101 protein-coding genes and 3 tRNA genes (1 of these 104 running past the window's edge) are annotated in these 115,343 nt (G+C 70.0%); 34 read left to right on the top strand and 70 right to left on the bottom strand.

Annotated elements, in window-relative coordinates; all coding sequences use genetic code 11:
• Positions 1–19: 19 nt before the first annotated feature.
• The 3 genes from WH85_RS02465 to WH85_RS02475 all read right to left on the bottom strand — a co-directional run bounded on the left by WH85_RS02465 (position 20) and on the right by WH85_RS02475 (position 4,263).
• Positions 20–93, bottom strand: a tRNA-Met gene (locus tag WH85_RS02465).
• A gap of 71 nt (positions 94–164) precedes the next feature.
• Positions 165–3,107 (bottom strand): UPF0182 family membrane protein, encoded by a 2,943-nt coding sequence (locus WH85_RS02470; protein WP_045740002.1) that lies wholly within the window; start codon positions 3,105–3,107, stop codon positions 165–167.
• A gap of 127 nt (positions 3,108–3,234) precedes the next feature.
• Positions 3,235–4,263, bottom strand: a complete 1,029-nt coding sequence (locus WH85_RS02475) for a YlbL family protein (protein WP_045740003.1) — start codon at positions 4,261–4,263, stop codon at positions 3,235–3,237.
• Between the two features lie 90 nt (positions 4,264–4,353).
• Between WH85_RS02475 and WH85_RS02480 the strand changes: the two genes are divergently transcribed.
• Complete coding sequence (locus WH85_RS02480) at positions 4,354–5,589, top strand: zinc-dependent metalloprotease (protein ID WP_045740004.1); 1,236 nt, start codon at positions 4,354–4,356, stop codon at positions 5,587–5,589.
• 299 nt (positions 5,590–5,888) lie between these two features.
• Here the strand turns inward: WH85_RS02480 and WH85_RS02485 are convergent, their stop codons facing one another.
• Positions 5,889–6,485, bottom strand: a complete 597-nt coding sequence (locus WH85_RS02485) for a hypothetical protein (RefSeq protein ID WP_045740005.1) — start codon at positions 6,483–6,485, stop codon at positions 5,889–5,891.
• A gap of 99 nt (positions 6,486–6,584) precedes the next feature.
• Positions 6,585–7,115 (bottom strand): M48 metallopeptidase family protein, encoded by a 531-nt coding sequence (locus WH85_RS02490; protein ID WP_045740006.1) that lies wholly within the window; start codon positions 7,113–7,115, stop codon positions 6,585–6,587.
• Between the two features lie 474 nt (positions 7,116–7,589).
• On the opposite strand from WH85_RS02490, the gene WH85_RS51480 reads away from it, so the two are divergent.
• The 4 genes from WH85_RS51480 (at position 7,590) to WH85_RS02505 (ending at position 11,120) form a co-directional block, all read left to right on the top strand.
• Positions 7,590–7,751, top strand: coding sequence for a DUF5679 domain-containing protein (locus WH85_RS51480; RefSeq protein ID WP_169792401.1), 162 nt, complete (start codon positions 7,590–7,592; stop codon positions 7,749–7,751).
• A gap of 197 nt (positions 7,752–7,948) precedes the next feature.
• The gene (locus WH85_RS02495) at positions 7,949–9,046 is read left to right on the top strand and encodes a thiamine biosynthesis protein ThiF (protein WP_045740007.1); all 1,098 of its coding nucleotides are present in this window, start codon (positions 7,949–7,951) and stop codon (positions 9,044–9,046) included.
• Between the two features lie 39 nt (positions 9,047–9,085).
• Positions 9,086–10,432 (top strand): ABC1 kinase family protein, encoded by a 1,347-nt coding sequence (locus tag WH85_RS02500; RefSeq protein ID WP_045740008.1) that lies wholly within the window; start codon positions 9,086–9,088, stop codon positions 10,430–10,432.
• A 4-nt stretch (positions 10,433–10,436) separates the two neighbouring features.
• Positions 10,437–11,120: an alpha/beta fold hydrolase gene (locus WH85_RS02505; RefSeq protein ID WP_045740009.1), complete on the top strand. Its 684-nt coding sequence runs from the start codon at positions 10,437–10,439 to the stop codon at positions 11,118–11,120.
• 389 nt (positions 11,121–11,509) lie between these two features.
• Here the strand turns inward: WH85_RS02505 and WH85_RS02510 are convergent, their stop codons facing one another.
• From WH85_RS02510 to WH85_RS02520, 3 genes are all read right to left on the bottom strand, one after another.
• Positions 11,510–11,872, bottom strand: a complete 363-nt coding sequence (locus WH85_RS02510) for a WhiB family transcriptional regulator (RefSeq protein ID WP_045740010.1) — start codon at positions 11,870–11,872, stop codon at positions 11,510–11,512.
• A gap of 143 nt (positions 11,873–12,015) precedes the next feature.
• Positions 12,016–12,306: a hypothetical protein gene (locus WH85_RS02515; RefSeq protein ID WP_245673791.1), complete on the bottom strand. Its 291-nt coding sequence runs from the start codon at positions 12,304–12,306 to the stop codon at positions 12,016–12,018.
• A gap of 130 nt (positions 12,307–12,436) precedes the next feature.
• The gene (locus WH85_RS02520) at positions 12,437–14,578 is read right to left on the bottom strand and encodes an ATP-dependent DNA helicase UvrD2 (RefSeq protein ID WP_083448742.1); all 2,142 of its coding nucleotides are present in this window, start codon (positions 14,576–14,578) and stop codon (positions 12,437–12,439) included.
• A gap of 83 nt (positions 14,579–14,661) precedes the next feature.
• On the opposite strand from WH85_RS02520, the gene WH85_RS02525 reads away from it, so the two are divergent.
• The gene (locus WH85_RS02525) at positions 14,662–14,904 is read left to right on the top strand and encodes a mycoredoxin (RefSeq protein ID WP_045740012.1); all 243 of its coding nucleotides are present in this window, start codon (positions 14,662–14,664) and stop codon (positions 14,902–14,904) included.
• A 61-nt stretch (positions 14,905–14,965) separates the two neighbouring features.
• On the opposite strand, the gene WH85_RS02530 is transcribed toward WH85_RS02525, so the two are convergent.
• The 4 genes from WH85_RS02530 to WH85_RS02545 form a co-directional block, all read right to left on the bottom strand.
• The gene (locus tag WH85_RS02530; RefSeq protein ID WP_045740013.1) at positions 14,966–15,847 is read right to left on the bottom strand and encodes a phytanoyl-CoA dioxygenase family protein; all 882 of its coding nucleotides are present in this window, start codon (positions 15,845–15,847) and stop codon (positions 14,966–14,968) included.
• 101 nt (positions 15,848–15,948) lie between these two features.
• Positions 15,949–16,923 (bottom strand): NAD(+) diphosphatase, encoded by a 975-nt coding sequence (nudC, locus tag WH85_RS02535; protein ID WP_083448743.1) that lies wholly within the window; start codon positions 16,921–16,923, stop codon positions 15,949–15,951.
• Positions 16,920–18,251 (bottom strand): M16 family metallopeptidase, encoded by a 1,332-nt coding sequence (locus WH85_RS02540; protein WP_045740014.1) that lies wholly within the window; start codon positions 18,249–18,251, stop codon positions 16,920–16,922. The genes nudC and WH85_RS02540 overlap by 4 nt, the downstream gene beginning before the upstream one ends.
• Complete coding sequence (locus WH85_RS02545) at positions 18,248–19,555, bottom strand: M16 family metallopeptidase (RefSeq protein WP_045740015.1); 1,308 nt, start codon at positions 19,553–19,555, stop codon at positions 18,248–18,250. The genes WH85_RS02540 and WH85_RS02545 overlap by 4 nt, the downstream gene beginning before the upstream one ends.
• A 224-nt stretch (positions 19,556–19,779) precedes the next feature.
• Between WH85_RS02545 and WH85_RS02550 the strand changes: the two genes are divergently transcribed.
• From WH85_RS02550 to WH85_RS02565, 4 genes are read left to right on the top strand one after another with little or no spacing between them, the layout of a single operon-like run.
• On the top strand, positions 19,780–20,193 hold the full coding sequence (locus WH85_RS02550; RefSeq protein WP_045740016.1) for an RrF2 family transcriptional regulator: 414 nt from the start codon (positions 19,780–19,782) through the stop codon (positions 20,191–20,193).
• An 8-nt stretch (positions 20,194–20,201) separates the two neighbouring features.
• Complete coding sequence (locus WH85_RS02555) at positions 20,202–21,278, top strand: ABC transporter substrate-binding protein (RefSeq protein WP_045740199.1); 1,077 nt, start codon at positions 20,202–20,204, stop codon at positions 21,276–21,278.
• 23 nt (positions 21,279–21,301) lie between these two features.
• Complete coding sequence (locus tag WH85_RS02560) at positions 21,302–22,051, top strand: ABC transporter ATP-binding protein (protein WP_045740017.1); 750 nt, start codon at positions 21,302–21,304, stop codon at positions 22,049–22,051.
• Positions 22,041–22,916, top strand: a complete 876-nt coding sequence (locus WH85_RS02565; RefSeq protein WP_045740018.1) for an ABC transporter permease — start codon at positions 22,041–22,043, stop codon at positions 22,914–22,916. Before WH85_RS02560 ends, WH85_RS02565 begins: the two co-directional genes overlap by 11 nt.
• 105 nt (positions 22,917–23,021) lie before the next feature.
• Here the strand turns inward: WH85_RS02565 and WH85_RS02570 are convergent, their stop codons facing one another.
• A complete protein-coding gene (locus WH85_RS02570; RefSeq protein WP_245673792.1) occupies positions 23,022–24,002 on the bottom strand; it encodes a hypothetical protein in 981 nt (326 codons plus the stop codon).
• Positions 24,003–24,121: 119 nt separating this feature from the next.
• Between WH85_RS02570 and WH85_RS02575 the strand changes: the two genes are divergently transcribed.
• Entirely contained in the window at positions 24,122–24,835 is a 714-nt protein-coding gene (locus WH85_RS02575) for a lysophospholipid acyltransferase family protein (RefSeq protein WP_045740019.1), read from the top strand.
• Between the two features lie 1,223 nt (positions 24,836–26,058).
• Here the strand turns inward: WH85_RS02575 and WH85_RS02580 are convergent.
• Entirely contained in the window at positions 26,059–26,673 is a 615-nt protein-coding gene (locus WH85_RS02580; protein ID WP_045740020.1) for a Maf family protein, read from the bottom strand.
• Positions 26,674–26,782: 109 nt separating this feature from the next.
• Here WH85_RS02580 and WH85_RS02585 point away from each other — a divergent pair, with 109 nt between their 5' ends.
• Both WH85_RS02585 and WH85_RS02590 read left to right on the top strand, forming a co-directional pair.
• On the top strand, positions 26,783–28,537 hold the full coding sequence (locus WH85_RS02585) for an acetyl/propionyl/methylcrotonyl-CoA carboxylase subunit alpha (protein ID WP_045740021.1): 1,755 nt from the start codon (positions 26,783–26,785) through the stop codon (positions 28,535–28,537).
• 318 nt (positions 28,538–28,855) lie between these two features.
• The gene (locus WH85_RS02590) at positions 28,856–29,572 is read left to right on the top strand and encodes a DedA family protein (RefSeq protein WP_045740201.1); all 717 of its coding nucleotides are present in this window, start codon (positions 28,856–28,858) and stop codon (positions 29,570–29,572) included.
• Here WH85_RS02590 and WH85_RS02595 read toward each other — a convergent pair.
• A complete protein-coding gene (locus WH85_RS02595) occupies positions 29,499–30,899 on the bottom strand; it encodes an NAD(P)H-quinone dehydrogenase (RefSeq protein ID WP_045740022.1) in 1,401 nt (466 codons plus the stop codon). The two genes, WH85_RS02590 and WH85_RS02595, sit on opposite strands and share 74 nt — an antisense overlap.
• Positions 30,900–31,023: 124 nt before the next feature.
• Between WH85_RS02595 and WH85_RS02600 the strand changes: the two genes are divergently transcribed.
• Entirely contained in the window at positions 31,024–31,485 is a 462-nt protein-coding gene (locus tag WH85_RS02600; RefSeq protein WP_045740023.1) for a gamma-glutamylcyclotransferase, read from the top strand.
• An 88-nt stretch (positions 31,486–31,573) separates the two neighbouring features.
• On the opposite strand, the gene WH85_RS02605 is transcribed toward WH85_RS02600, so the two are convergent.
• The 3 genes from WH85_RS02605 to WH85_RS02615 all read right to left on the bottom strand — a co-directional run bounded on the left by WH85_RS02605 (position 31,574) and on the right by WH85_RS02615 (position 34,181).
• On the bottom strand, positions 31,574–32,311 hold the full coding sequence (locus tag WH85_RS02605; RefSeq protein WP_045740024.1) for an SCO6745 family protein: 738 nt from the start codon (positions 32,309–32,311) through the stop codon (positions 31,574–31,576).
• 189 nt (positions 32,312–32,500) lie between these two features.
• The gene (locus WH85_RS02610; protein ID WP_045740025.1) at positions 32,501–33,562 is read right to left on the bottom strand and encodes a hypothetical protein; all 1,062 of its coding nucleotides are present in this window, start codon (positions 33,560–33,562) and stop codon (positions 32,501–32,503) included.
• On the bottom strand, positions 33,546–34,181 hold the full coding sequence (locus WH85_RS02615) for an MBL fold metallo-hydrolase (RefSeq protein ID WP_045740026.1): 636 nt from the start codon (positions 34,179–34,181) through the stop codon (positions 33,546–33,548). Before WH85_RS02615 ends, WH85_RS02610 begins: the two co-directional genes overlap by 17 nt.
• Positions 34,182–34,290: 109 nt before the next feature.
• Here WH85_RS02615 and WH85_RS02620 point away from each other — a divergent pair, with 109 nt between their 5' ends.
• Positions 34,291–35,217: a DUF4349 domain-containing protein gene (locus WH85_RS02620; protein WP_045740027.1), complete on the top strand. Its 927-nt coding sequence runs from the start codon at positions 34,291–34,293 to the stop codon at positions 35,215–35,217.
• Between the two features lie 72 nt (positions 35,218–35,289).
• Here the strand turns inward: WH85_RS02620 and WH85_RS02625 are convergent, their stop codons facing one another.
• Positions 35,290–36,546, bottom strand: coding sequence for an amidohydrolase (locus WH85_RS02625; RefSeq protein WP_045740028.1), 1,257 nt, complete (start codon positions 36,544–36,546; stop codon positions 35,290–35,292).
• 638 nt (positions 36,547–37,184) lie between these two features.
• Here WH85_RS02625 and WH85_RS02630 point away from each other — a divergent pair.
• Both WH85_RS02630 and WH85_RS02635 read left to right on the top strand, forming a co-directional pair.
• Positions 37,185–39,116 (top strand): protein kinase domain-containing protein, encoded by a 1,932-nt coding sequence (locus WH85_RS02630; RefSeq protein WP_045740029.1) that lies wholly within the window; start codon positions 37,185–37,187, stop codon positions 39,114–39,116.
• A 24-nt stretch (positions 39,117–39,140) separates the two neighbouring features.
• Complete coding sequence (locus WH85_RS02635; protein ID WP_045740030.1) at positions 39,141–40,790, top strand: phospho-sugar mutase; 1,650 nt, start codon at positions 39,141–39,143, stop codon at positions 40,788–40,790.
• A 75-nt stretch (positions 40,791–40,865) separates the two neighbouring features.
• Here the strand turns inward: WH85_RS02635 and WH85_RS02640 are convergent, their stop codons facing one another.
• The 3 genes from WH85_RS02640 to WH85_RS02650 are packed head-to-tail and all read right to left on the bottom strand — an operon-like array spanning position 40,866 to position 46,076.
• Positions 40,866–41,552 (bottom strand): GOLPH3/VPS74 family protein, encoded by a 687-nt coding sequence (locus tag WH85_RS02640; RefSeq protein WP_045740031.1) that lies wholly within the window; start codon positions 41,550–41,552, stop codon positions 40,866–40,868.
• 49 nt (positions 41,553–41,601) lie between these two features.
• A complete protein-coding gene (locus WH85_RS02645; protein WP_045740032.1) occupies positions 41,602–42,537 on the bottom strand; it encodes a GT-D fold domain-containing glycosyltransferase in 936 nt (311 codons plus the stop codon).
• Between the two features lie 26 nt (positions 42,538–42,563).
• A complete protein-coding gene (locus WH85_RS02650) occupies positions 42,564–46,076 on the bottom strand; it encodes a bifunctional glycosyltransferase/CDP-glycerol:glycerophosphate glycerophosphotransferase (RefSeq protein WP_045740033.1) in 3,513 nt (1,170 codons plus the stop codon).
• 197 nt (positions 46,077–46,273) lie between these two features.
• Between WH85_RS02650 and WH85_RS02655 the strand changes: the two genes are divergently transcribed.
• The gene (locus tag WH85_RS02655; protein ID WP_045740034.1) at positions 46,274–46,762 is read left to right on the top strand and encodes an NUDIX hydrolase; all 489 of its coding nucleotides are present in this window, start codon (positions 46,274–46,276) and stop codon (positions 46,760–46,762) included.
• A gap of 109 nt (positions 46,763–46,871) precedes the next feature.
• Here the strand turns inward: WH85_RS02655 and upp are convergent, their stop codons facing one another.
• A complete protein-coding gene (upp, locus tag WH85_RS02660; RefSeq protein WP_045740035.1) occupies positions 46,872–47,504 on the bottom strand; it encodes a uracil phosphoribosyltransferase in 633 nt (210 codons plus the stop codon).
• A gap of 59 nt (positions 47,505–47,563) precedes the next feature.
• Between upp and deoC the strand changes: the two genes are divergently transcribed.
• The 5 genes from deoC (at position 47,564) to WH85_RS02685 (ending at position 54,041) form a co-directional block, all read left to right on the top strand.
• Positions 47,564–48,490, top strand: a complete 927-nt coding sequence (deoC, locus tag WH85_RS02665) for a deoxyribose-phosphate aldolase (protein WP_045740036.1) — start codon at positions 47,564–47,566, stop codon at positions 48,488–48,490.
• A gap of 5 nt (positions 48,491–48,495) precedes the next feature.
• The gene (locus tag WH85_RS02670; RefSeq protein WP_045740037.1) at positions 48,496–49,920 is read left to right on the top strand and encodes an aldehyde dehydrogenase family protein; all 1,425 of its coding nucleotides are present in this window, start codon (positions 48,496–48,498) and stop codon (positions 49,918–49,920) included.
• Positions 49,913–50,734: an aldehyde dehydrogenase family protein gene (locus WH85_RS02675; protein WP_045740038.1), complete on the top strand. Its 822-nt coding sequence runs from the start codon at positions 49,913–49,915 to the stop codon at positions 50,732–50,734. Before WH85_RS02670 ends, WH85_RS02675 begins: the two co-directional genes overlap by 8 nt.
• Positions 50,735–50,851: 117 nt before the next feature.
• A complete protein-coding gene (locus WH85_RS02680) occupies positions 50,852–51,712 on the top strand; it encodes a hypothetical protein (RefSeq protein ID WP_045740039.1) in 861 nt (286 codons plus the stop codon).
• Between the two features lie 16 nt (positions 51,713–51,728).
• The gene (locus WH85_RS02685; protein WP_045740202.1) at positions 51,729–54,041 is read left to right on the top strand and encodes a hypothetical protein; all 2,313 of its coding nucleotides are present in this window, start codon (positions 51,729–51,731) and stop codon (positions 54,039–54,041) included.
• Between the two features lie 381 nt (positions 54,042–54,422).
• Here WH85_RS02685 and WH85_RS02690 read toward each other — a convergent pair whose 3' ends face one another.
• From WH85_RS02690 to WH85_RS02715, 6 genes are all read right to left on the bottom strand, one after another.
• Positions 54,423–54,809, bottom strand: a complete 387-nt coding sequence (locus tag WH85_RS02690) for a hypothetical protein (RefSeq protein WP_157410704.1) — start codon at positions 54,807–54,809, stop codon at positions 54,423–54,425.
• Between the two features lie 423 nt (positions 54,810–55,232).
• Positions 55,233–55,820: a GTP-binding protein gene (locus WH85_RS02695; protein WP_045740041.1), complete on the bottom strand. Its 588-nt coding sequence runs from the start codon at positions 55,818–55,820 to the stop codon at positions 55,233–55,235.
• 1 nt (position 55,821) lies between these two features.
• Positions 55,822–56,202, bottom strand: coding sequence for a DUF742 domain-containing protein (locus WH85_RS02700; protein ID WP_045740042.1), 381 nt, complete (start codon positions 56,200–56,202; stop codon positions 55,822–55,824).
• Positions 56,203–56,292: 90 nt separating this feature from the next.
• The gene (locus WH85_RS02705) at positions 56,293–56,697 is read right to left on the bottom strand and encodes a roadblock/LC7 domain-containing protein (RefSeq protein ID WP_014447580.1); all 405 of its coding nucleotides are present in this window, start codon (positions 56,695–56,697) and stop codon (positions 56,293–56,295) included.
• Positions 56,694–60,356: a sensor histidine kinase gene (locus WH85_RS02710; RefSeq protein WP_045740203.1), complete on the bottom strand. Its 3,663-nt coding sequence runs from the start codon at positions 60,354–60,356 to the stop codon at positions 56,694–56,696. Before WH85_RS02710 ends, WH85_RS02705 begins: the two co-directional genes overlap by 4 nt.
• A 451-nt stretch (positions 60,357–60,807) precedes the next feature.
• Entirely contained in the window at positions 60,808–61,929 is a 1,122-nt protein-coding gene (locus WH85_RS02715; RefSeq protein WP_045740043.1) for an adenosine deaminase, read from the bottom strand.
• Between the two features lie 26 nt (positions 61,930–61,955).
• Here WH85_RS02715 and WH85_RS02720 point away from each other — a divergent pair, with 26 nt between their 5' ends.
• Positions 61,956–62,756: a putative RNA methyltransferase gene (locus tag WH85_RS02720; protein WP_045740044.1), complete on the top strand. Its 801-nt coding sequence runs from the start codon at positions 61,956–61,958 to the stop codon at positions 62,754–62,756.
• Here WH85_RS02720 and WH85_RS02725 read toward each other — a convergent pair.
• From WH85_RS02725 to trpS, 12 genes are all read right to left on the bottom strand, one after another.
• Positions 62,753–63,436, bottom strand: coding sequence for a DUF4272 domain-containing protein (locus tag WH85_RS02725; protein WP_045740045.1), 684 nt, complete (start codon positions 63,434–63,436; stop codon positions 62,753–62,755). The two genes, WH85_RS02720 and WH85_RS02725, sit on opposite strands and share 4 nt — an antisense overlap.
• A gap of 6 nt (positions 63,437–63,442) precedes the next feature.
• Positions 63,443–64,723, bottom strand: a complete 1,281-nt coding sequence (locus tag WH85_RS02730; protein ID WP_045740046.1) for a thymidine phosphorylase — start codon at positions 64,721–64,723, stop codon at positions 63,443–63,445.
• A complete protein-coding gene (locus WH85_RS02735) occupies positions 64,720–65,442 on the bottom strand; it encodes a cytidine deaminase (protein WP_045740047.1) in 723 nt (240 codons plus the stop codon). The genes WH85_RS02730 and WH85_RS02735 overlap by 4 nt, the downstream gene beginning before the upstream one ends.
• Positions 65,443–65,681: 239 nt before the next feature.
• Positions 65,682–66,950: an ABC transporter permease gene (locus WH85_RS02740; RefSeq protein ID WP_045740048.1), complete on the bottom strand. Its 1,269-nt coding sequence runs from the start codon at positions 66,948–66,950 to the stop codon at positions 65,682–65,684.
• 3 nt (positions 66,951–66,953) lie between these two features.
• Positions 66,954–68,222 (bottom strand): ABC transporter permease, encoded by a 1,269-nt coding sequence (locus tag WH85_RS02745; protein ID WP_045740049.1) that lies wholly within the window; start codon positions 68,220–68,222, stop codon positions 66,954–66,956.
• Positions 68,219–69,832: an ABC transporter ATP-binding protein gene (locus WH85_RS02750; RefSeq protein WP_342669765.1), complete on the bottom strand. Its 1,614-nt coding sequence runs from the start codon at positions 69,830–69,832 to the stop codon at positions 68,219–68,221. Before WH85_RS02750 ends, WH85_RS02745 begins: the two co-directional genes overlap by 4 nt.
• 182 nt (positions 69,833–70,014) lie before the next feature.
• Positions 70,015–71,115: a BMP family lipoprotein gene (locus WH85_RS02755; RefSeq protein ID WP_045740050.1), complete on the bottom strand. Its 1,101-nt coding sequence runs from the start codon at positions 71,113–71,115 to the stop codon at positions 70,015–70,017.
• A gap of 201 nt (positions 71,116–71,316) precedes the next feature.
• Positions 71,317–71,547, bottom strand: coding sequence for an SCO4848 family membrane protein (locus WH85_RS02760; protein WP_045740051.1), 231 nt, complete (start codon positions 71,545–71,547; stop codon positions 71,317–71,319).
• A 36-nt stretch (positions 71,548–71,583) separates the two neighbouring features.
• On the bottom strand, positions 71,584–71,964 hold the full coding sequence (locus WH85_RS02765) for a hypothetical protein (RefSeq protein WP_045740052.1): 381 nt from the start codon (positions 71,962–71,964) through the stop codon (positions 71,584–71,586).
• Between the two features lie 7 nt (positions 71,965–71,971).
• The gene (locus WH85_RS02770; protein WP_045740053.1) at positions 71,972–72,892 is read right to left on the bottom strand and encodes a YihY/virulence factor BrkB family protein; all 921 of its coding nucleotides are present in this window, start codon (positions 72,890–72,892) and stop codon (positions 71,972–71,974) included.
• A gap of 35 nt (positions 72,893–72,927) precedes the next feature.
• Positions 72,928–73,467, bottom strand: coding sequence for a 2'-5' RNA ligase family protein (locus WH85_RS02775; RefSeq protein ID WP_045740054.1), 540 nt, complete (start codon positions 73,465–73,467; stop codon positions 72,928–72,930).
• A 4-nt stretch (positions 73,468–73,471) separates the two neighbouring features.
• Positions 73,472–74,497, bottom strand: coding sequence for a tryptophan--tRNA ligase (gene trpS, locus WH85_RS02780; RefSeq protein ID WP_045740205.1), 1,026 nt, complete (start codon positions 74,495–74,497; stop codon positions 73,472–73,474).
• A 215-nt stretch (positions 74,498–74,712) separates the two neighbouring features.
• On the opposite strand from trpS, the gene galE reads away from it, so the two are divergent.
• The 3 genes from galE to WH85_RS02795 all read left to right on the top strand — a co-directional run bounded on the left by galE (position 74,713) and on the right by WH85_RS02795 (position 77,725).
• Positions 74,713–75,687 carry a UDP-glucose 4-epimerase GalE gene (gene galE, locus WH85_RS02785; protein ID WP_045740055.1) on the top strand — a complete coding sequence of 325 codons (975 nt, stop codon included), beginning with the start codon at positions 74,713–74,715 and terminating at the stop codon, positions 75,685–75,687.
• A gap of 1 nt (position 75,688) precedes the next feature.
• The gene (galK, locus tag WH85_RS02790) at positions 75,689–76,831 is read left to right on the top strand and encodes a galactokinase (protein ID WP_045740056.1); all 1,143 of its coding nucleotides are present in this window, start codon (positions 75,689–75,691) and stop codon (positions 76,829–76,831) included.
• Between the two features lie 147 nt (positions 76,832–76,978).
• The gene (locus tag WH85_RS02795) at positions 76,979–77,725 is read left to right on the top strand and encodes an ATP-binding protein (RefSeq protein ID WP_245673793.1); all 747 of its coding nucleotides are present in this window, start codon (positions 76,979–76,981) and stop codon (positions 77,723–77,725) included.
• 29 nt (positions 77,726–77,754) lie between these two features.
• Here the strand turns inward: WH85_RS02795 and cysN are convergent, their stop codons facing one another.
• The 10 genes from cysN to WH85_RS02845 all read right to left on the bottom strand — a co-directional run bounded on the left by cysN (position 77,755) and on the right by WH85_RS02845 (position 87,949).
• Entirely contained in the window at positions 77,755–79,053 is a 1,299-nt protein-coding gene (gene cysN, locus WH85_RS02800; protein WP_045740058.1) for a sulfate adenylyltransferase subunit CysN, read from the bottom strand.
• Positions 79,053–79,964, bottom strand: a complete 912-nt coding sequence (cysD, locus tag WH85_RS02805; protein ID WP_045740059.1) for a sulfate adenylyltransferase subunit CysD — start codon at positions 79,962–79,964, stop codon at positions 79,053–79,055. Before cysD ends, cysN begins: the two co-directional genes overlap by 1 nt.
• 77 nt (positions 79,965–80,041) lie before the next feature.
• Positions 80,042–80,938, bottom strand: a complete 897-nt coding sequence (locus WH85_RS02810) for a 3'(2'),5'-bisphosphate nucleotidase CysQ (RefSeq protein WP_083448745.1) — start codon at positions 80,936–80,938, stop codon at positions 80,042–80,044.
• An 18-nt stretch (positions 80,939–80,956) separates the two neighbouring features.
• The gene (locus WH85_RS02815) at positions 80,957–82,555 is read right to left on the bottom strand and encodes a sugar transferase (protein ID WP_083448746.1); all 1,599 of its coding nucleotides are present in this window, start codon (positions 82,553–82,555) and stop codon (positions 80,957–80,959) included.
• Between the two features lie 107 nt (positions 82,556–82,662).
• The gene (gene pth, locus WH85_RS02820) at positions 82,663–83,274 is read right to left on the bottom strand and encodes an aminoacyl-tRNA hydrolase (RefSeq protein ID WP_211275265.1); all 612 of its coding nucleotides are present in this window, start codon (positions 83,272–83,274) and stop codon (positions 82,663–82,665) included.
• Between the two features lie 72 nt (positions 83,275–83,346).
• Positions 83,347–83,952 carry a 50S ribosomal protein L25/general stress protein Ctc gene (locus WH85_RS02825; protein ID WP_045740061.1) on the bottom strand — a complete coding sequence of 202 codons (606 nt, stop codon included), beginning with the start codon at positions 83,950–83,952 and terminating at the stop codon, positions 83,347–83,349.
• Positions 83,953–84,334: 382 nt separating this feature from the next.
• Complete coding sequence (locus WH85_RS02830) at positions 84,335–85,315, bottom strand: ribose-phosphate diphosphokinase (RefSeq protein ID WP_045740062.1); 981 nt, start codon at positions 85,313–85,315, stop codon at positions 84,335–84,337.
• Between the two features lie 115 nt (positions 85,316–85,430).
• A complete protein-coding gene (glmU, locus tag WH85_RS02835; protein ID WP_045740063.1) occupies positions 85,431–86,882 on the bottom strand; it encodes a bifunctional UDP-N-acetylglucosamine diphosphorylase/glucosamine-1-phosphate N-acetyltransferase GlmU in 1,452 nt (483 codons plus the stop codon).
• A gap of 87 nt (positions 86,883–86,969) precedes the next feature.
• Positions 86,970–87,041: transfer RNA gene (locus WH85_RS02840), tRNA-Gln, on the bottom strand.
• 17 nt (positions 87,042–87,058) lie between these two features.
• Complete coding sequence (locus WH85_RS02845; protein WP_045740064.1) at positions 87,059–87,949, bottom strand: helix-turn-helix domain-containing protein; 891 nt, start codon at positions 87,947–87,949, stop codon at positions 87,059–87,061.
• A gap of 130 nt (positions 87,950–88,079) precedes the next feature.
• Here WH85_RS02845 and WH85_RS02850 point away from each other — a divergent pair, with 130 nt between their 5' ends.
• Positions 88,080–88,682 carry a TetR/AcrR family transcriptional regulator gene (locus tag WH85_RS02850; RefSeq protein WP_045740208.1) on the top strand — a complete coding sequence of 201 codons (603 nt, stop codon included), beginning with the start codon at positions 88,080–88,082 and terminating at the stop codon, positions 88,680–88,682.
• 40 nt (positions 88,683–88,722) lie between these two features.
• Here the strand turns inward: WH85_RS02850 and WH85_RS02855 are convergent, their stop codons facing one another.
• The 6 genes from WH85_RS02855 to WH85_RS02880 form a co-directional block, all read right to left on the bottom strand.
• Positions 88,723–89,181 carry a DUF4383 domain-containing protein gene (locus tag WH85_RS02855; protein WP_045740065.1) on the bottom strand — a complete coding sequence of 153 codons (459 nt, stop codon included), beginning with the start codon at positions 89,179–89,181 and terminating at the stop codon, positions 88,723–88,725.
• Positions 89,182–89,259: 78 nt separating this feature from the next.
• A complete protein-coding gene (locus WH85_RS02860; RefSeq protein ID WP_045740209.1) occupies positions 89,260–91,059 on the bottom strand; it encodes an ABC-F family ATP-binding cassette domain-containing protein in 1,800 nt (599 codons plus the stop codon).
• A gap of 8 nt (positions 91,060–91,067) precedes the next feature.
• A complete protein-coding gene (locus tag WH85_RS02865) occupies positions 91,068–92,015 on the bottom strand; it encodes a 4-(cytidine 5'-diphospho)-2-C-methyl-D-erythritol kinase (protein ID WP_045740066.1) in 948 nt (315 codons plus the stop codon).
• On the bottom strand, positions 92,012–92,587 hold the full coding sequence (locus tag WH85_RS02870) for a Uma2 family endonuclease (RefSeq protein ID WP_211275266.1): 576 nt from the start codon (positions 92,585–92,587) through the stop codon (positions 92,012–92,014). The genes WH85_RS02865 and WH85_RS02870 overlap by 4 nt, the downstream gene beginning before the upstream one ends.
• Positions 92,584–93,471 (bottom strand): 16S rRNA (adenine(1518)-N(6)/adenine(1519)-N(6))-dimethyltransferase RsmA, encoded by an 888-nt coding sequence (rsmA, locus tag WH85_RS02875; protein WP_045740067.1) that lies wholly within the window; start codon positions 93,469–93,471, stop codon positions 92,584–92,586. The genes WH85_RS02870 and rsmA overlap by 4 nt, the downstream gene beginning before the upstream one ends.
• A gap of 102 nt (positions 93,472–93,573) precedes the next feature.
• Positions 93,574–94,482 carry a TatD family hydrolase gene (locus WH85_RS02880; protein ID WP_425394609.1) on the bottom strand — a complete coding sequence of 303 codons (909 nt, stop codon included), beginning with the start codon at positions 94,480–94,482 and terminating at the stop codon, positions 93,574–93,576.
• Positions 94,483–94,552: 70 nt separating this feature from the next.
• Here WH85_RS02880 and WH85_RS02885 point away from each other — a divergent pair, with 70 nt between their 5' ends.
• Positions 94,553–95,599, top strand: a complete 1,047-nt coding sequence (locus tag WH85_RS02885; RefSeq protein WP_045740068.1) for a hypothetical protein — start codon at positions 94,553–94,555, stop codon at positions 95,597–95,599.
• A 65-nt stretch (positions 95,600–95,664) separates the two neighbouring features.
• Here WH85_RS02885 and WH85_RS02890 read toward each other — a convergent pair whose 3' ends face one another.
• The 3 genes from WH85_RS02890 to metG all read right to left on the bottom strand — a co-directional run bounded on the left by WH85_RS02890 (position 95,665) and on the right by metG (position 100,462).
• Complete coding sequence (locus tag WH85_RS02890; RefSeq protein WP_157410705.1) at positions 95,665–96,936, bottom strand: hypothetical protein; 1,272 nt, start codon at positions 96,934–96,936, stop codon at positions 95,665–95,667.
• Between the two features lie 240 nt (positions 96,937–97,176).
• Positions 97,177–98,415 (bottom strand): PKD domain-containing protein, encoded by a 1,239-nt coding sequence (locus WH85_RS02900; RefSeq protein WP_157410706.1) that lies wholly within the window; start codon positions 98,413–98,415, stop codon positions 97,177–97,179.
• A 244-nt stretch (positions 98,416–98,659) separates the two neighbouring features.
• The gene (gene metG / locus WH85_RS02910; protein ID WP_045740073.1) at positions 98,660–100,462 is read right to left on the bottom strand and encodes a methionine--tRNA ligase; all 1,803 of its coding nucleotides are present in this window, start codon (positions 100,460–100,462) and stop codon (positions 98,660–98,662) included.
• A 132-nt stretch (positions 100,463–100,594) separates the two neighbouring features.
• Here metG and WH85_RS02915 point away from each other — a divergent pair, with 132 nt between their 5' ends.
• Entirely contained in the window at positions 100,595–101,569 is a 975-nt protein-coding gene (locus WH85_RS02915) for a hypothetical protein (RefSeq protein WP_157410707.1), read from the top strand.
• Here WH85_RS02915 and rsmI read toward each other — a convergent pair.
• Positions 101,566–102,423 carry a 16S rRNA (cytidine(1402)-2'-O)-methyltransferase gene (gene rsmI / locus WH85_RS02920; RefSeq protein ID WP_045740074.1) on the bottom strand — a complete coding sequence of 286 codons (858 nt, stop codon included), beginning with the start codon at positions 102,421–102,423 and terminating at the stop codon, positions 101,566–101,568. The two genes, WH85_RS02915 and rsmI, sit on opposite strands and share 4 nt — an antisense overlap.
• Before the next feature lie 75 nt (positions 102,424–102,498).
• Here rsmI and WH85_RS02925 point away from each other — a divergent pair, with 75 nt between their 5' ends.
• The 3 genes from WH85_RS02925 (at position 102,499) to WH85_RS02935 (ending at position 107,605) form a co-directional block, all read left to right on the top strand.
• Positions 102,499–104,082 (top strand): dolichyl-phosphate-mannose--protein mannosyltransferase, encoded by a 1,584-nt coding sequence (locus WH85_RS02925; protein WP_045740075.1) that lies wholly within the window; start codon positions 102,499–102,501, stop codon positions 104,080–104,082.
• Between the two features lie 521 nt (positions 104,083–104,603).
• Positions 104,604–105,179 carry a hypothetical protein gene (locus WH85_RS02930; protein WP_157410708.1) on the top strand — a complete coding sequence of 192 codons (576 nt, stop codon included), beginning with the start codon at positions 104,604–104,606 and terminating at the stop codon, positions 105,177–105,179.
• Complete coding sequence (locus WH85_RS02935) at positions 105,176–107,605, top strand: bifunctional polysaccharide deacetylase/glycosyltransferase family 2 protein (protein ID WP_045740077.1); 2,430 nt, start codon at positions 105,176–105,178, stop codon at positions 107,603–107,605. Before WH85_RS02930 ends, WH85_RS02935 begins: the two co-directional genes overlap by 4 nt.
• A 59-nt stretch (positions 107,606–107,664) precedes the next feature.
• Here WH85_RS02935 and WH85_RS02940 read toward each other — a convergent pair whose 3' ends face one another.
• Positions 107,665–108,912, bottom strand: coding sequence for a GAF domain-containing sensor histidine kinase (locus WH85_RS02940; RefSeq protein ID WP_045740078.1), 1,248 nt, complete (start codon positions 108,910–108,912; stop codon positions 107,665–107,667).
• A gap of 160 nt (positions 108,913–109,072) precedes the next feature.
• On the opposite strand from WH85_RS02940, the gene WH85_RS02945 reads away from it, so the two are divergent.
• Positions 109,073–109,588, top strand: coding sequence for a DUF2199 domain-containing protein (locus WH85_RS02945; protein WP_045740079.1), 516 nt, complete (start codon positions 109,073–109,075; stop codon positions 109,586–109,588).
• Between the two features lie 54 nt (positions 109,589–109,642).
• Here WH85_RS02945 and WH85_RS02950 read toward each other — a convergent pair whose 3' ends face one another.
• The 8 genes from WH85_RS02950 to WH85_RS02985 all read right to left on the bottom strand — a co-directional run.
• Positions 109,643–109,978 (bottom strand): type II toxin-antitoxin system HicB family antitoxin, encoded by a 336-nt coding sequence (locus tag WH85_RS02950; protein ID WP_045740080.1) that lies wholly within the window; start codon positions 109,976–109,978, stop codon positions 109,643–109,645.
• On the bottom strand, positions 109,975–110,244 hold the full coding sequence (locus WH85_RS02955) for a toxin HicA (protein ID WP_245673794.1): 270 nt from the start codon (positions 110,242–110,244) through the stop codon (positions 109,975–109,977). The genes WH85_RS02950 and WH85_RS02955 overlap by 4 nt, the downstream gene beginning before the upstream one ends.
• Before the next feature lie 249 nt (positions 110,245–110,493).
• A tRNA-Ala gene (locus WH85_RS02960) sits at positions 110,494–110,567 on the bottom strand.
• A 185-nt stretch (positions 110,568–110,752) separates the two neighbouring features.
• Positions 110,753–111,505: a divisome protein SepX/GlpR gene (gene sepX / locus WH85_RS02965; protein ID WP_083448748.1), complete on the bottom strand. Its 753-nt coding sequence runs from the start codon at positions 111,503–111,505 to the stop codon at positions 110,753–110,755.
• 126 nt (positions 111,506–111,631) lie between these two features.
• Positions 111,632–112,267 carry a GNAT family N-acetyltransferase gene (locus WH85_RS02970; protein WP_045740082.1) on the bottom strand — a complete coding sequence of 212 codons (636 nt, stop codon included), beginning with the start codon at positions 112,265–112,267 and terminating at the stop codon, positions 111,632–111,634.
• Complete coding sequence (locus WH85_RS02975) at positions 112,268–113,575, bottom strand: molybdopterin molybdotransferase MoeA (RefSeq protein ID WP_045740083.1); 1,308 nt, start codon at positions 113,573–113,575, stop codon at positions 112,268–112,270.
• On the bottom strand, positions 113,572–114,468 hold the full coding sequence (locus WH85_RS02980; RefSeq protein WP_045740084.1) for a UTP--glucose-1-phosphate uridylyltransferase: 897 nt from the start codon (positions 114,466–114,468) through the stop codon (positions 113,572–113,574). The genes WH85_RS02975 and WH85_RS02980 overlap by 4 nt, the downstream gene beginning before the upstream one ends.
• A 48-nt stretch (positions 114,469–114,516) precedes the next feature.
• Positions 114,517–115,343, bottom strand: the 3' portion of a protein-coding gene (locus WH85_RS02985) for a diguanylate cyclase (RefSeq protein ID WP_083448749.1). It continues 1,231 nt past the right edge of the window; only the last 827 of its 2,058 coding nucleotides appear in the window; its start codon lies beyond the right edge, outside the window; its stop codon occupies positions 114,517–114,519.

A 115,343-nucleotide genomic window follows, 5' to 3' on the forward strand; every position in this document is an offset into this window, starting at 1 on the left:
CAAGCCCCTCACCCACTCGTAGCGGGGACAGGATTTGAACCTGCGACCTCTGGGTTATGAGCCCAGCGAGCTACCGAGCTGCTCCACCCCGCGTCGGTAGGTAAAGACTAGCGCAAGCACATCGGGGGCCGCAAAGCGGCCCCCGATGTGTGCGTTACTGCAGGTCAGCTGCCTGGTGAGGCGGCTGGGCTGACGGCGGCCGAGGCGGACGGCGCCGGGTTGCCGCTAGCGGGTGCCTGGGTGTTCTGGGCGTTCTGGAAGCGGGTCATGGCCTCGTCGAGGGCCTTGAGCGCCTCGCCCTGCTTCACGAAGTCACCGGCCTGCTGGGCGGCCCGGAGGTCTTCGATGGCCTTGTCGACGTCGGCCGCGGCTTGGGACAGCTGGGTGCTGACCTGGTCCGGGGGTGTGGTCGGCGTGGTCGGTGTCGTCGGCGTGGTGCCGGTGTTGCCCGAGGTGGGCGGTGCGGCCTTGCCGAGATCGACCAGGGCTTCGAGCGCCTCGGTGATGTTGTCCTCGAGGACGACGTACTGGCCGCCGTCGCCGTAGGACATCAGGACCTTCTGGAGCAGCGGTGCGGCGTTGGCCTGGCTGCTCCGGACGTAGACCGGTTCGACGTAGAGGATGTCGTCGGCCAGTGGCAACGAGATGAGGTTGCCGTAGAGGACCGTCGCCTGGCCGCCGCGGCTGAGCAGGGCCAGCTGCTGCGAGATGTTGTAGTTGTTGACCATCCGCTGGTGCACCTGGACCGGGCCGGGCACCGCCGTGTCGTCCGGGAGTTCCAGTATCTCCAGCTTGGGCTGGCCGTCGATGTACGACGCGGAGATCAGGGCGGCCATGTTCTCCCGGTTCGCCGGTGTGACGCCGGCGGTGAGCTGGAAGCGGTTCTCGTCCTGCTCGGGGAGTTTCACGTTCAGGTAGTACGGCGGCTGCTTGACCCCGCTCTGCGGCGAGTCGGGGGCGTTCGGCACCTGCCAGAAGTCGTCACCGGAGAAGAACGTGCCCGGGTCGGTGACGTGGAACTTGGTGAGCAGGTTCCGCTGGACCTTGAACAGGTCGGACGGGTACCGGAAGTGCGCGGACAGGCTGGGCGGGGTCTTCTCCTTCGGGACGATCAGATCGCCGCCGAACGCCTTGTTCCACGCCTTGAGGACCGGGTCCTGGTCGTCGAACTCGTAGAGGGTGACCGTGCCGTCGTACGCGTCGACGGTCGCCTTCACCGAGTTGCGCATGTAGTTGACGTCGTCGCGGGCCAGGGCGAACGATCCCTGGCCGGTCAGCTCGTCGCGGGTCTCGGTGGCCAGGTTGATCTTCTGCGCGTACGGGTAGGTCTGCGCGGTCGTGTAGCCGTCGAGGATCCAGACGATCCGGCCGTCGACGACGCTCGGGTACGGGTCGCCGTCGACGGTGAGGAACGGTGCGACCTTCTCCACCCGCTCGCGGGGCTCCCGCGTGTACATCAGGCGACTGTTCTCGTTGACCCGGTCGGAGAGCAGGAAGTTGCTCTCGGTGTTCTTGATCGCGAAGACCAGCCGGCGGAAGAACGAGCCGATCTCGACGCCGCCCTTGCCGTCGTACGTGTAGAGGACCGACGCGTCCTTGTTCGCCTCCTGCGGCCGGTCGAACTCGACGGGCTGGCCGCCGGAGCCCTGGCCGACGATCGCGTACTCGGTGGACTGCTCGCCGTAGTAGATCCGCGGCTGCTCGGCCTCGAGTGCGGTGGTGGGGGTGACACAGCTGCGCTCGCTGTCACCGATCAGGCCGGAGGCGAAGATCGGCAGACCGGTCTCGCACTTCTGGTTGGCCGGCGCCGCCACCAGGCCGTAGCCGTGGGTGTAGACGGTGTGCCGGTTGAGCCAGTTGCGCTGCTGGGCGGTCAGCTTCTCGTCGTTGATCTCCCGGGCGCCGACCACGTAGTCCTGGGTCTTGCCGTCGATCGTGTAGCGGTCGACGTCCAGTTTCTCGCCGAAGTCGTAGAAGCCGCGGGACTGCTGCGACTGGGTGAAGCCCTCCGACACGAGCTGCGGGTCGATCAGCCGGACGTTCTGCGCGCTGGTGTCCTGGGTCAGGGTCGCCGGCGGGATGCCACTCTTCGCCGAGTACTGGCTGATCTCGGTCTCCCCCAGCCCGAACGCCTCCCGGGTGGCTTCGATGGACCGTTCGATGTAGGGCCGTTCCTTGTCCGACAGGCTCGGCTTGACCTGGAAGTTCTGCACGGCCAGCGGGTAGATGCCGCCGATCGCCACCGCGGAGATCGCCAGCAGTGCCAGCGAGACGCCGGGCCAGACCAGGTTACGCATCACCGCGTTGGAGAACACGATGATCGCGATCGCCACCAGCACCGAGATGTACGCCAGGATCTCCTTGGCCGGGAGCAGCGCGTTGACGTCGGTGTAACCCGCGCCGTACAGCCCCGGGGAGACGTGCTGCTCGAGCAGCAGCGCGCGCTGGTCGAGCATGTACGCCACCGCTTTGAGCAGGACGAACACGGCGACCAGAGTGGTCAGGTGCGCGCGGGCCGCGGTGGTCATCCGGTCACCGATGCCCTGCAGGCGTACCCCGCCGAAGATGTAGTGCACGGCGAGGGAGCCGAGCACCGACAGGACGACGGCGGTGAAGCCGACGCCGAGCAGGTAACGCCAGAGCGGGTACTCGAAGATGTAGAACGAGATATCCACCTTGAACTGCGGATCCTCGACTCCGAACGAGCCGCCGTTGCGGAACAGCATCCAGTCGGACCACCGAACCTGTGCGGACAGGCCGGCGAAGAAGGCGATGACCAGGCTGACCACGGTGATCCAGGTGCCCAGGCGGGGCGCCAGGATCATCCGGTAACGCTCGAGGGTGGCCTGCTCGGGGGAGTGCGGGCGCAGCAGCGGCCGCATCCGGTAGGCGAGATAGAGGTTGGCCGCGACGATGAGGCCCATCGCGGCGCCGATCACCAGGAAGAGGAGCACCTTGGTCAGCAGAACCCCGGAGAAGACCTTCGTGAAGGCGACCTCGGAGAACCACAGATAGTCGGTGTACGCGTCGATGCCCCATCCGAGCAGCGTGAAAAGGAGGAAGACCCCGACCAGGACGCCGACGGTGACGCGACCGCGCCGGCTCATCCTCGGTAGAGGACTGTTACGCATGACCAACGTTGGCTCCACACTTCGTCTGGCCGGTGATTCACCTTACGATGTCGCATCCAGCTTCGATACGCGGCAGAACGGTCTCGTTACGACCGGTGAGGCGTCACGAGGCCGCGCAGGCCTTGGGCGTGCCGCCGGTGGTGAATGTCTTGAGTGCGGTGAGGGCGTCGTCCACCGTGGCCACCTCGGCCATCGGCAGACCGGGCACCGCGTTGCGCAGCGCTTCGGCACAGTTGTCCTTGGGGACCAGGAAGAGCTGGGCCCCGGCGTCCTTGGCGCCGACGAGCTTCTGCGGGATACCCCCGATCGGGCCGACCTCACCACTGTCGCTGATCGTTCCCGTACCCGCGATGATCTTGCCGCCGGTCAGGTCCTCCGGCGTGAGTTTGTCGATGATGCCCAGGGTGAACATGAGACCCGCGCTCGGTCCACCGATCTTGTCGAGATCGATCTCGATGCCGAACGGGTCCTCCGGTTCGGCGGTGATCTCGATCCCGATCCGCGGGGTGTCGTCGCCGTCCACCGTCCTCGTGGTGATCCCCACGCTGCCGGCCGTGCCGTCCCGCTCGTAGCCGAAGGTCAGCCTGCTGCCCGCGGGCTTGGCCCGGACCAGCTCGGTGACCTGGCTGGACTTGGTGATCGTCGTCCCGTCGACGCTGGTCAGCCGGTCACCCGCCTTGAGCAGCCCGTCCGCCGCACCCCCGTCGGTGACCTTCGACACGAAGGTCTGCAGGGGATGGCCCAGCTTCTGCAGAGCGACCTTCTCGGCGCTGCTCTGCGACTGCTTCCACTCCTGGGCGTTCTGCTCCTGGACCTGCTTCTCGCTCTGGTCCGGCGGGTAGATCAGCTCACGCGGGACGACCGCCTGCTCGCCGCTGAGCCAGCCGCGGATCGCCCACACCAACTCCACCTGCGACTGCACGTTCACCGTGGTCAGGCGCAACTGACCGGCCGACTTCGAGGTCTCACCCTTCTCCACCTGGATGACCTCGGTGCCGTCGGCGGAACCGAGCGTGTCGACCGTCGGCCCCGGCTTGAGCACCACGTAGGGCAGGGGTGCGACCATGACACCGGCTGCCAGCAGAGCGGTGATCAGGGCGCCGAGGATGACGGTGACACCGCGACGTCTCATGCGCGTGACCGTACCAACTCACCCTGAGTTCTCTCTGAGCTGATACCTCCCTCGGTCCGCTTCCTTGTTTTCCCGCGTACCGTTGGGGACGTGCCTGATATCCCGTTCGGCTTCTCCCTGCCGGGCGCTCAGCCGCCCGACCCCTCCGACCCGCAGCAGATGCAGCAGTTCATGGCGCAGCTGCAGCAGATGTTCGCCGCGCCCGGGAGCGGCCCCGTGAACTGGGACCTGGCCCGTCAGGTCGCGGCCAGCCAGCTCTCGGCGACCGGCGACCCCGCCGTGAACATCCTGGAACGCCATCAGGTCGAGGAGGCTCTGCGGCTCGCCGACCTCTGGCTCGACCCGGTGACCGCCCTGCCCAGCGGCATACAGAAGGCCGTCGCCTGGAACCGCAACGAGTGGATCTACAACACCCTCGACGTGTGGAAGAAACTGTGCGAGCCGATCGCCGGCCGCATGGTGGGCGCGATGGGCGACCTCGTCCCCGAGGAGGCCCGCGCCCAGCTCGGCCCGATGCAGTCGATGGTGGCCACCCTGGGTGGCGCGCTCTTCGGCGGTCAGCTCGGCCAGGCCTTCGGCCAGCTCGCCGCCGAGGTGCTCTCGGCCGGCGACATCGGCCTGCCGCTCGGACCGGCCGGCACCGCCGCACTCGTCCCGGCCAACATCAAGAAGTACGGCGAGGGTCTCGAACTCCCCGAGGACGAGGTCCGGCTGTACGTGGCTCTCCGCGAGGCGGCCCACCAGCGGCTCTTCGGTCACGTGCCGTGGCTGCGCTCGCACGTGCTGACCGCCGTCGAGACGTATGCCAACGGCATCACCGTCAACCGCGAGGCGATCGAGGAGGCGATGAGCCGGGTCGACCCGAGCGACCCCGAATCGATGCAGGCGATGGCGCTCGAGGGCATCTTCACGCCGGAGGACACCCCGCAGCAGAAGGCCGGCCTGGCCCGGTTGGAGACCGCGCTCGCGCTGGTCGAGGGCTGGGTCGGCCAGGTGGTGGACAGCGCCGCCGGCGACCGTCTGCCGTCGCGGTCCGCACTCGGCGAGGCGTTCCGCCGCCGCCGGGGCGCCGGTGGTCCGGCCGAGCAGACCTTCGCCGCCCTGGTCGGTCTGGAACTCCGTCCGCGCCGCCTGCGCGAGGCCGGAGCGTTGTGGACGGCGGTGGCCGAGCAGCGAGGCACCGCGGGCCGGGACGCCCTCTGGGACCACCCCGACCTGCTGCCCACCGACGAGGACTTCGCCGATCCGGCGGCGTTCGCCCGGGGCCGCACCGACTGGGACATCAGTGAGCTGGAGGGCCTCGAGGACGGCCCGAAGGAGGACTGATCCCGGAAACGTCAGTCGCCGTGGAGGGCGCGTCCGTCCTCCACGGCGATTTGCTTTTCCCACAGTGATTGCTTTCCCACACCGCCGAACCAGCCAGATTTCGTACGCCACGCCGACCGCTCCACACGCCCCGCGTCACCGTGCCGCACCGTCGCACACCACAGGTGCCATCGTCGGCCAGCACGCAGGCGCCACCGTCCGGTAACGCTCCGGACAGCCGGGGCGAACCGTTGACTCACGTCGGCTGACAGCGCTCCGGCCGAGGCCCGCTCGGTCGGCGCAGGCGGGTGGCAGGCTGGTCAGCCGCCCAGGAGCGTGCGGGTGTTCTCCCAGCCCTCGAGGGCCACGTCGAGCGTTGCCAGGTCGGCCGGGCCGCGCAGGCGCCGCCACGGCGGCGTGGTCGTGACGTCTCCGGGCCGGGGCGCCGTGCGCCGGAGGATCTGCGCCGAGGCGCTGTCCAGGTCGTGGTCGACCAGCCAGTCCGGCGCGGGCAGGCTGGTGGCGACGCCGAAGAGGCCCCCGGAGGCCCCGCCCGGTGACACCGTGACCGCCTTGGTGTCCAGTGGGCTCAGCAGCTTGCCGAGGGTCATGCCGGGCACGTCCGGCGCGTCCGCGGCGATCACCGCGGCCTGATCGAATCCGTCCGCGGCGGCGGCCTTGAGCGCCGGAAGGACGGTCGGTTCGGGGAGTTCGTAGATCCGGGTGCCCGGCCAGGCGATCTCCTCGGCCAGGTCACGGTCGGCGGCGGTGGCCGCGATGGCGGCTTCGGCCTGGGCCAGCCGGGCGAGCAGGTCGACCACGTCCTCGGCCAGGGCGGTGCGCCAGGTCCGCAGGTCCACCCCGGGGGGACTCCACGGCACCGGGACCAACAGGACGATCACCACCCGCCGCAGCACACCCGTCAGCCTAGCGCCTGTGCCGTCGGGGAGGCAGGACCGAGGTGTGGCCAGGCCGTCCCTCCCCGGACAGAATCCGGTCCGCCCTGCGAACGGGCACTAGTCCGCCATCACCAGACTGTGGGAGGCGGCGATGCCCTCCAGATAGCCCCGGGCCCGTTCGGCTTTGGGGAAGCGGCTGACGAGTTCCCAGAACTCCGCGTTGTGGCTGGGCACGACCAGGTGCGCGAGTTCGTGCAGGAGCACGTAGTCGATCACCCAGTCGGGCATCTCCTGGATCCGGTGTGAGATCCGGATGGTCGCGTCGTCGGGGGTGCAGGAACCCCAGCGGCCGTTCTGGTTGGTCACCCAGCGCACACTGACCGGCGCGACCTGGTCGGCGTGATCGGCGAGGAAACGGGCTGTCAGGCGACGGGCACGGGCCAGGAGCTCGGCATCGGTGCACCGCAGGCGTTCTTCGCGGGCGGCGAGACGGGCGAGCATGCGCTCCACCCATTCGATCTCCTCGGCCCGGGAGAAACGATCCGGGATGAGGACCACGACTCGCTCACCGTCGCGATACGCGGACACCGTCCGGCGGCGGCGCTGACTGCGCCGCACTTCGACGACAGGCTTGCGCGTCCGGGCCATTACCGGCTCGCGCGGCCCAGATTCGGGTTCACGTTGAGACGCTAATCCGCCGGACCCCTGTCACCGCAAGAGTACGGCCGATGACGGTCGGGAATATGCGCACTTCGACCGCATATTCCCGAAAAAATTTTCCTCAGCCGCAACATCCGAGACAACCGCCAACCTAGACCATCGCCGACGCAGCCCATCAGCTACCCACTCGTCCGTTTTATGCCTTTATGATGGGATTAATCGGCGTGTCCCGGCAAACCTGGCGGAAAAGGATAGTTCGTACCGGCACACTCACGTCGTCGGTGACACCGCCGACGCTGCGTTGACATGGAACCCGTCTGACCTGGGTAAGAGTCCGCCCCAGGGCAGCGTGGCCACATCTGCGTGGCCGCAGGGGCCCAGCGCCGCAGACAAGGTTCGCGCCCGCTCCGCGAACGAGGCACCGGGCCGGGCGGCCGACGATACGACTAAGTAGGAGGAACCGTGGCCGACACCACGTACAACGGCTACTGCGTGAAGTGCAAGGAGAAGCGCGATTTCCAGGGCAACGTGGAAGTCTCCAAGACCGGCATGAACATGGCCAAGGGCAAGTGCCCGGTCTGCGGCACCACCATGAACCGCATCCTGGGCAAGGCCAAGGCGTGATCTCCCGCCCGGGGAGGGCGGTCGCCCTCCCCGGTGCGTTTACCGGGTACGCCGTAACCGTGCTGGATCCAGCACGTTGAGTTAACGGGCCGCCTGTGGATAACTAGCCCGAAGCTGTGGACAACCCAGCGTCGGGCGCCCCCGCGGCTGTGGATAACGACCCCGTTGCGCGACGCGGCGATGACAACCTGTCATCCATGAACCGGACACCACTGCCGCGTCCGACCCTTGTCCCCGGCCTCGCCCGGGTCTGGCGCACCGCCACCCACCTGCAGCTCGGCCTCGGCCCGCCGCACGCGATCGTGCTCGAACTCGCCGACCCGCGCACCGCTCTGGTCCTCGATCTGCTCGACGGCCGGCTCTCCGAACGACTCGTCCTGCTCCGCGCCGCCGAACAGGGCGTGCCGGTCGACGACGCGCTCACGCTGCTCGGCACACTCCAGGCGGCCGGGCTGGTGATCCCCGCCGGGTCGCTGATGCCGGCCGCCCTGCCGGACCGTGCCCGCCAGCTGCTGCTCTGCGAGGCTGCCGCGATGGCCCTGGAGACGGCCGGTCCGGCGCAGCGCGCTCCGGCCGGCCCCTCGCCCGCCCGGGTGCTGCGCCGTCGCCGCGCCTCCCGGGTGGTGATCAGCGGGCGGGGCCGGCTCGGCGCCACGATCGCGGTCGCGCTGGCCGAGGCGGGCGTGGGGCACGTACACCCGGATCTGTCCGGTGCGGTCGGGCCGAGTGAGATCACCGGCGGCCCGCTGCTCGCCACCGACGCGGGCAGTCCCCGGCGCACCGCGGTGACCGCCGCGATCCTGCGGGCCTCGCCGGTCACCGAGACCCGCACGGTACGCCGTCCGCCCACCCTGGTCGTCCAGCTGGCCCACGACGAGCCGACCGCCCTGATCGCCGCCGGTCACGCCGCCCGGCGGCAGCCGCATCTGGCCGTCGGCATCCGGGACGGCACCGCGGTCGTCGGCCCGTTCGTCCCCGTGACCGGCGAGCCCTGCCTGCGCTGTCTCGACCTGCACCGGCTGGACCGGGATCCGGGCCGGCCCGGCGGGTGCGCGGCGGACACCGCCGAACCGTGCACGGTCACCACCCTGCTGGCCGCCACCGCCTACGCGGTCGCCGAGGCGCTCGCCTTCCTGGACGGCGGCATACCCGGGACGACGGGTTCGTCGGTGGAGATCAGCGCGCCGGGGCGGATCCGCCGGAGGACCTGGCCACCACATCCCGACTGTCCCTGCGGGCGCAACCGGGCCACCTTCACCAGACCTTCACCGCATAAACACCAAACCACCTCGTGACGGGCGGAGTAACCGCCATCCGTCGGTCACAATGATCTGGTGACGGACATACCGCGCCGCGCGGCCTCCCGGACGGCCAGGCTTGCCGCGCTTCCGCTCGGCTTCGCCGGGCGCACCGCGCTGGGCCTGGGTAAGCGTGCCGTCGGGATCGCCTCCGACGTCATCTCCGCGGACATCCAGCAACGCACCGCCGAGCAGCTGTTCAGCGTTCTCGGACAGCTCAAGGGCGGTGCGATGAAGTTCGGGCAGGCGCTGTCGGTGTTCGAGGCCGCGATGCCCGAGGAGATGTCCGGGCCCTATCGCCAGGCGCTGACCAAACTGCAGGAAGCCGCTCCACCGATGCCGGTGGCGAACGTGCACAAGGCGCTCGCCGAGCAGCTCGGGCCGGACTGGCGGGACAACTTCGCCGAGTTCGACGACAGCCCGGCCGCCGCCGCGAGCATCGGCCAGGTGCACCGGGCGGTGTGGAAACTTCCGCCCGCCCGGCGGGGCGGCAAGCCCAAACTGCTGCCGGTCGCGGTCAAGGTGCAGTACCCGGGGGCCGGGGAGGCACTGGTCGCCGACCTCAAGCAGCTCGGCCGGCTGGCCGGCATGTTCAAGATCATCCAGCCGGGCATCGACATGAAGCCGCTCCTCGCCGAGTTGCGCGAACGTGTGGTCGAGGAGCTCGACTACGAGATGGAGGCGGAGACCCAGCGGACCTTCGCCACGGCGTACCAGGACGATCCGGAGATCTTCGTGCCCCGGGTGATCGCCTCCGCGCCGCAGATCCTGGTCACCGAATGGGTGGACGGCACCCCGCTGGCCTCCGTGATCACCGACGGCACCGTGGCGGAACGCGACGAGGCCGGCCGCCTGATGGCGATCCTGCACTTCTCCGCGCCGTCCCGGGCCGGGCTGCTGCACGCCGACCCGCACCCCGGCAACTTCCGGATCCTGCCCGACGGCCGGCTCGGCGTGATCGACTTCGGGGCGGTGGCCCGGCTCCCGGACGGCCACCCGGAGCCGATCGGCCGCCTGGTCCGGCTGGCACTCGACGGCGACGCGGCGGGGGTGACCGAGGGCCTGCGCGAGGAGAACTTCATCAAGCGGGACGACGACATCGACGCGGAGGCCATCCTCAAGTTCCTGCGCCCGATGATCGAACCGGTCGCGGTGGACAGTTTCCGGTTCACCCGGGGCTGGCTGCGCGGCGAGGCGACCCGGATCAGCAGCCCGCGTTCGCCGGCTTTCCAACTGAGCCGCAAACTCAACCTGCCGCCGTCCTACCTGCTGATCCACCGGGTGACGCTGGGTTCGATCGGGGTGCTCTGCCAGCTCGAGGCCGAAGCGCCGTACCGCGAGATCCTGCAGAAATGGCTACCCGGGTTCGCGCCGGTATCCTGAGGCGATGATCGATGTCGTCGACGTGCCCGGCGCGCGGATCGCCTACCGGGTGCACGGCCCGGTGGACGGTCCGGGGGACGGCCGGCCGGTCGTCTGGCTGCACGGCGGTTCCAGCGACGGCACCTCCTGGGAGACGGTCGCCGCGGCGCTGCCGCTCCGGTCGTACGCGCTCGACCTGCGGGGTTACGGCGCGAGCAGCCGCGCTTCGGCGTACGGCATAAAGATCACCCAGCAGGACGTGATCGCCGTGCTGGACGCCCTCGGTCTTGACCGCGTGGTTCTGGCCGGCCACTCGGCGGGCGGTGTCGTCGCCTGGCGGGCCGCACTCGCCCATCCCGGCCGGTTCACCGCGCTGATCCTGGAGGAGCCGCCGCCACCGGTGCCGCACCGGCTCGATCCGCCACCGCCGACAGGTCCGATCCCCTACGACTGGGCGGCACGGCAGGCCGTGCTCGACGTCGTCAACAACCCGGATCCGTCCTGGTGGGACGACCTGAGCCGGATCACCGTGCCGACCCTGATGATCGCCGGTGGACCGGAGAGCTTCCTCGATCAGGACACCCTGCGACGGATGGCCGCGGAGATCCCCGGCAGCACGTTCGTCACGATCGGCGGCGGGCATCGCGCCCACGTCAACAAGCCCGCCGAGTTCACCGCAGCGGTCGCCGACTTCCTGCGACCGCTGTAAAAAGCCGACGATCCGCACTCACGGCGATAGCCGATGATACGCGGTCGCGGTCGCGGTGAAAGCCGACGACCCCGCAGCCACGGTGAAGCTGTGAAGCCGTGAAAAGGGAAAGGCCCGCCCGTGAGATCACGGACGGGCCTTTTCATCTCCCAGGTAGCGGGTTCAGCGGTACTCCGGGTCAGACACTGAGCTCACGGGCCGCGCGGTGGCGGGACTCGATCGCGATCTGCCGGGCGGAACGGTAAGCCTCAGGTGCACGGTCACGCTGAGGCCGAGGCATTCGGGCTCTCGAGAGTGCCTCTTGGAGAAGTCTCATCTTCGCTCCGGTGGGGTTCATTTCGCTGCTCGACTTTCTGATTTCCATCACGGGGGTGGGGAGGGTAGTCATCTCAGGCCGCCAGGCGAACCGAGTTGCGGGACTCGAGACCGTTAGCGGCGAGCCGCTCCTCGACCTCGACGGCGAGCTCCGCGTCGCGAGCCACGTCCGCCTTACGCGGACGGCCACGCGGCCGCTTGCGCGGGACCACGGCGCCGCGCTCGAAGATCTCGCCACCCCAGACACCCCAGGGCTCGTTCCGCTCGACCGCACCGGCCAGGCACTCGACCCGCAGCGGGCAGTCGCCGCAGAGGGACTTGGCCAGCTCCAGCTGGGCCGGGGAGTCGGAGAACCACAGGTCCGGGTCGAACTTGCGGCAGGGCAGGTTTGCCTCGACCTCGACGCTCACGTCGAGTGGGGCCAGCGCCAGACTCATAAAGCCCGGTCACCTCTCTCTTCTTCAGCGATCTTCTGGATCGTCGTCCGGGTGGTGCACCGGCTGGTGAGCCGGCAAAAAATTAAGGCCGCGGATCCCGGTTAGGGGTTCCGCGGCCTCGAGGTGAGCCGGAGGTCTGTTTGTCAGACCGGCCTTCCTCGAGGCGGGACACCGCTGCCATCCGTGTAGCGACGCTTGACGGAGACATTGCTGCCCTCGAACCCAGTGGTGCCCTTGTTGCTGTCGAGCATCAGAACCGCTTCGCCCAGCTCGGCCTGGACGTGGGCCTGGTGCGCCCGCGGTGCCGCGACCCGCTCAGCAGCCATCAGCGCCAGCGGTGCGGCGGCGACGGGCAGCAGGGCGGACTCGGACAGAGTCCAGGCAGGGATCAGCGACATCGACGGAGCAATTGGGGCGTTGATTACGAGCCTCATCGGGGTCACCTCCTCCATATGCACTGCACTCAGCGTTACTACGGACATTCGACCCCGGCGAACTGCTGCTCGCCAAGGTGTGTCCTGAGGCTATGCCTGCCCTCCAGGGGAGGGCAAACGAATTAACGGACTAGTTTTCGAAGTTTTTCTGAGCGACTTCTTCGGGGCTCGCACCGGCCACCAGAGCGAAGACCGCCTCGCCGTACTGGCCGAGCTTGCGAGGGCCGATCCCGGCGATGGCCAGCAACTGCGCCGGCTCCGCCGGGCGGCGCTCCGCCATGGCCACCAACGTCGCATCGGTGAACACCACGTAGGCAGGGACTTTGAGTTCCGCCGCGGTGGCCGCACGCCACACCTGCAGACGCTCGTGAAGGTCCTCGTCGAGGTCCGACGGGCAGGTCGGGCAACGGCCCAGTTTGCGGTCGGCACCGGCCAGCAGGGTGGCCCCGCAGATCCGGCAGAGAGCCACCTGAACACGACGACGGTCGGTTTTCCGACTCCGGTCCACGACCGTCCGCTCCGGGGCCGCCGTGGACCGGTCCAGCTGCGGCAGGAAACGGCACGGGCGCCGGGGACGGCCACCCGTGGACCGGGACTGACCGTAGGAGAGCCAGAGCTGCCGCCGGGCGCGGGTCACCCCGACGTAGAGCAGCCGGCGTTCCTCCTCCAGCTGGTCGGGCGTCTTGGCGTACGTCGTCGGCAGCGTCCCGTCGGCGAGCCCGACCAGGAACACCGCATCCCACTCCAGCCCCTTCGCCGAGTGCAGTGAGGCGAGCGTCACACCGGCGACCGTGGGTGCGTGCTGCTGCTCGGCGCGACGGGCCAGCTCGTCGTTGAACATGGCGAGCGTCACATGCCGCTGGACGCTCCCGGCCTCACCGATGGGCAGGAACTCCGGCGCGGACGCGTACTCCTGCGAGAGGGTGACCAGCGCGTTGAGCGCCTCCCACTGCTCGCGCGCCGCACCTCCCGGCGGGGGTTTGTCCCGGTGCCAGCCGGTCGCCGCGAGTCCCTCCAGCACCGCCTCCACCAGCGGAGTCTCACCCGGGATGGACCGCACCCCGGCACGCAGGGCGACCATCGCCTGCCGCACCTCGGGACGCTCGAAGAACCGCTCGCCGCCGCGCACCACGTAGGGCACCTGGGCCTCGGCGAGCGCCTCCTCGTAGGACTCGGACTGCGCGTTGATCCGGAAGAGCACCGCGATCTCGTTCGCCGGCATGCCACCCGCGATCAGCTCCCGGCAGCGCCGCGCCACCGCGGCCGCCTCGCCCTGCTCGTCCGGGAAGATCTTGAGTTCCGGCTCCGGACCGGGCCGGCGCTGACCGACCAGTTCCAGGCGCAGCTTCGCCTCGGTGCCCCGGGCCTGCTTGATCACCGCGTTGGCGAGGCCCACCACCTGCGGCGTCGAGCGGTAGTCGCGGACCAGCCGGACCACCACCGCGTTGCGGCGCTGCCGCGGGAAGTCGATCAGATAGCCGGCGGTCGCCCCGGTGAACGAATAGATCGTCTGGCTGGCGTCACCGACCACCGTCAGGTCGTCGCGGTCGCCCAGCCAGGCGTCCAGCAGACGCTGCTGCAGCGGGTTGACGTCCTGGTACTCGTCGACGACGAAATGCCGGTACTGCGCGCGGATCTGGTCGGCGACGTCCGGATGCTCCTCGATGCCCCAGACCGCCGCGCGCAGCAGATCCTCGAAGTCGATCACGCCCTGGCGGCGCTTCAACGACTCGTAGGCGGCGAACACCTCGGCCACCCGGGCCGGCTCGTGCGGCGGCTCCCGCAGCGCCTTGGCGGCCGCCACCGCGTACTCCCCCGGCTCGACCAGCGACGACTTCGCCCACTCGATCTCGCCGGCCAGGTCACGGGCCACGGCACGGTCGGCGCGGACACCGGCGCGGGCGGCGGCCAGGCCGACCAGGCGGGCCTTGCTCTCCACCAGCTCGGGCATCTGCCGGCCCTCCAGCAGCCGGGGCGCGAAGTAGCGCACCTGGCGCATGGCCGCCGCGTGGAAGGTGCGGGCCTGCACGGCCGAGGTGCCCAGCGAGGTGAGCCGGGCCCGCATCTCGGCGGCGGCCCGCGCGGTGAACGTCACGGCCAGCACGTGCCGGGGGCTGATCTCGCCGGACTGGGTCCGGTAGGCGATCCGGTGGGTGATCGCCCGGGTCTTGCCGGTCCCGGCGCCGGCGAGGATGCAGACCGGGCCCGCGGGAGCCGTCACCGCCGTCCGTTGCTCCGGGTCTAGCCCGGACAGCACCCCATCAGTCCGCACGGTAGGGAATCATGACACCCGGGCGGGGTGTTGTGCTTGTCAGCCGCACCACCGTGTGACCTGTATCGAAGGAGCCCTGACCGATGCTGACCATGTTCTCGACGTCCTGGTGTGGTTACTGCCACCGCCTCAAGTCGCAGCTCGACCGGGAGGGCATCGCCTACGAGGTCGTCGACATCGAGCAGGACGAGGAGTCGGCCGCGTTCGTGCGCAGTGTCAACGGGGGCAACCAGACGGTCCCCACTCTCAAGTTCGATGACGGGTCGGCGCTGACCAACCCGTCGATCGTGCAGGTGAAGCAGCACCTCGCGGCGATCTCAGCGTAAAGAGAAAGGAGGGCCGTCCCGAGACCGGGACGGCCCTCCTTTCTCAGATCACGAAATCAGATCACGGAATCAGAGCCGGGATGCTCGAGTCGAGCAGGCCGCGCTCCTTGAGCGCGCCGTACAGCGGCACGGTCTCCGGGTAGTGACCCCACTGGTGGTCACCGTCACCGTTGCCGAACGCGCCGAGCAGCTGCTTCTGCACGTCGTTCAGGGTGTCCCACTCCGGGCGGTTCGGCAGGTCCTGGTTCTCGTCGCGGATCTGGATCCACCGCGGGGTGTAACCGAAGAACGCGCCGACACGAGTGATGTCGGAGTAGTTGTCCGACCGGGCGTGCCAGATGCGGCGGTCGAAGACCACCAGGTCGCCGGGGTTCGCGGTCACCTGGATCGCACCCTCGGGCTGCGGCCACGGGACGCCACGGCTCGGCGGTCCGGGCAGCCAGTTGCTCTTGTGGCTGCCCGGCAGGATGGTGAAGTTGCCCCGGCCGGTCTCGCTCACGTCGGAGAACCAGTAGGCCAGCTTGACCGACAGCATCGGACGCGGGTCGGTCTCGATCTCCCGGTTCTGACGGCCACCGTCCTGGTGCCAGTGCCACCAGTCCTTCTGCTTCTCGTGGATCTGCGGGTGCACGTCGATGTGCGAGTGGTACACGTGCAGGTTCCACCCGAGCAGCGACCAGATGTACCGGAACGACTTCGGGTGGTCGAGCAGGAAGGCCAGCTCGGGGACGTGCGTGATCGGGGAGAGCTGGTGCAGGGCACCGGAGGCGTTGAGCTTGCCCTCGGCCTTCGCCTTCTCGTAGTACCCCAGGATCGCGGCCCGACCGACCTCGACCTCGCTCTCACTCAGCACCGACGGCACGATGAGGTATCCATCGCGGTCGAACGCCTCCCGCTCTTCCGCGGACATCGGCGTCCACGCCGGTGCTTCCACCTGGGTCATCGGTTCCCCCTCTTCGTCTTTGATAGCCAAGACGCGGTGACCCAGGGGTTTGGTTGCCTAAGGAGAGATTTTTTCTTCTTAGGTTTCTCACACGACCTTCATCAGTTCCCGCTCAACCAGCGGTCGACCAGGTAGAACGCGATGGAGGACCGCATCGGAAGACTCATCGGCACACCGGACTCCGGGTCCACATAGCCCCCGGCGATCATCTTGGCGATCGTGTCCCGGGTGAACCAGTGCGCCTCGTCGATCTCCTCCGGGTCGAGGACCAGAGGCTCCGCCGGGGAGGCCTGGGCGTGGAACCCGAGCATCAGCGAGCCGGGGTACGGCCAGGACTGGCTCCCCTCGTACCGCAGGGCGAGCAGCGGGATGCCGACCTCCTCGCGGACCTCGCGGATCACGGCTGCCTCGGCCGACTCGCCGGGCTCCACGTACCCGGCCAGGCAGGAGAACCGGCGTACGCCGTCGGCGCCGGCCGGCCAGGCCGCGTTGTGCCCGAGCAGGCAGCGCCCCTCCGGACCGGCCACCCCGTCGTGCACCAGCACGATCATCGCCGGATCGGTCCGCGGCCACATCAACTGGCCCTCGTCGTCCGACCGCGCCCAGCCGGCCTCCACCGCCACCGTCGGCTTGCCGCTGCGCGGCGAGAAGCGGTGGCTGGCGTGCCAGTTGCCGAGCGCGGCGGCCGCGGTGAACAGTCCGGCGTCCCGGGCGTCGAGGAGATGACCGATCTCGCGCAGGGTGGACGCCCGCGTGTCGCCGATCTCCGGCAACGCGGCGTCCACCATCCACAGCGGGGTCTCCGCCTCGTCGGCGTCGGTCCCCAGGAACCAGCGCTCGGCCTCCGGTGCCTCGGACGACGGCACCAGCACGAGTGCCACCCCACCGTCCGGGCGGTCGGCGACCAGGGCCCGGCCGCCTTTCGCCACGTCGACGACGAGGACCCGGCCGCGGGACCAGGCCCCGGCCAGCCAGGCGTCGTCCTTGCGCCGGTGCGCGGCGCGGTCCAGGGTGGTCCGCGCCAGCGGCGGCGTGCCGGGCTGCTCGCCCAGGTCGGGCTGTTCAGAATCGGTCACTCTGTGCTGCGCTCCACTGCTGCTCGTTCCACGCTGGTCAGGGCGGCCAGCTGGCTCTCGATCTTGTCGGCGTCGCCGAGGACCACGGTAACGGCTCGGGACGGGGCCAGGTGCTCAGCCGCGGCGGCGGCCACGTCCTCGCGTGTCGCGGCGGCCAGCGCGGCGGAGTACTCCGGCAGGTGGTTCAGCCGCAGGCCGAAACCGGCGTACATGCTCGCCAGCCCGGCCAGGCCGCCCTGGGTCGACATGCCCAGGCGCAGGGTGCCGAGGGCGTACCGGCGGGCCTGTTCGAGCTCCTCCTCGCCGGGCGCGAGGCTGGCGATGCGGCCCAGCTCGTAGAGCGTCTCGAGCAGCGCCGGCCCGGTCACCTCGGTGGCCACCTCGGCGGCGGCCAGCAGCGACGAACCGGCCACGAAGTGCTCGATCCCCGAGTGCGGGCCGTACGTGTACCCCTTGTCCTCGCGGATGTTCTCCACCCACCGCGACGAGAAGTAGCCGCCGAAGACCATGTTCGCCAGGTTGAGCGCGGCGTAGTCCGGGTGTGTCCGGGGCAGCGCCGGCAGCGCCAGGCGCATCGACGACTGCACCGAACCGGGACGGTCGACCAGCAGCAGCGCGCCCGGCTTCAGCTCCGGCACCGGCGGGACCAGGCCGTCTGCCGCGGCGCCGGTCCAGCCGCCGAGGATCTTCTCGGCGCTGAGGATCGCCTGTTCCGGGTCGATGTCGCCGACCAGTACCAGCACCGCGCCGTCCGGGCGGACCCGGCTCGCGTGCAGGTCGCGCAGCGCGCCGGAGTCGACGGGGCGGATCGCGTCCGGCGCCGGGGTCTGCACCGCGTACGGGTGGTCGCCGAACATCCTCTTGAGCAGCGCCACCCGGGCCAGGTGCGCCGGCTGGCTGAGCGCGACCTGGATGTGGTCGACCAGGCGCTCCCGTTCGGTGGCCACCTCCTCGGTCGGGTAGGTGGCGTCGGTGAGCACGCCGGCGAGCAGTTCCAGCGTCCGGTCCAGGCCGCCGGCCAGGGCGTTGCCGGAGATCTGCAGCCGGTCCGGGTCGAGGCCCGCGGCCAGGCCACCGCCGACGGCCTGCAGCTCGGCGGCGATGTCGATGCTGCTCAGCGTGCTGGTGCCGGTGAACAGCGCCTGGGAGAGCAGGGTGGCCGGGGCCAGTGGGGCCCGGCCGAACGGAATACGCAGGCGGACCTCGACCAGCGGCACCGAGGAACGCCGGATGGCGATGACGGTGAGGCCGTTCGGCAGGGTCCGCTCCGCCTCCGGCGGCAGGTTGAGCGGGGCGTCCGGGATGAGATCGGGCAGAGTCTTGGTCACGTGGAGGCTCCCGGGATCACTTCGACACTGGCGCGGCGCTCGGGCCGCAGGGTGGCCGCGGCGGCGACGATCTGCTCGTCGCGCACCTCGCTGATCAGCTTCGGCAGGTCGTTCAGCAGGCCGGGCCGGCCGCGCTGCAGCTCCAGCACGGCCATCGGCAGTGCCCGGCCGAGCACCGAGTCGGTCTCGTTGAGCGCGCGGGTCGCCATCCGGGCCTGGGTGCGGGCCAGTTCGCCGGGTTTGAGGCCGTCGGCGGCCAGCCGGTCCAGTTCCTCGTCGACGGTCTGCAGCACCTTGGCGGCGTCGCCGCCGGGCGGCATGTGCGCCTGCAGCAGCAGCGCGGTCGGGTTGCGGACCTGGTATTCGTCGCCCATGAAGCCGATGTAGCCGCCCAGGCTGGTGGCCGTCCGGTCGCGCTGGACCAGCCGCTCCACCAGGCGGGAGGCGTCGCCGTCGGTGAGCACCTCGGCGAGCACCACGAACGGCAGGTAGTCGTCGAAGGTGGCGATCGGGTCCGGCACCCGCCAGCCGCCGGCGATCGCGGGCAGCGGCGCGATCCGGTCGGTGTACGACTCGCGCCGCTCACCGGTCAGGTCGGGCTCGGCGAAGTCGGGCAGCACCGGGGCGGGCCGGGCCGGCACGTCGCTGAAGTGCCGTTCGATCATCGCGGTCGCCTCGGCCACGTCGAAGTCGCCGGCCACCGAGAGCACCGCGTTGCCGCAGGCGTAGTAGCGGTCGAAGAAGCTCTGCGCGTCCTCGACGGTGGCGCTCTCCAGGTCGGTGAACGAGCCGTAGCCGTCGTGGGCGTTGGGGAAGGTCTCGAACATGACCGGCGGAAGCTTGAGCCACGGGAACCCGCCGTACGGCCGGTTCAGCACGTTGACCCGGATCTCCTCCTTGACCACGTCGACCTGGTTGCGCAGGTTCTCCTCGGTGAGGCGGGGACCGCGCATCCGGTCGGCCTCGAGGAAGAGGGCCCGTTCGAGGGCGCCGGAGGGCAGCACCTCGAAGTAGTCGGTGTAGTCCAGGTGGGTGGAGCCGTTGAAGCTGCCGCCGGCGCCCTGCACGTGCCGGAAGTGGGCGAGCTTCTCCAGGTTCTCCGACCCCTGGAACATCAGGTGTTCGAAGAGGTGCGCGAAGCCGGTGCGCCCCTCCGGTTCGCTGCGGATGCCGACGTCGTACACGACGGCCACGCCGACGACCGGGGCGCTGCGGTCCGGCGAGAGGACCACACGCAGACCGTTGCCGAGAGTGAACCTCTCGACCGGATATTTCGTCGCGGGGATCTTGATATTGGGCGCCACGGTACGAATCTAGCGTGCTCCAGCGGCTCCGACCGGCAGTCAGCTTGCCCCATCCGCACGATGACGCAGAGCATCCCGTCACCCGATGAGGGTAATCACCCTCACATTAAGCCTGATATGTGGCTTTTACCGCGACCTCCCGGGCTTGACGCACCAAACCCATCTGATCCATCATTCCCATCCAACAGATAGGTTATGCCAAGAATCGGTGGGAGGGGCCCGCGTTGTACGTCTCGGCCCGCACGGACTACGCCGTACGCGCGATGCTCGCGGTCACCGCCGAGCACCCCCGCCTGGTCAAAGCCGCCGGGCTGGCGGCCGCCCAGGAGATCCCGCTCAGCTTCCTTCAGGGCATCCTGCTCGACCTGCGCCGCGCCGGGCTGCTGCACAGCCACCGCGGCGTGGACGGCGGTTACGCCCTGGCCCGCCCCGCCGAGGAGATCACCGTCGGCGACGTGGTCCGCGCCGTCGGCGGCGCGCTCACCACGGTTCGCGGGCTCCCCACCGCCACGGCCGTCTACCACGGTGCAGCGACGGCGCTGCACGACGTGTGGGTCGCCGTGGAGGAGGCCATCGAGGGTGTGGTCGACCACAAGACCCTGGCCGAACTCTCCAGAATCTCAGTGAAGAAGAATTAGGAGTGAGCATGAGCTCCCGCACTGTGCGTGCGTTCGCCCTTGCCACGGCCGCCCTGGTGGCCTCGACCGCTCTCAGCGCCTGCGGTTCCGACGAAGCCGACACCGTCGAGGGCACCAGCGGCGCGGCCGCCGAGTCGACGACCCTCAAACTCGGCTACTTCCCCAACATCACCCACGCCCCGGCCCTGGTCGGCGTGAACAAGGGCCTGTTCGCCACGGCCCTGGGCACCAGCACCAAACTGGAGACGCAGACCTTCAACGCCGGCCCCGCCGCGATCGAGGCACTGCTCTCCGGCGCCATCGACGCCACCTACATCGGACCGAACCCGGCGATCAACGGCTGGGCCACCTCCAAGGGCACCGCGCTGAAGGTCATCGCCGGCAGCACCTCCGGCGGCGCCGGACTGGTCGTCAAGGAGGGCATCAACACCGCCGCGGACCTCAAGGGCAAGAAGATCGCCACGCCGCAGCTGGGCAACACCCAGGACGTCGCCCTGCGCGCCTGGCTGAAGGAGAACGGCCTCAACGCCGACACCAACGGCGGCGGCGACGTCTCGGTCCTGCCGCAGGACAACTCGGCCACCGTGCAGGCGTTCGCCCAGGGCGCGATCGACGGCGCGTGGGTGCCCGAGCCGCACCTGAGCCGGCTCATCCTGGAGTCCAAGGGCAAGGTCCTGGTCGACGAGAAGTCCCTCTGGCCGAACGAGCAGTTCGTGACGACCCACCTGATCGTCAGCCAGAAGTTCCTCAAGGAGTACCCGGGCACCGTCAAGAAGCTGCTCCAGGGCCACATCGAAGCGGTCAAGTACATCAAGGACAACGACGCCGACGCGCAGAAGGCCGCCAACGCCCAGATCGAGGCGCTGTCCGGCAAGCCGCTCAAGGACGACATCCTGGCCGCCGCGTTCAAGAACCTGACCTTCACGTACGACCCGATCGCGTCGTCGCTGTTCACCAGCGCCAAGCACGCGGAGGAGGTCGGCCTGCTCGACCCGGTCGACCTGTCCGGCATCTACGACCTCGGACCGCTGAACGAGCTGCTGAAGGCCGACGGTCAGCCCGCGGTCAGCGACGCCGCGGCCTGACCGAGAAGGTGGTGGGGGCGAGCATGAGCAACACCGTTGTCACGATCGACGACGTCTCCAAGCAGTACGGGTCGGGCAGCTCCGCGCTGCTCGCCCTCGACCACGTCTCACTGGAGGTACGCCAGGGCGAGTTCGTCTGCCTGCTGGGCGCCTCCGGCTGCGGCAAGAGCACCCTGCTGTCACTGGTGGCGGGACTCGACAAGATCAGCAGCGGCACCCTGGACATCGGCGGCAAGAAGGTCTCGCTGATGTTCCAGGAGGCCGCCCTCTTCCCCTGGCTCTCCGTCGCCGGCAACGTCGAGCTGCCACTGCGCCTGCAGGGCCTGGGCAAAGCCGAACGCCGCAAGCGCGCCCAGGAACTGCTCGAGATCGTGCGCCTCGCCGGCTTCGGCGACAAGCGCCCGCACGAGCTCTCCGGCGGCATGCGGCAGCGGGTGGCGCTGGCCCGGGCCCTCGCACAGAACGCCGACATCCTCCTGATGGACGAACCGTTCGGCGCGCTGGACGCGATGACCCGCGACATCCTGCACGACGAGCTGGAACGGATCTGGCGCGAACAGGACCTGACCGTGCTCTTCGTGACCCACAACGTCCGCGAGGCGGTCCGGCTCGGCGACCGGGTCATCCTGCTGAGCAGCCGTCCCGGCCGGGTGCTCGAGGACTTCGCGATCACCCACCCGCGTCCCCGGCGCATCGACTCCCCCGAGGTCTCCGGCCAGGCCGCCGAGATCACCGACCGGCTCCGCGCGGAGGTGGCCCGTCATGCCAACTAGCGAAACGGTGACCTCACCGAAAGCCGCCGACCAGGTCACCGGCCTCGACGCGCTGGAACTCGGGCCCAAGGCCGACAAGGGCGCCCTGGCCGGCCGGGTCTGGCGCAGCGCCTGGCCCAAACTCCTCGCCATCACCATCGCCGTCCTCGCCTGGCAGGCGGTCGTCTGGGCGCAGTGGAAACCGGAATACCTGCTCCCCGGCCCCGGAGCGGTCCTCACCGAACTCCTCGACATCGTCAGCACGCCGGACTTCTGGAGCGGCGTCCAGCTGACCCTGACCCGGGCCCTCTCCGGATTCGTGCTGGCGGTCGTGATCGGCACCGTGGTCGGCGTCGCGGTCTCCCGCTTCGCCCCGCTGCGGGCGGCGATCGGCTCGCTGATCACCGGCCTGCAGACCATGCCGTCGGTGATGTGGTTCCCGCTGGCCATCCTGCTGTTCCAGATCAGCGAGAGCGCCATCCTGTTCGTGGTGGTGATCGGCGCCGCCCCGTCGGTGGCCAACGGGCTGATCAGCGGCATCGACTACGTGCCGCGGACCTGGCTGCGGGTCGGCCAGGTGCTCGGCCTCAAGGGCGTCGCCAAGTACCGCCACCTGATCCTGCCGGCCGCCCTGCCGTCGTTCATCTCCGGACTCAAGCAGGGCTGGGCGTTCTCCTGGCGCAGCCTGATGGCCGGCGAACTGCTGCTGACCGTGCCGGGCGCACTGTCCATCGGCGTCCGCATGCAGAACGCCCGCGACCTGGTCGACGCGCAGGCCGTCCTCAGCTACATCATCGTCGTGCTGATCATCGGCATCATCATCGACGCGCTCTTCAACGTCGCCGACAACGCGGCCCGCAAGCGCTGGGGCCTGATCAGCAACTAGACACGTCCGCGTCAGCCCGCGTGGTGACTCGAGGCGCGTAGCGCGTTCGAAGTCACCACACGGACGGGCCTCGCATCCTGGCCACGAGACGTGTCCAGGTGCTCCTCATGCCGGGCGTACCGAATCGAGGACGTCCCGCACCACGTAGTCGAACTGCTTGTGCGTGCCCGGAATCGACACGTACAGGATCGCCGCCGTCGGCCGGCCCACGTCGATGACCGCCACCGCGGACAACTCCTCGGTGGCGGTCAGCCCCGGCGACTGGAACTGCAGCCGGAACTCGCTCACCCAGGCCGGCAACCCACCCAGGGTGGTCACCTCGTCCCGGATCGCCTCCATCGTGTTCGGCTGCGGGTAGTACTCCGCCCGCACGTCCGAGGCCACCTGCCGCCCCACGCACTCGAGGTCGAGCGAGAAGGCGTCGTTGTCGGCCGCCGGCACCGCGGCGGACAGGATCGAGGCGTGGTACTCGCCGCCGTCGTACACCTCCGTCACGAAGTGCTGGCCCACCCGGTAGGGCACCTGCAGCGTGCCGGCCCGCCACACGTCGGTCCAGGTCTGCCACGGTGCGCCGTACTTGCGGTAGGAGATCCCGGCCTCCTCGTCCACGGTCCGTTCCCCGCTCGCCGGCGGCTGCGCGGACGGCGCCTGGGTGGGCGCGGCATCCGGCGACACGGTCGGTGCCGGGCAGGCCTGCGCCAGCGGTGGACGCAGATCGGCCGGGCCGGCACCCTCGTCGTCGGAGAACGGCACCCGGTCACCACCGAGCATCACGATCAGCAGAACGGTCAGACCGGCCACGAGAATGCCACCGGCCACCCCACCGAAGATCAACAACTGCCGCCGCTGCCGTGCGGCGCGATCCGGGCGGGGCGCCTCCGGCTCCGCGATCTTCTCCGGGGGTACGCCCAGAGCAGTCCCGTCCTGCCCCGGCCACCGAGCCGTCCCACCCCGCACCGCCCCGGGCACGGTCCCGTCCGGCGCCGCCGTCGGCACGGTCCCGTCCGGCGGTGTGCTTCCGCTCCGAGCCGCCTCCGCGCCCGGCGACCACGGATCGCCCGGCCGCTGCCAACTCTGATCGGACATGCCGTCCAGTGAACACCACGCCCCACCACGACACACGGCGGCCGGGACCCCCTGGGACGGCACACACCCTGGGCCTTCCGGTCCACGCGGTTTTCAGGATTGTCAGCTACCGTGCTGCCATGGAACTGGTGTACCCCCCGGTCGTCGCCCTGGTGAAGACGATGTTCCGCGCGCTCGACCTCAAGGTTCAGGTCGAGGGCGCCGAGCACATCCCGTCCGACGGTGGGGTGGTCCTCGCCAGCAACCACTCGAGCTACCTCGACTTCATCTTCTGCGGCTTCGGCACCCAGCCGGCCGGCCGGCTCGTCCGCTTCATGGCCAAGAAGCAGGTCTTCGACCACAAGGTCAGCGGTCCGCTGATGCGCGGCATGCGGCACATCCCGGTCGACCGCAAGGCCGGCACCGGGGCGTTCCGCGAGGCCATCGAGGCCCTCAAGAAGGGTGAGATCGTCGGCGTCTTCCCGGAGGCCACGATCAGCGAGTCCTTCACCGTCAAGCAGCTCAAGTCGGGCGCGGCCCGGATGGCGCAGGAGTCCGGCGCCCCGCTGATCCCGATGGCGGTCTGGGGCCCGCACCGGCTCTGGACCAAGGGCCGCAAGAAGGAGCTCACCAAGCGGCACGTCCCGGTCCTGATCAAAATCGGCGAGCCGATCCCGGTCCCGGAGGGCGCGACCCCCGAGGCCGTCACCGCCGTGCTGAAGGAACGACTGAGCGTCCTGCTCGACGAGGTCCAGCGCGCCTACCCGGACAAGCCCGCCGGCCCGGACGACACGTGGTGGCTGCCGGCCCACATGGGCGGCACGGCCCCGCTCCCGCACTCCGCCGCCGTCTGACGCGTCCCGACGTCGATGCACCCGCGACAAATCCGCGGGTGCACAGGCAGCCCTGATCGCCCATGCGTCAGCCCCCGGCGTCGTTGATCGCCACGCCTCGGCCCCCGGCGTCATTCACCGCCGCGCCTCGGCCTCCGGCGTTGCGCATCACCACACCTCGCCCCCGGCTTCGTTGGTCGCCGCGCCTCGGAGCCCGGCGTCGTTCATCGCCAGACGTCGGCATTCGGTTCGGTCGAGGCGACGAATGGGATGAACCCTCAGATGCGGGAGATTGTCGTCACGGCGGCGTCCCGGCCGGGGTGGTCCGGCGCACCGTGATCGAGGGTCGTCATGCCTGTCCGCCCGCTCACACCCACAACGAACCGACCCACAACGAAGATCGCTCCCCGAGAGCGCCTCACCCCGACCCAGCCGTCACCCATGGTCGCCTCCGAGCAGGACCAACCGTCAACGACGGCCGCCCGCCCCGAGCCGTCGCCTACGGCCGTTCGGAAGGACAGGAACCAGCCGTGAGCGACGGCTCCGGGTCACCCAGCCGTCGCCCACGGTCGCTTTCGTCTCGCAGACGAACCACAACCGACGGCCGAGCCGGTCGAGCCGTCAACCACGGTCGCTTTCGCACCCCAGACGAACCACAACCGACGGCCGAACCAGCCCAGCCGTCAACCACAGCCGCACCCGCCCCACAGACGAACCACAACCGACGGCCGAGCCGGTCGAGCCGTCGACCACAGCCGCCCGGAAGGACAGCAACCAGCCGCGACCGACGGCTCGGGGTCAGCCAGCCGTCATCCACGGCCGGCATTCGGATCACGGGCGGACCGTGGGCGACGGCCGGGGCGGCCGGGATACCACCGAACCCATTCCAGATCTCGGCGACGGCCCCGGGGCGGCAGCGAGCGACCCAACGACGCCGACGCACGAAGCGCGACCGGAGACGGCGCTCGGCAGGGGTGACGGCAGCCGCAGCAAAGCCGATGATCAACTTAAGCTGAGCGGCATTGGACGCCCCCGGCCGTCACCTACGGCTGCCCTGACGACGAAGAACAGCCCTCCACGACGGCTGGTGTGGTGGGTTGAGCGCAACCACTTACGCAGGTCGCCCGGTGGCCTGAGCGTTCCGGACGCGCCAGCGGCCGGCGAAGACCACCGGGCCCTCGGCGGGAGCGACGGTCTGCACCGCCCACCCCGCTACGACATCGGTCTTCAGATCTCGACGTTTCTCAGCGGCGCCACAGTGACGTGATCGGGACGCCCATCTCGTCGAGCAGGTTGCGCAGCAGCGGGAGCGACAGACCGATCACGTTGCCCGGATCGCCCTCGATGCGGCTGACGAAGGCGCCGCCGCGGCCGTCGAGCGTGAACGCCCCGGCGACCTGCAGCGGCTCGCCGGAGGCCACGTAGGCGCCGATCTCCTCGTCGCGGACGTCGGCGAAGTGCACGCCGGTGGTGCCGACCGCCTCGGCCTGGCGGCCGGTGACCAGGCCGGTCAGGTGGTGGCCGGTGTGCAGGACGCCGGACTTGCCGCGCATCCGGGACCAGCGTTCGATGGCCTCGCCAGCGCTCGACGGTTTGCCCCACACCTCGCCTTCGAACTCGAGGACCGAGTCGCAGCCGAGGACCAGGGCGGACGGGTCGGCGGGCAGGTCGGACGCCACGGTGCGGGCCTTCATGCGGGCGAGCGCGAGGCACAGCGTCCACGCGTCCTCTGCCTCCACGACGCTCTCGTCGACGCCGCTGACGAGGACCTCGGCGTCGATCCCGGCGCCCGCGAGGAGGGCCCGTCGGGCGGGGCTGGCCGAGGCGAGGATCAGGCGGTACGCGTTCTGGGTCTGCACGAGAACCGAGCCTACAAGGACACCCTCCACCCCTGAGTGGATCAACGAGGGCTCACCCCTTAGAGAATCGACCCCTTTCGCGGGACCGAACGGCCGTTAGGCTCTAGCCGTGCGGAAGATATTGATCGCCAACCGTGGTGAGATCGCCCTGCGCGTCATCCGGGCCTGCAAGGACGCCGGTCTGCTCAGCGTCGCCGTCTATGCCGGCAGTGACCGGGACGCGCCGCACGCGCGCCTGGCCGACGAGGCCTTCACCCTGGACGGTGAGACCGCTGCCGACACCTATCTCCGCATCGACAAGCTGCTGGACGTCGCGGCGCGGTCCGGCGCCGACGCGGTGCACCCGGGTTACGGGTTCCTCTCCGAGAACGCCGAGTTCGCCCAGGCGGTGCTCGACGCGGGCCTGATCTGGATCGGGCCGAGTCCGCAGTCCATTCGCGACCTGGGTGACAAGGTCACGGCTCGGCACATCGCCCAGCGGGCCGGTGCGCCGCTGGTGCCCGGCACCGCCGAGCCGGTCGCCGACGCGGCCGAGATCGTGGCGTTCGCCGAGGAGCACGGGCTGCCGGTGGCGATCAAGGCGGCGTTCGGCGGTGGCGGCCGCGGTCTGAAGGTGGCCCGCACGGTTGAGGAGATCCCGGCGCTGTTCGAGAGCGCGACCCGGGAGGCGGTGGCTGCTTTCGGTCGTGGGGAGTGCTTCGTCGAGCGCTATCTGGACCGCCCCCGGCACGTCGAGGCGCAGGTTCTGGCGGACGTCCACGGCCACGTGATCGTGGTCGGCACCCGGGACTGTTCGTTGCAGCGCCGGCATCAGAAGCTCGTCGAGGAGGCGCCCGCGCCGTTCCTCGACGACGCGCAGCGTGCCCAGATCCACGAGAGCGCGAAGGCGATCTGCAAGGAGGCCGGCTACCACGGGGCCGGCACGGTGGAATATCTCGTCGGCCAGGACGGGACGATCTCGTTCCTGGAGGTCAACACCCGTCTGCAGGTGGAACATCCGGTCAGTGAGGAGACCACCGGGCTGGACCTGGTGCGGGAGCAGTTCCGGATCGCGGCCGGCGAGCCGCTGGCGATCACCGAGGATCCGGTGCCGCGGGGTCACGCGATCGAGTTCCGGATCAACGGCGAGGACCCGGGCCGCAACTTCCTGCCGGCGCCGGGTGCGGTCACCGCGCTGACCTGGCCGTCCGGTCCGGGTGTGCGGGTCGACGCGGGTGTCGAGGCGGGCAGTGTCGTCGGCGGCAACTTCGACTCGCTGCTGGCGAAGATCATCGTGACCGGTGCGACCCGGACCGAGGCTCTGGAACGGGCCCGTCGGGTGCTCGACGAGACGGTCATCGAGGGGATCGCCACGGTGCTGCCGTTCCACCGGGCGGTGGTCCGCGACGACGCCTTCATCGGCACGCCGTTCACGGTCCACACCCGCTGGATCGAGACCGAATGGGACAATTCACTCGCTCCGGCGGCTATGTCCGTCATGCCGGTTTCCCCGGAGGATGAACGCGAGGCCGTTGTGGTCGAGGTCGGCGGGCGGCGCATCGAGGTGCGCCTTCCGGCGAACATCCTCGGGGGTACGCCGCCGGCCGCCCCCAGGCGCAGCCCGGGCCGTTCCCGTACCGCCGCGAACGCCGCGCCCGCGGTGACCTCGGCCGGGCTCGTCGCCCCGATGCAGGGGACGATCGTCAAGGTGGCCGTGCAGAACGGCGATCAGGTCGCGGAGGGCGACACGATCGTGGTCGTCGAGGCGATGAAGATGGAACAGCCCCTGCAGGCGCACCGGCCGGGCACGGTCGACGGCCTGACCGCCGAGGTCGGCGGCGCCGTCACCGCGGGCACGGTGATCTGCACGATCCTCGGGGAGTAAACCCTTTCCCGCCACGTCCTCGTTGAGACAGCGGCCCGCCCCGGTCCACGGACCGCCGGGTGGGCCGCCGGCACGGGACCTGCCGGCGGCCCGCGGCCTCGGCGCCGGGCTCAGGAGACTCGGCGACGCGGGCCATCCCACCGTACGCCGGTGCCGGGCGGCCATCGAAAACCGGACGCGCAGGGATGAACTCGCCACGTAGCGTGTCCGGCATCACCGCGGAGCGAGTTCCTTCGGAGAGCATGCTGAGCACAGCGCACTCTCAGCTACATCCACGCACAATGCCGTGAGTCCTTCAGCCTCGAGGTGGCCCCGCCGATGACCGAACTGTTGACCATGTTGGCCACACCGGCGTGGGCATACCTTGCCCTTTTCGGCTTCCTCGCGGTGGACGCGTTGATCCCGGTCGTGCCGATCCAGGCCATCATGATCACTTCGGGAGCGCTGACCGTCTACGGCAATCTCGACCTGGCCCTGGTGATCGCCACCGGCGCGGTCGGCATGTTCACCGGCGACACCATCGCCTTCGTGCTGGGACGCTCCACCGGCGCCCGGCTGAGCGCCCTCCGTGCCCGGTTCGCCCCACGGACCGAGGACCACGACTCCCGGACCCGCCGGGCCGCCGCCCGGTTCACCCGTGGCCTGCGCCGGCCGGGTCCGCTCGTGGTGCTGCTCTGCCGGTTCGTCCCGGGCGGCCGGATGGCGGCCGGCTACCACGCCGGCCGCACCGGATACCCGATCAAGCTGTTCGTCGCGTACGACGGCCTGGCCTCGCTCAGCTGGGCCTGTTACGGCGGGCTGGTCGGGCACCTCGGCGGCACCGCGATCACCCAGTCCGCGTGGCGCCTGTTCGCGGTGGCCGCGACCGCCGCCGTCGTCTTCGGCACCGCCGGGTGGATCCTGGCCCTCTTCGGCGGCCGGGACACCGCCGAAGAGCCCGAGGAGGACGAACCAGCCCTGACTACTGGACCTCGTGCAGCATCAGCTGCCGGGCCGCTTCCGCGATCGACCCGGAGAGCGAGGGGTAGATCGTGATGGTGTGCGCCAGCTGATCGACCGTCAGGTTGTTCTCGATCGCCATGGTGATCGGCAGGATCAGCTCGCTGGCCTTCGGGGCCACCACCACACCACCGACGATCTGCCCGGTCGCCGGACGGCAGAACAGCTTGACGAAACCGTCGTGCAGGCCGGCCATCTTGGCCCGGGCATTGCCGGTCAGCGGCAGCATCACCTGACGCGCCGGGATCCGGCCGGAATCCACCTCGTTCTGCGACACCCCGACGGTCGCCAGCTCCGGCTCGGTGAACACGTTCGCCGAGACGGTCCGCAGCCGCAGCGGCGCCACCGCCTCACCCATCGCGTGCCAGATCGCGATCCGGCCCTGCATCGCGGCCACACTCGCCAGCGGCAGCACGCCGGTGCAGTCACCGGCGGCGTAGATGCCCGGCACGTTCGTCCGGGAGACCCGGTCCACCGTGACGTAACCGCCGTCGCCGACCGCCACGCCGTACTCCGCGAGACCCAGGTCGGAAGTGTTCGGGACGGCGCCGACCGCGATCAGCGCGTGCGAACCCTCGACGACCCGGCCGTCGGAGAGCGTCACCCGGACGCCGTCGCCGGTGTTCACCACCGCATCGCCGCGGGCCTCGCTGAGGATGGTCATGCCCCGCTCGCGGAACACCCGCTCGATCGCCATCGCGGCGTCGGCGTCCTCGTGCGGCATCACCCGCTCCCGGCTGGACACCAGGGTCACCTTCACCCCCATCGCCAGGTACGCGCTGGCGAACTCGGCACCGGTCACCCCGGAACCGATCACCACCAGGTGCTCGGGCAGCTCGGTCAGGTCGTACACCTGACGCCAGTCCAGGATGCGTTCGCCGTCCGGGCGGGCGGTGGAGAGCACCCGCGGGGTGGCTCCGGTGGCCAGCAGCACGGTGTCGGCCTCGACCGCGTACTCGGCGGCGCCCTCCGGGGTGATCAGCACCTGGTGCGTATGGCCGAGACGGTCTTCGCCGAGCCGCGCCCGGCCGCGGACCACGTCCACACCCGCCTTGATCAACTTGGTCTGGATGTCACCCGACTGGGCGAGAGCAAGCTTCTTCACCCGGTCGTTGACCGCCGCGGCATCCACCGTGACGCCGTCCAGGCCGGTCGAGCGGATCCCGAAACGCTCGTTGTAGCGATGCCCGGTGACCACCTCGGAACTGGCGATGAACGCCTTCGAGGGCACGCAGTCGGTGAGCACACAGGCGCCACCGGGGCCGGCGGCCTCGACGAGGGTGACGTCCGCGTCGAGCTGAGCGGCGACGAGGGCAGCCTCGTAGCCACCCGGCCCTCCACCGATGATCACGATCCGACTCACGACTGACGACCTCCCGTAGCGGATGAGTCCTCCGGCACTGGAAAACTCAAGTAACCCTTATTGGACGTGCCGACACGCACGTCTCATATTCTCACCACCCGTCGCTCCGGCTATCGTCGTCGCCGTGCGTCACTACGCCGCGTATGGCTCGAACCTGGATCCCGCCCGCATGCGGGCCTACTGTCCGCACTCGCCCATGGTGGGCGTGGGGTGGATCGAAGGCTGGCGCCTCACCTTCGCCGGTGAGGGAGACATGGGCTGGGAGGGAGCGGTGACCACGATCGTCGAATCAGCCGGCGATCGGGTCTTCGTGTCCCTCTACGACGTCCACCCGTGGGACGCGGCACAACTCGACGAGGTCGAAGGCGTCAGCGCCGGGGCGTACCAGAAGGTGACGGTACGTGTATCGACACTTGACGGAGACGTATCCGCCTGGATTTACGTCTTCGCAGGGTACGAGGGCGGCATGCCGACCGCGTGGTATCTCTCCGAGATAGCCAACGCGGCCGAGAAGGCCGGCGCCCCCGACGACTACGTCTCCGAGCTGCGCCGCCGGCCCACCCGGACCGCCTCGCCCGAGGTGTAGACCGCGTTCAGCGCGGTCCGCGGACGCCCGCCCGGCGGGGCGGCGTCATGCCGAGCTTCACCATGCCCGGAAACAGGCCCGTTCTCCGTCAGCGGGCCAGACGGTGGCTCAGCGACTCGAGCAGGCCCGTGAACTCCAGGCGCTCGGCGCGGTCCAACGTCGCGTACGCCTGACCGGCCAGTGAATGCGCCACCGCCTCCGCCCACATCAGACGCCGCACCAGCGGACCGGCCGGCGGATAGGGCGGCTGCCAGCCGAACGCCACCGCACCGGTCTCGCCGTCCGGGCCGGCGATGATCGCCTCGAGCGGGCTGAGCCCACTGGCACGGACCGCGATGACATGCACGCCCTGCCGGTGCTCGTGCAGCAGGTGCAGCAGCACCGCGGCCCGGGCGCCCGGTGCCGTCTCCGGAGGTGGCATCGCCCGCCACGCCGCGAACAACGGCAGCCCTGCCGGGTCGACCGCGTCCACCACCCGGTGGGACAGCTCCAACAGCCGGGTCAGCCGGGGGAAACCGCCGAGCTGCTCCACCCCCCACGTGCACAGTTCGTGCAGGTGCCAGGCGGCCACCTCGGACGGCGCGGACGCCTTGACCGTCGCCTCCCAGCCGTCGGTGACCGCGTCCGGCGCGATGAAGGCGAGCGCGGACGCCACCGTCTCCGGCCGGACCTCGCCGAGCGCGCCGGCCCGGGCCGAGACGTGGTAGGCCCACCCGGACAGGCCCAGCAGCCGGGCGCGGCGCAGCGTCTGCGGCGATTCGGCGAAGGCTCCGACGATGGTGGCGAGTCCCGCTTTGGCGTTGGCGGCAGCCTGATCCGGGGTCACGTCAGCGATTCTGCTCCGGAACCGCCGGGAAGGAAAACGCTTCCTTCGATCGATGAACCACCACCGGCACGGACAGGGCGGATCCGGTCGTCGTCGGGGGCCACTCACCGATGCCGGTCCACCACCGACCCGGCCGTCACCGGTGGGTGATCCCCGCGTGGCCCATCGGCCGTCCTTCGTCCGGCCCGGTCAGTCGGCGCCTTCGGCGGTCAGGTCCTCGATGGCCGCCTGCACGTCACCGACCCGTCGCCGGGCGGCTGCGGCCTCCCGCTCGGCGTTGCGCCGGGTGGTCTTGCGCCGGGCCACGTCGGCCACCGCCTCGGCCCGGCGGCGTTCCAACTCGGCCAGTTCGGCGTCCAGGTCCTCGACGAGGTGGCCGGCGTCGCGTTCGGCTTGTACGGCGCGTTCCAGGCGGCCGTCGGCGCGCCGCTCGTCCGCCTGCGCGGTCTGCATCTCCCGCTCCAACTCGCGCCGGCGCCGCTCATCCTGACGTCGCCGCTCGTCCTGACGGTGGCGTACTTCCCGGCTGTGACGCTCGTTCTGCCGCTGGGCCGGTTCTGCCGTCCGGGCCGGCTCCTCGACGGCCTCATCACCCGTGGCATCGCCGCCGGCTTCCGGTCCGCCGGCCCTCTCCGAGTCCCCTACCGCTCGCAACCGCGCAACGGTCTCCGCAGGTTCTTCGCTGTCGGTGGCCTCAGCATCGGCGCTGGTCTGCGGGACTTCGGGGCCGGCGGGCGGGTCGTCGGCCACCAGGCGTAGCCGGGGGCGCGGCACCTCACCGAAACCCGCATATGCGGCTGCCCGGATCAGCCGCCCGGTCCGCACCTGTTCGGCGATCTCCGGTTCGGCCAGCGCCGCGGTCAGTGTCGCCTCCACCTCGCCGAGGGGGAGTTTCCCGGCCGGGGTGCCGGCTTCGACGGCCAGGTCACGGGCCGCCGCCACCAGGGACGAGACGAACCGGCGGCGCTGGGCGGAGAGTTCGCGCAGCTGATCGCCGTGCAGGTCACGCTGGGCCGACCGCAGTGCCGTGGCCAGGCCGGCCAACTCCTCGATCAGGTCCGGCCTGCGTAGCGCGAGCAGGTTGACCAGCCAGGCAGCCACGGTCGGCTTCTTGAGGGCGGCGAGGCGTCTCGCGGTCTCCCGGTCGCCGGCCTGCCGGGCCCGGGCGACCGCCTCGGACCGGCCGGCCACGAATCCGTCCGGCGGAGCCTCGTAGAGCCGCCGGACGTCGCCGTCAGCCGAGGACGACACTGCCGGGTGCGGCCCGCTCGAACGTCGTCTCGGAGAACTTCTCCAGGTGCTGGCCGTAGATCGCCGCACCCCGCTCGTTGATCAGCCCGTCGTGCAGCGCGAAGGCCCGCTCCGGGCGGACCTCCCGGACGAACGCCAGCGACTCGGCGATGGTGGCCCATGGCGCGTTCATCGGCGCGAACAGGGTCTCGACCGGCTCGCCGGGCGCCACGAACGAGTCGCCCGGGTGGTAGAAGTTGCTCCCGCCGTCCGTGACGAGGTAGCCCAGGTTCGCGAAGACCGGCACGTACGGGTGAATGATCGCGTGCCGGCCGCCGACCGCCCGCACCCGGAAGCCGGCCGCCTCGAACTCCTCGCCGGCGGTCACCGTCGTCACCGCCTGCGCCACATCGGACAGCAGGGGACGTACCGCCTCGGGTGTGAAGATCCGCATCGCCGGGTGGCGGGCCACCGCCGCGGTCACCGCCGCCACGTCCAGGTGGTCGGCGTGCTCGTGGGTGATGAGCACCGCGTCCGCACCGTCCAGTGCCGACGATTCGGAGAATTCACCAGGATCCATGACGAGAACCCCCGATCCTTCGACCCGTAGGCAGGAATGCGTGAACTTCGTGACGCGCACGGGACCCCTCCGCAGCTGAATCGTGACCGCTCGTATCGCAGTCTGCCGGAACCGGACGACGTCCACCGTACGTCCGAACGCTCAGGTGACGATTCGGATCGGAGCGACCATGAGAAAACGGGGAGCCATCGCGAGCCTGGGGGCGGTGCTGCTGACCGGCGGCCTGCTCGCCGGATGCGGTGCGGACGATGCGGCGGACCATTCGTCGGACAGCGGATCAGCCGTCGCGCCGGCCGGCGGCAAGGGCGAGGAGGCCACGGTCGGCGGCGCCGCGCCGCAGGCCGAGGAGACCGCCGGGAACACGCCGGCCGACCTGCGGGTGGACCAGCGTTCGATCATCTACACCGGCACGATCACCGTCCGGGTCGACGACGTCACCGCCGCGGCCGCGCGGACCACCGGCATCGTCTCGACCGCCGGTGGCTTCATCGGCGGCGACGAGCGGCACAGCGACGCCGGGTCGGCGAGCGCCAACCTGATCCTGCGGGTGCCGGCCGACAAGTTCGCCGGGGTGGTCGACCAGGTCGCCGGGCTGGGTGACGAGGAGGGCCGCGGGATCAACACCCAGGACGTCACCGAGGAGGTGGTCGACCTGGACGCCCGGATCACCGTGCAGCAGGCCCGGGTGGAGAGCGGCCGGCGGCTGCTCGGCCAGGCCAAGTCGCTCGAGGATCTGGTCATGCTGGAGGGCGAGGTGGCCAGCCGGGAGTCCGATCTGGCGTCGCTGCAGGCCAAGAAACGCCGGCTGGCCGACCTGACGGCGCTCTCCACGATCACCGTCGTGCTGCTCGCCCGGGACGCTCCGGCCACCGACGACCCGGACGACGACCCGCCGGGCTTCCTGGCCGGCCTGAGCGGCGGCTGGAAGGCCCTGACGGCGTCGCTGGCGGTCCTGCTCACCCTGCTGGGTGTCCTGCTGCCCTGGGTGCTCGCGATCGGGCTGCCGGCGTGGGGTGTGACGTACCTGGTCCGGCGGTACCGCCGTCCGGCCGCCGTGCCGCCCCCGCCGGTCGCCGAACCCGAGACCACCGCCTGACCGGCCCCGGCGAGCGTGGTGAGCCGCGAGGAACGGCTCACCACGCAGGCGTACCCCCGGAAGGGTCTCGTCTCAGAATTCGCCGGTCGCCAGCGCGGCCAGTGCGGTGTGCACCATCACCCGCACCCCGTGACCGATGCAGCTCTCGTCCACGTCGAAGTTCCCACGGTGCAGGTCGAGACGCTTGTCGGATCCCGGCACGCCGGTGCCCAGCCGGATCATCGCGCCCGGCACGTGCTCCAGGTAGAACGAGAAGTCCTCGCCGCCCATGCTGAGCTCGGCCTCGACCACCCGGTCCGCGCCGAGGGCCGCTCCGGCCGCACCGGCGACGACCGCGTTCGCCATCCGGTCGTTGATCACCGGCGGGACACCCCGACGGTAGTTGACCTCGACCTCGGCCCCGGTCGCGGCCACCACGTCACGGATCAGCTTGGTGATCAGCTCGGGGGCCTCCCGCCACGCGTCCCGGTTGAGGATGCGGACCGTGCCGCGCACCTCGCCCGAGCCGGGGATGGCGTTGAACGCCTGGCCGGCGTGCACCGCACCCCAGACCATCGAGACGCCGGCACGCGGGTCCATCCGGCGGTCCAGCAGCGCGGGGACGTCGACGATCACCCGGCCCAGTGCGTGCACCAGGTCGGCGGTCAGGTGCGGGCGGGCGGTGTGGCCGCCCGGCCCGGAGAGTTTGACCTCGACCGTGTCGGCGGCCGCGGTGAACGGCCCGGACCGGACCCCGACGAGGCCGGACGGCAGTTGCGGGTAGCAGTGCAGGCCGTAGATCGCGGCGACGTCCTTGAGGCCACCCGCGGCGATCACCTCGGGCGCGCCGGACGGGATCGCCTCCTCGGCCGGCTGGAACAGCATCCGGATCCGGCCGGGGAGCTGACCCTGCTCGTGGAGTTGGGCCAGGGCCAGCGCGGTGCCGAGCATGACGGTGGTGTGCACGTCGTGGCCGCAGGCATGCGCCAGTTCGTCCACGGTGCTGCGGTAGGGCACGTCCTTGAGGTCCTGCAGCGGCAGCGCGTCGATGTCGGCGCGGAACGCGATGACCCGGTCACCCTCGCCGATGTCGCAGATGACGCCGTTGCCGCGGGGCATCAGGCGCGGGGCGAGGCCGGCGACCTCGAGCTCCCGGACGATCAGCGCGGCCGTCTCGAACTCGGAGTGCGAGGGCTCCGGGTGAGCGTGAATGTGGCGTCGAATGCTTACCAGCTCGGCACCCCGCGCGGCGAGCCAGCGGTCCAGCCGGCCGGGGAGTGGATCGGCGCCGGGCCGGGGGCCGGGCCATGCCGTATCGGCGCCGTCGGGCGCCTCCAGAGCAGTAGTCACGTCGGTTTCCGTATTCACTCTCAAGGTTTGTCGGGTTTGCGAAGGCGACAGCATATCCCGAATGACGTCACGCTGTGTAACGGTCGGGTAAAGAGGTAATCACGCCGCGACCGATCGTCGGATGGGCACTCGGGAGATCGTCCCGGCTTGCCGACACCCTCAACGGATAGTGGATCGCGGAGGTGACGCGACACACCAGCAGTACGTTACGCCGGTCCAGGTGCGCGCGACCGGCCGGTGGACACCTCGGACCCCGTGTGATGTGTGGCATACGTCTCCTACGGTGGCACGCGGGCGCAAGACCTCCATGGCCGGCGGGAGTCACGCTCCGCGTACGCCCCCCGGGTGTACGGGTTGCCCCGGGGCCCAGCCCATGGAAATGTCACCGGGACCGCACCCCGGCCCGCCCGGAAAGCTCGTTCCGGCATTCACACCGATGATCCCCATCTTCACCGGGGCGTCCGACGGTGAAGGATTTGGTACTTAGCGTCCAAGATTGATACACCCTCGGCCACGCCCTGACTACCCACCGTCGAAGTGTGATTAACACTCCCGTAGCGACTTTCAATCGGCGCCTGCCAGCGGGCAAGATAGCGGGGTTGGTCGACAGCCCCTATACCCCCTCGGTGGCATCCTCAGTGACTCAGATTCCGACGTGGAGCGGCGGCGGCGCTCCCTCCAGCGGACGCGCAGCCCCTGGCACGCTCATCGGCGGGCGGTACACACTGCGCGCCGCAGTCGGTCACGGCGGCATGGGCACGGTGTGGCGGGCGGCGGACACGCTCCTGCGCCGCGACGTGGCGATCAAGGAGGTCATCCTCCCGCCCGGCCTGGCCCCGAGCGACCGCGACTCGATGTATGAACGGACCATGCGCGAGGCCCGGGCGGCCGCCGCGCTCCAGCATCCGGCCGTCGTGCAGGTCTACGACGTGGTGCACGAGAACGACCGGCCGTGGATCGTGATGGAGCTGCTCGACGCGCGCAGCCTCGCGGACATGGTGATCGAGGACGGCCCGGTGCCCTCCCGGGTGGTCGCCAAGATCGGCATCGCGCTGCTCGGCGCGCTCGAGGTCGCGCACGCCCACGGCGTGCTGCACCGCGACGTCAAGCCGGCCAACGTGCTGATCTGTCAGGACGGCCGCTGCGTGCTCACCGACTTCGGTGTGGCCCGGATGCCCACCGACGTGCAGCTGACCACGCCCGGCATGGTTCTCGGCTCGCCGCACTTCATCTCCCCCGAGCGGGCCATGGGGCAGGACTTCGGTCCGCCCAGCGACCTGTTCTCGCTCGGCGTGACGCTCTACACCGCGATCGAGGGCCGCCCGCCGTTCGACAAGGGCGACCCGATCGAGACCATGCACTCGGTCGTCGAGGACCCGCCCGCCCCGGTGGCACGGGCCGGCTCGCTGACCCCGGTGCTGATGGGCCTGCTGGAGAAGGACCCGGCCCGCCGGATGGACGTGCAGACCGCGCGGACCATCCTGCGGCAGCAGCTGGCCGGCCCGCTGGCCAGCAAGAGCCCGCCGCACATGATGACCGACCCCTACTCGGTGGTCTCCAGCCCGCGCCCGACCAGCCCGGCGCCGGTCGAGACGCAGCAGATCCCGCCGCAGCCGACCGGCCAGATCGGCGGCCGGGCCATGCTCGGTGCCGGCGAGTCGCTCACCGACCACCTCGCCAAGCTCGACCAGCAGAACCAGGGCGGCGGCCGGCGCCGTGCCCCGGAGCCGGTCGGACCGGGCGCGATGGCCCCGACCGGCACCCTGCCGGCCCACAAGGTCCCCCAGCCGTACGGCACGCCCACCCCGTACGGCACGCCCAACCCGAACGGCGCGACGAGCGTCATCCCGCCGCAGAACGCGTGGAACCCGCAGGCCCGTCCGGGCACCGTGGTCACCTCGCCGTCGGCCAAGCGTGGCGGCCTGGACGGCGTGAAGCAGACCGTGCAGGCGAGCGCCGGGCGCGCCGTCGACACGTTCAAGTCGTGGCCGCGCAACAAGCAGCTGGCCGGTTCGGGTGCGGCCGCCCTGGTGCTGATCCTGGTGCTGGTCTTCGCCTTCAGCGGTGGTGAGGACGCCCCGGCGACCGACCCGGCCGCGGCTCCGGTGTCGAGTGCGGCGCCCGCGGCCGTCCAGACCCAGGACTACGAGGGCAACGAGGCGGTCACCGTCAAGGTCCCGGCCGGCTGGACCCGTGGCACCGGCGGCTCCTACGTCGACTACATCGACCCGGAGGACAACAAGACCAAGGTCCGGATCCTGATCGAGTCCGGCAAGATCAGCCCGACCCGGTTCGTCAGCGAGACCGCCCCGGGCACGCTGAAGAAGTCGAAGAACTGCCCGACCCCGTTCAAGTCGCTCGGCACCGAAGAGGTGGACGTCTCCGGCAACGCGGGCGCCCAGTTCGAGTACACCTGCGGCGAGGGTGCCGACATGCGCCACGGCATCTGGCGGATGACCACCGTCGGCGGCAAGATGTACTCCTTCTTCCTCACCACGCTCGACAGTGACTTCGCGGACAAGAAGCCGTACTTCGACGCCATGGCCGAGAGCTTCCAGCTGAACCTCTGATCCCGGCTGTGCTATCAATCCCTGATGGCACCACAAGTTGATGTTGAGCTGAAGGAACGGGCCGAGACCTGGCTCGCCGACGATCCCGATCCGGCGAGCCGGGCCGAGTTGCGCGAGTTGATCGACGGACTTCCGGGCACCGCGGCCGAGCTGCGGGACCGGTTCGCCGGCCCGCTCACCTTCGGCACCGCCGGCCTGCGCGGCCGGTTGCGCGCCGGACCGAACGGGATGAACCTCGCCGTCGTCACCCAGGCCGCGGCCGGTCTGGTGGCCTGGCTGGCCGACCAGGGCGGCAAGGGCCCGCTGGTGATCGGTTACGACGCACGGCACGGCTCGCTCGCCTTCGCCGAGCAGACCGCCCGGGTGGCCACCGGCGCCGGACGGCAGGCGCTGCTGCTGCCGCACACGCTGCCCACCCCGGTGCTCGCCTACGCGGTCCGGGCGCTCGGCGCGGTGGCCGGTGTGATGGTGACCGCCAGCCACAACCCGCCGCAGGACAACGGCTACAAGGTCTATCTGGGTGCCCAGCTGGGCGGACCGGACGGCGACGGCGCGCAGATCGTGCCACCGGCCGACCTGGGCATCGAGGCCGCCATCCGGGCGGTGACCGGCATCGCGTCGGTCCCGCTGGGCGATCCGGGCACGCTTCTCGACGACACGACCGCTGCGGGGTACGTGCAGAGTGCCGCGGCCGTGCTGACCCCGGGTGGCCCGCGTGACCTGACGATCGCGTACACCCCGATGCACGGGGTGGGCGGGGCCACGCTCGCCGAGGCGTTCCTCGCCGCCGGTTTCCGCGCGCCGGAGATCGTCGCCGCCCAGGCCGAGCCGGACCCCGAGTTCCCGACCGTGTCGTTCCCGAACCCGGAGGAGCCGGGCGCCATGGACCGGCTGCTGGCCCTGGCCGACGCCACCGGCGCGGACCTGGCCGTCGCCAACGACCCGGACGCCGACCGGTGCGCCATCGCCATCCCCACGCCGGACGGCTGGCGGCCGTTGCGCGGGGACGAGCTGGGCGTGCTCCTGGCCGACCATCTGATCCGCCGGGGGACTCCGGGCCTCTACGCCACCACGATCGTCTCCTCGTCGCTGCTGGGCCGCCTCTGCGCCGCGCGGGGCGTGCCCTACGCGGAGACCCTCACCGGCTTCAAGTGGATCGTCCGGGCCGCCGAGGAGCTGGCGTACGGGTACGAGGAGGCGCTCGGGTACTGCGTCGCCCCCGGGCTGGTCCGCGACAAGGACGGCATCACCGCCGCCCTGACGATCGCCGAGCTGGCCGCCGCGCAGAAGGCCGAGGGGCGGACCCTCGCCGACCGGCTGGACGAGCTGGCGACCGAGTTCGGCGTGCACGCCACCGATCAGCTCGCGGTCCGGGTCGACGACCTGTCCGAGATCGGCCGGGCGATGACCCGCGCCCGGCGGCAACCGCCCGTCACCCTGCTCGGCGAGCCGGTGACCGGGGTGAGCGACCTGCTCCCGGAGAACGACGTGCTGACCTTCCGCACGGCGGCGGTACGCGTGGTGATCCGCCCGTCGGGGACGGAACCGAAGCTCAAGGCGTACCTCGAGGTGGTGGAACCGGTCGCCGGGGGTGACCTGACGGCGGCCCGGACCCGTGCCGCGGCCGGCCTCTCCGCCCTGCGCGGCGAGATCGCCACGGTGCTGGGTCTCTGACCCGGACGGCTTCTTGTCGGACGGCCTCTGGTCGAACGGCTCCGGGGAGGGCAGCGGCGCTGCTCTCCCCGGCGGTCAGGCGATCTTCGGCGTGCCGAGCGCGGCCGAGATCGCCTTGCCCAGAGTGGCCACCACCAGCGCGACGCTCGGTCGCACGATGGAGTCCTCCAGGCTCACGTCACCGACGAAGCCGGCATTGCTGGCGATCTCCTGCAGCCGCTCGTGGGCCCGCTGCGCGTCCTCGGGCGGCAGTTTCAGCGCCGGCTCCATCCGCGCCGCGCAGAGCAGCGTGGCGAGGGCCGCGGTGCGCTCGTCGGGCAGCGTGCCTCCGACCAGCGCGGTGGCGAGCCGCTGCCGGATCTCGGCCTCGTAGGCGGGGTCGCTGGTCGGGTAGCGGTGCACGTGGATCCAGCCGAGCTGGGTCTCGTCGACGTCCTGCACCACCCCGCGTGAGCACAGGTCCTCCAGGACCCGGATGCGCAGACGGTGCCGGAGCCGCTGCAGCCACTGAGCCGGGGTGTGCGGCTCGTCGGCGGCGATCTTCTCCAGCACGGCGTCGGCGATCGGGTCTCCGAGCGGCGTGGCGTCGACCACCTTGAGGTAGCCGTCGGCCGCGTAGGCGACACGGTTCGCCAGCGCCAGGTCGATCAGGACGGCCGCGGCCATGCCCAGGTCGAGTCCGATGCGGGAACCGGTCGCCTTACCGGTGTGGTCGTCGTAAGCCAGGAGGAGAAGCTCCTCGGCGAGCGGGATGGGGGTCATATCTCGCAACGATAGTGCGCCCGGTCACGGGGTCCGATCCCCAGGTCGGTCACTTCCGCTGGACACCCAGCGTCTCGGGCCAGGCCCCACCGTCGAAGACGTTGGACCAGCTGTCGCTGATGTGACCCACGTCGACGGCCCACCGGCCCATCCGGGACAGCCAGGCGCTGACCAGCGTGCCCGCCGGGCCGAGCGACACCAGATAGAGCTTGTTCGGGTCCTCGTCCTCGAGCACCTTCATCAGGCGGGGCAGGTCGGAATACGCGTTGACCGGCAATGAGTAGAGGAACGAGCTGCTCTTCACGTTGTCGAACAGCTGCGGTGCCAGGGTGAACCGCGAGTTCTCCCCGGTGATGACGCAGATGTCCTGGTCCTGCCAGACCTGCCGCCACATGTCGGCGCCGCGCTGACCGAGCTGCTGGAAGAAGATCGGCCGGGAGACGTGGCTGTTGCCGAACGTCATGCCCGGCTTCAGCAGCGGCTTCACCTCGTGCCAGATGTCCGCCCAGACGCCCGACCAGTGCAGGTTGCGGTACGGGTACGGGAAGCCGAGCATCAGCCGGCTCTCGTCGAACCCGTCGAAGCGCAGCACCTCACGCAGGTCCGAGGCGAGCGCGGGCGACCAGGGCTGGAACTTCAGGTTGAAGTCCGAGCGCAGCATCGTCTTGAACTCGCCGTCGCCGAAGCGGGTGAAGCTGACCCGCTCGGTGATGAGGCGCTGCACCGTCTCCTCGAATCCGAGCTGCCGCTCGGTGGTGAAGGCGGTCACGTCGTCGACGACGTCCTTGGTGGCCAGGACCCGGAAGAGCTCGAGGTACTTCCGTTGTTCCCGCAGCTCCCAGCGGATGTCCGTGAGGATCTTGCGGTCCTCGTCGTGGCGCTTGCGCTCGGCGGCCTTACGCTTCTCGGCGGCCTTGCGCTTCTCCTCGGCTGCCTGGGCCTCCGCGGCCTTCTCGGCTTCGGACTTGAAGACCTCACGAAACACTGGACGTCCCTCGAATTCGGTGGCTATCAACTGATCTTGCGACCAGCATCCAGCATCGCATCGACGAGTCGCGAGGCGGCATGCCCGTCGTCGAGGTCGCTGGAGCGCTCCGCGAACGCCTTGTACTGGGTCGCGTACCGACCGCGAACCTGATCGGCGTCCCGGATCGCCTGGACGACCTCGTCGGAGGTGCTCAGCAGCGGGCCCGGCGCCTCGGACTCGAAGTCGAAGTAGAAGCCGCGCAGGTTGTCCCGGTAGTTCTCCAGGTCGTACGTGAAGAACAGCATGGGCCGTCCGGTGGCGGCGAAGTCGAACATCACCGAGGAGTAGTCGGTGATCAGGACGTCGGTGACCGCGAGCAGGTCGGCCATGTCCGGGTACGTGGACACGTCGTACACGAAGCCGTTGCCGGCGCCGCGGATCGGGTCCACCACGTTCGGGTGCCGGCGGACCAGCAGCACGTGGTCGTCGCCGAGCCGTTCCCGGGCGTCGTCCAGGTCCAGCATCATCGTCATCTTGTACGAGCCGCCGCGGTAGTACTCGTCGTCACGCCAGGTCGGCGCGTACAGCACGACCTTCTTGCCGTCCGGCAGGCCGATCCGCCGGCGCACGTCGGCGACCATCGCGTCCCGCTTCTCCCCCTCCAGGAAGAGCACGTCGTTACGCGGGTAGCCGACCTCGAGGATCTCGTTGGGGAACCGGAACGCCCGCCGCAGGATCGGCGTGCTGAACGTGTTCGGCGAGACCAGGTGGCTCCAGTTCTTCGACTCGTTCTCGAGCTTCTCGAAGTACTGCTTGTCGGCGAAGTGCAGGTCCTCGATGTCGAAGCCGATCCGCTTGAGCGGGGTGCCGTGCCAGGTCTGGATCACGACCTGGCCGGGGCGGCGCTCGAACCAGCCGGGCAGGTGCTGGTTGGTGACGATGTACCGGCTGGTGGCGAGGGCTTCGTACCACTCCCGGCGCCACAGGCCGACGGCCCGCCCGCTGTCCGGGATGGCGGCCTGGCCGTCGGTGACCACCCACAGGTGGCCGAGCGGCAGGTCCCGGCGGACCAGTTCCTCGTGCACCGCGCGCGGGCTGTCGGAGTACTGCCGGCCGGTGAAGCTGTTGTAGAGCACGACGTCGCGCAGCGGCGCCTTGCGCATCCGCGGGTAGAACTCGGTGCGGCTGCGGTAGCCGTTCGCCTTGCCGCGCTCCTCGTCGGTCAGCGCGGTCCGGACCCGGACCAGGGCCCGCTGGTCGGGGTAGTACCACTCGAGGGTGACCCGCTGCTGGTCGGTGGGGTGCGACAGCGGCAGGTTCTCCATCGCGGCGGCGGCCAGCGGCAGCGGGGCGACCGGCCCGTCCTCGCCGACCCGGTGGTAGAGGTCCCAGGTGCCGACGCGCAGCCGGATGTTCCAGCCGAAGCTCGGCACCTGCAACGGGTCCAGGTCGAGCTGCCAGGTGTCGCCGTCGACGACGACCGGGAAGTACCGCGTCTCGCGGGCGTTGGAGTACCGCACGACGAGCTGGAACTCGCTCCAGTCGCCCTGCGGCGGCAGGGTGCCGCTGAGCCGGAACCCGCCACCGGCCGCGGTGACGCCGGTGATCACCGGCATCGACGGCAGGGCGGTGAGCACCGGGTGACCCTTGCGGTCGGAGACCAGGGTGACCGTGCGGTGGTCGAGGTACTGCGGGGGGAACGTGAAGTAGTCGTGCAGGGCCAGCCGGATCGGCGCGCTGTGGTCGTCGCCGGCGGAGAGCTCGACGTCCCAGCGCTCGCCCGGCTCGCCGGGCAGCAGCTGCGCCGTCTCGACACCCGGCTCCTGCAGGTCGGCGACCGGCACCCGGAACGCGAACTTGTCGCCCTGGATCTCGACGGGGTAGCTGTGCCAGACGATGCCCGAGGTGCGCGACAGGCGGGCGGTGGCCGGCTTGCGGTTCGCGCCGGTCACCTCGCCGCGGATCTCGATGGCGTCGCCCTCCAGCGAGCCGCCGGTGATCCGGGCGCCGACGTGTTCCACGTGCAGCTGGAACTTGCCGTTGGTGACGACCGGGGTGATCCGCACGTCCTTGTCGACGTACATGCTGGTCAGCCGGACCGGGTTGGCGTGCTCGCCGACGGTCAGCGGGCCCTTGCTCTTCTGGCCCAGTCCGAGGACGCCCACCACGACGGTCCAGATGCCGTCGTGCCACTTGCCGTCGTCGCCGCGCAGCGCCTGCACGTCGATCTCGGCCTCGAAGCCGGACCAGTCGTAGGAGATGGTCTGGCTGCCGTGCACCGCCGAGGCGTCCAGGCACTTCTGGTTCGACAGCGGCTGGCGCTTGGTGCGGCGGCCCTCGGCGTCGCGCAGCCAGAGCAGTCGTGTGGTGGTCCAGGCGTGCGCGGCGGCCTGGCCGGGGATGAACGCGTGGCCGCGCAGGACCAGCTTGTTCTCGCGCCACTGGGCGTCGTGCAGCCGGGTCCGCGGGCGCGGGGTGCCGGCCAGGAAGAGCGTGCGCGGCACGTTCGGCAGGCGCTCCTCGAGGAACATCAGCTTGTGGTACCGCCGCAGGCCCTTGCGGACGATGCGGTGCCGCGACCGGACGGTCGGGATCATCTCCAGCAGCTCGGGCATCATCCGGTTGGCGACCAGCCGCCACAGCACCCGCTGGGCGGCGGTCAGCTCGTCGAAGACCCGCGGGTCGACGGTGTCCAGGAAGCGGTTGCAGCCGTCCAGGAAGATCTTTCGGTACTCGTCGTCGACCTTCGGCAGCTCACGCATGAAGATCATCAGGTCGCCGGCCAGCGCCGAGGCGTCGTAGATCCGCTTGATCTTGTGCTGCTTGCGCTTGGCCAGGAACCGGCTCACCTGCTCCACGCCGGCCAGCCGGTCGATGAAGCCGCGGACCTCGTCACGCCGCTGGGTGATCGACTTGCTCTGGCCCTCGCGCTCGCGCCAGTAGTAGACCGGCACGTCGAGCACGTCGACGCTCTTGGCGAGCACGTGCGCGGGCACGGTGACCGGGGTGTCCTCGTAGAGCACGCCCTCCGGGAAGGCCAGCTTGTGCTGGTCCCAGAACGAGCGGCGGAACACCTTGTTCCACGCGGTGCGGTCGTCCATCAGGTTGGACTGCTTGCTGACGTGCGTGCGCAGCACGGTGGTGGCGAACGCGGCGCGGTGCAGGGCGGACTGGTGCACGCCCTTGCTGTTGAGGCGCATCACGTTGCCGGAGGCGAAGTCGGAGCCGGTCTCGGAGATCGAGGCGATCAGCAGCTCGACGGCGGCCGGCGGCACGACGTCGTCACTGTCGACGAACATCAGGAACTCACCGGTCGCGTGCTCGACACCGGTGTTGCGCGCGGCACCCAGGCCGGCGTTCTCCTTCGTCACCAACTTGAACCGAGAGTCACGATCGGCGAAGCGCGCGGCGATCTCGCCACTCTCGTCGGTCGACCCGTCGTCGACCATGATCACTTCAAGGTTCGAGTAGTACTGAGCGGCGATCGAGTCCAAGCATTCATCGAGGTAGGCCGCCACGTTGTAGATCGGGACGACGACGCTCAGCACGGAATCCATCCCGTGACCCTCCTGATTTCAATGCCCGGGAACGGGGACGGCGATCTGTACTCAGGCGTGACCCGAGCGAATACTCTATGCGCCGGCTGTCCGGCGAACGTTAGCAGACCGGAAACCCCCGATGTGAGTACCGTTCATCACCGTATGCAGGTCAGTGGGGGATTTGTCACCTGCCCGCATGTTCTAGCCTTGACAGCGTGCAGGCCATCGTCGCGACGCTCGGTTACGTCCTCTCCCCCGATCGCCGCCGGATCCTGATGATCCGCCGCGACACCCGCCCCGACGATCTCCATTACGGCTACTACAACGGCCTCGGCGGCAAGCTCGAACCCGGTGAGGACATCGTCGCCGGACTGGAACGGGAGATCCTCGAAGAGGCCGGCATCGAGTGCAAGGAGATCACGCTCGCCGGCACCATCTCCTGGCCCGGATTCGGGCGCGACGGGGAGAACTGGTTCGGGTTCCTGTTCCGGATCTCCGCCTGGGCCGGCACGCCGCACACCGACAACCCCGAGGGCAGCCTGCACTGGATCGAGATCGACGAGGTGCTGGCCGGACGGGTGCCGATGTGGGAGTCGGACCGGCATTTCCTGCCCCTGGTCTTCGACGACGAACCCCGGGTGTTCCACGGCGTGATGCCTTTCGCCGACGGCAAGGCGGTCGGCTGGAACTACCACACCCTTTGACTGTACGCACGGAGCGCCCCGATCGCCTCGGAAGAAGGATCGGGGCGCTCCGCGCGTACAAGAGAAGAAGGAGGAAGCGGAACGCCCGGCCCGGGCACCGCGGGGTGGATCAGAAGCGGCGCATGCCGCCGAACTGGCGGTCGCCGGCGTCACCGAGGCCGGGGACGATGTAGGCCTTCTCGTTGAGACCCTCGTCGATCGACGCGGTGATCAGGCGCAGCGGCAGACCCGAGTCCTTCAGGCGCTCGACGCCCTCCGGCGCGGCCAGCACGCAGCAGACGATGATGTCGGTGCAGCCACGGTCGGCGAGCAGCTTGCAGCAGTGCAGCAGCGAGCCGCCGGTGGCCAGCATCGGGTCGAGGACCAGCACCGGCCGGCCGGTGAGGTCGGCCGGCAGCGACTCCATGTAGGCCCGCGGCTCGTGCGTCTCCTCGTCACGGGCCAGACCGACGAACCCCATCGACGACTCGGGGAGCAGGCCGAGCGCGGCGTCGGCCATGCCCAGACCGGCGCGCAGCACCGGGACGATCAGCGGCGGGTTCGCCAGGCGGGTGCCCTCGGTGGGCGCGACCGGCGTCTCGATGCGGTACTTCTCGACGGCGAAGAGCCGGGCCGCCTCATAGACCACCATCGTGGTCAGCTCGTGCAGCGAGGCGCGGAAGACGCCGGACTCGGTCTCGGTACGGCGCATCGCGGTGAGCCGGGTCTGAGCCAACGGATGATCTACGACAAGGACGTCCACGGGCCCAACCTACCGTTGACCCAAGGTCAACAGTCGGCGGCCTGCTTAGAATCGGTTTCATGACTGTGACGGCGACCACTCCGGTTGACCTTCGGGCCTTCCTGCACGGTTTACCCGGCGTCGACGAGGTGGGCGTGGAGGCCCGGGCCGCGATGCTGGCCACCCGCTCGATCAAGGCGGACGCCAAGGCCGCCGCGATCGACCTGGCCGTCCGGATGGTCGACCTGACCACCCTGGAAGGCGCCGACACCCCGGGCAAGGTGCGCGCCCTCTGCGCCAAGGGCATCCGGCCGGACCCCACCGACCCGTCCTGCCCCTCGGTCGGCGCGATCTGCGTCTACCCCTCGATGGTGCCGGTGGCCGCCGCCGCGCTCGCCGGCTCCGGGGTGCACCTGGCCAGCGTCGCCACCGCCTTCCCGTCCGGCCAGGCGCCGCTCGAGGTGAAACTGGCCGACACCCGGGCCGCGGTCGCGGCCGGCGCCGACGAGATCGACATGGTGATCAGCCGGGGCGCGTTCCTGGCCGGCGACTACCGGGCGGTGTCCGACGAGATCGTCGCGGTCAAACAGGCCGCCGGTGACGCCCATCTCAAGGTGATCCTGGAGACCGGCGAGCTGGCCACCTACGACAACGTGCGGCGCGCCTCCTGGCTGGCCATGCTCGCCGGGGCCGACTTCATCAAGACCTCCACCGGCAAGGTCGCCGTCAACGCCACCCTGCCGATCACGCTGGTCATGCTGGAGGCGGTCCGTGACTTCCGGGACCGCCACGGGCGCCAGGTGGGGGTGAAACCGGCCGGCGGCATCAAGACCACCAAGGACGCGATCAAGTACCTGGTGCTGATCAACGAGACGGCCGGCTCCGACTGGCTCAGCCCGGACTGGTTCCGGTTCGGGGCGTCCTCACTCCTCAACGACCTGCTGATGCAGCGTTCCAAGATCGCCACCGGCCACTACGCCGGCCCGGACTACGTCACCCTGGACTGAGGCCGATGTTCTCGTACGCACCCGCACCGGAGTCCCGTTCCGTCGTCTCCCTCGCCTCCTGCTACGGGCTGTTCATCGACGGCGCGTTCGAACCCGCCAAGGACGGCGGCACCTTCCCGACCGTGAACCCGGCCACCGAGGAGGTGCTCGCCGAGGTCGCCGCGGCCGGCCCGGAGGACGTGGACCGCGCGGTCGCCGCCGCCCGGCGCGCCTTCACCACGTGGTCCGCGCTGCCCGGGGCGGAACGGGCGAAGTACCTGTTCCGGATCGCCCGGATCATCCAGGAGAGGTCCCGTGAGCTGGCCGTCCTGGAGTCGCTGGACAACGGCAAGCCGATCCGGGAGTCCCGCGACGTCGACCTGCCACTGGTGGCGGCACACTTCTTCTACTACGCGGGATGGGCGGACAAGCTGGCGTACGCGGGCTTCGGCCCGGATCCGCGCCCGGTCGGGGTGGCCGGACAGGTCATCCCGTGGAACTTCCCGCTGCTGATGCTGGCCTGGAAGGTCGCGCCCGCGCTGGCCACCGGCAACACGGTGGTGCTCAAACCGGCCGAGACCACACCGCTCTCCGCGCTGTTCTTCGCCGACGTCTGCCGGCAGGCCGAACTGCCGGCGGGTGTGGTCAACATCGTGACCGGCGCGGGCGGGACCGGGGCCCACCTGGTACGGCACCCGGACGTCGACAAGGTGGCCTTCACCGGCTCGACCGACGTCGGCCGGGAGATCGCCGCGGCGGTGGCCGGCACCGGCAAGCGGGTCACGCTCGAACTGGGCGGCAAGGCCGCCAACATCGTCTTCGACGACGCGCCGATCGACCAGGCGGTCGAGGGTGTGGTGAACGGCATCTTCTTCAACCAGGGGCACGTCTGCTGCGCCGGTTCACGGCTGCTGCTGCAGGAATCCGTCGCCGAAGACTTCCTCACCGCGCTGAAACGCCGGATGACCACCCTGCGCGTCGGTGACCCGCTGGACAAGAACACCGACGTCGGCGCGATCAATTCCGCCGCGCAGTTGGCCCGCATTACCGAATTGTCGGAAATAGGGTCAGCGGAGGGCGCGGAACGCTGGTCGCCGGACTGCCCGCTGCCCGACCGGGGCTTCTGGTTCGCCCCGACGATCTTCACCGGGGTGACCCAGGCCCACCGGATCGCCCGCGAGGAGATCTTCGGACCGGTGCTGTCGGTGCTGACCTTCCGAACCCCGGCCGAAGCCGTCGAGAAGGCCAACAACACCCCCTACGGGCTCTCCGCCGGGATCTGGTCGGAGAAGGGATCGCGGATCCTCGCCGTCGCCGGCCGTCTCCGGGCCGGCGTGATCTGGGCCAACACCTTCAACAAGTTCGACCCGGCGTCGCCGTTCGGCGGTTACAAGGAGTCGGGGTACGGCCGTGAAGGCGGCCGGCACGGTCTGGAGGCCTACCTTGCCTAAGTCGTCGACCCGCCTGACCGTCCGCAAGACGTACAAGCTCTTCATCGGCGGAAAGTTCCCGCGCAGCGAGTCAGGACGGACCTTCGTGGTGAACGGCGACAACGTGGCCCTGGCCTCCCGCAAGGACGCCCGCGACGCGGTGGTCGCCGCCCGGGCCGCGTTCGGCGGCTGGTCCGGGACGACCGCGTACAACCGTGGGCAGGTCCTGTACCGGATCGCCGAGATGCTCCAGGCCCGCCGCGCCGAGTTCAAGGCGCTCAAGGTGCCCGGCGACGAGCTGGACGCCGCCGTCGACCGCTGGGTCTGGTACGCGGGCTGGTCCGACAAGATCGCCCAGGTGGCCGGCGGCGCCAATCCGGTCGCCGGGCCCTTCCTCAACGTCTCCACGCCCGAGCCGACCGGCGTCGTCGCCGTGATCGCGCCCACCTCGCTGCTCGGCCTGGTCAGCGTGATCGCCCCGGCGATCGTCACCGGCAACACCACGGTCGTGCTCGCACCCGAACCGCAGACCGCCATCACCCTGGCCGAGGTGCTGGCCACCTCGGACGTACCCGGCGGCGTGGTGAACATCCTCACCGGCCGGTACCCGGAGACCGCGCCCTGGCTCGCCACCCACGCCGACGTCAACGCCCTCGACCTGACCGGCGCCGAACCCGGGGAACTCGCCGCCGAACTGGAACGGGACGCCGCCGGAACCCTGAAACGGGTGATCCGCCCGCCGGCGGGCTCCAGCGGCTTCGATGCCGACCCCGGACTGCGGCCGATGACCGCACTCCTGGAGACCAAGACTGTCTGGCACCCGAAGGGGTACTAGCGGTACTTCTTCGAATGGCGCGAGGGACGGGGCCGCTGTCACACAGCGTTGCCGACTAGGGTGTGTGCCCAGAGTCTCACCCGTCCCCGCCACCCCCAGATCACCCGGAGGTCCAAGTTGACCAGCCAGTCCGACGAGCCCGAGGCGACCTCCGAGGCCACCTCCGAGGGCCTTTCCGGGCGTGAGCTCTGGGAGCAGGTCCGAGTCGAGCCGGTGGAGATCGCACTGCCCGGCGGGGTGGGCCTGACCCTGCGGGCATACCGCAAGGTGTCCGAGATCACCCCGACCGAGCTCGTGGTCGACGAGGACGACCCCTTCGAGGCCCGCCGCAAGGCCGCCGAGGAGGAGGAAGAGGTCATCGTCGACGAGGAGTACGAAGCTCTCCTCGCCCAGGGCGAGACGGACAAGGACAGCGCCGAAAAGGCCGCCGACGAGCCCGACCCGGCCGACTTCGAGGACGAGCCGGACGAGGCCGCCAAGCAGTCGGACGACGAGGAGGTACCCGTCTTCCTCAGCCACAAGGGCCGGCTGCTCGCGTTCAAGAGCGCCGAATCGCTCGTCTCCTTCCTTCGTTCGGGTGCTCCGCACGATCTCGCACAATTGGACACCTGGGGTGACCTGGCCGAGCGGGTACAGTCGAGCGACATCGACCCGCGGCCGGAGGACCGTTACGAGCTCGACCTCGTGGTGGAGAACCTGCGCGGCGGACACGACACCTGGGACCTACCGCTGCTCATCGCCGCCGGCGAGGTGGCCCGGGACCTGGGATACGGACTCCGCCTCAAGCCGGTGATCCTGGCGCTGTCGCCCGGCTCGCCGCTCGACGACCTCGACGAGTCCCTCCGCGCCGCCGAGAACGGCGGCATGGGCGGATTCTTCGGTCGCCGCCGCCTGAAGAAGATCGGCGCCCAGCAGGCCAGCCTGGGCTGGCGCTCGGTCATCGGCAAGATCTCTGCCGCTGTGGACTGGCGTGACTGACCGATTACCGGGGAACATCAATTCTTGGCCAGAGAGAAGCAGCAGTCCCGGGGAGGAGGACGACGCCGTGGCGCTCGTGCGCGTTTACTGCGGTCTGGCGTCGGCTGATGATTCGGTGCGATCGGCCACGACCGCACCGCTGACCATCGCCGTGGTGGACGACGCAGGCCGGTTGCTCGGCGTCCATGAGATCAGCGACGACCCTGCCGGATACTCCCAGCTGGGCACGCTCCTCGTGGAACGGACGACCGGCTTCAGCGAGGCCGCCGTCGCCGCCGACAGCGACGACCACGTCGTCACCTCGCTGCTCACCGCGGCGGGCCGCCCACTCGTCGTCGTCGACGACGACGACGCGGACAACTTCGCCGAACGCTTCTCCGACGACGACTCCCCCGAGGAGATCGCCGCGCCGGCCGCCGCCCGGCGCGCCGTCGGACTGGCCCGCGCACTGCAGGCCGGGGCGATCGCCGCGATAAACCTGCCCACGCCCCGTGAGCTGGTCAGCTACAAACCCGTCCTGGCCGCGCACGTCGCGATGCTCGTCGGACGCAACTCCGCCGCGACCGCGCTGCGTGAGGTCCTGCGTGAGCTCTATCCGGCCGCCCTCCGGGCGTACCCCGACCCGGCCCACCCGCTGGCCCTCGCCGTCCTCGACGCGATCCCCGAGCCGGGCCGGATCACCGGCCGCAGCGACACCTCCCAGATCACCCAGGAGATCGTCGCCGAGCTGATCCGCACCGGAGCGGGCTCCGAGGACCAGATGATCGCCGCGGTCACCGCACTGCAGGTCGCGATCAGCGAGTCACCCCGCCGCGGTGGGGTCAACAAGTCGCTGGCCCCGGCAGCCGCCGACTCGGTCCGCCAGGCCATCGCCGCGGTCCGCGCCAGCGACGCCGCCTGCACGGCCCTGGTCGGCACCCTCAACGCCCGGGCCACCCCGCCCGGACTCAGCGCCGCCCTCGGCCGTCGCTCCGCCGGACGCCGGGCCGCCGAACCCACGTCGGTGCCGCCGGTCGGCATGCCCTCGGACAGCAGCCGTTTCGGCCGTCGCGGACGCCCCGAACCGGCCACCACCGGCAGCGGACCGGCCACGCCGCGGGCGCTGACCACACCGCCGGTCGCCCCGGACCCGATCACCGCCCCGCCGGTCGCCCCGGCCGCCGCCAACGGCCTGCCCGGCCGCGCCACCCTGCCGGGCAACCGTCCGGTCTCGGTGCCGCCGCCCCCGCCCGGCATGACCCCGATCACCCCGGGGACCCGTCCGGTGCCCGGCTCGCGGATCCCCGGAGCCCCGTCGTCGACCCCGCCCGGCACCCTGCTCCCCGGCGCCCCGACGTCGACACCCCCGGGATCCCGCATCCCCGGCGCCCCGACGTCGACCCCGCCGGGCAAGGCGACCCCCGCCGAGGCGGGCGAGCCGTTCCGCCCGACGCTCACCAACGCGGAACTCACCCGGGCCCGCTCCGAACGTCAGCGCACGGTCATCCCGTCCCGGCCGAACACGCGGACACCGGCGGCCACCAACGGCACGGCCCCCAGCGGGCCGACCGACTTCAGCCTGCCGATGCCCAACCCGCGGCCCACCCAGGACACCCCGGAACCCGGATCCCGGGCGAACTGGCCGCTGATGAACAGCAGCGGCGACGAGGCACCCCCGTCCCGGCCCACGCCGGCGGCCGCCCCGATCAGCTCGCCCGCCTCCGCCAGCCGCGTCAAACCGCCGTGGCAGGACATGCCGAAAGAGCCGCCGTCCCTGCGGCTCATCGCCGAAGGCAACGGCGCCGGCACCCGGGGTGGCACCACCCCGCCGCTGCGCCTCGTCGACGACGAACCGGTCGTGCTCAGCAACAAGGTCACCGCACTGGACCGCAGCGCCACCCCGCCGGTCTCCTCGGACACCGGCGACGAAGGCCTGCTGATCTTCGCGGCGGCCCGCTCGGCCTGGTTCACCGGCGGCACCGAAGAGCCCGAAGGCGTCGAGTGGTCCAACCCGAACGACAGCGCCTGGCGCGCGGCGGAGAAGGCGGCAACCCCTGCCGTCGCCGCCGAGACCAACGCCGGCCTGCCGAAACGGGTGCCCCAGGCCAACCTGGTCCCCGGCTCGACGGCCCTGCGCGAGGAACGCCCGGTCCGCATCGTCCGCGACGCGGCCTCGATCGCCGCACACACCACCGGCTACTTCCGCGGCTGGCGTCGCGGACAGGAGATCGGCGGCTTCGCGATGGGCGGTCGTCCGGGCCGTGAGGCAGCCGGAGGCTGGGACTTCACCCGCGACGGCCAGCCGGCCGACGACTACCGCAACAACAATGCGGGCCTGGGCGGCCGCTGACAGGCGTCACCCAGTCAGTTCGTTTCGTAGGGGCGCGACCTTCACCGGGTCGCGCCCCTACGTCATTCCTCGACGGGACCATCGGCGTGGGAGTACGGGTCGCGAAGTCGCGCTCAGCCGGCCGCACCGGGCCGCCCTCCTCGCCGTTCATGACGACACCGCCCGCCGAGGTCCGGATACGTGACGGGTCCGCAGTCGTCGAACACGGGGAGGTGCCCTGGACGGGCGCAGCCGCTACGCCGGTCAGGTGCCGGGGTCGTCTCCTCGATCAGCCGGTCGATCAGCTCAACGTTCGTCATGGGACCCCCCAGGCACAGGATTCGTCATGGGAACTCCCAGGCACAGGAGAGGAGCCACGAGCCCGGCCGCTGGACGTCACACCTACGCCGGCGGCGCGAATGCCGCGGGTAGCTGCACGGTGATGCCGGAGATCAGCTCACGCTCGGAAGGGCCGCGGAGGTCGGGGTCGGGGTCGGGAGCCACGTCCTCCGCCGCTTCGGCCCATTCGGCCAGCGTGCGCAGGGTGAAGCGCCAGTCGGATGACGAGAGTCCGACCCTGATCAGTTGGTCGTGCGGGAGCTGCCTGTCGTTGGTCTCGTACGCGCTGGATCCGGCCGCTGTCCGCACCCGATCAGCAATCGGCACGATGTCGTCGGGATCGCCGTCTTCGACCGCGTCGGAGATGGCGTTGTCCATCACACCCATGAGCGACAGCCAATCCCTGACTCTCAACGTCACCGCGATCAGGTCAGCGTCCGCAGTTGCCATACCGAGAACGTACCGAGGCGGGGCGCCTACACGAGCAGGCTTCCGGCTCTGCGGGCGCTGAGATCCTCCGTGAAGCGCGTTCCGGGGCTGGACACCCTCGTGTAGGGGCTATGCGAGCCTCATCGGCTCCTGGGCCGTCTCCTGCGGAACAGGACCGCCTCTCCCGGCGAGGATGAGCCGGAGATCCGCGGGGCGGACTGGTTCGGGAACGGCCGCCCGGTGTCACGTAGCGGATGGCGCCGGTGCTGGGCGCGGGTTCCCGGACGGGCAGGCACCGTGCGGGCAGCCGAACCGCTGCCGCGGCCCGGTCGCCGTTCTCGACCGGATCGGTTACCTTGAGTGAGTGATCGAGTGCGGAACGGACCTGTCTGCGGGCGCGCAGAAGCCCCGCTCCGACTCGCGGAGCGGGGCTTCAACCGTCTGTCAGGCGGGGGCGACCGCGCGCGTCCGACGCATCGTCAGCACATACTCCACGAGGGAGATGAGGACGTTCTTCGTCGATTCGCGGTTGCGGGCGTCACAGCTCACCACGGGCACGTCGCTCGAGATCGCCAGCGCGTCTCGAACGTCCTGCGCGTTGTGATACTGCATGCCGTCGAAGCAGTTGATCGCAATCAGGTACGGCAGGCGCCGGTGCTCGAAGAAGTCGATGGCGGCAAAGCAGTCGGCAAGCCGACGCGTGTCCACCATGACGACTGCACCGATCGCGCCCCGCACCAGTTCGTCCCACATGAACCAGAAACGCGTCTGGCCAGGGGTTCCGAACAGGTACAGAATCAGGTCGCGATCGATGCTGATCCGGCCGAAGTCCATGGCCACCGTAGTGGTCATCTTCCCCGGAACCTGCCGGTTGTCGTCAACACCCACACCGGCCGAGGTCATGATGGCCTCAGTGGTCAGCGGGGTGATCTCCGAGACCGATCCCACCAGCGTCGTCTTACCGACGCCGAAGCCACCGGCGATGACAATCTTCGCCGATGTCACGCGTCCCGCAGCGGGACGGTGCGACATGTCAGAGCCTGCGAAGTCCACTCAGCACCCTTTCCAGCAGTTCCGTGCCTACCGCGTCGGTCTCGTCTTCCAGCGAGGTGGGCTCGTAGACCGCGACCAGGCCATCAGTGGCCATATCGGCGACGATCACACGTGCCACACCGAGCGGCAGTTGCATGCGTGCGGCGATCTCGGCCAGCGACTGAACTCGGCCGCCGTCGCACATCGCCGCGATGTACTGATGCTCGCTTCCACCCTGCCCGCCGCGGCTTATCCCGGAACGGCCGCGCACGGTTGTCTCGACCAGCGCTTCCAGCGCTATCTCAAGCTTCGGACGGGTCCGACCGCGGGTCACGGCGTACGGCCTGACCAGCGCGCCAGTCGGCTCATCGCGTTCGGGCATAGTCACCGTCAACCCCTCCCTCGGCCCCTCGAAGTGTATTGGTTACCAAAGTTTCCGACAGTGGCCGACTGGTGCCGGCACACTGCCGATTCAGCCCAGTACCCCGGCCGCGGAACGCGGCGCGGGGGTCAGAGCCTCTCCGACGCGGTCGACCAGGAGGGCCATCTCGTAGCCCACCTGCCCGACGTCGCAGCTGCGTGCTGCGAGCACCGCGAAGGAAGAGCCATCGGAGATGGACATCAGGAACAGGAAACCGTTGTCCATCTCGACGACCGTCTGCAGAACAGCGCCGCCCTCGAAGCATCGAGCCGCGCCCTGGGTAAGGCTAACCAGGCCGGACGCGATCGCCGCCAGCTGGTCGGCACGGTCTCGCGGAAGGTCCCGAGAGGCCGCCAGGAGCAGGCCATCGGCGGAGACCGCAATCGCGTGCGCGACCCCGGGAACGCGGTCGGCAAAGTTGGCCAGAAGCCAACCGAGATCCTGCGTAGATGTCATGCCTCATGCTCCTTGCCAGCCTGCGAGGGCTGCTGCCCTCCTGGAGTCTCCTCCAGGTTGGTCGATTGTTCCTTGGTGCGACCACGCTGAACACCCCGGTGGTACGCGGACAGGAGACCGCGCACCCCCTCAGGCGAGCGGCGCTGGACGGACGTGCCGCCCCGGTCGACACCGCCGGGGACGAGTTGAGCCATCGGCGTGCGCTTCGGCAGGCCCGCCGTGGTCGTGGTATCGACCGGTGCCTCGGCTGCCTTCGCGGCGGCCGACCAGCCGTCGTCTGCTGCCGTACGCCAAGGGTTGGACGCCGAAGCGCCGTCACCACCGGCATACGCGGGGGCCGCCGCCGGCGCGCCGACCGGAGTCGGGTCGAGCCTGCGCACCTCGGGTGCGGGTGCGGGGGCCGGCTGCTGCACCTGCTGCGGGGCGGCCGGTGCCGCCACACGGACCGGCTCACCCGTGGGGATGCGCTGCGAGACGACCGCTTCGTCACCGGTGCCGGAGGCGACCGGTCGCGACGGCTCGGTGCGGGCCGTGGTGAACCACGCCGACTCGAGCTCCCGGAAGATCGGCAGCTCCATCGTCTCGTCGGCGAACGGAACGGAACCTTCCGGCTGCCGGCCCGTGGCCTGGGCGATCTGAGCGGCGGCGGTCGCGTGGACCTCCGCTGCCGGCGGAGCCGACGCCGGAACCGGCGCGGTCTGCGGGTTGGTGGGCGGGGCCACCTGCGGCTGCGGCTCGTAGTTGTCCGGGCGGTAGCGCGGGATCTCGGCCGTCATGTCCAGCGCGGCCGAAAGGTTCTCCGGCACGTGCGGGGTGGCGTCCCGGTCCGCGGCGACCGGCGGCCAGGCCGGCGGCGCCGAGGCGAACGGGTTGCGCTGGTCGGCCGGCGGTCCGGAGAACGCCGTGGGGACCTGCGGAGCATACGGCGCGGCCGGGGAGACCGGCGGAGCCGACTGCACCGGAGGCGCGGAGGGCACCGGAGGCGCCGAGACCGGCGGGACGAACGGGTTCCGGCCCTGGTCGGGGCTCGGCGGCAGCTGCCGCGGGATGGTGGTCCCGAAGCCGTTGACGTCGTTGTCGACCGGACGCTGGAACTCGGTGTTGCGCCGCTGCTGGAGCTCGTCGAGACCGGCGAAACCCTGCGGGCTGCTGCCGGCCGGGCCGGCCGGCAGCGGCGGGATGACCTCGTTGCTGCGCGGGCCGTGGAAGCCGTTGGCCGAACCGTTGGCGCCGTTGCCGCCACCGAAACCGTTCGACGGAGCGCCACCGAAACCGTTGGAGGGAGCACCGCCACCGAAACCGTTCGACGGGGGGCCGCCGAAGCCGTTCGACGGGGCACCGCCACCGAAACCGTTGGAGGGAGCGCCACCGAAACCGTTGGACGGGGCACCGCCACCGAAACCGTTGGAGCCGCCGCCGTTGCCGTTGCCGTTGAGCCCGGCGAAGCCGGACGGAGCAGCACCGGTGAGGTCGGACCAGGCCGGCACGGCGCCGTTGGAGCCGCCACCGTTGAAGCCACCGGAGCCGTTCATCGGGTCGAACGGGCGAGCGCCGGTCGGGAAACCACCCCGGCCGCTCTCCAGGGCGAGGGGCTCGCCGAAGGAGGGCATCGCCTGCTGCTGCGGGGGCGCGTCGAGGCCGACACTCGACTGCACGCGGGCGGAAGCCGCGGCGGCGAGGACGGACACAGGCAGACCCACCTCAGCGACAGTACCGCGTTCGCGGTCGGCGGGCCGAAGCTCGACCCGGACCCCGTGCCGGTTGGCCAGCCGGGCGACCACGACCAGGCCCATCATGCGGGAGACGGCGACGTCCACCGTCGGCGGGTTGGCCAGACGCTCGTTCAGGTCGCGGAGCTGGTCACGGCTGATGCCGATGCCGTGGTCCTCGACCGAGAGGATCGCGTTGTCGCCGACCCGGCGCGCCTCGACGAGGACGTGCGAGTTCGGCGGGGAGAACGCGGTCGCGTTGTCGAACAGCTCGGCGACCAGGTGGACCATGTCGTTGACGGCGTGCGCCGAGACCTCGATCTCCCGGTCGATCATGCCGAATTCGATCCGGGTGTAGTGCTCGACCTCGGACTGCGCGGCGCGCAGCACGTCGATCAGAGCAGCCGGCTCGCGCTGCACACGGGTGGAGTCCGCACCGGCGAGGACCAGGAGGTTCTCGTCGTTACGGCGCATTCGGGTGGCCAGGTGGTCGAGCTGGAAGAGCTCGGCCAGACGGTCCGGGTCCTCCTCGCCGCGCTCCAGGCGGTCCAGGTGACCGATGAGCCGGTCGACCAGGATCTGTGAACGACGGGCGAGGTTGACGAACATCGTCGCGACGGAGGCACGCAGTGCGGCCTGCTCGGCCGCGGTGCGCACCGCCTCGAGGTGAACCGCGTTGAACGCCTCGGTCACCTGCCCGAACTCGTCACGGCTGCGGACCGGCAGTGGTTCGGCGATCTGGTCGGCCACCTGGGCCGGCGTGAGCGACGCGGAGAGCGCCGGGTCACGCAGTCGCTCCACCGCGTGGGGCAGACCGAACTGGGCGACCGCGAGGGCACCCTGACGCAGCTCGCGCAGCGACCGGGCCATCGACCGGGCGACCAACCACGCGAAGAGGATGGCCAGCAGGAGCATGCCGAGCAGGATGCTCGTCTCCAGCAGGACTCGCCGGTTGGTGTCGTCGCGCAGGGTGGTGGCGTCGGTGACGATGCTGTCGTCGAACTGCACCTCGACCGTACGGAAGAGGTCGTTGTAGCCCTTCATCGCCGCCTCCCACTGCTGGGAGGTGAACGCGATCTTCTTGGTGTTCGCGCCCTGCAACGCCATCAGCGGAAGGATGTAGTTCGTCGCGGCCAGTTCCTGCTCCGCGCCGGTGACCGTGTTGGTGAAGACAGCCTGCTCGTCGGCGGTGCCGACCGCGGTCATCGTGTCGTAGGCCAGGTCGTATCCGGTCTGCGTCTGGAGGAACGCGACACGGAGGTTGTTGTCCAGCTCGCCCTTGGCCACGATCTGCTGGCCGATGAAACGCTGCTGGGCGGTGTAGTCCTTGGCACGGGAGACCGCGGCCACGGCGCGCAGGTGATCGCCGAGCTCCTGGTCCGCAGAGAGCTGCGCGGAGACGTCACGGACCTGGAGAAGGTCCTCGATCAGCTTGTCGTACTCGCCACGGACGCCGGACTCGTCGACCTGACCGTCGGCGACCTTGCTGCGGGTCGCCGGAAGGTCGGTGAGGTTGTTGTCCAGACGAAGGAGCAGGAAGCCGACGTTTTCCGGGATGTCCTCCAAAGAGCTCTTCTGCTGTGCGTAAGGTCCCTTGGCGGAATCCACATCGGCGTGCACGCCGTTGTAGAGCTTCACCGCGGCTTCCTTGGTCTTCGCGTCCGCGTTCTGAGAGAGGGCCACCATGATGCCGTAGGTTCGCTCAGACTGCAGGTTGTCGACGAGAGCACCTGCTTCCTTGGCCAGAACGGCAAGGGTCCGCGAGCGCTCCGCGTTGCTGGCTTCGTCGATGTGGTCCCGGAGGCCGTTGACGCCGACGATGATCGTGGCGACGGTGGGAACCAGCATGATGAGGCCCAGCTTGGACCAGATGGGTAGGTCTCGCAGTCGACCAGCAGGTCGACGCAGACGCGACATGACGCCGTTCGCCGTATTGGGGCGCTTGCTCACGTCACCGTCCTCCTGATTCGGGCCCGGCATTCGGCTCGCCGGGCACCGCACACGGCCGACTCGCCGACGTCGGGCCCCCGAGATTCCATCATGACAAGTGTCAAAGAGAAAGAGCAGGCGGACACGGACCGGTTGTGTGACGCGATGTTGCAACTACGTAGTTGGACATCGCCGGTCTGACATCACTGCTCGTGAAGCTGTACATCTCTTAAGGTCACTCACTCGGCCAGCGCGGCGTTGGGGGGTGGGCGCAGGCTGGCCGGGTCCCGATCGTAGTCGATCGCGGTCAGTAAACGATGGCTCGGTTCCCTGCGATCGGCAAGGCGAGATGCCGGATTATGCCAGCTTTGTAGGCGGCAGTGTAGCCGAACGGCGGAGGCCCGAAGCCGGACCGTCGATTTCTTTTGACGTACGTTCGTTCCTATCCGGGAAAATGGTGAAAAGCCGGACTTCAGCTCACCAACTTGGCGTACGCCGGCTTGATCACCTCGTTGATCAACACCAATCGCTCGTCGTACGGGATGAATGCCGACTTCATCGCGTTGATCGTGAGCCACTGAAACTCCGTCCAGCCCCATCCGAACTCATCCGCAAGCAGCGACATCTCGCGTGACATCGATGTCCCGCTCATCAGACGGTTGTCCGTGTTGACCGTGACGCGGAACCGCAGATCGTGCAGCAGCTTGATCGGGTGCTCGGCGATCGAGGCGACCGCGCCGGTCTGCACGTTCGACGACGGGCACATCTCCAGCGGGATCCGCTTGTCCCGCACGTACGCCGCGAGCCGCCCCAGCACCGGCGGCGCCGACTGCGTCCCCCCGGTGGTGGTCGCCGCGCTCGGGCCGGCGGGGGTGCCGTCGATGTCGTCGACGATCCGGACACCGTGCCCCAGACGGTCCGCGCCGCACCACTGGATCGCCTGCCAGATCGACGGCAGGCCGAACGCCTCACCGGCGTGGATGGTGAAGTGGAAGTTCTCCCGCTGCAGGTACTCGAACGCGTCGAGGTGCCGGGTGGGCGGGAAGCCCGCCTCGGCGCCGGCGATGTCGAAGCCGACCACGCCGCTGTCGCGGTAGCGGACCGCGAGCTCGGCGATCTCCTGGGACCGGGCGGCGTGCCGCATCGCGGTCATCAGGGTGCCGATCCGGATGGGGGTGCCCGACTCGGCCGCTTCGGCGCTGCCGGCCCGGAAACCGGCGTCGACCGCCTCGACCACCTGGTCCAGGGTCAGACCGCGTTCCAGGTGCTGTTCCGGGGCGTACCGGATCTCGGCGTAGACCACGCCGTCGGCGGCCAGGTCGAGCGCGCACTCCTTGGCGACCCGGTGCAGGCCTTCCACGGTCTGCATCACCGCCACGGTGTGCGCGAAGGTCTCCAGGTACCGTTCCAGCGAGCCGGAGTCGGCCGCGGCGACGAACCACTCGCCCAACCGCTGCGGGTCCCGGGTCGGCAGTTCGTGGCCGACCGCATCGGCGAGTTCCACGATGGTGGCGGGCCGCAGACCACCGTCCAGGTGGTCGTGCAGCAGAACCTTCGGTGCCTTGACGATGTCGGAATGTGCGATGCCAGCCATCAGAAGAGCCTAGAGGGAAGCCCGCGATGATCGACGGAGCAATTCCGTATCTGCGGTGCCCGGTGTGCCGGGAACCACTCAGCCGGCAGGACCGGGCGCTGCGCTGCCCGCGCGGGCACAGCTTCGACATGGCGAAGCAGGGCTACGCGGATCTGAGCGCCGGCCGTCTCCCGCATGTCGGGGACACCGCCGAGATGGTGGCCGACCGTGCCGGTTTCCTGGCCGCCGGGCACTACGACTTCATCGCCGGGGCGCTGGCCCGGCACACCACCGAGGGTCTGGTGCTGGACGCCGGTGTCGGGACCGGCGATTATCTGGCCCGGTTCCTGGAGTCCTCGCCCCTCGCGACCGGCCTCGGCCTGGACGTCTCCAAGCCCGCGTTGCGCCGGGCCGCCCGCGCGCATCCGCGGGCCGCGGCGGTGCTGTCCGACCTCTGGCGCCCGCTGCCGGTCGCCGACGCGTGCGCCGCCGTGATCCTGAACGTCTTCGCTCCCCGTAACGGCCCGGAGTTCCACCGGGTGCTGCGCCCGGACGGGGTGCTGCTGGTGGTCACCCCGGCCGCCGACCATCTCACCGAGCTGATCAGCGCACACGGGCTGATCCAGGTCGACCCGGACAAGGCGGCCCGGGTCGGCAACAGCCTGGACGAACACTTTCGACTCGATGACAGCGAAGAGATCCGGACGAAGGCGGATCTGACGGCGCAGGAGGCACGCACCCTGATCGGGATGACACCCTCCGCACGCCACCTTCAAGCCGACACCCTGACCGTCACCGACACGACCGTCACCACCGCGGTACGGATATCCGCATACCGCAGGCGCTAGACCGAGAGGTCGACTTCCTCCCACTCGGCCGGCTTGTCCTCGTGGTAGGGCCCGTGGAAGACCACCGCCCATTCCAGCGCCCACCGCCGCTGGCCGATCGCGTTGCTGTCCACCTCACCGGGCAGCGGCCGGCCGGCCTTCTCCAACTCCTGGAAGGCCCAGTCCAGGCAGTAGTACAGATCCAGCAGCACCGCCGCCTCGGCCTCGTCCCGGACCGCGACCAGCGACCGGGACCGCCAGGCCGAGAAGCTCTCCCCCGACGGCAGGTCCGGCATCTGCTGCATCATGCGTTCTTCCGGCGGCACCGTGGGATCCAGGTGCCGGCTCAGCCCGAGCAGCCAGGCCAGCGCGAACACCGCGTCGTGGTGCAGGACGAACGACCGGTGATCGCCCTTGGCCCCGGCGACGAACTGCCACTCCGGCGGGGTGACCAGCTCGACCAGGTGCGAGCCGAGCAGCCAGCTCATCGCCGCCTCGGTGGGCATCCCGAAGCAGCGGGCCACGACGACGTGCAGCACCACGGCACGCGCCTCCAGCTCGCCGACCGGGCGCAGCTCGACCGTGTCGCCCATCTCCCAGACCAGCGGGAACGTGGGCGGGGGGATGGGCAGGCCGAGCCGCTCGAGCTCGTCGAGACTGGCCTCGCGAACCGCGCGGGGATCAGGGGCGGCCTTCGTCATGGTGCGTCAGGCTATGCGGTCGAGGAGAAGCGGCACAGAGGTGGTCGGCCCTGATCCGACGGTGATCGCCGCGGCGGCCTCGGCGCGCGCCACCGGGATCCGCGACTCGTCGTCGGCGCGCAGCTCGAGCAGCACGTCACCGGCCTTGACCCGGTCGCCCGGCTTCACCTTCAGCTGCACGCCGGCACCGAAGCTGACCGGGTCCTCCTTGCGGGCCCGTCCGGCGCCGAGACGCCAGGCGGCGATGCCCACCCCGTACGCGTCCACGCCTGTCACCACGCCGTCCTCGGTGGCCCGCAGTTCCTCGGTGTGCGCCGCGACCGGCAGTGCCGCGTCCGGGTCGCCGCCCTGCGCCCGGATCATCCGGCGCCAGCTGTCCATCGCCGCGCCGGAGGCCAGTGCCTTCTCCGGGTCGGCGTCCACTCCGGCCGCGGCCAGCATCTCCCGGGCCAGGGCCAGGGTCAGCTCGACCACGTCGGCCGGTCCGCCGCCGGCCAGCACCTCGACCGACTCGGCGACCTCGTTGGCGTTGCCGACGGCCAGGCCGAGCGGGGTGCTCATGTCGGTGAGCAGAGCGACCGTGGTGACTCCGCTGTCCTTGCCGAGCCGCACCATGGTGCGGGCCAGCTCCTGTGCGGAGGCCAGGTCCTTCATGAACGCGCCGGAGCCGACCTTGACGTCCAGGATCAGCGCGCCGGTGCCCTCGGCGATCTTCTTGCTCATGATCGAGCTGGCGATCAGCGGGATGGCCTCGACCGTGCCGGTGACGTCGCGCAGCGCGTACAGCTTGCGGTCGGCGGGTGCCAGGCCCTCACCGGCCGCGCAGATCACGCCGCCGATGTCGCGCAGCTGGCCGACGAACTCGTCGTTGCTCAGCCGGGCCCGCCAGCCGGGGATCGACTCCAGCTTGTCCAGGGTGCCGCCGGTGTGGCCCAGCCCGCGCCCGGAGAGCTGCGGCACGGCCACGCCGCAGGCGGCCACCAGCGGAGTGAGGGGCAAGGTGATCTTGTCGCCCACGCCGCCGGTGGAGTGCTTGTCGGCGGTCGGCCGGGACACCGAGGACAGATCCAGCCGTTCCCCGCTGGCGATCATCGCGGCGGTCCAGCGGGCGATCTCGGCGGGCGTCATGCCGCGCAGCAGGATCGCCATGGCCAGCGCGGACATCTGCTCGTCGGCGACCTCGCCCCGGGTGTACGCGTCGACGACCCAGTCGATCTGCGCGTCGGAGAGCACGTGCCCGTCGCGTTTGGCCCGGATCACGTCAACTGCGGCGAATCCACTGCTCATGCTCGGTCTTCCTTCGTCCAGCGCTGAGGGATCCCCTCCGGCGCCTCACCTTCTCCAGCCCAGGACAGGCCGCCCTCGGCATCCACCACCACGACCCGCGGCGAACGGACCAGTCCCCAGGCGACCGCGGCCGCCGTGGTCGGGAAGTTCGGTCCCTCCTCGAGGACACCCTTGGTCTCCTCGGTGCCCGGCTCCCCGGACGAGCGTTCCCAGTACCCGGTCCAGATCGTCTCACCACCGGAGATGTCCGGGTGCACGAAGACCGTGCCCCGGCCACGCCATCTGGCCAGCTCGGGCGGCACGTCGGCGGTCTTCGCCCCGCCGCCGGTGACACGGTCGATGTCCTCCCAGCCGAAGCCGTGCGGCAGCAGCTCGGACATCTTCAGCGGGCGGGGCAGCGCCTCCACCAGGCATTCCGGCCCGCCGTGCTCCCAGAGCAGCTGGCGACAGCGCCCGCAGGGCATCAGCGGGGCGCCGGTCGCGTCCACGCAGGAGATCGCCACCAGTCGTCCGCCGCCGGTCGCGTGCAGCGAGCTCACCATGCCGCACTCGGCGCACAGCGTCATGCCCATGGACGCGTTCTCCACGTTGCAGCCGACCACCATCCGGCCGTCGTCGACCAGACCGGCGACACCGACCGGGAAGTCGGACACCGGCGTGTAGGCCAGCCGCATCGTCTCGATGGCGGCGGCGCGTAGTGCCACCCAGTCGATCTCCATGCGGCAAATTCTGCCCCACCGCCGGAAAACCGCCATCACCAGGCCGAGTGCGTTCCTCACGCTCTTTCCGCGGTACGCGTGACACCTCACGCAACCGCACCGGAACCGTCCCGTGGTGACACCGCCGGCCGGCGCACCGCCGCCGACATACCCGTCCCGCGGCGACGCTCACGGAGGCGTACGAGAAATGCGAGAAGGCCCGAGCCCCACGGCCCGGACCCTCTCGACGGTGGTGATCGTCAGCTCTTGATGTAGGGCTGACCGCCGGCGGCCGGCGCCCGGACCCGGCCGACCAGACCGGCCACCGCGATGATCGTCGCCAGGTAGGGCAGCATGTTCAGGAACTGACTGGGCACCGGGCTGCCGACCGCGCTCAGGAACGTCGCCAGCTTCTGCGCGAAGCCGAAGAAGAGCGCCGCGGCGAGCGCACCGAACGGCGTGTAGCGGCCGAAGATCATGGCGGCGAGCGCGATGAAGCCCGCGCCGGCCGTCATGTTCTTGGTGAAGCTGCCGGTGGCGACCAGCGTGAAGTACGCGCCGCCGAGACCGGCGATCACGCCGCCGGTCAGGACGTTCAGGTATCGCATGCCGCGCACCCGGATACCGACGGTGTCGGCGGCGGTGGGGTGCTCGCCGACCGCACGGGTCCGCAGGCCCCACCGGGTCCGGGAGAGACCGAAGTGGATCAGGACGACCAGGGCCAGGCCCGCCCAGAGCAGCGGCGACGCGTCGAAGAGCACCGGGCCGATCACCGGGATGTCGGCCAGGCCCGGGATCCGGATCTTCTCCAGCATCGGCGGGGTGTTGTAGCTCTGCGCGTCGGGCTGCATCAGGCGCTCGTAGAGGAAGCCGGTGATGCCGAGCGCGAACAGGTTGAGCACGATGCCGACCACGGTCTGGTCGACCAGGTAGCGGATGCTCAGCACGGCCAGGATCGCCGCGATGATCAGACCGCCGACCGCGGCGCTGATCATGCCGATCCAGACGCTCGTCGCCATCGTGCCGACCAGCGCGCCGGCGAAGGCGCCCATCAGGAACTGGCCCTCGATCGCCACGTTGACCACGCCGGAACGCTCACCCAGCACACCGGCCAGGGCGCCCAGGATCAGCGGCAGGGCCAGCTGCAGCGTGCCGCTCGTGGTGTCCACCAGCGGCATGAACTTGCCGGCCACCTGCCAGCACAGGAACGAAAGGACGAAGGTCAGGATGCCGACGCTGAGCAGCAGGTTCTGGAACCGCTTGAGCACCCCGGCGACCAGCGCGCCACCGGCCGCCAGCGTGATCAGACCGAACAGGATCGCGCCGAACTGGCCGTTGATCGTCAGGGCGGCGCCCTCGGCGTCCTCGCTGAGGGTGAACCGGGCGGTCTCGCTCGGGGCCAGCGAACCGAAGAGCGCGGCGGCGAGCAGGCCGATCAGGATCAGGGCCACGCCCAGGCGGCGCTGCCGGGACCAGAACGGTTCCGGCGCCGCGGCCTCGGCGATCTCCTCCACAGTTGCCGTCGACATGTCTCAGCCCTTCACCAGCGAGGCGCCCGGCCGGGTGAGGCGGGTGGCGCGAAGTCGGAAGATCGCCTTCACCAGGGCGGGGGCGGCGATGAAGATGACGATCAGCGCCTGCAGCACGGTGACCAGTTCCAGCGAGATGCCGGAGTACGACTGCATCCGGTTGCCGCCGGCCCGCAACGCGCCGAACAGCAGCGCGGCCAGCAGGGTGCCCCACGGCCGGTTCCGGCCGAGCAGCGCGACGAGCAGGCCGTCGAAGCCGATGTTGCCGGCCACCGCCGGGGTCAGCGCGTACGCCGTGCCCAGCACCTGGGTGGCGCCGCCGAGCCCGGCCAGGCCGCCGGCGATCGCCATCAGCAGCGCGTACGTCTTGGCGACGCTGATGCCCGCGGTCTTCGCGGCGTGCTGGTTGGAGCCGACCGCGCGCAGCTCGAAGCCGAACGCCGACCGGTTGAGCAGCCAGGCGACACCGGCCGTGGCCAGGACCGCCAGCACGATGCCCAGGTGCACCCGGAGCACGCCACCGAACGAGGGCAGTTGCGCGGCCTCGTGCACCGTCTTGCTGATCGCGTCGGTGCGGTCCGGGTCCTGGATGCCCTTCTGCAGCACCAGCCAGGACAGCAGCAGCGCGGACGTGTAGTTGAGCATGATCGTGGTGATCACCTCGTGCGCCCCGGTACGCGCCTTGAGCAGGCCGGGGATGAACCCCCACAGCGCACCGCCGAGCGCGCCGCAGAGCATCGCGACCAGCATGGCCAGTCCGACCGGCAGGCCGAAGGTGAAGCCGGCGATGCCACCGGTGATGCAGCCGATCACGGCCTGGCCCTGGGCGCCGATGTTGAACAGGCCGCCGCGGAACGCCAGCGCCACCGCGAGGCCGGTGAAGACCAGCGGCGCGGCGTAGGTCAGGGTCTCGGACAGCGGACCGAACGCCTGCTGCCAGGTGCCGGTGCCGTCGAACCAGGCGGCGAACGCCTCCGGGTCGCCGAGCGCGCCCTTGACAAGGTCGGCGTAGGCCACGCTGATCAGGTCCCAGCTGGCGGTCAGCGCGTCACTCGGACGGGCGGTGAAGTAGGCGAACTTGGCCAGCACGGTCGCGTCGGAGACGACGATCAGGATCGCGCCGATGACCACGGCCAGGACGATCGACAGGATCGTGACCATGACGGAGTTGGCCGCCCAGAGGTTCTGGGTGAACCGGCTGAGGAGGGACTCCTCGCCGTCCGGGCCGCCCTTCGCGGCCGGGGCCTGCGGGGTGGTCGTCTCGGTGGTCACTTCGTCCCCTCTTCCGGAGCATCGCTCCCGGCCTGCTGAACGGCGGTGTCGCTCGCGGCTCGCTGATCGGCGGCGTCGTTCGCGGCCCGCTGATCGGCGGCGTCGTTCGCGGCCTGCTGAACGGCTGCGTCGTTCGCGGCCTGCTGCTTACTGTTCGTGATGCCGGCCATCAGCAGGCCCAGCTCCTCACGCGGGGTGTCCGGCGAGACGATCGCCAGGATCCGCCCGCGGTACATCACCGCGACCCGGTCGGCCAGGCCGACCACCTCGTCCAGCTCGCTGGAGACCACCAGCACCGCGGTGCCCTGGTCACGCTCGTGGACGATCCGGTTGTGGATGAACTCGATCGAACCGACGTCCACACCGCGGGTCGGCTGCGACGCGATGAACAGGCGCAGCGGGCGGGACATCTCCCGGGCCACCACGACCTTCTGCTGGTTACCGCCGGAGAGCGTGCCGACCGGGGTCTCCGAGGACTGGCACCGGATGTCGAACTGCTCGATCCGCTCGGCCGCGTTGCTCGCCACCGAGCCGGCGTCCAGCTTGAAGGTGTTGCCGAACGGCGCCCGGTCGTACATGTCCAGGACCAGGTTCTCCGCCACGGAGAACTCCTTGACCACACCGTCGTGGCTGCGGTCCTCCGGGATGTAGCCGACACCGGAGCGCAGGATCCGCTTGGTGGTCATCGTGCCGAGGTTCTCGTTGTCCAGCTCGACCGTGCCGCCGCGTACCTCGCGCAGGCCCATCACGGCCTCGACCAGTTCGGTCTGGCCGTTGCCCTGGACACCGGCGATGCCCAGCACCTCACCGGCCCGGACCACCAGGTCCAGGCCGTCCACCGCGCGGACGCCCCGGTCGTCGTCGACCACCAGATTGGCGATCTTCAGGACGTTGCGGCCGGGTTCGGCCGGTGCCTTGTCGACCTCCAGGCTGACCGCGCGGCCGACCATCAGGGCCGCCAGCTCGTCCTCGCTGGTGTCCGGGGTGGCGGTGCCGACGATCTGCCCGCGGCGGACCACGGTGATCCGGTCGGCGATCGCCTTGACCTCTTTGAGTTTGTGGGTGATGAAGACGATCGACTTGCCCATCGCGGTCAGCGACCGCATCACGGCGAGCAGTTCCTCGGTCTCCTGGGGGGTGAGCACCGCGGTCGGCTCGTCCAGGATCAGCAGGTCGACGTCGCGGGTCAGCGCCTTGACGATCTCCACCCGCTGCTGGGCGCCGACCGGCAGGTCCTCGACCAGGGCGTCCGGGTCGACCGGCAGGCCGTACCGCTTCGAGGTCTCGATGACGTCCTTGCGCGAGCGGCGACGGTCCAGCCAGCCCAGCGGGCCGCCCCGGACCTCCTCGTGGCCGAGCGCGATGTTCTCCGCCACGGTGAACACCGGAACGAGCATGAAGTGCTGGTGCACCATGCCGATGCCGGCCGCGATGGCGTCCCGCGGGCTGCGGAACACCTTCGGCTCGTCGTTGACGACGATCTGGCCCTCGTCCGGCTGGAGCAGGCCGTACAGCTGGTTCATCAGCGTGGACTTGCCCGCGCCGTTCTCGCCGAGCAGAGCGTGCACCTCACCCGGCTCGACCGTGATGTCGATGTGGTCGTTGGCCACCAGGTCGCCGAAGCGCTTGGTGATGCCGCGCAGTTCGAGTTTCAGCGGAATCTCCTACCTGTACCAGTGCCACATGCGCACGGCCGCGGGAAGTTTCGGTTGTCAAGTTGAACAGAACCGCCGCTCAGTCGCGAGATGCACTCGCAACCGAGCGGCGGCCGATGATGCTACCTACCGGTGATTCACTTCGGCGCGGAGACCGACTCGACCTTCACCTTGCCGGAGATGATGTCGGCCTTCAGGGTCTCGACCTCGGTCTTCAGCGTGCTGTCGATCTTGCTGTCGAAGCTGTTGTAGGCGGCCAGCGAGACGCCGTCGTTCTCGAGGGAGCCCTGGTAGCCGGGGGTCGCGGTGAGGGCCTCGCCCTTGGCGCCCTTGATCACGGCTTCCTTGACCGCACCCTCGATGTTCTTGACCACGGTGGTCAGGAAGACATCGCAGTACTGCTCGGCGCTCTTGCAGCCGTCCTGGTCGACCCAGATGACCGAGACCTTGCCGGCCGAGTCCTTGGCGACCTGGGCGGTGCCGAGGCCGGTGCCACCGGCGACCGGCATGATCACGTCGGCGCCCTGGGAGACCAGGGTGTCGGTGATGCTCTTGCCCTTGCTCTGGTCGATGAAGCTCTCGGCGAAGGTGCCGTTCTGCTTCGCCTTGTCCCAGCCGATGACCTGGACGTTCTTGCCCTTGGCCTGGTTGTAGTGCGCCACACCGTCGGCGAAACCGTCCATGAAGATGGTGACGGTGGGCAGCTTCATGCCGCCGTAGGTGCCGACCTTGCCGCTCTTCGAGTAGCCCGCGGCCAGGTAGCCGGCGAGGAACGCCGCCTGGTGGGTCTCGAACTGCATCGGGTAGACGTTGCTCGCACCCGCGACGACGCCGTCGACGATCGCGAACTGCGAGTCCGCGGCCGCGGTGGCGATCTTCTGGGTCGAGGTGATCATCAGACCGCCGACCGCCAGGATGAAGTTGCAGTCCTGGGTGACGAAGCCCTGCAGGTTGGGCTCGTAGTCGGCCTCGGACGAGGAGACCACGTTCTTCGGAACGATGTTGCTGACCTCGGTCTTGGCGGCCTGCATGCCGGCCCACGCCGAGGCGTTGAACGACTTGTCGTCGATGCCGCCCGTGTCGGTCACCATGCAAGCCTTGTAGTCGGCAGCGGCAGCGGCGCTCGAGCCGCTGCCCGCCGTGCTCTCCTCCGGGGCGTCACCACAAGCGGCAGCAGCGAGCGTCAGCCCACCTGCCGCGAGAATCGCCAGAATCCGGTTCCCACGTACTGGGCGCAAGACGCCCTCCTTCCATGCACACCGACACCACTCGGTGAGTCTCAGGACGGCAGCGTAGCCACGGTCAGTGACCGCGGCAGGAAATCACTCCGGACTGTTGGCGCACCGTTATCTCTCCGAAACGGCAGATGATCCCGGACGGCGATTCCTCCACCTATGCGAACATCGTCCCCGGCTCACGAAACATGCCGTTGACAGTCCTCAGCCGCGGCGGGCGATCAGCCAGGCCCGCACCCCGAGGACGCCGACCGTGCTGCCGATGACGAGCGAGGCGGCGATGAGGATCGCGTGCACCCAGAGGAACGACGTCGGGGTCCCGTCGGCGAACGACCGGTCGTCCTTGTAGATCGCCACCGCGAACCGGGGCCAGATCACCCACGTCCACACACCGACCGCCACCAGGAACGCCGCCCACCGCTTCGTGATCACCACGCGGGCAAGTATCCCAGCGCCCCGCGGCGGGACGGCTCACGCGGTCAGGTGCTCGGCGATCCGCCGCCAGCCGGCCCGGATCTGCGCCGGATCCGGCGGGCCCACCGGCGCCGGGCTCACCGCGACGTCCAGGTCGTCGCCGTCGTGGTCCGGGCCCTCCGCCTCGGCCCGCAACCGCCCGATCTCGGCACGGACCGCGTCGACCCCGTCCAGCACCAGCAACGGCTCGACCACCGCGAGCAGTTCGTCGTCGGCGACCACCTCGCGGGCCAGGGCCAGCGCGTGGGCGCGCTCGTACGGCCCGCAGACCACCGGCTCCCACTCCTCCTGGTCACCGAGGGAGCCGAAGGTGATCACCCACGGCAGGGCGGCGACGGGCGAGCCGGCCGGCAGGTGCAACGTCACGAGGGTGCCCATCGGCCCATCATCGCGGCCGGGCGTGCCGTATCCAGGTGTTTTGCCCCACGGGGACGGTTTTATCGTCAGCGGCCAGGTCGACCACGCGACCATGCGGGCTGGTCGCCGCCCAGGCCGCCCCGAAGAGCAGGATCTGGTTGAAGACGTACAGGTAGACCAGAGCGCCGACGGCCGAACCGACCAGCCCGTACGCCGGGTTGCGCTCGACTATCCCGACGAACGACTTGCCCACCGTGTTGAGCAGCATCAGCCCGATGCCGACCTGCATCACCGGCGGGCCCATCCGGCGGGCGGTCATCCGCAGCCGCGGCACCGCGGCCAGCAGCGCGGCGGCCAGCAGCATGTTCACCGCCAGCGTGCAGACGAAACCGATCACCGACAGGATGCCCTGGAAGCCACCGCCGGCCAGCCAGTGCAGCAGGGTCTCCAACCCGTACACCGCCAGTTGGGTGAGGGCCAGCAGGAGCAGCACACCGATCAGCACCAGCAGGTCGAGCGCCTGGCGGATGCCGAAGTAGCCGGGCTGTTCCCGCAGCTGCCAGACCAGCCGCTGCGAGGACCGGATCGCCTCGACCCAGCCGATGCCGGTCAGCGTCAGGCCGACCAGGCCGACGATGCCGACCGTCTTCTTGGTGTCCAGAATGGCCTGGATATCAAGGAACGGCAGATTGTGCCGCAGGAAGTCCTGGACCAGGTCGAGCAGCGCGACGTTGTTGGTGATCAGGAAGCCGAACACCGAGTAGCCGATGAGCAGCAGGGCGAAGACCGCGAAGAAGCCGTAGTAGGCGATGGCCGCGGCCAACCGCCCACCCTGGACCTCCTCGTAACGCAGGATCGCCCGGCAGAAGTGATCGAAGTAGGGCGACCGGTAGCGCCACGTCGTTATCCGGGTCTCCGCCGCGGTGAAGGCTCGGTCGATCGGATTCACGCGCCGACCGTAACCGACGCCACACCGATCGCGGCTCAGCGCCCGGCGTCACCAAGCGAAAAGTCGCGCCGCGGCCGCCACGGGCCCTCGCCGCCGTGCGAGAACAGCGTGAAGGACGCGACCTCGAACCGGCAGGAGAACCCGGCCAGGTCGTCGAAGACCGCGTCCAGCGCCTCGGGCGACACGTCCTGCGCGACAGTGACATGTGGATGGTACGGAAAGCGCGCGTCCCGCCGGATGTCCGGCGAGCTGGTGATCGCCTCGGCCAGCAGCTCGCACTCGCTGATGCCCATCGCCAGCGCCACGAAGACCACCTCGGTGATCGGCCGGAACGTGCCGGTCCCGCGCAGGTGGACGGTGAACGGCGACTGCGCCGTGGCCAGCGCCTCCAGATGCTTCTCCACCGCCGGGAGCGCGTCGGTGGCCACCTCGGTCGGGCCGAGCAGGGTGACGTGCGCCGGCGTGTAGGCGGCCTGCGGATCGCCGGCCTCGGCACGCCGGCGGGTCAGCGCCGGCCCCCAGGGATCCGGGATGTCGATCGCCACGCCGATGCGGGTGAGGGCCGCGTCGGTCACCGGATCAGGCCTCCCGCGCGGGGCTGAGGAAACCCACGTTCTCGTACGCCTGGGCGAGGGTGGCCGCGGAGACCGCCCGCGCCTTCTCCGCGCCGACGGCGAGGACCTTGTCGAGCTGGGCCGGGTCGTCGAGGTAGAACCGGGTGCGCTCCTGCAGCGGCTTGACGAACTCCACCAGCACCTCGGCCAGGTCCTTCTTGAGGTCGCCGTAGCCCCGGCCGTCATACGCCTCGAGGAGGTCGTCGATGGTCCGCGCGGTGAGCGCCGCGTAGATGGTCAGCAGGTTGCTGACGCCGGGCTTGTTCTCCACGTCGTAGAGGATGTCGCGCCCGGTGTCGGTGACCGCCGACTTGATCTTCTTGGCCGAGCGGGCCGGGTCCTCGAGCAGCTCGATGATGCCGTTCGGCGAGGAGGCCGACTTGGACATCTTGATCGACGGGTCCTGCAGATCGGCGATCTTCGCGGTGTCCTTGACGATGTGCGGCGACGGCACGGTGAAGGTCTTGCCGAACCGGGTGTTGAAACGCTGCGCGAGGTCACGGGTGAGCTCGAGGTGCTGCCGCTGGTCCTCGCCCACCGGCACCTGGTCGGCCTGGTAGAGCAGGATGTCGGCGGCCTGCAGGATGGGGTAGGTGAACAGCCCCACCGTGGTGCTGTCCTGCCCCGCCTTGGCGGACTTGTCCTTGAACTGGACCATCCGGTTGGCCTCGCCGAACCCGGTGATGCAGCTCAGCACCCAGCTGAGCTGGGCGTGCTCGGGCACGTGCGACTGCACGAAGAGGGTGCAGCGCTCCGGGTCGAGGCCGACCGCGAGCAGCTGCGCCGCGGACACCCGGGACCGCTGCCGCAGGACCGCCGGGTCGTGCCCCATCGTGATCGCGTGCAGGTCGACGACGCAGTAGAACGCGTCGTGCGTGTCCTGCATGGGGACCCAGTTGCGCACCGCGCCGAGGTAGTTGCCGAGGTGGAACGAATCGGCGGTCGGCTGGATGCCGGAGAGGACACGCGGGCGGCGGACGCTGTCGGACATGAGGGCCATTGTGTCAGTCGCGGCGCCCGGATGCCCAACGCCCCCTGTCCTCCTCCCGTGACACTGAGCAAGCCCCAGCCGCACAGATTCGATGATGGAAAATGTTTGTTGATGTTGACTTCTGATCGTTTGCGAGCGAGACTGAAAACCTCTTCGGCCCCTGCGTAGGCTCGGGCTGATCGGATTCCAGCCGCCCGCCAGAAAGGCCCACCCTCGTGAAACTGCTCGTCACCGGTGGCGCCGGCTACGTCGGTAGCGTCACCAGCCGTCTGTTGCTGGACGCAGGCCACGAGGTCGTCGTGCTCGACAACCTGCGCACCGGGTTCCGGGAGGCCGTCGCCCCGGACGCCACCTTCGTGCAGGCCGACATCGCCGACGCCGCCCAGGTGCTCACCCCGGACGCGGGCTTCGACGCCGTCCTCCACTTCGCCGGCCTGATCGCCGCCGGGGAGTCGATGGCCAAGCCGGAGCTCTACTGGCACGAGAACGTGGTGAAATCGCTCGCGCTGCTCGACGCGATCCGCGCCGCACGCGTACCCCGGGTGATCTTCTCCTCCACCGCCGCGGTCTACGGCAACCCGATCGAACTGCCCATCCCGGAATCCGCCGTCAAGGCCCCCACCAGCACGTACGGTTCGACCAAGCTGGCCTTCGACCTGGCGCTCACGTCCGAGGCGTTCGCGCACAACCTCGCCGCCGTCTCACTGCGTTACTTCAACGTGGCCGGGGCGTCCATCAGCGACAGCCACGAGATCGGCGAACGGCACGACCCGGAGACCCACCTCATCCCGATCACCCTGCAGGTGGCCGCCGGCAAGCGGGACAAGCTGCAGTTGTTCGGCGACGACTACCCCACCGTCGACGGCACCTGCGTCCGCGACTACATCCACGTCGAGGACCTGGCCCGCGCACACCTGCTGGCGCTGGACGCCACGGTCGCCGGCGAGCACCGCATCTACAACCTGGGCAACGGCAACGGCTTCTCGAACCGGCAGGTCGTCGAGGCGGCCCGCGAGGTCACCGGCCACGCGATCCCGCTCGAGGTGGCACCGCGCCGCGACGGCGACCCGGCCACGCTGGTCGCCTCCTCCGAGCGCGCCCGCGCCGACCTCGGGTGGGTGCCGCGGAAGAACACGCTGCAGGACATGATCGGTGACGCATGGACCTTCTACCGGAAGCACGTGGCGTGACATGAGCATTGAGAAGACCGCCGTCAAGGCGTTCAACGCGGCGTACGGGACCGAGCCCGCCGGCCTGTGGGCCGCGCCCGGCCGGGTCAACCTGATCGGCGAGCACACCGACTACAACGACGGCTTCGTCCTGCCCTTCGCCCTGCCGCAGCGCACCGTCGCCGCGGTCGGGCCGGCACCGGACGGCCGGTTCGCGGTCTGCTCCACGCTCGCCCCCGAGCCGGTGAGCTTCGGCGTGACCGCACCCGGCGAGATCACCGGATGGGGCGCCTACGTCGCCGGCGTCGTCTGGGCGCTGCGCGAGGAGGGCCTGGAAGTACCGCCGGTCCACATCGCCATCGCCTCGGACGTGCCGCTCGGCTCCGGCCTGTCGTCGTCGGCGGCCCTCGAGTCGTCGGTGCTCACCGCGCTGATCGACATCGGCGGGCTGAACGTGCCGCTGGAGCGCCGCCCGGCCATCGCCCAGCGTGCCGAGAACCTGTACGTCGGTGCCCCGACCGGCATCCTGGACCAGTCCGCCTCGATCCGCTGCCAGGAGGGCAGGGCCCTGTTCCTGGACTGCCGGTCGTACGAGGTGGAGCAGATCCCGTTCGACCTGGCCGCCGCCGGCCTGGCCATCCTGGTGGTCAACAGCAACGCCCCGCACCAGCACGTCGACGGGGAGTACGGCGCCCGCCGCAAGAGCTGTGAGGCCTCCGCCTCGGCCCTGGGTGTCCGGGCGCTGCGCGACGTGTCCGTCGAGGAGCTCCCGCAGGCGCTGGAGCGGCTCGACGACGAGGTGATGCGCAAGCGCACCCGGCACATCGTCACCGAGAACCAGCGGGTGCTCGACACCGTGGCCCTGCTGCGCGCGGGCAAGGTCAGCGAGATCGGACCGCTGCTGACCGCCTCGCACGCCTCGATGCGCGACGACTTCGAGATCACCGTGGACCAGGTCGATGTGGCCGTGCAGGCGGCGCTGGACGCCGGGGCGTACGGCGCCCGGATGACCGGCGGCGGCTTCGGCGGCTGCGTGCTGGCCCTGGTCGACGCCGCCCGCGCCGACGAGACGGCGGCCGCGGTCGCCGCCGCGTACGCCGAACGGGGTTTCACCGCACCCACCAGCTGGGTGGCCGTCGCGGGCCCGGGCGCGGCCAAGCTGTAGCGCTGCCGGCCGGTTCCGTGGCGCCAGGCGGGACCGGCCGCCATCACCCGCAGGAGCGAGACCAGAGGCTCACCGACCGGCCGGACGGCTATGGTGTCCGGCATGGGGGTAAGCCCACCGTATCTTCACGATGACACCGAGCAAGGTGTGATCGTCAGCGTCGACGCCGCCGAGGACGTCGCCGTCTCTCTGCTCACGGTTCGGGGCCCCTGGGACGACCAGCTCCGATGCAACGCCACGGCCAGTCTGCGCCAGTGTTTCGGCGCGCGGCCGGACGGTCTCGTCGTCGACCTCTCCGGCCTGGGCGACCCGCACTGCGAGAGCGCGCCCACCTGGGTGACCGCGCAGCACGCGGCGGCCCGGATGCAGCCGCCGATGCCGTTCGCCCTGTGCATTCCGCCCGACCTGCCGCTCGCCGGGCGGATGCAGGGGTTGAGCGCCGGGCGGTTCCTGCCGGTCTATGCGAAGGTGCGGCAGGCCCGGGTGGCCCTCGCCGGGCGGATACCGGGCGCCGACCGGCTGAGCGTGACCCTGCGGCCCGACCCGGACGCGCCGAGCGTGGCCCGCAACCTGGTCGGCGACGCCTGCCTGGAGTGGGGCCTGACGCATCTGCTGCACCCGAGCCGGCTGGTGATGTCCGAGTTGGTGACGAACGCCGTCGAGCACGCCGGGACGCAGATCCGGGTGGTGGTGACCCGGCGCTGCGGCGGGTTGCACCTGGCGGTGACGGACGGCAATCCACGGCTGCCGCGGGTGTTACGCCCGGTCCGGCCGCGCCGTGACATGCCGCTCGACGAGCGGGGCTGTGGTCTGCGGACGGTGGCGGAGACCGCGGTGCTCTGGGGCGCGACGCCGACCGAGAGCGGAAAAGTGGTGTGGGCGACGGTTCGGTGAACCGCCGCCCATGTCCCGCCTGTGGTTTCTCAGTGCGCTTCGATGATCATTCCGGCGGCGACCGTCCGGTTGGTCGACTCGTCGATCAGGATGAAGCCGCCGGTGGTGCGGTTCCGGCGGTACTCGTCGGCGAGCAGCGGCACCGTGGTGCGCAGCTTGACCCGGCCGATCTCGTTGAGCTTGAGCTCGCCGGCGTCCTCGTCGCGGTGCAGCGTGTTGACGTCCAGGCGGTACTGGACGCCACGCACCACGGTCCGGGCGGTCCGGGTGGTGTGCTTGATCGTGTACTTGCCGCCGACCCGCAGCGGGGCGGTCTCGTCCATCCAGCAGACCATCGCCTCGACGTCCTGCGCGACGGCGGGGGCGTTGTTCGGCCGGCAGATCAGGTCACCACGCGAGATGTCGATCTCGTCGTTCAGCCGGACCGTCACCGACATCGGCGGGAAGGCCTCGTCGACCGGGCCGTCGGCGGTATCGATCGACGCGATGGTGCTGGTCATCCCGGACGGCAGGACCATCACCTCGTCCCCGGGCTTGAGGATGCCGGAGGCGACCTGCCCGGCGTACCCGCGGTAGTCGGTGACGGTGGTGGACTGCGGGCGGATCACGTACTGCACCGGGAAGCGCACGTCGACCAGGTTGCGGTCGCTGGCGATGTGTACGTGCTCCAGGTGGTGCAGCAGGGACGGGCCCTCGTACCACGGGCTGTTGTCCGAGCGGGAGGCGATGTTGTCGCCGTTGAGCGCCGAGATCGGGATGATCGTCAGGTCCGGCGCGTCCAGTTTCGCGGCGAACGAGGTGAACTCGTCGGCGATCTTGTCGTAGACCGCCTTGTCCCAGTCGACCAGGTCCATCTTGTTCACGCAGAGCACCAGGTGCGGCACCCGCAGCAGGCTGGTCAGGAAGGCGTGCCGGCGGGACTGCTCGACCAGGCCCTTGCGCGCGTCGACCAGGATCAGCGCCAGGTCGGCGGTGGAGGCGCCGGTGACCATGTTCCGGGTGTACTGGATGTGCCCGGGGGTGTCGGCGATGATGAACTTGCGGCGCGGGGTCGCGAAGTACCGGTACGCCACGTCGATCGTGATGCCCTGTTCCCGCTCGGCCCGCAGGCCGTCGGTGAGCAGCGCGAGGTTGGTGTACTCGTCGCCGCGGGAGGCGCTGGCGACCTCGACGGCCTCCAGCTGGTCCTCGAAGATCGTCTTGGTGTCGTAGAGCAGGCGCCCGATGAGGGTCGACTTGCCGTCGTCCACACTGCCCGCGGTCGCGAAGCGCAGCAGGTCCATGCCCCGCCCGGCGGACGCCTCCGGCTCGAGAACTGCCTGGCTCATCAGAAGTAACCCTCTCGCTTACGGTCTTCCATCGCGGCCTCGGAGACCTTGTCGTCGCCGCGGGTCGCGCCGCGCTCGGTGATCCGGGTGGCGGCGACCTCGTCGATCACCTTGTCGACGGTGTCCGCCTCGGAGAGCACGGCCGCGGTCTGCGACGCGTCGCCGACCGTGCGGTACCGCACCCGGCGCACCTCGGAGGTCTCGCCGTCACGCAGCCGGATGAACTCGTTGACCGCGTAGAACATCCCGCCACGCTCGACGACCTCACGGTCGTGCGCGTAGTAGATGTCGGGCAGCGGGATCTGCTCCTTGGCGATGTAGTGCCAGACGTCCAGCTCGGTCCAGTTGGAGAGCGGGAACACCCGGATCGACTCGCCGGGGTGGTGCCGGCCGTTGTAGAGCGACCACAGCTCGGGGCGCTGGTTCTTCGGGTCCCACTGGCCGAACTCGTCGCGGAAGCTGAACATCCGCTCCTTGGCCCGGGCCTTCTCCTCGTCGCGGCGCGCGCCGCCGAAGAGGGCGTCGAACCGGTATTTCTCGACCGCGCTGAGGAGCACCGGGGTCTGGATCCGGTTGCGGGTGCCGTCCGGCAGCTCGCGCACCTGTCCGGCGTCGATCGCCTCCTGCACGCTGGCGACGACCAGGTTCAGGCCGAGGCCGGCGACGCGGCGGTCGCGGTATTCGAGCACCTCGGGGAAGTTGTGGCCGGTGTCGACGTGCATGACCGGGAACGGGATGCGGGCGGGGGCGAAGGCCTTCTCCGCCAGCCGCAGCATCACGATCGAGTCCTTGCCGCCGGAGAAGAGCAGCACGGGGCGCTCGAACTCGGCCATGACCTCTCGCATGACGAAGATGCTCTCGGCTTCGAGAGCATCCAGGTGCGAGACACGATAGGGCTTCGTCTGGCTCATGGGTTCAGTCCCCAGACCTTTCTCCGGGTCTGCCGGGCATGGTCATCCTGCGATTTTGCACGGTCGTGGCCGAGACGTCATTGTGTCGGAAGATGCTTCTGCAGCGCAGCAAGCAACCGAGGAGCGAGATCTTTCCGACAAACGACGAGGTCGGGTAACTTCGGGTCGGCCTGGTTGTAGATTAATGGAGATCCATCGATACGTGACGCGTGCAGACCTGTGGCCAACGCCACAGCGACCGGCGCCGCGGAATCCCATTCGTACTGCCCACCGGCGTGCACGTAGGCGTCGGCGTCACCGCTGATCACCGCGGCGATCTTCACCCCGGCGGAACCCATCGGCACGAGTTCCGCACCGATGTCCTCGGCCAGCGCGGTCACGAACGCCGGCGGCCGGGTGCGGCTGGCCGCGATCCGGATCGCTCCCCCGGTCGCCGCCTCCAGCGGCAACGGCGGGTACGCCGGCGGGTGGTCGGTGGCGATCGTACGGTGCTGAGCCGGCATCGCGACCGCGCCCGCGGCCAGGCACGACGGGCTGGAACAGTCGGCGGTCCAGAGCGCGACGTGCACGGCCCAGTCGTCGCGGCCCTCCTCGGAGAACTCGCGGGTGCCGTCCAGCGGATCGACGATCCAGACCCGGGAGGCGCCCAGCCGCTCCGGACGCGACACCACGGCCTCGCCCTCCTCCTGCCAGGCCGTCCGGGACTGGTCGTCCTCCTCGGAGAGCACGGCGTCGGCGGGCCGCCAGCGGGCCAGTTCGGCGCGGATCAGCTCGTGTGCGGCCTGGTCACCGGCGGCCTTGAGCGCCTTGCCGTCCGCGTACCCCATCTCCGCACGGACCTCGAGAAGCGCCTGCCCGGCGCGTTCCGCGAGCCAGCGGGCGAACGCGGCGTCGATGACCGGTGGTGCACCCCCGTCGGAGGCGGCGTCCCGCGGTCCTGCAATGCGCGCTGACGTCTTCGTCTGCTCGCCCATCGTTGAGGTCTCCTCACTTCAGTACGCCCCGGACGACCGCACCACCGCGGTGACGGTCCTGAGCAGGATCACCAGGTCCAGGCTCAGCGACCAATTCTCCACATAGCGCAGGTCCAGCCGAACCGCCTCTTCCCACGAGAGATCCGACCGGCCCGACACCTGCCAGAGACCGGTCATGCCCGGCTTGACGGCCAACCGTCGTCGCACGTCGTCGGCGTAGACGGCCACCTCCGGCGGAAGCGGCGGTCGCGGACCCACCAACGACATCTGCCCCAGCAGGACGTTGAGAAGTTGCGGGAGCTCGTCGAGCGAGAACCGGCGCAACCATCGCCCCACCGGAGTGACCCGCGGATCGTCCCGGATTTTGAAGAGCACACCGTCGTGCTCGTTGAGGTGTTTCAGCTCGTGGAGACGAGCCTCGGCATCGATGTACATGCTGCGGAACTTGAAGATCCGGAAATGACGGCCGTCACGTCCCACACGCACCTGGCGAAAGAGTACCGGTCCCCGGGAGGTGAGTCCCACGCAGAGCGCCACGCCCAGCAGCACCGGCCCGGCGAGGAACAGCAGCAGCAGGGCCCCCACACGATCGACCAGCTCCTTGACCAGGCGCGATCCGCCGTGCAGCCGGGGATGCTCGACGTGCAGCATGGGCAGGCCGTCGAACGGCCGAATGGTGGTACGCGCCCCGGCCACATCCACCAGGGCACTGGCCACCACCAGGTCCACCTCGTCGCGTTCCAGACGCCACGCCAGCCGCCGTACCGCCGCACCGTCCAGCTCGGGACAGCTGAGCACCACCACGGTGTCCGCGTCGGCCAGCGCGACCGCGTTCGCGACGTCCTCGAAGGTGCCGTAGACCGGCAGATCGGCCACCCCGACACCGTCGTGGTCCGACGGCAGGCAGGCGCCGACCACCTCCAGCCCGTGATAACGCTCCCGGCGCAGCTGCCGGGCGATCCCGATCACCGACAGCTCGTGACCGACCACGATCACCCGGCGCAGGTTCTCGCCCCGGTGCCGGGACAGGTGCAGCCGCTTGCGCAGGGCGAACCGGAACAGCACCACGGCGGCCACCGCGGCGGGCAGGGCGACCAGGACGTACGAGCGGGCCAGGTCCAGATTGAGGGCGTACGACACCATGGCCGCGCCGGCGATCAACCCGACGCCGCCCCGGATCACCCGCTGGTACTCGTCCGCGCCGACGAACAGGTAGCGGCGCTCGTACGCCCGGAACACCGCCAGCACCGACAGCAGCGCGGCCGGCAGCACCGCCGAGAAGAGCATGTACCAGCGGTTGTACTCGGTGACCGTCTCGCCGAAGCGGATCATGAAGGTGACCACTCCGGCGACCACGCCGGTGGTCAGGTCGGTCAGTACCAGGGCCCGGACGTACCGCCGCTCCCACAGCTGGCGGCGCGACATCGCGGCGTGCCGTCCCCGGTTGCGCCCGGCCGGATTCCGGGTCGGACGGTACCGGTCGGACGCCTGATTACGGGACGGGTCGGGGACGCCCCGGACGGCCTGCGGCGGGGCGTTGCCGGGCCGGGGGATGCGCTGCGGGGCCGGCGGGAGGGAGACGGTCGTCTCGCAGTCGTCGGAAACGTCCTGCGACATCCGGCGAGCCCTCCGTCCCGTCAACGGGCGCCCGGTCCGAGTGCGCCCGTGTGACCAACGGATGGACAGCAAACAACGTCACGGCAGACAAGCCGGACAAAAACCCATCAACTTCCGTGGTACTTGTTCTGCGCCCACTCGACGCCCTCGGTGATCACCGCCTCGACCACATCGGCCGCGCGATCCACCAGAAAATCCAGCTCCTTGCGCTCCGACGAGGAGAAGTCGGCAAGCACGTAATCCGCCGGATCCTGCCGGCCCGGCGGACGGCTGATACCGACCCGGACCCGCGCATACTCCTTGCTGCCCAGCGACTTCGACATGGACCGCAGACCGTTGTGGCCGCCCTCGCCGCCACCGCGCTTCACGCGCACCTGACCGAACGGGACATCCAACTCGTCGTGCACCGCGATCACATTGGTCACCGGCACCTTGAAGAACTGCGCCAGCGACGCCACCGGGCCACCCGACAGGTTCATGTACGTCAACGGCTTCAACAGGACCAGCTTCGGACCGCCGAAACCCAGCCGGCCCTCCGCCACATCCGTGTGCGCCCGCTTCGCCCGGCCGAACTTGCCACCCACCCGGGAGGCCAGCAGATCAGCCACCATGAAACCCACATTGTGCCGGTTACCCGCGTACTCCTTGCCCGGGTTCCCCAGGCCGACCACCAGGAACGGCGCCTCGTCGCTCACCCTTGCCTCCGCTCTGACCCGCATACAACATCAGGGAAAGTGCCCAACGGCACTTTCCCTGATGACTCGCCTTACCGCTGCTGCGCGCAGACCTACTTACTCCGCGCTGTCGCCGCCCTCGGCAGCGTCGCCCTCGCCCTCGGCGGCGACAGTCGACTGCGCGGCGGTGATGTTCGCCAGGACGACGTCGGCCTCGACGGCCAGCTCGACACCGCTCGGGAGCTTGACGTCACCGGCAGTCACGTGCGAACCGGCCTCGAGACCGTCGATCGACACCTCGAGCTCGGCCGGCAGACGCAGCGCGTCGGCGACCACCGCGACGGTGTTCGACTCGTGCACGATCAGGGTGTTCTTGGCGGCCTCACCGGTCAGCGTCACCGGGATGTCGACCTGGATCTTCTCGCCACGCTTCACGATCAGCAGGTCCACGTGCTCGAACGTGTCCTTGATCGGGTCGCGCTGGATCGCCTTCGGCAGGGCCAGAGTGGCGGCCGCGTTGCCGGCGATGTCGATGGTGAAAATCTGGTTGATGCCACCGTGACGGATGGCGGCTGCGAACTCACGCGCCGGGAGCGCGATGTGCTGCGGGGCCTCGCCGTGGCCGTAGAGCACGGCAGGCACCAGACCCGCGCGGCGCGTACGACGGGCACCACCCTTGCCGAACTCGGTACGGGGCTCGGCGCTGATCTTTACCTCGGACACGGGAAACTCCTGAAACTCTTCGATGCGGGCTGCGGCTAAGTCTGCGGCTGCGGTATCCGGCAGTGCTACGGTGTGGCCGCCGACGGCGCTGAGACCGTCGTCGGCGCTGCCGGGCAAGAGGGCGCGCTGGGCACAGGCCCGGAGCACCGCGCCGATGACGGCGCCTCAAGCGAACTGCGATCCCCAGCAGCCCGAGGATTCTTAGCAGCCCGCGATGCACCCTCGCCGTGGCAACCGTACTAGCCTACCTGCCACGATCGTGCCCCGGTCAGCGGGTCCGCCCGACCGACAGCCCTGACGGCAAAAATGACCTCGTTGATGCAACTTGCACCACACAGATGAGGCGCCCGTCGACGACGGGCGCCCCAAACCGTAAACGGAACTAGCTCAGGCCACCGAACAAGGTGGTCACCGAACCGTCGTCGAACACCTCACGGATCGCCCGCGCCAGCAACGGCGCGATCGACAGCACGGTGATCTTGTCGAGCTGCTTCTCCGGAGAGATCGGCAGCGTGTTCGTCACCACCAGCTCACTGATCCGGCTGTTCTTCAGACGCTCGGTCGCCGGGTCGGACAACAGCGCGTGCGTCGACGCCACGATCACGTCCGCCGCACCCTCCTCGAAGAGGATGTCCGCCGCCTTGGCGATCGTGCCGCCGGTGTCGATCATGTCGTCGACGATCAGACAGACCCGGCCCTCGACCTCACCGACCACCCGGTTAGCCACCACCTGGTTGGGCTTCATCGGGTCACGGGTCTTGTGGATGAACGCCAGCGGGCAACCACCCAGCCGGTCCGTCCACCGCTCCGCCACACGCACCCGGCCGGAGTCCGGCGCCACCACCGTCATCGGACGTCCGGCGAACTTGCGCTGCACGTAGTCGGCGAGGATGTCCATCGCGAACAGGTGGTCCACCGGGCCGTTGAAGAAACCCTGGATCTGCGCGGTGTGCAGGTCCACGGTGAGTATCCGGTTCGCGCCCGCAGTCTTCAGCAGGTCCGCCACCAGACGAGCCGAGATCGGCTCCCGGCCACGGTGCTTCTTGTCCTGACGCGAGTACGGATAGAACGGCAGAACGACGGTGATCCGCTTCGCCGACCCACGCTTCAACGCGTCGATCATGATCAGGGTCTCCATGACCCAGCGATTCACACCTTCGGTCATCGACTGGACGACGAACGCGTCCGAGCCACGAACCGAATCCTTGAACCGGACGAAGATCTCACCGTTGGCGAACTCGTACGAGTCCGACGGCGTCGGCGCCACGCCGAGCACCTGACCGATCTCCTCCGCCAGCTCGGGGTAACCCCGACCGGAAAAGAGCATCAGACTCTTACGGTTCTCCGCGACGATGCTGCCCATCGGATCGCTGCTCCCGTTGGATTAGGGGGTGGGGGGTTCGCAGTGAAGTATCCCTTGCGACAACGTAACCGCCACGTTTCGAGCCCGCCGCGTGGGATGGCTCACCCCAGCTGGATCACTCCTGCTCAGGGGTGATATCCGCGGCCCGCTGAGCCCGCTGCGCGGCGTCCGCCGACACCGTCCCGGCCCGGCGGCGCTCCGTCCACCCCTCGACGTTGCGCTGCGGGGCCCGGGTCACCCCCAGGTTGCCCGCCGGCACGTCCTTGGCCACCGCACTGCCCGCCGCCACGTACGCGCCGGGACCGATCTCGACCGGGGCGATCAACACCGTGTCCGAGCCGACGAACGCCGCCTCACCCACCGTGGTGAAATGCTTGTTCACCCCGTCGTAGTTCGCAAAGATCGTACCCGCGCCGATGTTCGCCTTGGCGCCGATCGACGCGTCACCCACATAGGTCAGGTGCGGCACCTTCGCACCGTCACCCAACTCAGCGTTCTTCGTCTCGACGAAACCGCCGACCTTCGCCTTACGGCCCAGCTTCGTGCCCGGACGCAGGTACGAGAATGGGCCGACGGTCGCCTCCACGCCGATCACCGCCCCGATCGAGTGAGTCCGCAGCACCGACGCGCCCGCACCGACCGTGGTGTCCACCAACGTGGTGTCCGGACCGATCACCGCACCCGTCGCCACCGTCGAGGACCCGGAGATCTGCGAATTCTGGTCCACCACCGCATCCGGCTCCAGCGTCGCCGTCACGTCGATCCACGTCGTCGCCGGGTCCAGCAACAGCACCCCGGAACGCATCCAGGCGTCGTTCACCCGATCGCGCATCAACACCCGCAGGCGTGACAACTCGGCACGGTCGTTGCAGCCCAGCGTCTCGTACGCGAACTCGGCCACCTCGATCGCCACCGGGTGACCCTGCGACGCCAGGATGGCGAACACGTCGGTCAGGTACTCCTCGCCCTGCGCGTTGTCGGTGGACAGCTTGCCCAGCGACTCCCGCAGCAGCGCGGCGTCGAACGCGTAGATCCCCGAGTTGATCTCGCGGATCCGGCGCTGCTCCTCGGTGGCGTCCTTCTGCTCGACGATCCGCTCCAGATTGCCGGCCGCGTCCCGGACGATCCGCCCCAGACCACGCGGCTCGGCGACCTCGGCGCTGAGCACGGTCGCCGCGGCACCGGCCCGCTCGTGCGTGGCGAGCAGCGCCTCCACCGTCTCCGCGCGCAGCAGCGGCACGTCGCCGCTGAGCACCACCACAGTGCCGGTCAGGTCGGTGAGCGAGTCCAGCGCGATACGCACCGCGTGCCCCGTGCCGTTCTGCTGCTCCTGCAGCACCGGCGTGGCATCCGGAGCGGCCTCGGCGAGGAACGCGCCGACCTGGTCCGCCTTGTGCCCGACGACGACCACGGTGCGGTCGGTCTTGATGCCCGCGGCGACGGCGAGCACGTGCCCGAGCAGGGTGCGGCCGAGGAGCGGCTGCAGGACCTTGGGTGTCGCGGACTTCATCCGCTTGCCCTCACCGGCGGCGAGGACGACAACGGTACGGCTGGGGGCCTGGCTCACGCGACAACTCCATCGTTTGCAGTGGCGTCATGCAGGGGCGGCGTCCACGCCGCCCGCAGCCAAAGAAGGCTCTTACCACAGAAGTTGCTCGGCCGCCAGGACTCGAACCTGGAAAGCTAGGACCAAAACCTAGAGTGTTGCCAATTACACCACGGCCGAAGGTTCTGGAAGACAGCCTAGCGTCTCGCCTCCCGACCGCGATAAGCGGACGAAGCCTCCCGGACGACGGCCTTGACCAAACCCTCCATCCGCCAGTAGAGATCACGGCCCTGCGGGGCGGTGACGGTGAGACATCCGTGGTAGTCGTCGCCCACATTCTGCCGCCGGGTCTGCGGCACATGCTTCTTGATCGTCGGTTTCTGGAATCGCTCGATCGGGATCGACAGGCGCTCGGCCCACCAGGCCGCGGCGTTCCCGGCGTCCGCGGTCTCATGAATGCTGACGCGGTAGTTCAGCTCGTCGAGCCGATAGCCGCCGAGCTGAAGAAAACGCAGGAAGACGGAGAGCAGGCCGGCGTCGCTGTTGATGAAGATGAACCGGTCGGCACGCGCCCAGGGCTTCGATTTGCCACCCTCACACCAATAGGCGATCGCCCCGACGAGCAGCGCCTCCCGATCAGTGAGTTCGCCGACCTCACGGGCCGCCTCCTCCCAGACCTGCGCCTGCCGCCGGTCCCGCTCCGCGCGGAACGAGTCCCAACGCCCCGCCAGCCGCTTCTCGGCCAGTTCCCGTTTCTCCCGCGCCCGCTCGGCGTCCGGGTCGAGCGGAACATGCCCCACCCACCGGAACGCCGTCGACTTCGCCACGCCCAGCCGCGCCGCGATGTCGTTGATCGACCAGCCCTCCTCCCGCAAGGTGACCGCTTCCCGGCGTACGTCGTCCTTGGCGTTGGGCCGGCGGGTCCACTCCGGTGGCTCGATCCCGCGCAGCCCGTCGGTCAGCGTCCCGTTGCTCACCCCGAACTGCTTCATCAGCTGTGCCCGCGACAACCCCGGGTCCACCCGCAGGCGCCGGGCTTCGGCCCGCGGGCCGGGGAGGTCTGCCGGAACACCATCGATAAGAGTCATGCGACTAGTTTATGCGGCGCTAGCCTGACGTGCCGCACTCCGGGTGTGCCATTCCTGGCAGGATGGGCAGGTGAGCGAGCACCACGAGACCAACGACGAGCCACGCCGCACCTCCGCCCCCCGAGTCCGGATGCCAGCCGCACAGCGCCGCGAGCAACTCATCACCGTCGGACGGCAGCTGTTCGCCGAGCGGGGTTTCGACGCCACCAGCGTCGAGGAGGTGGCGTCGCGGGCCAAGGTGTCGAAACCGGTCGTCTACGAGCACTTCGGCGGCAAGGAGGGCCTCTACGCGGTGGTCGTCGACCGCGAGGTGCGCGCGCTGCTCGACCGGATAGCGACCGCGCTGACCGCCGGGCATCCGCGGGAGCTGCTGGAGCAGGCGGCGCTGGCGCTGCTGGACTACATCGACGAGGAGCCGCACGGTTTCCAGGTGCTGACCCGCAATTCGCCGTTGCTGGCGGCGTCGGGCAATTTCTCCAGTGTGATGAACGATGTCGCCCATCAGGTGGAACACATCCTGGGTGCCGAGTTCCGCAGCCGGGGGCTGGATCCGAAGTTCGCCGAGCTCTACTCGCAGGCGCTGGTGGGCATGGTGGCGCTGGTGGGCCAGTGGTGGCGGGACGCGCGGAAGCCGAAGAAGGAGATGGTGGCCGCCCATCTGGTGAATCTGGCCTGGAACGGCCTGTCGCATCTGGAGCCGAAACCGAACCTGTTGACGCGAAAGGTGCGATGACCCGGCCGGGTCATCGCACCTTCGGTGGTGCTGTCGCGGTTCAGGCGGTGCGGCCCTCGCGGACCTGGCGGGGTGCTCCGGCCTGGGACTGCGGCGCCGACTTGCTGTAGAGGCTCGTGGTGATGAGCAGCAGGCCGGCGATGTAGGTGACGATCACCGTCGACATGGTGAAGCCGAAGAAGTTGGCGTCGGTGCGCAGCACCGCCATCGCGTAGGTGCCGAGGACCAGCAGGCCCCACCCGAGGTACTTGTCGGCCTCGACGTCGGCGTTGCGGCCGATCGCGGTGGCGAGCAGGACGATGCCGCCGACGGCGATCGAGATGATCGACCAGAGCATGTTGCTGCCCTGGCCGATGACGCGGACGCCGGGGCCGGTGAAGGCCTCGCCGGAGGTCTGGATCAGGCCCAGGACCCCGAAGACCACCAGGTAGGCACCGGTGATGAAGCCGACGATCCGGTAGATCGGCCGAAGCGGGTGGTTGACCGGGGTGTGCGCCATGGTTCCGTCTCCAAGGTCAGGTGTAGTCGTCCCGATTCTCGCGTATCCCCTTCAAGCGGCGCAGGCACACCCCCCGGATCAGTTACCGGACACTTGCTCGGCGAGTTCGAGCCAGGACTCCTCGACCTGATCGCGTTCGTCTTTCACCGCTTTGAGCTGGGCTTCCAGTTCGACGAGCTTGTCGTAGTCGCTGCCGTGCCGGGCCAGCTTCTCGTTGATCTTCGCTTCCTTCTCGTTGAGCTTGTCGAGCTGACGCTCGAACTTCGCCAGATCCTTGCGAGCCTGGCGCAGCTCACCCGAGGAGAGGCCGGGCGCGCTCGGTGCCGGCTGCGTCCCCTTCGCGGGTACGGCCGAAGCGGGCGTCCCGCCGCTGATCCGGTCGAGGTATTCGTCGATGCCGCCGGGAAGGTGCACGAGACGGCCGTCGCCGAACATCGCGTAGACGACGTCGGTGACCCGTTCGACGAGGTACCGGTCGTGGCTGGCCACGACCATGGTGCCGGGCCAGGAGTCGAGCAGGTCCTCCAGGGAGGCCAGCGTGTCGGTGTCCAGGTCGTTGGTGGGTTCGTCGAGGAGCAGCACGTTGGGTTCGGCGGCGAGCAGCCGGAGCAGCTGCAGCCGGCGGCGTTCGCCACCGGAGAGGTCGCTGACGGGGGTCCAGATGCGCTTGTCGGTGAAGCCGAACACCTCGGCGAGCTGGCCGGCGGAGAGTTCCCGGTCGCCGAGCTTGACCCGCTTGGCGACCTCTTCCACGGCCTCGAGCAGGCGCAGGTGGCCGGGCAGTTCCTTGAGCTCCTGGGAGAGGAACGCCGGCCGGACCGTGGAGCCGGTGACCAGGCGTCCGCCGTCCGGCTTGGTGACGCCGGCCAGCAACCGCAGCAGGGTGGTCTTGCCTGCGCCGTTGGCGCCCAGGATCGCGATCCGGTCGCCGGGGCCGACCTGCCAGGTCAGGTCCGCGAAGATGCTCTTCGGGCCGGCGTTGAGGGTGATGTCCTCCAGGTCGTAGACCTGCTTGCCGAGGCGGGTGGTGGCCAGCCGTTGCAGGCTGACGTTGTCGCGCACCGGCGGGACGTCGGCGATCAGTTCGTTGGCCGCGTCGATCCGGAATTTCGGTTTCGAGGTGCGGGCCGGCGGGCCGCGGCGCAGCCAGGCGATCTCTTTGCGGAGCAGGTTCTGCCGGCGGGCCTCGACGGCGGCGGCGACGCGCTGGCGTTCGGCGCGCGTCAGGATCCAGGCGGCGTAGCCACCCTCGTAGGTGTGCACCTCCTGGTCGACGACCTCCCAGGTCATCGTGCAGACCTCGTCGAGGAACCACCGGTCGTGGGTGACCACGACCAGCGCGCCCCGGCGGGTGACCAGGTGTTTGGCGAGCCAGTCGACACCGGCGACGTCGAGGTGGTTGGTGGGCTCGTCGAGGATCAGCAGGTCGCTCTCGCGGACCAGCAGGGCGGCGAGGGCGACCCGGCGGCGTTCGCCACCGGACATCGGCCCGACCGGGGTGTCCAGGCCGAGGTGTGCCATGCCGAGGCCGTCGAGGATGGTCCGGACACCGGCGTCGCCGGCCCATTCGTGTTCGGCGCCCATGCCCACCTCGAGCCAGGCGGTGCCGAGGACGACGTCCCGGACGGTCGCCTCGGCGGCCAGCGCCAGGCTCTGGGGCAGGGCGGCGACGCGGAGGTCACGCCGGTGGGTGACCCGGCCGGAGTCCGGTTCCTCGCTCTTGGCGAGCATCCGGAGCAGGGTGGATTTGCCGGCCCCGTTGAGACCGACGATGCCGATGCGGGCGTCGTCGTCCAAGCCGAGAGAGACATCGGTGAGCAGCTGACCGGCGGCGCCGTAACCCTTGTTGACCCGGTCCAGGTTGATGATATTCGCCACGATGCCCTCTAGATTACCCGCGCGCCGGGTTGCGGCCCGCGGGCGGTGACCGCGGCCCGGCACACTCCGGACTCCTCCAGGCCGGCGGCGATCTCCTGGGCGTGTGCCGCGTCGCGGGCCAGGAAGACACAGGTGGGGCCGGAACCGGAGACGATGCCGGCCAGGGCGCCCTCCTCCTCGCCTGCTTTGAGCACGTCGGCGAGCTGCGGGCGCAGCGAGAGGGCGGCGGCCTGCAGGTCGTTGCCGAGGGCGGCACCGAGCACCCGCGGGTTGCGCTGGCGCAGGGCGGTCATCAGCTGGTCCGGCCCGCCGAGCGCCTCGGGCGGCACGGAGCTGTCGCGCAGCGCGTCGAGCTCGCGGTAGACGGCCGGGGTGGACAGGCCGCCGTCGGCGATGGCCACCACCCAGTGCCAGGCGGTCGGCCGGGCCAGGATCGGGCTGACCGTCTCGCCGTGGCCGGTGCCGAGGGCGGTGCCGCCGTGCAGCAGGAACGGCACGTCCGAGCCGAGCTCCGCACCGACCTCGCCCAGTTCTTCGCGGGACATGCCGAGTCCCCAGAGCAGGTCGCAGGCGATCAGGGTGGCGGCCGCGTCGGCGCTGCCACCGGCCAGACCGCCGGCCAGCGGGATGCTCTTGCGCAGGTGCAGCCGGGCGTAGGCCGGGACGCGGGCCCGCGCGGCGAGCGCCCGGGCCGCCCGGATGATCAGGTTGGTCTCGTCGAGCGCCAGCTCGCCGGCGCCCTCACCCTCCATGGTCAGCGTCAGGGTGTCGCCGCGACGGGCGGTGAGCTCGTCGAACAACCCGATCGCGTGATAGATCGTGTTGAGTTCGTGGTAGCCGTCCGGGCGCAGCGGCCCGACCGCCAGGTGCAGATTGATCTTCGCCGGCACACGTACCTTCACCGGCCCCCGGTGCGGACGTGGCTGATCGTCGTCCGGCCCCCACGCCTCCGTCACGGAGTGATGTCCCGGATCGGCAGCTTGATCTCGAACGGCGCGCTCAGCTCGATCTCCGTCTCCGAGTCCGCGACCAACTCGTAGTGACCGTCGACCAGGTCGTAGGCGAAGACGTGCAACGGGTTCTGCTCGATCCGCCAGTAGTGCTTGATGCCCGCCGCGGCGTAGAGGCCCGGCTTCTCCATGCGGTCACGCCGCTTCGTCCCGGGCGAGACCACCTCGACCGCGATGGCCACCTGGTCGGGCAGGTAGTAGTGGTGGGTGAGGTCGATGGGCTGATGCAGCAGAACGACATCGGGCTCCGCGGTGTCCTTCAGCCCGAGGGCGACCCCGACAGCGGTCAGTCCGACGAAGGACTCGGGTGCATGCTGGCGAAACCAACTCCACAGCAGGTTTCCGATGAACTGATGAGCGCCCGTCGGGGAGGGGACCACAATCATGACTCCGTCACGAAGCTCGACGCGGGGAGCGTCGTCGGGGAGATTGAGAATATCCTCGATGAAGTAGCCGGCCTGACGCTGTGTCACCGGATCGGGAGACCACATGACGTTGCCGATCGGCTCCGCGGTCATGAGTTCAACTCCTTGGGCTCTGCGTCGGACGGGCTGAGTTTACCGCCGGGGGGCGACGAATTCGCCGCCGCCGCGATGGCGGCGAACTCTCCCACCGTCAACGATTCTCCCCTGGCCTGCGGGCTCACGCCCGCCGAGCGGAGCACCTGTTCGGCCCGGTCAGCGCCACCGGCCCAGCCGGCCAGGGCCGCCCGCAGGGTCTTGCGCCGCTGCGCGAACGCCGCGTCCACGACCGCGAAGACCTTCCGCCGTTCGGTGTCGGCGGGCGGTTCCCTGCGGGTGAAGGCGACCAGACCGGAATCCACGTTGGGCACCGGCCAGAAGACCGCGGGCGGCACCTTGCCGGCCGACTTGGCCTCGGCGTACCAGGCCAGCTTGACCGAGGGCACGCCGTACACCTTCGAGCCGGGCCCGGCGACCAGCCGGTCGGCGACCTCCTTCTGCACCATGACCAGGCCGCCGCGCAGGGTGGGCAGTTCGGCCAGCAGGTGCAGCACGACGGGGACCGCCACGTTGTACGGCAGGTTCGCCACCAGCATCGTCGGCGCCGGGTCGAACCGGTCGCCGGTGATCTTGAGGGCGTCGGCCGGGTGCACGGTCAGGTGTGCCGCGGTGACCGTCTCCGGCAGGGCCGCGGCCAGCGTCGGGTCGATCTCCACCGCGTGCACGTGCCGGACCGCGCCGACCAGGCCCAGGGTCAGCGACCCGAGGCCGGGGCCGACCTCCAGCGCGACGTCGTCCGGCCGCAGACCGGCCACGCCGACGATGCGCCGGATCGTGTTCGGGTCGTGCAGGAAGTTCTGGCCGAGCTTCTTGGTCGGCGCGACGCCGAGGCGTGCGGCGAGTTCCCGGATCTCCGCCGGGCCGAGAAGTGTGTCAGCCATGGTGAGAGCCTAAAGCGGGCGCTTCGGGGCGCCGGACACCGGCGGTCGGTCGGGCGACGGACGCGACTCTCCGGTGCCCCGCGGCCGGTGTCCGGACCCCGGTCAGCGCCAGCTCCCGAAGACCCGTTCGCCGTTGGCCGAGACGGTCGCGCAGAGGGTGTCCAGGTCCACGCCGCGAGCCTGGGCCAGCGCCCGCATGGTGATCGGGATCAGGTAGGACGCGTTCGGCCGGCCGCGGAACGGTGTCGGTGTCAGGTACGGCGCGTCGGTCTCCACCATCATCTGCTCGGGTGGGGTGATCGCGGCGGCCTCGCGCAGGTTCCCGGCACTGGCGAAGGTCACCGTGCCGGCGAAACTGAGGAAGAACCCGCGGCGTACGCACTCGGCCGCGAACTCCGCGTCGCCGGAGAAGCAGTGCATGACCACTTTCTCCGGGGCGCCCTCGTCGTCCAGGATCCGCAGCACCTCGGCGTGCGCCTGGCGGTCGTGGATGATCAGCGCTTTGCCGTGCCGTTTGGCGATCGCGATGTGGGCCCGGAAGCTCTCCTCCTGGGCGGCCCGGCCCTCGTCGCCGGTGCGGAACGTGTCCATCCCGGTCTCGCCGACGCCGCGGACCCGGGGGCGGGCGGCCAGCGCCTCGATCGCCCGCAGCGACTCGTCCAGGTCGTCGACGCGGGGCGCGTCGTTGGGGTGCAGGGCCACCGCGGCCAGCACCGATTCGTGCCGTTCGGCCAGGTCGGCGCCCCACTGCGAGGAGGCGACGTCGACGCCGACCTGGACCAGGCGGTCGACGCCGCTCTTGGCCGCGGCGGCGATCAGCGCCTCGACCGGGTCGCCGTCGCCGGGGAGTCCGGCCTCCTGCACGGTGAGGTCCAGGTGGGTGTGGCTGTCGAAGACGGGGACGGCGAGCGGCTCCGGAGCGGGCGGGAACTCACCCGCGCGACGGGCCGCCTTGGCACGTCGCCGGTCGGAAGGTGACTGCTCGGAGGCGTTCGATGACATGTGAGACATTGTGCACGGCGCACTCTGACATAACCCTCTGTTCATCTCCCATCTACGGAGGAGGCTTAGGTTGCGCCGCGTGACCGTGATCGGTGAGGACAGTGAACTCGGCTCCGACCCGCTCGACCCTCCGCTGATGGCCCCGCTGCGTCCTGACCTCACCTGGCATCAGGTGCAGCAGATGAGCCAGTCGGTGGGTTACCGGGACGATCCGATGCTGCGGGCCATCCGTGCCACCGCGGTGATCCGCCGGGGCACCCGGATGACCAAGGTGCTCTCCCCGGCCCAGGTCGCCGGCCATCTCGGCGGCTGGTTGCCGTACGGCTTCTGCTACCGGTCCTGCGACATCGCCCACCTGAGGGAACCGCAGCAGCTCGCGTTGTTGCGCACCGACGGCGGTACCGATTCGCCGGTGGCGTTCGCGTTGCGCTGGCGGGCCACCGATCCGGTGGACTACGAGGTGCCCGCGGCCCCGGCGCATCCCGGGCTGGCCGCGCTGCCGGGGCATTCGCGGATCGGCGCGATGGTCCTGGGCACCGGTTTCACGCCGAGCGCCGACGATCTGGTCCCGGAGTACGTGACGGCCGGGTTCGCCGATCTGCCGTTGTCGGCGAACGCCCAGTTGCTGGCGTACGTGCCGGGCGGCGACGAGGTGGTGCTCTACACGTACCAGCCGGAGCAGCACGGCTGGCTGCGGCTGGCCGGCCCGCGCTGGCGGAACCTGCTGGGTGAGCTGCCCGGGGTGAGCCCGGACCGGGAGTACGTGCCGTGCACGGTGACCGGTACCGCCAAGCTGGTCGGCCGGATCGACGACCAGGAGTACGAAGCGGTCGCCGACCCGCCCGGCGAGTTCCGGGTGCGGGCGCTGACCCGGGCCGCCCGCTATCCGGTGCGGAGTCTGAGCCGTCGTGCCGAGCAGGCCCGCTGGCGTGGGGTGCCGGCCTGGGTGCTGCAGCGCGACGAGACCTGGGCCCGGTTGCGGCTGCTGCGCCCGGAGGTGGAGGCGATCAACGCGACCGGGGCCCGCTGCTACGAACGCGGGGTCTACGAGGCGTGGGCGCCGGTGGGCGAGCTCTCCGACCATCACATCGCCGACGTCGGCTACGCGCTGCCGGACGCCGCCTGACAGCGGAGGCCGGATACGGGAAAGGGCCGGCGGATGCCGGCCCTTTCCGTTGCGCGCCGGGGGGATCAGCTCTTGGTGATCTTCTGCTGGCGCACCTTGCTGCCGTAGTTGTCGGCCCAGTCCCAGGTCCAGGAGTCGACGATGACGTAGCCCTTGCCGATGCCGGCCGGCACCTTCAGGGTCCACTTGCCCTTGCTCGGCTTGAGCCGGATGCCCTTGAGCCCGCAGTAGTCGAGGTACTGCTGGTCAGTGGTCCACTTCTTCCACTTCTTCGCCGGGGTCAGGCAGTAGGTGGTGCCGCCGGTGGTGACCCGGATGACGGTGGCGTAGACGTACGGCGTGCCACTGCCCTTGTCGGACACGGTGCCCTTGATCGTCCGCCACGAGCTCGCCTTGGTGGGGTTGCTCGGCTTGGTGACCGTGAGCTTCGGGACCGACGCGTCCTTCAGGATGTTGATCGTGCCGACGCTGCGGCGGCTGCTGAGGCCGTTCTTGTTACGGAACTCGATCTGCACCGTGAACTTGCCGCTGATCTTGTTCTTCGGGTTGACCACACCGTTGCGGTACAGGATGTAGCCGTTGATCGCGCCCTTCTTGGGGTTGACGCGGTCGGTGTAGGTGCCGTCGCCCCAGAAGACGGTGGCCTTGGTGGTGCCGGCCGGGACGCTGGTCAGGTTCACCGCGAAGTTGGTGCCCTGGTACGCGCTGGTCTTGCTCAGCTTGTACGTGCCCGGGATCGCCACCGTGACGGTCTTGGCGGGAGTGGTCAGCGTGTTGCCGGCCTTGTCGGTCAGCGTCTCGTACACCTTGAACGTGCCGTTCTTGGTGTACTGCTTGGTGAAGCTGGTGGCGGTGGCGCCGAGGACGGTGCTGGTGCCGTCGCCCCAGAACACCTTCCGCACGATCTGCGCGTCCGGCGTCTCGTTGTCGGCGTAGTCCGCGGCGGTCTGCGAGAACACCGTCTTCTGGCCGATCCACAGCGAGCCGAGGCTCAGCTTGAACGCGCCACCGGTCGGCTTGGCCTTGTCCGGTGCGGGCGGCGGCGAGGACGACGGCGAAGCGCTGGGCGTGGTCGACGGCGCGGAGACGCTCGGCTCGGGCGACGGCGACTGCGACGACTCGCTCGGCTCGGCCGAGGGCGACTCCGAGGACGACTCCGACGGCGACGGCGACGCGTCGGTCGGGTCCGCCGACGGCGACTCCGACTCGTCGACGGTCAGAACGGTCGTCGAGAGCGGCCCTGCTGCCAGGGCCGGAGCCGTGTAGACCGCACCACCAGCGACCAGCGCGCCACCGACCACAGCGGTCAGCAGCGAGCGCGAAAGTCCTGTCTTCAAAGGAACTCCTTCGAGGGTTTGATCCACACGAAGGACAGGCGCCTTTCCGGACAATCACAACGAAACGTGACCGTATCGATGAAACGCCCACGTCCCCCCGTGGTGGTCGTGACGGTACCGGATCTTCGCGACTCCGATCAATCCCCCGCGGTTCCGCCGGCCGTGCGATGAACCACATCGACAGCGATGCCCGCCGCCCCGAGTCGGGACGACGGGCATCAGCCGCAGAGAATCCGCAGGTCAGCTCTTGGTGATCTTGGCGGAGACGCTCTTCCACTTGCTGGCGTTGTCGGCGCGGTCCCAGGACCGGGCGGAGGCCCAGATCTGGCCCTTCTTCAGACCCGACGGCAGCTTGTACGACCACTTGCCGCTCTTGACCGGAACCACGACGGCACCGCAGTACGCCTCGTAGTCGTAGTCGTCATAGATCCGCTTGAACTTCTTGGTGCTGCTGTTCAGGCAGTAGTACGCACCACCGGTGGTCACGAACTGCACGTCGATCGACACCCAGACGGCACCGGAGGCCTTGTCGGAGGCGGTCCCGGTGAGGGTCTTCCAGGACTTGAGCCGGTTGGCGCTGGACGGCTTCTTGACCGTGACGGCCGGCTTGACGCCGTCCTTCAGGATGTTGATCGAGCCAGCCTTGATCAGCGAGGACCGGCCGTTCGCGTTGGCGAACGAGACCTTGACGTCCTTCTTGCCGGTGAGCTTCGCGTTCCCGTACTTGCCGTTCTTGTACAGGATGTAGCCGTTCACCGTCTGCTTCTTGACCGAGGACAGCTTGTCCTCGGTGCCGTCGCCCCAGTTGATGTAGATGCCCTTGGTGCCGGCCGGAATCGCGCCGATCTTCACACCGAAGAGCTGACCCTGGTAGGCCTTCGTCTTGGTCAGCGACAGCTTGCCCTGCGGGGTGACGACCTTGACCGTCTTGGCGGGCGTGGTCAGGGTGTTGCCGGCCTTGTCGGTCAGCGTCTCGTACACCTTGAAGGTGCCGTTCTTGGTGTACACCTTGTTCCAGGTGGTCGAGGCGGCGCCGAGCGTGCTGCTCGTGCCGTCACCCCAGTAGACCTTCCGCACGATCTGCGAGTCCGGCGACACGGTGTCGGCGAAGTCGGTCAGCTTCTGCGTGAACACGGTCTTCTGACCGATCCACAGCGACGTGACGCTGAGCTTGAACGCGCCACCGGTCGGCTTGGCCTTGTCCGGCGCGGGCGTCGGCGACGACGACGGCGAAGCGCTGGGCGTGGTCGGCGCCGGGGTGGGCGACGACGACGTCTCGCTCGGCTCGGGCAACGGCGACTGCGACGACTCACTCGGCTCGGCCGACGGCGACTCCGACGCGCCGGTCGGGTCCGCCGACGGCGACTCCGACTCGTCCACGGTCAGAACGGTCGTCGAAAGCGGCCCTGCTGCCAGAGCCGGAGCCGTGTAGACCGCACCGCCCGCAACCAGCGCACCGCTGACGACTGCCGTCAGCATGGAGCGCGAAAGTCCTGTCTTCAAAGGAACTCCTCCGAGGGGGGTTGATCCACACGAAGGACGGGCAATCGTCGCTCCACATCCGTAGCGACGAAACGCCCACGTACCCCCGTGATCAATCGAGACGGTACCGACGTTCGTCGAACTCTTCAATCCGATTTGGAGGTGCCGGAAGTGGAATGCGTCACAGAAAAGCCCGCCGACGCTTCAAGCGTCGGCGGGCTCTCCGGTGTGGAGCGTCGGATCAGGAGGTCTCGCCCAGGCGGGCCAGCTCCTCCTCCACCACCGACGGGTCGAGCTTGCGGAACACCGGCGTCGGCGCGCTCAGCGGCGTGCCCGCCACCAGCGGCACCGACTCCCAGCGGGTGCCGACCGTGTAGTCACCGGTGAGAACGGGGTACGACGGGCCGCCGTCGAGGTCGTCGACCTCCTCGATCCGCGGCATCGGCGCGTGCACGCCCTCGCCGCCGAGCAGCGCGAACACCTTCTGCGCGGAGTGCGGCAGGAACGGGGTGAGCAACGTGTTCGCGTCGCTGACCACCTGCAGCGCGACGTGCAGGATCGTCCCCTGGCGGGGCTTGTCCTCGTCGGACTTCAGTTTCCACGGGGCCTGCTCGGACAGGTATTTGTTGGCCTCGGCGACCACCCGCATCGCCTCACCGATCGCGGCCTTCTGCCGGTGTTTGCCGATCAGCTCGCCGACCGTGTCGAACCCGGCCCTGGCGACCGCGAGCAGCGCCTGGTCCTCGGCGGTGAGCTCGCCCGGGGTGGGGATGACGCCGAAGTTCTTCGCCGCCATCGAGACCGACCGGTTGACCAGGTTGCCCCAGCCGGCCACCAGCTCGTCGTTGTTGCGCCGGACGAACTCGGCCCAGGTGAAGTCGGTGTCGTTGGACTCCGGCCCGGCCGCCGCGATGAAGTAGCGCAGGGCGTCGGCGTCGTAGCGCTCCAGGAAGTCGCGCACGTAGATGACCACCCGGCGGGACGAGGAGAACTTCCTGCCCTCCATCGTCAGGTACTCACTGGAGACCACCTCGGTCGGCAGGTTGAGCTTGCCGTAACCGCCGGCCTGGCCGCCCTTGTCGCCCTCACCGGAGTAGCCCAGCAGCAGCGCCGGCCAGATCACCGAGTGGAAGACGATGTTGTCCTTGCCCATGAAGTAGTAGCCACGGGCGTCCTTGCCCTGCGCATCGGCCGACCACCACTGCCGCCAGGCCTCCGGGTCGCCGGTGCGGCGGGCCCACTCGATCGAGGCGGACAGGTAACCGATGACCGCGTCGAACCAGACGTAGATGCGCTTGTCGGCGCGGTCGCGCCAGCCGTCGAGCGGGATCGGCACACCCCACTCGAGGTCGCGGGTGATCGCCCGGGGCTGCAGGTCGTCGAGCAGGTTGCGGGAGAACTTGAGGACGTTGGGCCGCCAGTTCTCCCGCTGGTCGAGCCAGCCGCCGATGGCCTCGGCGAAGGCCGGCAGGTCGAGGAAGAAGTGCTCGGTCTCGACGAACTTCGGCGTCTCGCCGTTGATCCGGGAGCGCGGGTTGACCAGCTGCTCCGGGTCGAGCTGGTTGCCGCAGTTGTCGCACTGGTCGCCGCGGGCGCCGTCGTAGCCGCAGATCGGGCAGGTGCCCTCGATGTAGCGGTCCGGCAGGGTGCGGCCGGTGGACGGCGAGATCGCGCCGAGCGTGGTGCGGGCGACGATGTAGCCGTTGGTGTGCAGCCCCTCGAACAGCTCCTGCACCACCGCGTAGTGGTTGCGGGTAGTGGTCCGGGTGAACAGGTCGTACGACAGGCCGAGCCCGTGCAGATCCTCGACGATCACCCGGTTGTAGCGGTCGGCGAGCTCGCGCGGGGTCACGCCGTCGGCGTCCGCCTGCACCTGGATCGGGGTGCCGTGCTCGTCGGTGCCGGACACCATGAGCACGTCATGGCCGGCCATCCGCATGTACCGGCTGAAAACGTCGGATGGCACTCCGAAGCCGGAAACATGACCGATGTGGCGCGGGCCGTTGGCGTAGGGCCAGGCGACCGCGGCGAGAACGTGACTCATGGTTCCTAAGCGTAATGACCGCCCCGGCGACACCGCGAACGGATAACCACCCCCGGCATCGCCGCGCCGATTTGTCCCGACACGCCCGATTAGTGACGTGATCACCGGTGCCCCGCGTCGTTAGATGAACGAGTGACCGGAGAAGCTCCACAGCCAGGGGAAACGCCCAGCAGTCAGGGTGACCCGTGGGCCAGCCCCGAACCGGACACCACCTGGTGGCGGGTGGAGACCGACCGGGAGCCCGCGCCGCCACCGACATCGCCGGTGCCACCGGCGCAGGCGGCCCCGCCGGCCGAACCCGTGACCCGGACCGCACCACCGGACGACGAGCGCCTGGCCACCACGGGCGAGATGTTGATCTTCGAAACCGACGGTACGGGTGCTCACGGCGTACCCCGGAAGGAGCGTGAGCGACCCACCGTGGCCCTCACCGCGCACCGCCCACCCGGCGTCCCCGGAGTGACGCCCCTGCCCGAGGTGAACGGATCGCCGGAGGTGACCGCCCGGCTGGAACGGATGGAACACTCGCCGTTCTGGCTCAGCGAGGAGGAACGCGCCGTCATCGAGGCGCGGACCCCGGACCCGGCCCCCGGACGCCGGCGCCGCCCACCGGCGCACAACCCGGTCGCCTCGCTGCTCGCCCTGATCACTCTCAGCCTGGTCGCGGCGTTCTTCGGCTGGGTCAGCGCGGAACCGTTCTGGCTCGCCGTCGGACACGGCGACCGCGGGTACGCCACCACCCTCGCCTGCCGCGGTGACGGCATCACCCAGCACTGCACCGGCCGGTTCTCCACCGCCGACGGCCGGCTCGCGGTCCCCAGCGTGACCCTGCTCGGCGTCGACGCGCAGAGCCGGGCACCGGGCTCCGTCTCGCCGGCCCGGATGGTCAGCGCGGGCAGCACGCAGGCCTACGCCGCGCCGGCCGGCCCCACCATGCACCTGCGCTGGGCGCTCGGGTTCGTGCTGGTGCTGATCTGCGGGTACGGCATCGCCGAGGCGACCGGGACCCGGCGGCTGGACTCGCCGAGCACCCGGCGGCGGGTCGTGGTGGCCTGTTTCGCCGGTCCTCTGCTGCTGCTCGCCGGTTTCCTGGTCGCCGCCTACTAGACCGGGGTGTGCACGATCGTGTAGACCTCGCGTTTGCGCAGGCCGTAGTCGTCGGCGACGGCCTGGATCGCGTCCCGTCGTGAGGCGCCCGCCGCCTCCCGCCGGGCCACCTCCTCGCGCAGTTCGCCGTCGTCCGGCCGGACCGCCGGGCCGGCCGGCGCGCCCGCCACCACCAGGGTGATCTCGCCGCGCACCTCGCCGGTCCCGGCCCACTCGGCCAGTTCGGCGGCGCCGCCGCGGCGGATCTCCTCGTAGGTCTTGGTCAGTTCCCGGCAGACCGCGGCCGGCCGGTCCGCGCCGAAGATCGCCGCCAGGTCGGTCATGGTGCCGGCGATCCGGTGCGGCGCCTCGAAGAAGACGAGCGTGCGCGGCTCGGCCGCGAGCTCGCGCAGCCGGGTCCGGCGGTTCGATCCGGACCGCGGCAGGAAGCCCTCGAAGACGAACCGGTCGCTGGGCAGGCCGGAGAGTGCCAGGGCGGTGGTCACCGCGCTGGGCCCGGGCGCCGCGGTCACCGGGTAGCCGGCGTCGAGCGCGGCACGCACCAGACGGTAACCGGGATCGGAGACGCTGGGCATGCCTCCGTCGGTGACGACCGCGACCACCGCGCCGGACGCGAGCGCCTCGACGAGCTCCGGGGTCCGCCGTTCGTCGTTGCCCTCGAAATACGAGACCACCCGCCCGCGTACGGTCACGCCGAGGTCCCGGGCCAGCCGGGCGAGGCGCCTGGTGTCCTCGGCGGCGATCACGTCCGCCGAGGTCAGGACGTCCCGTAGCCTGGCGGAGGCATCACCGACATTGCCCAGCGGGGCTCCGGCGAGGACGACCCGGCCACCGGTGTTCTGTTCATCTGGCACCGGAAAAGTGCATCACATCGCTGGACGCGGCGACGGCGGGCATCGTCTTCCAGCCGCGCGGCCTACGATCGCGGGGTGACAACGGCGGCGACAGCGCAGAGTGACATCACCACCCCGGACTCCTCCGCCGTGGCGGAGTCGTCCACGGGCGTGCGTGCCGTGCCCGAGTTCGTCCGGCGTCGGCTGTCGACGCTGGACCGGCGTTTCGATCCCTATTCCTGGCTGGTCACGGCGGTCATCGTGGTGGTCGCCGGGATCCTGCGGTTCGCCGGGGTCGGTGACGTCAAGGGGCACATCTTCGACGAGGTGTACTACCCCACCGACGCCTGGGACATGCTGCAGCACGGTGTGGAGTGGGACGAGAAGACGAACGGCCCGGCCTATGTGGTGCATCCGCCGCTCGGCAAGTGGCTGATCGCGATCGGCGAGCAGATCTTCGGCAACAACGAGCTGGGCTGGCGGTTCTCCACCGCGGTCGCCGGCACGGTGATGGTGCTGGTGCTGATCCGCGTCGCCTACCGGATGTTCCGGTCGATCGTGCTCGCCGCCACGGCCGGGCTGCTGATGGCCCTGGACGGCTTCCAGATGGTGCTGTCCCGCACCTCGCTGCTGGACATCTTCCTCGGCCTGTTCATCCTGCTGGCCTTCGCCGCCATGGTCCTCGACCGCGACCACTACCGGCGGGCCTGGCAGCGGGCGCTCGCGGACGGGTACGACCCGGAGACCACCCCCACCGTGCCGCGCATCGTGCCGTGGTGGCTGCTGGTGTCCGGCGTGATGTTCGGCCTGGCCTGCGGGGTCAAGTGGAGTGCGCTGTTCTTCGCGCCGTTCTTCGCCGCCCTGGTGATCGCCTGGCGGGTGCAGGCGCGGCGGTCCGCGGGCGTCCGTGGACCGTTCCTGGCCGGCATCGTGGGCGACCTGGGCTGGCTGCTGCTGAGCTTCGTGCTGACGGTGCTGTTCTACCTGGCCTCGTGGACCGGCTGGTTCGTCACCGACACCGGCTACTTCCGGCACTACCGGGCGGACAACGACCTGAGTGAGCCGCCGGTGATCGGCGCCCTGCTCAACCTGATCCACTACCACTCCGAGGCGTACAACTTCCACAGCGGCCTGACCGAGAAGCACACCTACCAGTCGTGGCCGTGGCAGTGGCTGCTGCTCGGGCGGCCGGTGGCGTTCTACTGGAGCGGCAGCGGCAACTGTGGAGCCTCCAACTGCGCGGCGGAGATCCTGCTGCTGGGCACGCCCATCCTGTGGTGGTCGTTCCTGCCCGCGCTGGCCGCCCTGGTGTGGTTCGGTGTCGCCCGGCGGGACTGGCGGGCGTACGCCATCCTCACCGGCGCGGTGGCCGGCCTGCTGCCGTGGTTCTACTTCGCGATCAAGGACGGGCGGACGATGTTCGCGTTCTACGCCCTGCCCGCGCTGCCGTTCCTGATCCTGGCCGTCGTCTATGTCCTCGGCGCGATCATGACTCCACCGAGTGGCATGGCGGCCGGGGCGGCGCGGACCGATCGGCAGCTGATCGGCACGGTGGTGGCGGTGACCTATGTCGTCCTGGTCGCGCTCTGTTTCGCCTACTTCTACCCGGTTTTTGTGGGCACGCTCATGCCGTACGACGATTGGTCGGTGCGGATGTGGCTCGGCAGCCGCTGGATCTGATCCGGGCCGCTCGCGACAGCTCCTGACAATAGGCAACGCCCCGATCGCCTGCCACGGGGGAAGCGGGCGATTGGGGCGTGCAAGAAGGAGCTTAACGAGGTCCGATGGTGCGCACAACGGGTGCCATCACGAGATTCCCGTGTTGCTGCCACCATGGAAGAGATTCGGACATTATTCTCTTATCTCTCTAATGTTACTTATGCCCTCATGAGCGAGTCTCGCCTCCACGGTCGGAATGGCGACAGCAAATCGCTGGAGATTCCCGCGTAACGTCTTTGTGCCGCACCTGACGCCCCAGCTCAGCGAAATCCTGGGGGTTGCGGCACACATCCGAGGCCACCGGGCCAAACGTCGGCACTCCCCATTTCGTCCCATTTCGGGGGATCGGTCAGCCATCACCCATGTGGGTGATGCGTACCAAGATCGCCGATAAATGTTCTTATGGTTGCCGCGTGACTTCGCAGGAACCCAAAACTTCGCAAAACGCCGACCTACACGCTCCTGACACGGAAGTGATCACCGTGTCGGCGCCCGCCCCGGTGTTCGTGGACACCACCGGGCGACGCAGCCGGTTGCTGAGGCGCCTCGCGTTGGCCTTCGGTGTCCTCGTCGTCGCCTACGGCGGCCTGCTCAGCGTCAGCCTGGCCGGCGGCCCGGTGCGGTCCAGCGCCGTGCTGCCGCTGCCCGGACTCGAGGACGACGAGGAGAAGGCCGAGGCCACCCCGCCGGCCGCCAAGCCCACCCCGTCCGCCGAGCCGGTACCGCCGAGCGCGCCGACGACCCGCAAGTACGTCGCCGAATCGATCCAACGGCGAGACGACACCCCGCGGCGGAGCACCTCGCCGTCGCCCAGCCCGAGCGCCAAGCCGTCGAAGGCCACCCCCAAGCCGACGATCACCAAGATCCCGGAGAGCACCAGCACCCGGACGGAGTCGACGCCCCAGCCGTCCGCCACCGGTTCGCCCGCTCCCACGACCGGCGAGGTCTCCCCCGCACCGGCCGAGAAGGCCATCGGCCTGCCCCCGCTCGGCGGCTCGGCGGCGGAGAACGCCGATGTGCTGGAGAGCTCGATCCCGCCGACGGGGGATACGGCATGACCGCTGTAGACCCGGGCACCCCTCGCCGCCGCCGGGCCCGCGGCCGCAGCCGCCGCCGCATCCTCCCGGCCCCCCGGGTGATGCTCGGAACCCTCGTCGTCGGCTTCTTCGTGGCCGTGCTGGTCGTGCAGGCGTACATCAACGCCGAGTTCACCAACGACCACGTGGAGACCGAGGTGGGCGACCAGGCCGGCGTCCCGAAGACGATCCTCGGCGGCGGGCCGATCATCAACACCACCGGCGGGCAGGAGAGCACCAGCCGGATGCCGGAACGCACGATCGCGCTCACCTTCGACGACGGGCCGGACCCGGTGTGGACCGAGCGGGTCCTCAAGGTGCTGAGCGACAACGACGCACACGGCACCTTCTTCGTGGTCGGCTCGCAGGTCGCCCGGCACCCGGAGATCACCAAGAAGATCGTGGACGGCGGCAACGAGCTGGGCCTGCACACCTTCACCCATCCGAACATGCAGCGGCTCGCCCCGTGGCGGCGGGAACTCGAGCTGTCCCAGACCCAGGTGGCGATCGCCCGTGCCACCGGCGTACGCACCAACCTGGCCCGGTTCCCCTACTCCTCCAAGAACGCCGCGATCGACGAGGTGAACTGGAAGATCGTCAAGGAGGCCGGCGACCAGGGCTACCTGGTCGTGGTCAACGACCTGGACAGCAACGACTGGCAGCGCCCCGGCGTCGACAAGATCGTCAAGGACGCCACCCCGGCCGACGGCGGTTCCGCGATCATCCTGTTCCACGACGCCGGCGGCGACCGGTCGCAGACTCTGGCCGCGCTGGCCCGCTTCATCCCGGAGATGAAGGCCCGCGGCTACCGGTTCACCACCGTCACCGAAGGCCTCAACCTGGGCATCGACCAGGCGGCAGCCGCCGCGGCCGGGCGCACCGAGAGCACCGAGGCGATCTCCCCGCTGCCCCTCAACGCGGCGGCACCCTCGAGCGACGTGTGGCGCGGCCTGGCGGTGATCTGGACGGTCGGCCTGGCGGACGGCCTGGTCCTGCTGATCGCCGCCCTCTTCGTGATCGTCGGCGCGCTGACCGTCGGACGGACCGCCCTGTTGCTGGTACTGGCGACCGGGCACGCCCGGAAACGACGAAAGCCCGGCTGGAAGTGGGGGCCACCGGTCAGCGAACCGGTGTCGGTGATCGTTCCGGCGTACAACGAGAAGGAGGGCATCGAGGCGGCCGTCCGCTCGCTGGCCGGCGGCGACTACCCCGAGATCGAGGTGGTGGTGGTCGACGACGGATCCACCGACGGCACCGCCGACCTGGTGGAACGGATGCGCCTGCCGAACGTCCGGGTGGTCCGCGTCCCCAACGGCGGCAAACCGAACGCGCTGAACACCGGCGTCGCCCTGGCCCGGCACGACCTGATCGTGATGGTCGACGGCGACACCGTCTTCGAGGAGGACTCGATCCGGCGGCTGGTCCAGCCGTTCGCCGACCCGTCGGTCGGCGCGGTCGCCGGCAACGTGAAGGTCGGCAACCGGGACAGCATGGTCGCCACCTGGCAGCACATCGAATACGTGATCGGCTTCAACCTGGACCGCCGGCTGTACGAGATCCTCAACTGCATGCCCACCGTGCCGGGGGCGATCGGCGCGTTCCGCCGGGAGGCGCTGGCCCAGGTCGGCGGGGTCAGCGACGAGACCCTGGCCGAGGACACCGACGTCACCATGGCGATGTGCCGGGCCGGCTGGCGGGTGGTCTACGAGGAGAACGCCAAGGCGTGGACCGAGGCCCCGGCGACCCTGGAACAGCTGTACCGCCAGCGGTACCGGTGGAGCTACGGGACCATGCAGGCGATGTGGAAGCACCGCCGGGCACTGCTCGACTCCGGGCCGTCCGGCCGGTTCGGGCGGGTGGGCCTGCCGTTCCTGGCCCTGTTCGGGGTGGCCCTGCCGATGCTCGCGCCGGTCGTCGACATCATGCTGGTCTACGGCCTGGTCTTCTGGGAACTGTCCGAGACCGCCACGGCCTGGCTGGCGATGCTGGCCCTGCAGATGTTCACCGCCGCCGTCGCGTTCCGTTTCGACCGCGAGTCGATGAAGCCGCTGCTACGCCTGCCCCTGCAGCAGTTCGCCTACCGGCAGCTGATGTACCTGGTGCTGATGCAGTCGGCGACGACCGCCCTGACCGGCGGCCGGCTGCGCTGGCACAAACTCAACCGGGCCGGCCTGACCCCACGGACCCCGACCCCCGAGGCACCCCTGCCCGGCGGCAGCGTCGCGCCCGTGGTGGACACCTGGCCGCCGGTGCAGCCGGAGATGCCGCTGCCGCGTACCCCGATGGGTCGTGCCGTGGCCCCGCCGGCGGTGCCGGTACAGGGCGGATGGAGCGAGCACCGCCCCGATGACCTGCCGTCCGCCGGCTCGCCCCCGGCGAACGGTTCCGGCCCGGTCCGCGCCGGGTGACGAGGGTCTGCCGCTCCCGGTCGCACTGCAGCCGGGCGGGAGCGGCAGACCCTCCCTGCTCAGGCCAGGGCGAGATCCCGGATCAGCGTGTCCGGATCGATCATCTCGGCGTACGGGAACACCACGTGCAGCGACGTCCCGTCCCCCGGCCGGTCGGAGAGGGCCACCGTGGCGTGGTGCGCGTCCAGGATCCGCTTGGCGACCGCCAGCCCCCGGTCCGGCCCGGGAATGTCGGCCGGGTTCGCGATCGCCCCGTAGTACAGGTGCGGGAACAGGTCGGGCCGCATCCCGTCCGGCAGGTCCATGTCGTCGAGGCGGACGGTCGGCCCGGACTCCATCTCGGTACCCACCCGCACCCGGCCGCCCTCCGGCGTGTACTTCACCGCCGCGAACAACAGGTGGGTGAGTACCTGCTCGAGGCGTACCGGATCCGCGATGATCGGCAGCGACGGCCCGCCGGCCTGGTTGAGGATCCAGATGTGCTTGCTGGCCGCGATCGGCCGGACCGCCTCGACCGCCCGCTGGGTGACCCGGGTCAGATCGCACTGCCGCATGTGCAGGCTGTCCCCGCCCATCCCGGCGTCGGCCATCGTCGTCAGGTGGTCGATCAGCTCGCGGAACCCGCGCACGTGCGCCGCACTGGCCCGCCCGACCAGTTCCGCCAGGTCGCGGTCGTGGACCCCGGTGGTGCCGAGCCGGTCCAGGTACGCCGTCAGCAAGCGCAGCGAGGCCCGGAGCTCCCCGCCGACCAGTCCCGCCAGGTCGTCCTTGCGGCGCTCCAGCTCCTGCAGCCGGGCCGTGGTGTTGGCCAGGGCGAACGCGTACCGGCGCAGCTCCAGCTGGGCGGTCACCTGCCGGGCCAGTGCCCGCAGCGCCTGCTGCTGTTCCACGTCGAGCGTCCGGGGACGGGTGTCCAGCACGCAGAGCGTGCCGAGCGCGTAACCGTCGGTGGTCATCAGTGGGGCGCCGGCGTAGAACCGCAGACCGCCGCTCGTGGTCACCGCCGGGTTGTCGGCGAACCGGGCGTCCTGCTGTGTGTCCGGCACCATCAGGAGGTCCCGGCTGAGGATCGCGTGGGCGCAGAACGACACGTTTCGGGGGCTCTCCGCGATCTCCGCGCCGGTCCGGGCCTTGGCCCACTGCCGGTCGGCGTCGACCAGGCTGACCATGGATATCGGCACGTCACACACGCTGGCGGCCAGTGCGACGATGTCGTCGAAGTCCTTCTCCGGCGGGCTGTCGAGGATGTCGAGCGAGTAGAGCGCGGCCAGCCGCTCGATCTCGTTGTCGGGCAGTGGTGCTTTCATGGGGCGTCACCTCCGAGACTTGCTCCAGAGATACCACCAAAAAGTAGCCATTTTCATGTTTTGCCCGAGCAGTGGGCCGGGCGGGCCGTGTCCATGCCACCGTGTGACGTACCAGGCGCAACGCGGAACGGATGAGCGAGCGGTCGTATGCTTCCCGCCCATGAGCACCGACCAGTTCTCCTGCGGCACCTGCGGCGCCCTGCACGAGGGACCGCCGCTCAGCTTCGCCGCACCGGCGCCGGACTACTGGCGCCCGGAGATGGCGGACGACCCCGCCTGCCTGCTGGACGCCGATCTCTGTGTCGTCTCCGGAGAGCACTTCTACGTCCGCGGTCTGATCGAACTGCCCATCTGGGAGACCGGCGACGTCTTCACGTACAGCATGTGGGTCTCCCTGAGCAGGGACAACTTCACCCGCGCGGTGGACGTCTGGGAGCAGCCCGGCCGCGAGACCGAGCCGCCGTACTTCGGCTGGCTCTCCAACGAGATCGCCGGCTACGAGCCCTCCACGCTGAACCTGCGGACCAACATCCACACCCGTCCGGTGGGCCAGCTCCCCTACATCGAGCTCGAACCCACCGGCCACCCGCTCTCCCTCGAGCAACACGCCGGCCTGACGATGGCCCGCGTCCAGGAGATCGCCGCCTTCCACCTCCACCGGCTGGAAGACCTCTAGATCAACCCCACACGGGGGTACGCCTACCGTCAGTCCCGTGGCCACCCAGCCCGGTCAGCAGGCGTGGGCGAGACGAGTGGCCGCCAGCTGGTTGAGCGACACGTTCTGCTCCGCGGCCTCGATGGCCAGCGCCCGATGCACCTCAGCCGGGACGCGAACCATGAACTTGCCGGAGAAGACACGCTCCCCCATCGGCACCGGAACAGTCTCGGCGTTCGCCTGCATGTCGGCGATCACCTCGGTGGCCAGGTCCTGGATGCCCTCGAACGCCTCACGCCTGGTGGGCGCGAGCCACGACAGCGACGGCAGCTCAGCAACGGTGCCGACATACTCGTCATCCTCAGCGGACCAGCGGACACGGTAGCTGTAGTGCTCTGCTGGGTTGGTCACGGCATGTCCTCCAACTTCTTGATCGCGGCCAGAACCTGCCTCACCTGATAAGCCTTGGCCTTCCCGTGATCATCCTGGATATTGACCCGAGGATCACCCGGCCAGGGCGTCCGAAATACTCGGTGAGAACCGCCAGTGCCTGGCCGCGCCGCCCCGAAGAAGCTCTCGCAGACCTTCCGCAGGTCGCTGAACGGGCTGTTCGCCGGATTGCTCCGCATCTCAGCAAGAATCTTATCGACGCTGACCACCATCACATAGTATCGCATGTGATACTAGATGTTCTCGCCGAACAGTCCTCGAGACTCATCCGCTTCGCACCCCTCAAACACGACAGACCGTCGAAGCAGAGCGCAACAGCCGACGCGAAGCGCGCCCATCCGACCGGCGAAGCGCGAGATGACCACTCAGCGGGACCACGACACCGCGGGGTCTCCAAGGGCTCGGCCCCCGGAGCAGAAATGACGAAGCGTCCTACGTTCGCGCTTTCCGCGAACATAGGACGCCCAGACGTTACGTGGAGCTGTGGGGATTTGAACCCCAGACCCCCTCGATGCGAACGAGGTGCGCTACCAGACTGCGCCACAGCCCCCCAGTCCTGCGGTGAGAGCCTCACCTCGGGACCGATGAAAGGCTAACAGGTCCGCCCTCGCCGCCGCGAATCACCCCCCACCCAGGGCCGGACGGCCCAGGGGAACGGGAGCCGGACATACCTGGGGCAGGCCGGGACGACCCGGATCTCGGCGGTGACGTTCCTGCTCGTACCCCTGAGAAAGATCAGGCAGTGTGGTGCCGGCCGCCGGCCTCGTAAGGGCGACCACGCAGTCCGCCGCGTCGCCGGTAGGAGACCGAGCCGCCGTTGGCGGCGACCGGAAGGTCGGAGGGTTCCCGGTCCAGGCCCATCGCCGCGCGCCGGACCGCTTCCCGCTGGGTGGCCAGACGGCGCTGGGCCTCACGACGGGCCGCCGCACGACGGGCCTGTTCCCGGCGTACCTCGGCCTGGCGGGCGGCCAGCCAGGCGGCCTCGCGGGCCTGGATGCGGCGGCGACGACGGTCGGCGACGGCGCGGTTGCGCAGGTGGACGAGGTAGAGCGCGAGGAGGCTGCCGGTGACTGCGAAGCTGATCCAGAAGCCGGGGCCGACGGCGAGGACGCCGATCAGTTCGATGGCGTTGAGCAGGACCAGGGCGGCGAAGACGCGGCGGCGGCGGACGACTGCGGGGGTGCCGCGCCGGGCGGGTACGCGACGCCCCGACCGTTTGCCGGTGACCAGGCGCAGACGCCTCTGCGGGGGTCCGGGATCACTCGATGGGGCGGGTACCGTAACCGTGACCTGCCGACCGGGGTTGATCGGTCGTCGTCCGGGCACGGTTCGGCGACGGCGTCGGCGCTGCAGCACCCGCGCCGTCGACGACGCCCGCTCCGCGGCCAGTCGCTCGGTGGCGTCGTACCGGCGCACCAGCGCCGGGGCGAGGGCGAGCAACCCGGCAGCGGCGAGGACGGCGAGGAGCACCGAGGTCGGCACCCTCACTCCTCCCGTCAGTCACGGCAGCCCGGCGGCGTGCGTCGCGGGCCGGAAGTTCCAAACTCCTGCGAGGTTACGGGCGGTAGCTGCGGAATTTCGTGCGCCGCGCCGACAACGGTCCCGCGATCAAGATCATTTAGACGTGCGGATCCGGCGCCACCGGGACAGCAGACCGCCCTCGGCGGCGATCTCCTCACTGGTCATCGCATAGCCGAGATGATCGCGCCAGCCGCCGTCGATGTGCATGTAACGCTGGTGGTAGGCCTCCTCGCGGAATCCCAGTTTCTCCACCACCCGGCGGCTCGGACCGTTCTCCGGCCGGATGTTGACCTCGATCCGGTGCAGGCCGCCCGGACCGAACGCGTGGTCCACCGCGAGCGCCAGCGCGGTCGGGATCACGCCCCGCCCGGCCACCCGATGATCCACCCAGTAGCCCGCGTACGCCGACGCGAACGCCCGCCGCACGATGTTGCCCAGATTGACGTGCCCGACCAGGCGTTCCCGTTCCCCGTCGAGCAGGCAGACCGCGAACGGCATGCTGTCGCCGCGGTTCGCCGCCCGCTTCATGTCCCGATAGACGTAGCCGAACGCGCGTGCCGAATTCATCTCCGCCCACGGGCCGGGCGGCGACGACTCCCAGGGCGCCAGCCACGCCTGGTTGGCGATCCGCACCTCGGACCAGGCCCGGGCGTCACCACGTCGGTAAGGCCTCAGCAGCACCGGCCCATCCGCCAGGACGGCGGGCCATCCGGGGGTGGCCCCGAGCATTCATCGCCTCCGGTCGAGGAGCAACACGTCCACGGTCGAGCCGGCGGCTGCCGTGGTCACCCGTTCACCGAGGACCAGCAGACCGTTGGCTTCGGCCAAACCGGACAGAGTGTATGGCCCACCGGCGAGTGGCTGCACAGTGTAACCACCGCCTCGCCGTTCCGCGACGTGCGCCGGGCGGAACTCGCGCAGCCCGCCGGGTGACGAGACGGTCTCCAGCAGGTGCGCCTTGACGCCGGGACGGAACACCGGTTCGGCCCCCGCCAGGAGCTGGATCACCGGGCGGGCCAGCACCTCGAACCCGATCAGGGCGGCGCCGGGCTCACCGGGCAGGCAGACCACCGGCACCTCCTCGCCGCCGGCCGTGCCGAAACCGAAACAGGTGCCCGGGGAGATCGCCACGTCGGTGAACTCCACCGATCCGCGGCCCGATCCGGGACGGGACAGCACCCGGCGCAGCATGTCACCCGGTCCGGTGCCGCTGCCTCCGGTCGTGATGATCAGGTCGGCGCGCAGGGTCTGGTCCTCGAGCAGGCCGCGCAGGCCCTCCGGATCGTCGTCGCAGATGCCGATCCGGTACGCCATCGCGCCCGCCTCCACCGCGGCGGCGGTCAGCGCGTGCGAGTTGGCGTCGACGACCTGGCCGGGCTGGCTGGGCCGGCCCACGTCGACGAGTTCGTCGCCGGTGGCCACCACGACCACCCGGGGACTGGGCCGGACCAGCACGTGCCCGATGCCGGCCGCGGCGAAGGTGGCGACCATCGGCGGGGAGACGTAGGTCCCGGGGCCGGCGAGCACCTGGCCGACGGCGAGTTCCTCGCCGGCCCGGCGGACACCGGAACCCCGTTTCGGGGCGTGCAGAATCTCCACGGCGGCCATGCCCTGGTCGGTCCAGTGCACCGGGACGACCACGTCCGCGCCGAGCGGCAGGGGCGCCCCGGCTGCCACCGAGAAGCAGGTGCCGGGGGTGAGGCGTACCGGGCGCCAGCTGGCGGCGCCCAGGTCGCCGACCACGTTGAGCCGCACCGAGCGGCCGCTGTCGAACTGGCCGAACGAGGGATGCGACCCGATGCGCCCGGCCCCCGCCAGGTCTTCCCATCGGGCCGCGTACCCGTCGATCGCGGCCTGGTCGAACGCCGGGAACGGGTGCGGCGCGATCACGTCGGCCGCCAGCACGTTCCCGTGCGCCTGGGTGAGGTCGAGGTCGAGCGGAGGCAGCGCTCGCAACCTGCGCAGCACGCTGCCCAGGTATTCGGCGAGAGGCTTCAGCTCGTTGGCGGCCGCCTCGGGGTCGGCCGTGGCGGTCATCCCTTCTGGCCACCGACGAAGTCGGTGAGCCAGGCACGGAACTCACTCCCCAGGTCGGGGCGCTGGACCGCGAGCTGGACGACGGCCTGCAGGTATCCCAGCGGCATGCCGGTGTCGTACCGGTGGCCGCGGTAGACGATGCCGTGCACCGGGACGCCCTCGTCGAGGAGCGTCGCCATGGCGTCGGTCAGCTGGATCTCGCCGCCGGCGCCGGGCTTGGTGTCGTCGATCGTCGCGAAGATCTTCCCCGGCAGGACGTAGCGCCCCAGGACCGCCAGGTTGGACGGCGAGTCCTCCGGCTTGGGCTTCTCAACAAGTCCGGTAATCTTCACGATATCCGTCTTGTCGGTTTTTTCGATGGATGCGATGCCGTAGCGTGAGGTCTCCGACGGCGCCACCTCCATCAGGGCCAGGACGATGCCACCGGTCTCCGCCTGGAGATCCAGCATGTCGGGGAGGAGCGGCTTGTCCTCCTCCACGAATTCATCACCCAGGAGGACCGCGAACGGGTTGTCGGGCCCCACATGTGAGGCCGCCGTGCCGACCGCGTGACCGAGACCGAGCGGCTCGCCCTGCCGCACGGTGTAGATGTCGGCCAGTTCACTGGTCCGGCGTACCGCCGCCAGGCGCTCCTTGTCGCCCTTCTCCTCCAGCCGCTGCTCCACGTCGGGGCGGCGGTCGAAGTGGTCGACCATCGAGGTCTTGCCGCGACCGGTGACCAGCAGGACGTCGGTGATGCCGGCCGCGGCCGCCTCCTCGACGATGTACTGCAGCACCGGCCGGTCGACGACCGGCAGCAGCTCCTTGGGCACGGCCTTGGTGGCCGGCAGGAACCGCGTCGCGAGGCCGGCAGCCGGGATCACCGCCTTGACCGCACGCTTGTTCGTCGTCATTCAGTCACCGCACCTTTGCTCCGATCGTGCCCGGACATGTCGCCGAGACTATCGGCCGCGGGCCTGCCGCGGAGGCTGTGGCCCACCGGACGTGGTCGTGGCCGGATCGAATTGCCCCTCCGGCACACCTGGGGAAACCCGTTCCGCCAGACGATAGGTGTCGCGGCCGGAGTTCTTCGCCGCGTACAGCGCCTCGTCGGCGACCTCCAGGACCTCCTGGGCGGTGCTGCCGTGCTCGGGGAAGACCGCGACGCCGATCGAGACGGTGATCGAGATCCGGTCGTCCAGATCGGGACGGCGCGGATCGACCGGCACCGGCCAGTCCCGGACCGCCGCGCCCAGACGCTCGGCCACGATCACCCCGCCGTACGCGTCGGTCTCCGGCAACAGCACCACGAACTCCTCGCCACCCTGGCGGAACGCCACGTCGACCTCCCGCAGACCGACCCGGATCCGCCGCGCGAACTCGCCCAGCACCAGGTCACCGGCCGCGTGGCCGTAGGTGTCGTTCACCTCCTTGAAGTGGTCCAGGTCCAGCACCAGCACGGTCAGCATCCGCCCGAACCGGTTCGCCCGCTCCACCTCGCGGCGCAGCACCTCGCGCAGATAGCGGTAGTTCCACAGACCGGTCAACGGGTCGGTCAACGACAGCCGCTGGGCCTCCTCGTGCACCCGGACGTTGTTGACCGCGACGCCCGCCTGCCCCGCGAAGGTGCGCAGCGTCCGCATGTCGGCGTCGTCGAAGTCCGGTCCGCCCAGCCGGTCGTAGAGCGCCAGCACCCCCAGCACGCCCGGTTCCGGCTCGATCTCGGCGAGCAGCGGGTCGGAGCTGGGCGGCGCGCAGATCGGCACGGCGAGATACGACTCACAGGCCG

Origin of the sequence: Actinoplanes rectilineatus, assembly GCF_000962825.1 — a bacterium.
GTDB classification, from domain to species: Bacteria; Actinomycetota; Actinomycetes; order Mycobacteriales; family Micromonosporaceae; genus Actinoplanes; species Actinoplanes rectilineatus.

What these genes read in the sequence shown, in the direction of transcription:
- trpS (WP_045740205.1), bottom strand. Translation starts at nt 74,497, where the DNA reads ATGTCCGACAGCGTCCGCCGCCCGCGTGTCCTCTCCGGCATCCAGCCG.
- WH85_RS02740 (WP_045740048.1), bottom strand. Translation starts at nt 66,950, where the DNA reads ATGTCGACGGCAACTGTGGAGGAGATCGCCGAGGCCGCGGCGCCGGAA.
- cysN (WP_045740058.1), bottom strand. Translation starts at nt 79,053, where the DNA reads ATGAGCCAGGCAGTTCTCGAGCCGGAGGCGTCCGCCGGGCGGGGCATG.
- WH85_RS02850 (WP_045740208.1), top strand. Translation starts at nt 88,080, where the DNA reads ATGCCAGCCGCACAGCGCCGCGAGCAACTCATCACCGTCGGACGGCAG.
- WH85_RS02490 (WP_045740006.1), bottom strand. Translation starts at nt 7,115, where the DNA reads ATGGCCCGGACGCGCAAGCCTGTCGTCGAAGTGCGGCGCAGTCAGCGC.
- WH85_RS02980 (WP_045740084.1), bottom strand. Translation starts at nt 114,468, where the DNA reads ATGACGACGAACAAGCGTGCGGTCAAGGCGGTGATCCCGGCTGCCGGC.
- WH85_RS02970 (WP_045740082.1), bottom strand. Translation starts at nt 112,267, where the DNA reads ATGCTCGGGGCCACCCCCGGATGGCCCGCCGTCCTGGCGGATGGGCCG.
- WH85_RS02530 (WP_045740013.1), bottom strand. Translation starts at nt 15,847, where the DNA reads ATGACCCAGGTGGAAGCACCGGCGTGGACGCCGATGTCCGCGGAAGAG.
- WH85_RS02620 (WP_045740027.1), top strand. Translation starts at nt 34,291, where the DNA reads ATGAGAAAACGGGGAGCCATCGCGAGCCTGGGGGCGGTGCTGCTGACC.
- WH85_RS02590 (WP_045740201.1), top strand. Translation starts at nt 28,856, where the DNA reads ATGACCGAACTGTTGACCATGTTGGCCACACCGGCGTGGGCATACCTT.
- WH85_RS02940 (WP_045740078.1), bottom strand. Translation starts at nt 108,912, where the DNA reads ATGAAAGCACCACTGCCCGACAACGAGATCGAGCGGCTGGCCGCGCTC.
- WH85_RS02830 (WP_045740062.1), bottom strand. Translation starts at nt 85,315, where the DNA reads ATGGGCAGCATCGTCGCGGAGAACCGTAAGAGTCTGATGCTCTTTTCC.
- WH85_RS02570 (WP_245673792.1), bottom strand. Translation starts at nt 24,002, where the DNA reads ATGTCCGATCAGAGTTGGCAGCGGCCGGGCGATCCGTGGTCGCCGGGC.
- WH85_RS02495 (WP_045740007.1), top strand. Translation starts at nt 7,949, where the DNA reads ATGAACCGGACACCACTGCCGCGTCCGACCCTTGTCCCCGGCCTCGCC.
- WH85_RS02470 (WP_045740002.1), bottom strand. Translation starts at nt 3,107, where the DNA reads ATGAGCCGGCGCGGTCGCGTCACCGTCGGCGTCCTGGTCGGGGTCTTC.
- deoC (WP_045740036.1), top strand. Translation starts at nt 47,564, where the DNA reads ATGACTGTGACGGCGACCACTCCGGTTGACCTTCGGGCCTTCCTGCAC.
- metG (WP_045740073.1), bottom strand. Translation starts at nt 100,462, where the DNA reads ATGAGTCACGTTCTCGCCGCGGTCGCCTGGCCCTACGCCAACGGCCCG.
- WH85_RS02475 (WP_045740003.1), bottom strand. Translation starts at nt 4,263, where the DNA reads ATGAGACGTCGCGGTGTCACCGTCATCCTCGGCGCCCTGATCACCGCT.
- WH85_RS02945 (WP_045740079.1), top strand. Translation starts at nt 109,073, where the DNA reads ATGAGCACCGACCAGTTCTCCTGCGGCACCTGCGGCGCCCTGCACGAG.
- WH85_RS02635 (WP_045740030.1), top strand. Translation starts at nt 39,141, where the DNA reads ATGGCACCACAAGTTGATGTTGAGCTGAAGGAACGGGCCGAGACCTGG.
- WH85_RS02505 (WP_045740009.1), top strand. Translation starts at nt 10,437, where the DNA reads ATGATCGATGTCGTCGACGTGCCCGGCGCGCGGATCGCCTACCGGGTG.
- WH85_RS02725 (WP_045740045.1), bottom strand. Translation starts at nt 63,436, where the DNA reads ATGACGAAGGCCGCCCCTGATCCCCGCGCGGTTCGCGAGGCCAGTCTC.
- WH85_RS02765 (WP_045740052.1), bottom strand. Translation starts at nt 71,964, where the DNA reads ATGGGCACCCTCGTGACGTTGCACCTGCCGGCCGGCTCGCCCGTCGCC.
- WH85_RS02510 (WP_045740010.1), bottom strand. Translation starts at nt 11,872, where the DNA reads ATGAGTCTGGCGCTGGCCCCACTCGACGTGAGCGTCGAGGTCGAGGCA.
- WH85_RS02855 (WP_045740065.1), bottom strand. Translation starts at nt 89,181, where the DNA reads ATGGCGCACACCCCGGTCAACCACCCGCTTCGGCCGATCTACCGGATC.
- rsmA (WP_045740067.1), bottom strand. Translation starts at nt 93,471, where the DNA reads ATGGCTGACACACTTCTCGGCCCGGCGGAGATCCGGGAACTCGCCGCA.
- WH85_RS02730 (WP_045740046.1), bottom strand. Translation starts at nt 64,723, where the DNA reads ATGAGCAGTGGATTCGCCGCAGTTGACGTGATCCGGGCCAAACGCGAC.
- WH85_RS02670 (WP_045740037.1), top strand. Translation starts at nt 48,496, where the DNA reads ATGTTCTCGTACGCACCCGCACCGGAGTCCCGTTCCGTCGTCTCCCTC.
- WH85_RS02720 (WP_045740044.1), top strand. Translation starts at nt 61,956, where the DNA reads ATGATCGACGGAGCAATTCCGTATCTGCGGTGCCCGGTGTGCCGGGAA.
- WH85_RS02640 (WP_045740031.1), bottom strand. Translation starts at nt 41,552, where the DNA reads ATGACCCCCATCCCGCTCGCCGAGGAGCTTCTCCTCCTGGCTTACGAC.
- WH85_RS02700 (WP_045740042.1), bottom strand. Translation starts at nt 56,202, where the DNA reads ATGCCCGAACGCGATGAGCCGACTGGCGCGCTGGTCAGGCCGTACGCC.
- WH85_RS02515 (WP_245673791.1), bottom strand. Translation starts at nt 12,306, where the DNA reads ATGAGGCTCGTAATCAACGCCCCAATTGCTCCGTCGATGTCGCTGATC.
- WH85_RS02705 (WP_014447580.1), bottom strand. Translation starts at nt 56,697, where the DNA reads ATGACATCTACGCAGGATCTCGGTTGGCTTCTGGCCAACTTTGCCGAC.
- WH85_RS02900 (WP_157410706.1), bottom strand. Translation starts at nt 98,415, where the DNA reads ATGCTGACGGCAGTCGTCAGCGGTGCGCTGGTTGCGGGCGGTGCGGTC.
- WH85_RS02935 (WP_045740077.1), top strand. Translation starts at nt 105,176, where the DNA reads ATGACCGCTGTAGACCCGGGCACCCCTCGCCGCCGCCGGGCCCGCGGC.
- WH85_RS02690 (WP_157410704.1), bottom strand. Translation starts at nt 54,809, where the DNA reads ATGGCAACTGCGGACGCTGACCTGATCGCGGTGACGTTGAGAGTCAGG.
- WH85_RS02880 (WP_425394609.1), bottom strand. Translation starts at nt 94,482, where the DNA reads ATGTCTCACATGTCATCGAACGCCTCCGAGCAGTCACCTTCCGACCGG.
- WH85_RS02815 (WP_083448746.1), bottom strand. Translation starts at nt 82,555, where the DNA reads ATGTCGCAGGACGTTTCCGACGACTGCGAGACGACCGTCTCCCTCCCG.
- WH85_RS02955 (WP_245673794.1), bottom strand. Translation starts at nt 110,244, where the DNA reads ATGCGATACTATGTGATGGTGGTCAGCGTCGATAAGATTCTTGCTGAG.
- WH85_RS02735 (WP_045740047.1), bottom strand. Translation starts at nt 65,442, where the DNA reads ATGGAGATCGACTGGGTGGCACTACGCGCCGCCGCCATCGAGACGATG.
- pth (WP_211275265.1), bottom strand. Translation starts at nt 83,274, where the DNA reads ATGCGGGTCAGAGCGGAGGCAAGGGTGAGCGACGAGGCGCCGTTCCTG.
- WH85_RS02845 (WP_045740064.1), bottom strand. Translation starts at nt 87,949, where the DNA reads ATGACTCTTATCGATGGTGTTCCGGCAGACCTCCCCGGCCCGCGGGCC.
- WH85_RS02565 (WP_045740018.1), top strand. Translation starts at nt 22,041, where the DNA reads ATGCCAACTAGCGAAACGGTGACCTCACCGAAAGCCGCCGACCAGGTC.
- WH85_RS02870 (WP_211275266.1), bottom strand. Translation starts at nt 92,587, where the DNA reads ATGACCGCGGAGCCGATCGGCAACGTCATGTGGTCTCCCGATCCGGTG.
- WH85_RS02575 (WP_045740019.1), top strand. Translation starts at nt 24,122, where the DNA reads ATGGAACTGGTGTACCCCCCGGTCGTCGCCCTGGTGAAGACGATGTTC.
- WH85_RS02715 (WP_045740043.1), bottom strand. Translation starts at nt 61,929, where the DNA reads ATGGCTGGCATCGCACATTCCGACATCGTCAAGGCACCGAAGGTTCTG.
- WH85_RS02975 (WP_045740083.1), bottom strand. Translation starts at nt 113,575, where the DNA reads ATGACCGCCACGGCCGACCCCGAGGCGGCCGCCAACGAGCTGAAGCCT.
- WH85_RS02555 (WP_045740199.1), top strand. Translation starts at nt 20,202, where the DNA reads ATGAGCTCCCGCACTGTGCGTGCGTTCGCCCTTGCCACGGCCGCCCTG.
- WH85_RS02650 (WP_045740033.1), bottom strand. Translation starts at nt 46,076, where the DNA reads ATGGATTCCGTGCTGAGCGTCGTCGTCCCGATCTACAACGTGGCGGCC.
- WH85_RS02695 (WP_045740041.1), bottom strand. Translation starts at nt 55,820, where the DNA reads ATGTCGCACCGTCCCGCTGCGGGACGCGTGACATCGGCGAAGATTGTC.
- WH85_RS02525 (WP_045740012.1), top strand. Translation starts at nt 14,662, where the DNA reads ATGCTGACCATGTTCTCGACGTCCTGGTGTGGTTACTGCCACCGCCTC.
- WH85_RS02560 (WP_045740017.1), top strand. Translation starts at nt 21,302, where the DNA reads ATGAGCAACACCGTTGTCACGATCGACGACGTCTCCAAGCAGTACGGG.
- WH85_RS02810 (WP_083448745.1), bottom strand. Translation starts at nt 80,938, where the DNA reads ATGGGCGAGCAGACGAAGACGTCAGCGCGCATTGCAGGACCGCGGGAC.
- cysD (WP_045740059.1), bottom strand. Translation starts at nt 79,964, where the DNA reads ATGAGCCAGACGAAGCCCTATCGTGTCTCGCACCTGGATGCTCTCGAA.
- galK (WP_045740056.1), top strand. Translation starts at nt 75,689, where the DNA reads ATGAGCATTGAGAAGACCGCCGTCAAGGCGTTCAACGCGGCGTACGGG.